This window comes from Pimelobacter sp. 30-1, assembly GCF_018831735.1.
Lineage (GTDB): Bacteria > Actinomycetota > Actinomycetes > Propionibacteriales > Nocardioidaceae > Nocardioides.
In genome coordinates this window covers 1-112,771 of record NZ_NHTS01000005.1, presented here as the reverse complement: position 1 = coordinate 112,771, position 112,771 = coordinate 1, and the positions used below count along the sequence as shown (strand labels likewise).

The 112,771-nt window shown below is 72.5% G+C and carries 109 protein-coding genes, 4 tRNA genes and 1 pseudogene (1 of these 114 cut by a window edge); 54 read left to right on the top strand and 60 right to left on the bottom strand.

Annotation, left to right across the window (positions count from 1 at the left end):
* Positions 1–47, top strand: the final stretch of a protein-coding gene (locus CCO04_RS11890; protein ID WP_215814360.1) for a PIN domain-containing protein. 349 nt of this gene lie to the left of the window's left edge; only the last 47 of its 396 coding nucleotides appear in the window; its start codon lies beyond the left edge, outside the window; it ends in the stop codon at positions 45–47.
* Between the two features lie 23 nt (positions 48–70).
* Here the strand turns inward: CCO04_RS11890 and CCO04_RS11885 are convergent, their stop codons facing one another.
* Together CCO04_RS11885 and CCO04_RS11880 are read right to left on the bottom strand one after the other, a co-directional pair.
* Positions 71–535: a DUF4395 domain-containing protein gene (locus CCO04_RS11885; RefSeq protein WP_215814359.1), complete on the bottom strand. Its 465-nt coding sequence runs from the start codon at positions 533–535 to the stop codon at positions 71–73.
* Entirely contained in the window at positions 535–969 is a 435-nt protein-coding gene (locus CCO04_RS11880; RefSeq protein ID WP_215814358.1) for a thioredoxin family protein, read from the bottom strand. Before CCO04_RS11880 ends, CCO04_RS11885 begins: the two co-directional genes overlap by 1 nt.
* A 258-nt stretch (positions 970–1,227) precedes the next feature.
* Here CCO04_RS11880 and CCO04_RS11875 point away from each other — a divergent pair, with 258 nt between their 5' ends.
* Genes CCO04_RS11875 through CCO04_RS11860 form a run of 4 tightly spaced genes read left to right on the top strand, consistent with a single transcriptional unit; the run spans position 1,228 to position 5,158 of the window.
* A complete protein-coding gene (locus CCO04_RS11875; RefSeq protein WP_215814357.1) occupies positions 1,228–1,452 on the top strand; it encodes a hypothetical protein in 225 nt (74 codons plus the stop codon).
* Positions 1,452–2,975 carry a sodium:solute symporter gene (locus CCO04_RS11870; protein WP_215814356.1) on the top strand — a complete coding sequence of 508 codons (1,524 nt, stop codon included), beginning with the start codon at positions 1,452–1,454 and terminating at the stop codon, positions 2,973–2,975. The genes CCO04_RS11875 and CCO04_RS11870 overlap by 1 nt, the downstream gene beginning before the upstream one ends.
* Before the next feature lie 29 nt (positions 2,976–3,004).
* Positions 3,005–4,345: a M20 family metallopeptidase gene (locus CCO04_RS11865; protein ID WP_215814355.1), complete on the top strand. Its 1,341-nt coding sequence runs from the start codon at positions 3,005–3,007 to the stop codon at positions 4,343–4,345.
* 33 nt (positions 4,346–4,378) lie between these two features.
* Positions 4,379–5,158 (top strand): SDR family NAD(P)-dependent oxidoreductase, encoded by a 780-nt coding sequence (locus CCO04_RS11860; protein WP_215814354.1) that lies wholly within the window; start codon positions 4,379–4,381, stop codon positions 5,156–5,158.
* A 25-nt stretch (positions 5,159–5,183) separates the two neighbouring features.
* On the opposite strand, the gene CCO04_RS11855 is transcribed toward CCO04_RS11860, so the two are convergent.
* On the bottom strand, positions 5,184–6,197 hold the full coding sequence (locus tag CCO04_RS11855) for a response regulator transcription factor (protein ID WP_215814353.1): 1,014 nt from the start codon (positions 6,195–6,197) through the stop codon (positions 5,184–5,186).
* 72 nt (positions 6,198–6,269) lie between these two features.
* Positions 6,270–7,841 carry an APC family permease gene (locus CCO04_RS11850; protein WP_215814352.1) on the bottom strand — a complete coding sequence of 524 codons (1,572 nt, stop codon included), beginning with the start codon at positions 7,839–7,841 and terminating at the stop codon, positions 6,270–6,272.
* A 219-nt stretch (positions 7,842–8,060) separates the two neighbouring features.
* Between CCO04_RS11850 and CCO04_RS11845 the strand changes: the two genes are divergently transcribed.
* From CCO04_RS11845 to CCO04_RS11800, 10 genes are all read left to right on the top strand, one after another.
* A complete protein-coding gene (locus tag CCO04_RS11845; RefSeq protein ID WP_215814351.1) occupies positions 8,061–9,347 on the top strand; it encodes an aspartate aminotransferase family protein in 1,287 nt (428 codons plus the stop codon).
* Positions 9,347–10,909: an aldehyde dehydrogenase family protein gene (locus tag CCO04_RS11840; protein WP_215814350.1), complete on the top strand. Its 1,563-nt coding sequence runs from the start codon at positions 9,347–9,349 to the stop codon at positions 10,907–10,909. Before CCO04_RS11845 ends, CCO04_RS11840 begins: the two co-directional genes overlap by 1 nt.
* 3 nt (positions 10,910–10,912) lie before the next feature.
* Positions 10,913–11,515: a BMC domain-containing protein gene (locus CCO04_RS11835; RefSeq protein WP_215814349.1), complete on the top strand. Its 603-nt coding sequence runs from the start codon at positions 10,913–10,915 to the stop codon at positions 11,513–11,515.
* The gene (locus CCO04_RS11830; RefSeq protein ID WP_215814348.1) at positions 11,512–12,006 is read left to right on the top strand and encodes a hypothetical protein; all 495 of its coding nucleotides are present in this window, start codon (positions 11,512–11,514) and stop codon (positions 12,004–12,006) included. Before CCO04_RS11835 ends, CCO04_RS11830 begins: the two co-directional genes overlap by 4 nt.
* Positions 12,006–12,254, top strand: coding sequence for a EutN/CcmL family microcompartment protein (locus CCO04_RS11825; protein ID WP_215814347.1), 249 nt, complete (start codon positions 12,006–12,008; stop codon positions 12,252–12,254). Before CCO04_RS11830 ends, CCO04_RS11825 begins: the two co-directional genes overlap by 1 nt.
* Positions 12,255–12,301: 47 nt before the next feature.
* The gene (locus CCO04_RS11820; RefSeq protein WP_038681564.1) at positions 12,302–12,583 is read left to right on the top strand and encodes a BMC domain-containing protein; all 282 of its coding nucleotides are present in this window, start codon (positions 12,302–12,304) and stop codon (positions 12,581–12,583) included.
* A 45-nt stretch (positions 12,584–12,628) separates the two neighbouring features.
* Positions 12,629–13,276, top strand: a complete 648-nt coding sequence (locus CCO04_RS11815) for a microcompartment protein (protein WP_215814346.1) — start codon at positions 12,629–12,631, stop codon at positions 13,274–13,276.
* Entirely contained in the window at positions 13,276–14,265 is a 990-nt protein-coding gene (locus tag CCO04_RS11810; protein ID WP_215814345.1) for a phosphotransferase enzyme family protein, read from the top strand. The genes CCO04_RS11815 and CCO04_RS11810 overlap by 1 nt, the downstream gene beginning before the upstream one ends.
* A gap of 18 nt (positions 14,266–14,283) precedes the next feature.
* A complete protein-coding gene (fabG, locus tag CCO04_RS11805; protein ID WP_215814344.1) occupies positions 14,284–15,054 on the top strand; it encodes a 3-oxoacyl-ACP reductase FabG in 771 nt (256 codons plus the stop codon).
* Between the two features lie 82 nt (positions 15,055–15,136).
* A complete protein-coding gene (locus CCO04_RS11800) occupies positions 15,137–15,925 on the top strand; it encodes a GntR family transcriptional regulator (protein ID WP_215814343.1) in 789 nt (262 codons plus the stop codon).
* A gap of 131 nt (positions 15,926–16,056) precedes the next feature.
* On the opposite strand, the gene CCO04_RS11795 is transcribed toward CCO04_RS11800, so the two are convergent.
* The 7 genes from CCO04_RS11795 to CCO04_RS11770 form a co-directional block, all read right to left on the bottom strand.
* On the bottom strand, positions 16,057–16,365 hold the full coding sequence (locus CCO04_RS11795) for a DUF1416 domain-containing protein (protein WP_215814342.1): 309 nt from the start codon (positions 16,363–16,365) through the stop codon (positions 16,057–16,059).
* A 4-nt stretch (positions 16,366–16,369) separates the two neighbouring features.
* Positions 16,370–17,218 (bottom strand): sulfurtransferase, encoded by an 849-nt coding sequence (locus CCO04_RS11790; protein ID WP_215814341.1) that lies wholly within the window; start codon positions 17,216–17,218, stop codon positions 16,370–16,372.
* A gap of 140 nt (positions 17,219–17,358) precedes the next feature.
* Entirely contained in the window at positions 17,359–17,439 is an 81-nt protein-coding gene (locus tag CCO04_RS30085; RefSeq protein WP_372449664.1) for a putative leader peptide, read from the bottom strand.
* A 243-nt stretch (positions 17,440–17,682) separates the two neighbouring features.
* Complete coding sequence (locus CCO04_RS11785) at positions 17,683–22,179, bottom strand: LamG-like jellyroll fold domain-containing protein (protein WP_215814340.1); 4,497 nt, start codon at positions 22,177–22,179, stop codon at positions 17,683–17,685.
* Between the two features lie 12 nt (positions 22,180–22,191).
* Complete coding sequence (locus CCO04_RS11780; RefSeq protein WP_215814339.1) at positions 22,192–22,824, bottom strand: hypothetical protein; 633 nt, start codon at positions 22,822–22,824, stop codon at positions 22,192–22,194.
* Positions 22,821–23,630, bottom strand: coding sequence for a cobalt transporter (locus CCO04_RS11775; protein WP_215814338.1), 810 nt, complete (start codon positions 23,628–23,630; stop codon positions 22,821–22,823). The genes CCO04_RS11780 and CCO04_RS11775 overlap by 4 nt, the downstream gene beginning before the upstream one ends.
* A gap of 93 nt (positions 23,631–23,723) precedes the next feature.
* Positions 23,724–25,436, bottom strand: a complete 1,713-nt coding sequence (locus CCO04_RS11770; RefSeq protein ID WP_215814337.1) for a DUF4012 domain-containing protein — start codon at positions 25,434–25,436, stop codon at positions 23,724–23,726.
* 165 nt (positions 25,437–25,601) lie between these two features.
* Here CCO04_RS11770 and CCO04_RS11765 point away from each other — a divergent pair, with 165 nt between their 5' ends.
* Positions 25,602–27,110: a polysaccharide biosynthesis tyrosine autokinase gene (locus tag CCO04_RS11765; RefSeq protein ID WP_257759258.1), complete on the top strand. Its 1,509-nt coding sequence runs from the start codon at positions 25,602–25,604 to the stop codon at positions 27,108–27,110.
* 243 nt (positions 27,111–27,353) lie between these two features.
* On the opposite strand, the gene CCO04_RS11760 is transcribed toward CCO04_RS11765, so the two are convergent.
* The 4 genes from CCO04_RS11760 to CCO04_RS11745 are packed head-to-tail and all read right to left on the bottom strand — an operon-like array spanning position 27,354 to position 31,429.
* Positions 27,354–28,121 (bottom strand): bifunctional 2-polyprenyl-6-hydroxyphenol methylase/3-demethylubiquinol 3-O-methyltransferase UbiG, encoded by a 768-nt coding sequence (locus tag CCO04_RS11760; protein WP_215814335.1) that lies wholly within the window; start codon positions 28,119–28,121, stop codon positions 27,354–27,356.
* Positions 28,122–28,138: 17 nt separating this feature from the next.
* Entirely contained in the window at positions 28,139–29,380 is a 1,242-nt protein-coding gene (locus CCO04_RS11755; RefSeq protein ID WP_215814334.1) for a DUF563 domain-containing protein, read from the bottom strand.
* A complete protein-coding gene (locus tag CCO04_RS11750; protein ID WP_215814333.1) occupies positions 29,377–30,420 on the bottom strand; it encodes a glycosyltransferase in 1,044 nt (347 codons plus the stop codon). The genes CCO04_RS11755 and CCO04_RS11750 overlap by 4 nt, the downstream gene beginning before the upstream one ends.
* Positions 30,413–31,429, bottom strand: coding sequence for a hypothetical protein (locus CCO04_RS11745; RefSeq protein WP_215814332.1), 1,017 nt, complete (start codon positions 31,427–31,429; stop codon positions 30,413–30,415). The genes CCO04_RS11750 and CCO04_RS11745 overlap by 8 nt, the downstream gene beginning before the upstream one ends.
* Positions 31,430–31,548: 119 nt before the next feature.
* Here CCO04_RS11745 and CCO04_RS29765 point away from each other — a divergent pair, with 119 nt between their 5' ends.
* Positions 31,549–32,619, top strand: a complete 1,071-nt coding sequence (locus tag CCO04_RS29765) for a putative sugar O-methyltransferase (RefSeq protein ID WP_215814331.1) — start codon at positions 31,549–31,551, stop codon at positions 32,617–32,619.
* A 4-nt stretch (positions 32,620–32,623) separates the two neighbouring features.
* On the opposite strand, the gene CCO04_RS11735 is transcribed toward CCO04_RS29765, so the two are convergent.
* Positions 32,624–33,676 carry a sulfotransferase gene (locus tag CCO04_RS11735; protein ID WP_215814330.1) on the bottom strand — a complete coding sequence of 351 codons (1,053 nt, stop codon included), beginning with the start codon at positions 33,674–33,676 and terminating at the stop codon, positions 32,624–32,626.
* Positions 33,677–33,757: 81 nt separating this feature from the next.
* On the opposite strand from CCO04_RS11735, the gene CCO04_RS11730 reads away from it, so the two are divergent.
* The 3 genes from CCO04_RS11730 to CCO04_RS11720 are packed head-to-tail and all read left to right on the top strand — an operon-like array spanning position 33,758 to position 35,459.
* A complete protein-coding gene (locus CCO04_RS11730) occupies positions 33,758–34,459 on the top strand; it encodes a hypothetical protein (RefSeq protein ID WP_215814329.1) in 702 nt (233 codons plus the stop codon).
* Positions 34,460–34,467: 8 nt separating this feature from the next.
* The gene (locus CCO04_RS11725) at positions 34,468–34,725 is read left to right on the top strand and encodes a phosphopantetheine-binding protein (RefSeq protein ID WP_215814328.1); all 258 of its coding nucleotides are present in this window, start codon (positions 34,468–34,470) and stop codon (positions 34,723–34,725) included.
* The gene (locus tag CCO04_RS11720) at positions 34,722–35,459 is read left to right on the top strand and encodes an SDR family NAD(P)-dependent oxidoreductase (RefSeq protein WP_215814327.1); all 738 of its coding nucleotides are present in this window, start codon (positions 34,722–34,724) and stop codon (positions 35,457–35,459) included. The genes CCO04_RS11725 and CCO04_RS11720 overlap by 4 nt, the downstream gene beginning before the upstream one ends.
* On the opposite strand, the gene CCO04_RS11715 is transcribed toward CCO04_RS11720, so the two are convergent.
* Complete coding sequence (locus CCO04_RS11715) at positions 35,449–36,714, bottom strand: hypothetical protein (RefSeq protein ID WP_215814326.1); 1,266 nt, start codon at positions 36,712–36,714, stop codon at positions 35,449–35,451. The genes CCO04_RS11720 and CCO04_RS11715 overlap by 11 nt on opposite strands.
* Positions 36,715–36,832: 118 nt before the next feature.
* On the opposite strand from CCO04_RS11715, the gene CCO04_RS11710 reads away from it, so the two are divergent.
* A complete protein-coding gene (locus tag CCO04_RS11710; protein WP_215814325.1) occupies positions 36,833–38,218 on the top strand; it encodes a class I adenylate-forming enzyme family protein in 1,386 nt (461 codons plus the stop codon).
* Here CCO04_RS11710 and CCO04_RS11705 read toward each other — a convergent pair.
* Complete coding sequence (locus CCO04_RS11705) at positions 38,202–39,512, bottom strand: hypothetical protein (RefSeq protein WP_215814324.1); 1,311 nt, start codon at positions 39,510–39,512, stop codon at positions 38,202–38,204. The genes CCO04_RS11710 and CCO04_RS11705 overlap by 17 nt on opposite strands.
* Positions 39,513–39,652: 140 nt before the next feature.
* Here CCO04_RS11705 and CCO04_RS11700 point away from each other — a divergent pair, with 140 nt between their 5' ends.
* Complete coding sequence (locus CCO04_RS11700; protein WP_215814323.1) at positions 39,653–40,633, top strand: hypothetical protein; 981 nt, start codon at positions 39,653–39,655, stop codon at positions 40,631–40,633.
* A 7-nt stretch (positions 40,634–40,640) separates the two neighbouring features.
* Positions 40,641–41,384 carry a hypothetical protein gene (locus CCO04_RS11695; RefSeq protein ID WP_215814322.1) on the top strand — a complete coding sequence of 248 codons (744 nt, stop codon included), beginning with the start codon at positions 40,641–40,643 and terminating at the stop codon, positions 41,382–41,384.
* On the opposite strand, the gene CCO04_RS11690 is transcribed toward CCO04_RS11695, so the two are convergent.
* A complete protein-coding gene (locus CCO04_RS11690) occupies positions 41,381–42,274 on the bottom strand; it encodes an FkbM family methyltransferase (RefSeq protein ID WP_215814321.1) in 894 nt (297 codons plus the stop codon). The genes CCO04_RS11695 and CCO04_RS11690 overlap by 4 nt on opposite strands.
* Positions 42,275–42,457: 183 nt before the next feature.
* Between CCO04_RS11690 and CCO04_RS11685 the strand changes: the two genes are divergently transcribed.
* Positions 42,458–43,534, top strand: a complete 1,077-nt coding sequence (locus CCO04_RS11685) for a methyltransferase domain-containing protein (RefSeq protein ID WP_215814320.1) — start codon at positions 42,458–42,460, stop codon at positions 43,532–43,534.
* Positions 43,535–43,554: 20 nt separating this feature from the next.
* On the opposite strand, the gene gmd is transcribed toward CCO04_RS11685, so the two are convergent.
* Positions 43,555–44,547: a GDP-mannose 4,6-dehydratase gene (gmd, locus tag CCO04_RS11680; protein WP_257752376.1), complete on the bottom strand. Its 993-nt coding sequence runs from the start codon at positions 44,545–44,547 to the stop codon at positions 43,555–43,557.
* Positions 44,548–44,622: 75 nt separating this feature from the next.
* On the opposite strand from gmd, the gene CCO04_RS11675 reads away from it, so the two are divergent.
* Together CCO04_RS11675 and CCO04_RS11670 are read left to right on the top strand one after the other, a co-directional pair.
* Positions 44,623–45,648 (top strand): glycosyltransferase, encoded by a 1,026-nt coding sequence (locus CCO04_RS11675; protein WP_215814318.1) that lies wholly within the window; start codon positions 44,623–44,625, stop codon positions 45,646–45,648.
* A 53-nt stretch (positions 45,649–45,701) separates the two neighbouring features.
* The gene (locus CCO04_RS11670) at positions 45,702–46,592 is read left to right on the top strand and encodes a bifunctional 2-polyprenyl-6-hydroxyphenol methylase/3-demethylubiquinol 3-O-methyltransferase UbiG (RefSeq protein WP_215814317.1); all 891 of its coding nucleotides are present in this window, start codon (positions 45,702–45,704) and stop codon (positions 46,590–46,592) included.
* 7 nt (positions 46,593–46,599) lie between these two features.
* Here CCO04_RS11670 and CCO04_RS11665 read toward each other — a convergent pair whose 3' ends face one another.
* Entirely contained in the window at positions 46,600–47,583 is a 984-nt protein-coding gene (locus CCO04_RS11665) for a GDP-mannose 4,6-dehydratase (protein WP_215814316.1), read from the bottom strand.
* 121 nt (positions 47,584–47,704) lie between these two features.
* On the opposite strand from CCO04_RS11665, the gene CCO04_RS11660 reads away from it, so the two are divergent.
* The 3 genes from CCO04_RS11660 to CCO04_RS11650 all read left to right on the top strand — a co-directional run bounded on the left by CCO04_RS11660 (position 47,705) and on the right by CCO04_RS11650 (position 50,729).
* Positions 47,705–48,688, top strand: a complete 984-nt coding sequence (locus CCO04_RS11660; protein ID WP_215814315.1) for an NAD-dependent epimerase/dehydratase family protein — start codon at positions 47,705–47,707, stop codon at positions 48,686–48,688.
* 13 nt (positions 48,689–48,701) lie between these two features.
* Positions 48,702–49,898: a glycosyltransferase family 4 protein gene (locus CCO04_RS11655; protein ID WP_215814314.1), complete on the top strand. Its 1,197-nt coding sequence runs from the start codon at positions 48,702–48,704 to the stop codon at positions 49,896–49,898.
* Between the two features lie 117 nt (positions 49,899–50,015).
* Positions 50,016–50,729, top strand: coding sequence for a sugar transferase (locus CCO04_RS11650; RefSeq protein ID WP_215814313.1), 714 nt, complete (start codon positions 50,016–50,018; stop codon positions 50,727–50,729).
* A gap of 91 nt (positions 50,730–50,820) precedes the next feature.
* On the opposite strand, the gene CCO04_RS11645 is transcribed toward CCO04_RS11650, so the two are convergent.
* From CCO04_RS11645 to CCO04_RS11630, 4 genes are all read right to left on the bottom strand, one after another.
* Positions 50,821–51,540, bottom strand: a complete 720-nt coding sequence (locus CCO04_RS11645) for a TylF/MycF family methyltransferase (protein WP_215814312.1) — start codon at positions 51,538–51,540, stop codon at positions 50,821–50,823.
* Positions 51,541–51,579: 39 nt separating this feature from the next.
* The gene (locus CCO04_RS11640) at positions 51,580–52,329 is read right to left on the bottom strand and encodes an FkbM family methyltransferase (protein ID WP_215814311.1); all 750 of its coding nucleotides are present in this window, start codon (positions 52,327–52,329) and stop codon (positions 51,580–51,582) included.
* Positions 52,326–53,738, bottom strand: coding sequence for an O-antigen ligase (locus CCO04_RS11635; protein ID WP_215814310.1), 1,413 nt, complete (start codon positions 53,736–53,738; stop codon positions 52,326–52,328). The genes CCO04_RS11640 and CCO04_RS11635 overlap by 4 nt, the downstream gene beginning before the upstream one ends.
* A gap of 71 nt (positions 53,739–53,809) precedes the next feature.
* On the bottom strand, positions 53,810–54,085 hold the full coding sequence (locus CCO04_RS11630) for a MoaD/ThiS family protein (protein ID WP_215814309.1): 276 nt from the start codon (positions 54,083–54,085) through the stop codon (positions 53,810–53,812).
* Between the two features lie 133 nt (positions 54,086–54,218).
* Here CCO04_RS11630 and CCO04_RS11625 point away from each other — a divergent pair, with 133 nt between their 5' ends.
* A complete protein-coding gene (locus tag CCO04_RS11625) occupies positions 54,219–54,959 on the top strand; it encodes a response regulator transcription factor (protein ID WP_215814308.1) in 741 nt (246 codons plus the stop codon).
* Positions 54,960–54,967: 8 nt separating this feature from the next.
* Here the strand turns inward: CCO04_RS11625 and CCO04_RS11620 are convergent, their stop codons facing one another.
* Complete coding sequence (locus tag CCO04_RS11620) at positions 54,968–56,515, bottom strand: FMN-binding glutamate synthase family protein (protein ID WP_215814307.1); 1,548 nt, start codon at positions 56,513–56,515, stop codon at positions 54,968–54,970.
* A gap of 69 nt (positions 56,516–56,584) precedes the next feature.
* Here CCO04_RS11620 and mshD point away from each other — a divergent pair, with 69 nt between their 5' ends.
* The 3 genes from mshD to CCO04_RS11605 all read left to right on the top strand — a co-directional run bounded on the left by mshD (position 56,585) and on the right by CCO04_RS11605 (position 62,220).
* Entirely contained in the window at positions 56,585–57,457 is an 873-nt protein-coding gene (gene mshD / locus CCO04_RS11615) for a mycothiol synthase (protein WP_308281184.1), read from the top strand.
* Positions 57,458–57,487: 30 nt separating this feature from the next.
* Positions 57,488–61,618, top strand: a complete 4,131-nt coding sequence (locus CCO04_RS11610; protein ID WP_215814306.1) for a hypothetical protein — start codon at positions 57,488–57,490, stop codon at positions 61,616–61,618.
* Positions 61,619–61,695: 77 nt separating this feature from the next.
* Positions 61,696–62,220 (top strand): hypothetical protein, encoded by a 525-nt coding sequence (locus tag CCO04_RS11605; RefSeq protein WP_215814305.1) that lies wholly within the window; start codon positions 61,696–61,698, stop codon positions 62,218–62,220.
* Here the strand turns inward: CCO04_RS11605 and CCO04_RS11600 are convergent.
* Positions 62,183–63,244 carry an alpha/beta hydrolase gene (locus CCO04_RS11600; RefSeq protein WP_257752390.1) on the bottom strand — a complete coding sequence of 354 codons (1,062 nt, stop codon included), beginning with the start codon at positions 63,242–63,244 and terminating at the stop codon, positions 62,183–62,185. The genes CCO04_RS11605 and CCO04_RS11600 overlap by 38 nt on opposite strands.
* Positions 63,245–63,347: 103 nt before the next feature.
* On the opposite strand from CCO04_RS11600, the gene CCO04_RS11595 reads away from it, so the two are divergent.
* The 3 genes from CCO04_RS11595 to CCO04_RS11585 all read left to right on the top strand — a co-directional run bounded on the left by CCO04_RS11595 (position 63,348) and on the right by CCO04_RS11585 (position 67,292).
* A complete protein-coding gene (locus CCO04_RS11595) occupies positions 63,348–65,522 on the top strand; it encodes an RNA degradosome polyphosphate kinase (RefSeq protein ID WP_215814303.1) in 2,175 nt (724 codons plus the stop codon).
* Positions 65,523–65,641: 119 nt separating this feature from the next.
* On the top strand, positions 65,642–66,259 hold the full coding sequence (locus CCO04_RS11590) for a DUF47 domain-containing protein (RefSeq protein WP_215814302.1): 618 nt from the start codon (positions 65,642–65,644) through the stop codon (positions 66,257–66,259).
* A gap of 4 nt (positions 66,260–66,263) precedes the next feature.
* Entirely contained in the window at positions 66,264–67,292 is a 1,029-nt protein-coding gene (locus tag CCO04_RS11585; protein WP_215814301.1) for an inorganic phosphate transporter, read from the top strand.
* A gap of 28 nt (positions 67,293–67,320) precedes the next feature.
* On the opposite strand, the gene CCO04_RS11580 is transcribed toward CCO04_RS11585, so the two are convergent.
* The 7 genes from CCO04_RS11580 to CCO04_RS29755 form a co-directional block, all read right to left on the bottom strand.
* Positions 67,321–68,061, bottom strand: a complete 741-nt coding sequence (locus tag CCO04_RS11580; RefSeq protein WP_215814300.1) for a winged helix-turn-helix domain-containing protein — start codon at positions 68,059–68,061, stop codon at positions 67,321–67,323.
* A 35-nt stretch (positions 68,062–68,096) separates the two neighbouring features.
* Complete coding sequence (gene pstB, locus CCO04_RS11575; protein ID WP_215814299.1) at positions 68,097–68,876, bottom strand: phosphate ABC transporter ATP-binding protein PstB; 780 nt, start codon at positions 68,874–68,876, stop codon at positions 68,097–68,099.
* Positions 68,877–68,887: 11 nt separating this feature from the next.
* On the bottom strand, positions 68,888–69,943 hold the full coding sequence (pstA, locus tag CCO04_RS11570) for a phosphate ABC transporter permease PstA (protein WP_215814298.1): 1,056 nt from the start codon (positions 69,941–69,943) through the stop codon (positions 68,888–68,890).
* Entirely contained in the window at positions 69,940–70,911 is a 972-nt protein-coding gene (gene pstC, locus CCO04_RS11565) for a phosphate ABC transporter permease subunit PstC (protein WP_215814297.1), read from the bottom strand. The genes pstA and pstC overlap by 4 nt, the downstream gene beginning before the upstream one ends.
* Before the next feature lie 90 nt (positions 70,912–71,001).
* Positions 71,002–72,099, bottom strand: coding sequence for a phosphate ABC transporter substrate-binding protein PstS (gene pstS, locus CCO04_RS11560; protein WP_215814296.1), 1,098 nt, complete (start codon positions 72,097–72,099; stop codon positions 71,002–71,004).
* 240 nt (positions 72,100–72,339) lie between these two features.
* The gene (locus CCO04_RS29760) at positions 72,340–76,422 is read right to left on the bottom strand and encodes an OmpL47-type beta-barrel domain-containing protein (RefSeq protein ID WP_215814295.1); all 4,083 of its coding nucleotides are present in this window, start codon (positions 76,420–76,422) and stop codon (positions 72,340–72,342) included.
* A 174-nt stretch (positions 76,423–76,596) separates the two neighbouring features.
* Entirely contained in the window at positions 76,597–77,475 is an 879-nt protein-coding gene (locus CCO04_RS29755) for an NUDIX hydrolase (RefSeq protein ID WP_215814294.1), read from the bottom strand.
* Positions 77,476–77,494: 19 nt separating this feature from the next.
* Here CCO04_RS29755 and CCO04_RS11545 point away from each other — a divergent pair, with 19 nt between their 5' ends.
* Complete coding sequence (locus CCO04_RS11545; RefSeq protein WP_215814293.1) at positions 77,495–78,547, top strand: hypothetical protein; 1,053 nt, start codon at positions 77,495–77,497, stop codon at positions 78,545–78,547.
* A gap of 59 nt (positions 78,548–78,606) precedes the next feature.
* Here the strand turns inward: CCO04_RS11545 and CCO04_RS11540 are convergent, their stop codons facing one another.
* The 5 genes from CCO04_RS11540 to CCO04_RS11520 form a co-directional block, all read right to left on the bottom strand.
* Positions 78,607–78,756, bottom strand: a complete 150-nt coding sequence (locus tag CCO04_RS11540; protein WP_215814292.1) for a hypothetical protein — start codon at positions 78,754–78,756, stop codon at positions 78,607–78,609.
* 166 nt (positions 78,757–78,922) lie between these two features.
* Positions 78,923–79,126, bottom strand: a complete 204-nt coding sequence (locus CCO04_RS11535; RefSeq protein ID WP_215814291.1) for a cold-shock protein — start codon at positions 79,124–79,126, stop codon at positions 78,923–78,925.
* A gap of 288 nt (positions 79,127–79,414) precedes the next feature.
* Complete coding sequence (locus CCO04_RS11530) at positions 79,415–81,031, bottom strand: NAD(P)/FAD-dependent oxidoreductase (RefSeq protein WP_215814290.1); 1,617 nt, start codon at positions 81,029–81,031, stop codon at positions 79,415–79,417.
* Complete coding sequence (locus CCO04_RS11525; RefSeq protein WP_215814289.1) at positions 81,028–81,993, bottom strand: alpha/beta hydrolase; 966 nt, start codon at positions 81,991–81,993, stop codon at positions 81,028–81,030. Before CCO04_RS11525 ends, CCO04_RS11530 begins: the two co-directional genes overlap by 4 nt.
* Positions 81,994–82,092: 99 nt before the next feature.
* Positions 82,093–82,869: a glucose 1-dehydrogenase gene (locus CCO04_RS11520; protein ID WP_215814288.1), complete on the bottom strand. Its 777-nt coding sequence runs from the start codon at positions 82,867–82,869 to the stop codon at positions 82,093–82,095.
* Positions 82,870–82,950: 81 nt separating this feature from the next.
* On the opposite strand from CCO04_RS11520, the gene CCO04_RS11515 reads away from it, so the two are divergent.
* The gene (locus CCO04_RS11515; protein ID WP_215814287.1) at positions 82,951–83,922 is read left to right on the top strand and encodes an alpha/beta hydrolase; all 972 of its coding nucleotides are present in this window, start codon (positions 82,951–82,953) and stop codon (positions 83,920–83,922) included.
* A gap of 4 nt (positions 83,923–83,926) precedes the next feature.
* On the opposite strand, the gene CCO04_RS11510 is transcribed toward CCO04_RS11515, so the two are convergent.
* The gene (locus CCO04_RS11510) at positions 83,927–84,802 is read right to left on the bottom strand and encodes a DICT sensory domain-containing protein (RefSeq protein ID WP_215814286.1); all 876 of its coding nucleotides are present in this window, start codon (positions 84,800–84,802) and stop codon (positions 83,927–83,929) included.
* Positions 84,803–84,861: 59 nt separating this feature from the next.
* Here CCO04_RS11510 and CCO04_RS11505 point away from each other — a divergent pair, with 59 nt between their 5' ends.
* From CCO04_RS11505 to CCO04_RS11490, 4 genes are all read left to right on the top strand, one after another.
* On the top strand, positions 84,862–85,137 hold the full coding sequence (locus tag CCO04_RS11505) for a hypothetical protein (RefSeq protein ID WP_215814285.1): 276 nt from the start codon (positions 84,862–84,864) through the stop codon (positions 85,135–85,137).
* Positions 85,134–86,075, top strand: a complete 942-nt coding sequence (locus tag CCO04_RS11500; protein WP_308281183.1) for an NAD(P)H-binding protein — start codon at positions 85,134–85,136, stop codon at positions 86,073–86,075. The genes CCO04_RS11505 and CCO04_RS11500 overlap by 4 nt, the downstream gene beginning before the upstream one ends.
* Complete coding sequence (locus CCO04_RS11495) at positions 86,072–86,830, top strand: CPBP family intramembrane glutamic endopeptidase (protein WP_215814284.1); 759 nt, start codon at positions 86,072–86,074, stop codon at positions 86,828–86,830. Before CCO04_RS11500 ends, CCO04_RS11495 begins: the two co-directional genes overlap by 4 nt.
* Positions 86,821–86,896: transfer RNA gene (locus CCO04_RS11490), tRNA-Lys, on the top strand. Before CCO04_RS11495 ends, CCO04_RS11490 begins: the two co-directional genes overlap by 10 nt.
* Before the next feature lie 20 nt (positions 86,897–86,916).
* On the opposite strand, the gene CCO04_RS11485 is transcribed toward CCO04_RS11490, so the two are convergent.
* Positions 86,917–87,330 carry a Fur family transcriptional regulator gene (locus tag CCO04_RS11485; protein WP_308281182.1) on the bottom strand — a complete coding sequence of 138 codons (414 nt, stop codon included), beginning with the start codon at positions 87,328–87,330 and terminating at the stop codon, positions 86,917–86,919.
* Positions 87,331–87,498: 168 nt separating this feature from the next.
* Here CCO04_RS11485 and CCO04_RS11480 point away from each other — a divergent pair, with 168 nt between their 5' ends.
* Entirely contained in the window at positions 87,499–88,620 is a 1,122-nt protein-coding gene (locus CCO04_RS11480) for a hypothetical protein (RefSeq protein ID WP_215814283.1), read from the top strand.
* Here the strand turns inward: CCO04_RS11480 and CCO04_RS11475 are convergent.
* Positions 88,610–89,137 carry a GNAT family N-acetyltransferase gene (locus tag CCO04_RS11475; RefSeq protein ID WP_215814282.1) on the bottom strand — a complete coding sequence of 176 codons (528 nt, stop codon included), beginning with the start codon at positions 89,135–89,137 and terminating at the stop codon, positions 88,610–88,612. The genes CCO04_RS11480 and CCO04_RS11475 overlap by 11 nt on opposite strands.
* Before the next feature lie 63 nt (positions 89,138–89,200).
* Here CCO04_RS11475 and CCO04_RS11470 point away from each other — a divergent pair, with 63 nt between their 5' ends.
* Entirely contained in the window at positions 89,201–89,845 is a 645-nt protein-coding gene (locus CCO04_RS11470) for a PaaI family thioesterase (RefSeq protein ID WP_215814281.1), read from the top strand.
* On the opposite strand, the gene CCO04_RS11465 is transcribed toward CCO04_RS11470, so the two are convergent.
* On the bottom strand, positions 89,829–91,319 hold the full coding sequence (locus CCO04_RS11465; RefSeq protein ID WP_215814280.1) for an NAD(P)/FAD-dependent oxidoreductase: 1,491 nt from the start codon (positions 91,317–91,319) through the stop codon (positions 89,829–89,831). The genes CCO04_RS11470 and CCO04_RS11465 overlap by 17 nt on opposite strands.
* A gap of 287 nt (positions 91,320–91,606) precedes the next feature.
* Between CCO04_RS11465 and CCO04_RS11460 the strand changes: the two genes are divergently transcribed.
* The 3 genes from CCO04_RS11460 to CCO04_RS11450 are packed head-to-tail and all read left to right on the top strand — an operon-like array spanning position 91,607 to position 93,317.
* Entirely contained in the window at positions 91,607–92,587 is a 981-nt protein-coding gene (locus tag CCO04_RS11460) for an ATP-binding protein (RefSeq protein ID WP_215814279.1), read from the top strand.
* A gap of 11 nt (positions 92,588–92,598) precedes the next feature.
* On the top strand, positions 92,599–92,991 hold the full coding sequence (locus CCO04_RS11455; RefSeq protein ID WP_215814278.1) for a CrcB family protein: 393 nt from the start codon (positions 92,599–92,601) through the stop codon (positions 92,989–92,991).
* Positions 92,988–93,317, top strand: coding sequence for a CrcB family protein (locus CCO04_RS11450; protein ID WP_215814277.1), 330 nt, complete (start codon positions 92,988–92,990; stop codon positions 93,315–93,317). The genes CCO04_RS11455 and CCO04_RS11450 overlap by 4 nt, the downstream gene beginning before the upstream one ends.
* Here CCO04_RS11450 and CCO04_RS11445 read toward each other — a convergent pair.
* The 4 genes from CCO04_RS11445 to CCO04_RS11430 all read right to left on the bottom strand — a co-directional run bounded on the left by CCO04_RS11445 (position 93,308) and on the right by CCO04_RS11430 (position 94,541).
* Complete coding sequence (locus CCO04_RS11445; RefSeq protein ID WP_257752419.1) at positions 93,308–93,664, bottom strand: metallopeptidase family protein; 357 nt, start codon at positions 93,662–93,664, stop codon at positions 93,308–93,310. The genes CCO04_RS11450 and CCO04_RS11445 overlap by 10 nt on opposite strands.
* A gap of 65 nt (positions 93,665–93,729) precedes the next feature.
* A tRNA-Asp gene (locus CCO04_RS11440) sits at positions 93,730–93,803 on the bottom strand.
* 81 nt (positions 93,804–93,884) lie between these two features.
* Positions 93,885–93,957: transfer RNA gene (locus CCO04_RS11435), tRNA-Glu, on the bottom strand.
* Positions 93,958–94,037: 80 nt separating this feature from the next.
* Complete coding sequence (locus tag CCO04_RS11430; RefSeq protein WP_308281181.1) at positions 94,038–94,541, bottom strand: MarR family transcriptional regulator; 504 nt, start codon at positions 94,539–94,541, stop codon at positions 94,038–94,040.
* Positions 94,542–94,605: 64 nt separating this feature from the next.
* Here CCO04_RS11430 and CCO04_RS11425 point away from each other — a divergent pair, with 64 nt between their 5' ends.
* Both CCO04_RS11425 and CCO04_RS11420 read left to right on the top strand, forming a co-directional pair.
* Entirely contained in the window at positions 94,606–95,436 is an 831-nt protein-coding gene (locus CCO04_RS11425; RefSeq protein ID WP_215814275.1) for a sulfurtransferase, read from the top strand.
* 3 nt (positions 95,437–95,439) lie between these two features.
* On the top strand, positions 95,440–95,778 hold the full coding sequence (locus CCO04_RS11420) for a hypothetical protein (protein ID WP_254069807.1): 339 nt from the start codon (positions 95,440–95,442) through the stop codon (positions 95,776–95,778).
* A 14-nt stretch (positions 95,779–95,792) separates the two neighbouring features.
* Here the strand turns inward: CCO04_RS11420 and CCO04_RS11415 are convergent, their stop codons facing one another.
* The gene (locus CCO04_RS11415; RefSeq protein WP_215814274.1) at positions 95,793–96,203 is read right to left on the bottom strand and encodes a GNAT family N-acetyltransferase; all 411 of its coding nucleotides are present in this window, start codon (positions 96,201–96,203) and stop codon (positions 95,793–95,795) included.
* Between the two features lie 85 nt (positions 96,204–96,288).
* On the opposite strand from CCO04_RS11415, the gene CCO04_RS11410 reads away from it, so the two are divergent.
* Positions 96,289–96,362: transfer RNA gene (locus CCO04_RS11410), tRNA-Phe, on the top strand.
* A gap of 55 nt (positions 96,363–96,417) precedes the next feature.
* On the opposite strand, the gene CCO04_RS11405 is transcribed toward CCO04_RS11410, so the two are convergent.
* The 9 genes from CCO04_RS11405 to CCO04_RS11365 are packed head-to-tail and all read right to left on the bottom strand — an operon-like array spanning position 96,418 to position 105,328.
* The gene (locus tag CCO04_RS11405) at positions 96,418–97,800 is read right to left on the bottom strand and encodes an amidase (RefSeq protein ID WP_215814273.1); all 1,383 of its coding nucleotides are present in this window, start codon (positions 97,798–97,800) and stop codon (positions 96,418–96,420) included.
* On the bottom strand, positions 97,797–98,477 hold the full coding sequence (locus CCO04_RS11400) for a DUF1028 domain-containing protein (protein WP_215814272.1): 681 nt from the start codon (positions 98,475–98,477) through the stop codon (positions 97,797–97,799). Before CCO04_RS11400 ends, CCO04_RS11405 begins: the two co-directional genes overlap by 4 nt.
* Complete coding sequence (locus CCO04_RS11395) at positions 98,474–98,977, bottom strand: nuclear transport factor 2 family protein (RefSeq protein WP_215814271.1); 504 nt, start codon at positions 98,975–98,977, stop codon at positions 98,474–98,476. Before CCO04_RS11395 ends, CCO04_RS11400 begins: the two co-directional genes overlap by 4 nt.
* A gap of 23 nt (positions 98,978–99,000) precedes the next feature.
* On the bottom strand, positions 99,001–99,981 hold the full coding sequence (locus CCO04_RS11390; RefSeq protein WP_215814270.1) for an LLM class flavin-dependent oxidoreductase: 981 nt from the start codon (positions 99,979–99,981) through the stop codon (positions 99,001–99,003).
* Positions 99,978–101,276: a M20/M25/M40 family metallo-hydrolase gene (locus CCO04_RS11385; protein WP_215814269.1), complete on the bottom strand. Its 1,299-nt coding sequence runs from the start codon at positions 101,274–101,276 to the stop codon at positions 99,978–99,980. Before CCO04_RS11385 ends, CCO04_RS11390 begins: the two co-directional genes overlap by 4 nt.
* A 2-nt stretch (positions 101,277–101,278) precedes the next feature.
* Positions 101,279–102,382 carry an ABC transporter ATP-binding protein gene (locus tag CCO04_RS11380; RefSeq protein WP_215814268.1) on the bottom strand — a complete coding sequence of 368 codons (1,104 nt, stop codon included), beginning with the start codon at positions 102,380–102,382 and terminating at the stop codon, positions 101,279–101,281.
* On the bottom strand, positions 102,379–103,200 hold the full coding sequence (locus CCO04_RS11375; RefSeq protein ID WP_215814267.1) for an ABC transporter permease: 822 nt from the start codon (positions 103,198–103,200) through the stop codon (positions 102,379–102,381). The genes CCO04_RS11380 and CCO04_RS11375 overlap by 4 nt, the downstream gene beginning before the upstream one ends.
* A complete protein-coding gene (locus CCO04_RS28500; protein ID WP_215814266.1) occupies positions 103,197–104,108 on the bottom strand; it encodes an ABC transporter permease in 912 nt (303 codons plus the stop codon). Before CCO04_RS28500 ends, CCO04_RS11375 begins: the two co-directional genes overlap by 4 nt.
* Positions 104,099–105,328: an extracellular solute-binding protein gene (locus tag CCO04_RS11365; RefSeq protein ID WP_215814265.1), complete on the bottom strand. Its 1,230-nt coding sequence runs from the start codon at positions 105,326–105,328 to the stop codon at positions 104,099–104,101. The genes CCO04_RS28500 and CCO04_RS11365 overlap by 10 nt, the downstream gene beginning before the upstream one ends.
* Positions 105,329–105,501: 173 nt before the next feature.
* Here CCO04_RS11365 and CCO04_RS11360 point away from each other — a divergent pair, with 173 nt between their 5' ends.
* Entirely contained in the window at positions 105,502–106,938 is a 1,437-nt protein-coding gene (locus tag CCO04_RS11360; RefSeq protein WP_215814264.1) for a PLP-dependent aminotransferase family protein, read from the top strand.
* Positions 106,935–108,158 (top strand): threonine ammonia-lyase, encoded by a 1,224-nt coding sequence (gene ilvA / locus CCO04_RS11355; protein ID WP_215814263.1) that lies wholly within the window; start codon positions 106,935–106,937, stop codon positions 108,156–108,158. The genes CCO04_RS11360 and ilvA overlap by 4 nt, the downstream gene beginning before the upstream one ends.
* Before the next feature lies 1 nt (position 108,159).
* On the opposite strand, the gene CCO04_RS11350 is transcribed toward ilvA, so the two are convergent.
* On the bottom strand, positions 108,160–110,187 hold the full coding sequence (locus tag CCO04_RS11350) for an MMPL family transporter (protein WP_215814262.1): 2,028 nt from the start codon (positions 110,185–110,187) through the stop codon (positions 108,160–108,162).
* A 17-nt stretch (positions 110,188–110,204) separates the two neighbouring features.
* Here CCO04_RS11350 and CCO04_RS11345 point away from each other — a divergent pair, with 17 nt between their 5' ends.
* Both CCO04_RS11345 and CCO04_RS11340 read left to right on the top strand, forming a co-directional pair.
* Positions 110,205–110,714, top strand: a complete 510-nt coding sequence (locus CCO04_RS11345) for a MarR family winged helix-turn-helix transcriptional regulator (protein ID WP_215814261.1) — start codon at positions 110,205–110,207, stop codon at positions 110,712–110,714.
* A 131-nt stretch (positions 110,715–110,845) separates the two neighbouring features.
* Positions 110,846–111,940: a hypothetical protein gene (locus CCO04_RS11340; RefSeq protein WP_215814260.1), complete on the top strand. Its 1,095-nt coding sequence runs from the start codon at positions 110,846–110,848 to the stop codon at positions 111,938–111,940.
* On the opposite strand, the gene CCO04_RS11335 is transcribed toward CCO04_RS11340, so the two are convergent.
* Positions 111,833–112,342, bottom strand: a complete 510-nt coding sequence (locus tag CCO04_RS11335; protein ID WP_215814259.1) for a heme-binding protein — start codon at positions 112,340–112,342, stop codon at positions 111,833–111,835. The genes CCO04_RS11340 and CCO04_RS11335 overlap by 108 nt on opposite strands.
* Positions 112,343–112,348: 6 nt before the next feature.
* Positions 112,349–112,771 (bottom strand): annotated as a pseudogene (locus CCO04_RS11330) (pyridoxal 5'-phosphate synthase lyase subunit PdxS); the annotation flags it as partial.

Here is a 112,771-nt window from a genome sequence, read left to right as displayed (position 1 = left end):
ACCGCTCGGCCGCCCGCCGGCTCGGCTGGCGGCTGCTCGCCCCCTAGCCGGCGGGCGGCGCTAGGCGGCGCTAGGCCGCGCTGCGGCGGGTGATCCGCAGCCCGAGCAGGTACATCTCGCAGCCCAGGCAGAACGCGAACACCGCGTTGAGGAACGCCGCGACGAACGCGAGCGCCGCCGCGACCTGACCGAGCAGCACCGCGCCGGTCGCGAACCCGATCGTCGCGACGACGGCGAAGACCAGGCCGACGGCCTGGGCGAACCGCGGCGGGGCCGGGTCCTCGAGCTCGGCCGGCGGGGCGAGGCGCGGGCGGACCAGGCGGCGGAAGAGCAGCCCGGTCGGGGTCTTCTGCACGCCGAGGCCGGCGCCGATCGCGAAGAGCACCGCCTGGACGCCGGTGATCACGGCCGCGACACCGGGGGCCGCGTCGGAGAGCAGCAGCGCCACGGCGAAGACGACGACGGTGATCGCCGCGGTGAAGCGGGGGCCGCGCGGGTCGATCCCGGTCGCGGTGCGGTCGGCGGTGCTGGTCATCAGGACTCCTGGAGCGTGGGGAGGGCGGCGAGGACCTGCTCGCGACGCGGGGCCCCGGCTGCGCGGGTGATCTCGTGGCCGGCACCGTCGAGGACGAGCGTCGTCGGCGTCCGGCGTACGTCGAGCGCGCGGACCAGCTCGAGGTGCTGCTCGGCGTCGATCTCGACGTGCGCGACGCCGTCGACCCGGCCGGCGACGTCGGCGAGCACCACGCGGGTCGTGCGGCAGGGCGCGCAGAACGCACTGGAGAACTGCACGAGCGTGGCCCGCTCCCCCAGCGCGACGTCGGGCACGGCACCGGCGACGGCCGTCCAGGTCGTGGGGGCCGCTGCGGCCGCGGTGGCGAACCTGCCGTCGATCCGGCGCCGGTAGAGGCCGAAGCCGACCGCCACGACGACGGCCAGCACGAGCAGCACGATTCCGGTCACGGTCATCTCCAACGACGGCGGGGTCCTGCCCATTCCACTCCGCGCCGGTTCGGTCCGACCACGGCGTCCGCGGAGTGGTCGGGTTTCCCCCGCCTGAGCATCCGTCAGGTGACGGATGCCGCAGGCCCTCTGCGCGCCGAGTTTCGGGCACGCGACCCGATACCGGGCGTGATCCGGCGCACATAGTTTCGGGCCATCTCGGTCAGACCGAACCCTGGAGGACCCATGAGAAGCGCCATCCGAGCGATGTCGTCACGAACCAAGATGACGATCTTCTGGCTGCTGTTCGGCGCCAGCATCCTGCTCGCCGTCGCCCCGCCGCTCTACCTGGCGGGCAGCGGCATCGACACCCCGATCCTCGGGGTCCCGTTCAGCGTCGCGTATTGGGTCGTCGACGCCCTGCTGGCCACCGGCGCCGTCTGGCTGCTGTGGGTCTTCGAGAACATCCGCGGCGAGGTGGGCGAGGAGCCCGAGGAGGTGGCGGCCTGATGACCTCCATGACCGGTTCCATGGCCGTCACCCTCGGCATGCTGACGGCGTTCTTCGCCCTCATCGTCTTCGTGCTCTACGCGACCAACCGCAGCGCCAAGTCGTTCTCCGACTACGCCGTCGGCGGCCGCTCGTTCAGCAGCTGGTACATCGCGATGTCCTACACCAACTCGTGGTGGCCCGGTGCGACGTACACCGCCTTCTTCGGGCTCAGCGTCGGCGCGGGTGTGCTCGGCTTCTACGCCCTGGCCTACTCGCTGCTCGGCGTCACCGCGATGTACCTGATGGCCGAGCGGGCCTGGCTGTGGGGCAAGCGCTACGACCTCAAGACCCAGCCCGACATGCTGGGCCTGCGCTTCGACTCCCAGGCGGTGCGCGTGATCGCCAGCGCGATCGGCGTCGTGTGCCTGTTCCCGTGGATCGTCCTCGGCATGCAGGCGATGGGCCTGATCTTCCGGTTCGCCAGCTTCGGGCAGTGGTCGGTGACGACCTGCCTGATCGTCGGTGTCGCGGTGATCGCGGTCCGGCAGATCTGGACCGTCCAGATGGGCATGCGCGGCCTGGTCATCACCGACCTGGTGCAGGGCATCGTGGCGTACGGCCTGGCCGCACTGGTCTGCCTCGGCATCCTGTTCGGGCCCGCCGACGCCGGCGGCTTCGTCGCCCTGAAGGACCTGCCGGACAGCCTGCTCGTCGTCCCGGGCGACGGCGGCGCGTACGGCCCCTGGTACCTCTTCTCGCTCATCGTCACCGGCGTCATCGGCTCGCTGTGCTGGCCGACCAGCTACCAGCGCATCTACACCGCCAAGGGCGTGCGGAGCGTCAAGAAGGGGACGCTGCAGACGATGCTCGTCGCCGGCGGGTTCTACCTGCTGCTGACGCTGGTGGCGCTGGCTGCCGCGTCGATGACCGACATCGTCGCCGCGCCGCAGGACGGCTGGTTCGTCCTCCTCTACGACCGCGGCGGCCAGTGGCTGCTCGGCATGGCGCTGGTGATCGTGCTGGCCGCGAGCATGGGCTGGATCGACGGCTGCGTGCAGGTCTGCGGTGCCCAGATCGCCAACGACATCGTGCACGTCATCTCGCCGCGCACCGACTTCCAGCTCAAGGTCGTCGCCAAGGGCTCGATGGTCGTCTACATGCTGGCCTCGGCCGTGGTGGCCTACATCGCCTTCGACTACCCACGGCTCCAGCTGCTGGCGCAGATGTCCTACCAGGGCATCGTCCAGCTCGCCGTCCCGATGTTCCTCGGCATGTTCTGGAAGCGCGGCACCAAGACCGCCGCCCTCGCCTCGATGTGCACCGGCTTCCTCGTCGCCGCGGTCCTGACCTGGAAGTACCCCGACGACATGCCCGCCCTGGGCAGCGTCACCGGCGGCGTCCTGGCCCTGCTCCTCAACCTCGTCGTGTACGTCGTCCTGGCCTACCTGCTGCCGCAGAGCGCCGCCGAGCGCCGCCGGGTCGACGAGCTCTTCGAGGCCGGCAAGTCCCGGACCGAGCCGGTCCTGTCCCCCACCGCCTGACCACCCGCACCCACCCAAGGAGCTGTGCCATGACCACGACGCCCACGACACCGCAGGAGACCCACGACCGGGTGCTCGCGGCGGTCGACGCCCTCGCCGACGACCTCGTCGCCACCTTGTCGGAGGTGATCGCGATCCCGAGCGTCAACCCGAAGTACCCCGGCCAGGTGTACGACGAGGTGGTCGGCCTGGAGGGCCGGGTCTCCCGGCTGATGGGCGAGATCTACGAGGACGCCGGCGCCGACGTGGAGTACTGGGCGGTCGAGAAGGGCCGCGACAACGCGGTCGGCACGCTCAAGGGCACCGGCGGCGGCCGCTCGCTGATCTTCAACGGTCACGTGGACGTCGTCCCGCCGGGCAACCCGGACCGCTGGACATCCGGCGACCCGTTCTCCGGCAAGGTCGACGGCGACCGGGTCTGGGGCCGCGGCGCCAGCGACATGAAGGCCGGCCTGGTGGCGCAGGCGTTCGCGGTCAAGGCGCTGCAGCGGGCCGGGGTCTCCCTCCAGGGCGACCTGATCGTCGAGGCCGTCGTCGGCGAGGAGGTGATGGACCACGAGTGCGGCGTCACCTCGACGATCGATCACGGCTACCGCGCCGACGCCGCCGTCGCGGCCGAGCCGAGCGGGCCGACCAACCTCGGCGTGATCCCGGTGACGCCCGGGCTGCTGTGGTTCTCGGTCACCGTGCAGGGCAAGGCGACGCACTCCTCGATGCGCGGCCAGACCATCCGGGCAGGCGGTGGCGGCAGCGCGGTCGGCGTCAACGCGATCGACAAGGGGATGCTCGTCTTCCAGGCCATGCAGCGCCTGGAGGAGGAGTGGGCGTTCACCAAGACCCACCCGCTCTTCGCGCCCGGCCACTTCACCATCCACCCCGGGGTCGTGCAGGGCGGACCGCACGGCGTGCTCGTGCCGTTCATCCTCTCGGAGTACATGACCATCGAGTACTGCATCTGGTACCCGCCGCAGGACGACCCCGCGACCGTCAAGGCCGAGGTCGAGGCCCAGATCCGCGCGATCGCGCAGACCGACGGCTGGCTGCGCGAGCACCCGCCGGTGGTGGAGTGGAAGCTCAACTGGCCGGCCAACGACCCCGGCGAGGCGGCGCATGCGATCACCGCCGCCGTCTCGTCGGCGCACGAGCGGGTCTCGGGGATGACGCCGTACCAGGGGCCGCCGCCGGTCGCCGGGTTCTGCGCGGTCGAGGACTGCTCCTTCCTCACCGCGGCGGGCATCCCGGCGATCAGCTACGGCCCGGGCGACCTGCGGGTCGCGCACGCCGACGACGAGTACTGCTTGATCGAGGAGGTCCGGCTCGCCGCGCGGACCTATGCGTCGCTCGCCCTCGACTGGTGCGGCACGGACTGACCCTCTCCCCCTGACCTACCGAAAGGACCGAACATGATCGACCTCACCGGCAAGAACGCCGTCGTCACCGGCGCCTCCTCCGGCATCGGCCGGGCCATCGCCACCACCCTGGCCGCGGCGGGCGCGCACGTCGTCGTCGCCGACCTCACCGAGGAGGCCCGCGAGGGCGGCGAGACGACGACCGCGCTGGTCGCCGCCGCGGGTGGTTCGGCCGAGTTCGCCAAGCTCGACGTCACGGCGAGCGCCCACGTGGCGTCGTTCTTCGCCGAGCTCGACGAGCGCCTCGGCGGGCTCGACATCCTCGTCAACAACGCGGGCGTGCTCCGCGAGGGCAGCGTGCACGAGACCGACGACGAGACCTGGCGGACCCAGTTCCTCGTCAACGTCGACGGCACCTTCCACTGCACCCGCGAGATGGTGCGCGGCCTGCTGGCGCGCGAGAAGCCCGGAAAGATCGTCAACATCAGCTCGATCAGCGGCTTCCGCGGCAACCCGGGCTTCGCGGCGTACTGCGCGACCAAGGGCGCGATCGTGAACTTCACGCGCCAGGTCGCGCTGGACTACGCGAGCAAGGGGATCAACGTCAACGCGGTCGCCCCCGGCTTCGTGACGACCCACATGACGGCGCTCTACGACCAGGCCACGCACGACGCGCTCGCGGGACAGACACCCCGCGGCCGCTGGGCGAGCCCGCAGGACGTCGCCAACGCAGTGCTGTTCCTGACCAGCCCGCTCGCCGACCACGTCGTCGGCGACAACCTCCTGGTCGACGGCGGCTGGACGATCGGTACGCCGGTCGAACTGGACGCCTGAGGCCCCGGGCCCGGGGAACGGCGGCTCAGGTGCGCGCGAGCAAGGGGGTGGATGGGGTGGACACCGTGAGCGGCACGATGCCCTCGGCCACCGCCTTGCTCGCCGCGGCCACCCGGGTCGCGCAGCCGAGCTTGGCGAGGATGTGCTCGACGTGGGTCGCGACCGTGCGCGGGCTGAGCGAGAGCGAGAGCCCGATGCCGGGATTGCCCAGGCCCGCGGCGACCAGCGTCAGCACCTGGACCTCGCGCGGCGAGAGCCGGTACGGTGCCGCCGCCTCGCGCAGCGTGACCAGGACCCCCGTCGCCAGCCGGGTGGTGCGCACCTCGTGGCACCGGCCGGCCGGGGAGACCCAGGTGAACCGCGCGGGCGGACCCTCGGGGCGCGCCAGCAGCTCGGCGGTCAGCGGCGAGTCGTCGGCGAGCCAGCGGTCGCGGCGCAGCCCGGGCAGCGCCACCAGCCGGCGGTCGGCCGTGATCAGCCCGGCCTCGGCGGCCTCCTCGAGGAGCTCGGTCCAGCTGTGCCCCTCGGGCGGGCGCATCGCGTCCATGAGCGGCGCGATCACGCGCTGCAGCGCGATCAGCGTCTCGACGGCGGAGTCGCTGATCGGCAACGGCGAGTCGGAGCTCAGGTGAAGCGCCCCGGTGTAGCGCCCGTCGCGGGTGAACAGGCAGGTCGTCGACCCCTCGGCGAAGCCGCCGGGGATGAAGACCTCGTGGGCGCTGAACATGTCGCGGTAGTTGGGGATGTCGCACCAGCGCAGCGGCCGCGGGTTGCGGAAGCGCATGGTCAGGAACGCCGGGTCGTCGTTGACGAAGCCGTCGTTGAGGTAGGTCAGCACCGGGTCGGAGTACCCGATCTCGGCGACCGTCAGGTGCCGCTCCTCGACCGGGTCGAAGGTGGACAGGGCCGCCGCCTCGAGCGGGATGGCCTCACCGATCCGCTGCAGGACGGCGGTGGCCCGCACGGTGGCGGGGGTGTGCTCGACGCAGATGGCAGCCACGTCGGCCACCAGGTCGAGCGGCGAAGGACGGCTGCTCATCGGGTCTCCCAGCTCGCGATCCTCGAAGAGTACGCCCTCCGCCGCCCGTCCGGAACGGGTCGCGCGGACGGCTCAGGCGTCGGCACGTTCCTGGGTGTCCTCGAGGACGATCCGGCCGATCGTGTCGTACCGCTCGGGCGCGAACCGCTTGGCCCACAGCGCGAACAGCACGCCGGCCACACCGACCGCGCCGACCACCCACGGCGACAGCTTGAAGACGACGTCGCTGGCCGCGGCGCCCGCCGCGAAGCCGGCGTTCTCGACCAGCAGCCAGATCACGTAGACCATGCCGATGCCGCCGATGAGCGGGGCCAGGAACGTGCGGAACCAGTGGGCGGTCTCCGGGTGCTTGCCCTGGGCGTGGAAGTAGGCGATGCAGGCGAACGCGGCCAGCGCCTGGACGATCATGATCGCCGTGGTGCCCATGATCGCCATGAGCGCGTAGAGCTGGCCGTAGGGGTCGCGGTCGGTGACGAAGAACAGCAGCACGATCACGGTCGCGACGGTGGTCTGCACGAACCCCGCGATGTACGGCGAGCCGTGCCGCGGGTGCGAGGCGCCGAGGGTCTTGCCGAAGCCGGGCACGAGGTTCTCGCGGCCGATCGCGTAGATGTAGCGCGACGCGCAGTTGTGGAAGGCCATGCCGCAGGCGTACGAGCCGCTCATCAGCAGGAACTCGAAGAGCACGACGGCGCCGTGCCCGAGGTGCTGCTCGACCGGGCCGAAGAAGATCTGGCCGGCGGTGCTGCTGTCCTGGGCGAGCGCGACCGCGTTGTCCGGGCCGGTGCCGACGATGGCCGACCACGACACGATGACGTAGAAGAGCCCGATGCCCAGCACCGACAGCATCGTCGCGAGCGGGATGATCTTCTTGGGGTTGCGCGACTCCTCGCCGTACATGGCGGTGGACTCGAAGCCGACCCACGACCAGAACGCGAAGAACAGGCCGATGCCGGCCGAGCCGGCCACGACCAGCGTGGCGCCGGTGTCCGGGCTGGTGACGCTGCCGTCCAGGCCCTGGAAGGCGTTGAGCGGGTTGAGCGAGCCGAGCGACCAGCCGTCGGGGCCGCCGCCCGAGGCGAGGATCGAGACGGTCATCGCGCCGAGCATCACGATCTCGGTGACGAGGAAGATGCCGAGCACCACCGCGGTCAGGTTGATGTCGAAGTACGTCAGCGCGGTGTTCACGCCGAGCATCAGCAGGGCGTACCAGATCCAGGAGATGTCCAGGCCCGTGTGCGTGGCGAAGAAGCTCGCGGCGAAGAACGAGAAGATCCCGACCAGGGCGGCCTCGAAGACGACGTACGCGAGGGTGGTCAGGGCCCCGGCGCCCATCCCGACCACGCGGCCCAGGCCGTGCGAGATGAAGCCGTAGAAGGCTCCGGTCGACGTGATGTGCTTGGCCATCGCCGAGTAGCCCAGCGCGAACAGGCCGAGCACGATCGTGGCGACGAGATAGCCGGCCGGGGCGTTGGCCCCGCTGCCGAAGCCGATCGCGATGGGCACGTTGCCCACCATCGCGGTGATCGGCGCGGCGGTCGCGACCGCCATGAACATGACGCCCACCAGGCCGACGGCGTTCGGCTTGAGGCGCTGGACCCCTGTGTCGGTCTCCGGTACTGCGCGCGTCTCCTCTGCAGACATGCGGACTCTCTCTCCCGTGCCCAGGGGGCACGTCCGGGTTGTGTCCTGGCTCACACCAGGCCCCGCATGCTGGCACTACCGAACAGACCAAATCAAGGTTTTGGGTCAGACAATTTTCTCAATCTTGAACCGTTGACTTTTTCGGTCTGACCAAACAGGATCCTCACCACAAGGCTTCCGGTGCCTGCACGGGGCGGCCACCGACACGTAGGGATGGCGATGCACGACTACGACGCGTTCAGCTTCGACTCGAAGGCAGAGATGCTCGAGAAGTCGGCGCACTACTGGAACCCGGACAAGACGCGGTTCTGGTCCGACAGCGGGGTCGACCTGGTGATCGACCGCCGCGAGGGCTACCTGCTCTGGGACATGGACGGGCGCCGGCTCATCGACGTCCACCTCAACGGCGGCACCTACAACCTGGGCCACCGTAACCCCGAGGTGGTCACCGCGGTCAAGCAGGCGATGGACCGCTTCGACGTGGGCAACCACCACTTCCCCTCGCTCGGGCGGACCGCCCTCGCCGAGGCCCTCGTCGAGTCCGCACCCGCCAGCCTGACCAAGGTCGCCTACGCCTCCGGTGGCGGCGAGGCGATCGACATCGCCCTCAAGAGCGCCCGGCACGCCATGCAGAAGCGCAAGATCGTCTCGATCGTGAAGGCCTACCACGGGCACACCGGGCTGGCCGTCGCCACCGGCGACGACCGGTTCGCCAAGCTCTTCCTCGCCGACCGGCCCGAGGAGTTCCCCCAGGTCCCGTTCAACGACCTCGACGCGATGGAGCAGGCGCTCAAGGGCCGCGACGTCGCCGCCGTGATCATGGAGACGATCCCCGCGACGTACGGCTTCCCGCTGCCGAACCCGGGCTACCTCGAGGCGGTCAAGGCGCTCTGCGAGAAGTACGACGCGCTCTACATCGCCGACGAGGTGCAGACCGGCCTGATGCGCACCGGCGAGCTCTGGGCCATCACCAAGCACGGCATCGAGCCGGACATCCTGGTCAGCGGCAAGGGCCTGTCCGGCGGCATCTACCCGATCGCCGCGGTGCTCCTCAGCGAGCGCGCCGGCGCCTGGCTGCACGAGGACGGCTTCGGGCACATCTCGACCTTCGGCGGTGCCGAGCTCGGCTGCGTGGCGGCGCTCAAGACGCTGGAGATCACCCAGCGTCCCGAGGTCCGCTCGATGGTCCACTACATCGCCGACCAGGTCGGCGCGGGCCTGCGCCAGGTCCAGGCGCAGTACCCCGACTGGTTCGTCGGCATCCGGCAGAACGGCGTGGTGCTCGGCCTGGAGTTCGCCCACCCCGAGGGCGCGAAGTTCGTCATGCGCCAGCTCTACGAGCTCGGTGTCTGGGCGATCTTCTCGACCCTCGACCCCCGGGTGCTGCAGTACAAGCCCGGGATCCTGATGACGCCCGACCTCGTCGAGGAGCTCCTCGACCGCACCGCGCTGGCCATCGGCCGCGCGGCCGCCGATCCCGCACTCTCGCGCCGGAGGGCCAGCTGATGTCCGACCAGACCGTCACCGCACCCGGCGCGGCCGGCCACCTGCTCGAGCGGGCGCGCTGGGCGGCGCGCGCCTACGCGTCGTACTCGGCGAGCGATGTCGACCGGATCGTGCGCGCCGTCGCGGACGTCGCCCACGCCCACGCCCAGAAGTACGCCGAGTGGGCCGTGCGCGAGACCGGCTTCGGCGTCGTCGAGCACAAGGTCCGCAAGAACCAGGCCTGCTCGCGCGGCATCGTCGACACCTACGTCGGCCAGGACTTCGTGACCCCCCGGGTCCGCATCGACGACAAGATCGTCGAGGTGCCGCGCCCCGCGGGCGTCGTGCTCGCCCTGACGCCCTCGACCAACCCGGTCGCCACCGTGTTCTTCAAGGTGATCCTGGCGCTGATGACCCGCAATGCCGTGGTGGTCAGCCCGCACCCGATGGCCAAGGAGTGCTGCCACGACGCCGCGCAGCTGCTGGCCCGCGCCGCGGTCGAGGCGGGTGCGCCCGACGGCATCGTGCAGAGCATCGCCGAGCCGACGATCCCCCTCGTCGAGGCGCTCATGGGCGACGTGCGCACCAACGTCATCCTCGCCACCGGCGGCACCGGCGTGGTCCGGGCGGCCTACAGCTCGGGCAACCCGGCGATCGGCGTCGGGCCCGGCAACGTGCCGGTCCTGGTCGACGCGACCGCCGACGTCCGCGCCGCGGCGCAGCGCCTGGTCGAGAGCAAGGCCTTCGACAACTCGGTGCTCTGCACCAACGAGTCGGTGCTCATCGCCGAGGAGGCGATCGCCGACAAGCTCGTGCGCGAGATGGAGCGGGCCGGTGCCGCCGTGCTCAGCCCGGACGACGCCCAGCGGCTGCGCGACTACATGTTCCCGCTCGGCCGGCTCAACGTGGACGTCGTCGGCAAGGACGCCTCGTGGATCGCCCAGCAGGCCGGGATCCGCGTGGGTCCGCGCACCCAGGTGCTCGTCGCGCCCTTCGCCACCGCCGTGCCCGAGGAGCCCCTCACCCACGAGAAGCTCTCGCCGGTGCTCGGCCTGATCCGGGTCCCCGACGCGAGCACCGGCATCGCGACCGCGCGGGCGATCATCCGGATCGCCGGCGCCGGGCACAGCGCGGCCATCCACTCCGCCGACCCCGGCACGGTGATGCGCTACGCCGCCGAGGTGCCCGTGCTGCGGGTCTCGGTCAACGTCGGCAACAGCACCGGCAGCTCCGGGCTCGACACGAACCTCGCGCCCACCATGACCATCGGGACCGGCTTCGTCGGGCGCAGCGCGCTCGGCGAGAACCTCCAGCCGAAGCACCTCGTCGACTGGACCCGGATCGCCTACAACGCCGATCCCGCCGAGGCGATGCCGGCGTACGCCGGGCTGAGCCCGTGGTCCGAGCACCGCACGCCCGTGCCGGCGTACCCGGTGCCGTCGAACGACCAGCGCGCGGCCACGGCCGTGCCGTCCGCCGTCGACGCGGTCGTCGACCGGCTCGGCGGCTCCGGAGACGCGGCCTTCCGCGAGCAGGTCCGTCGTCTCGTCGTCGAAGAACTCTCCCACCTCATCAAGGGCTGACCCATGGCTGAACTGCGTTCCTTCATCTTCATCGACCGGCTCCAGCCGCAGACCATGTGCTACCTCGGCACCTGGATCAAGGGCACCCTGCCGCGCGCCCACATGGCCGCGCAGATCATCGAGGTCGCGCCCGGCATCGACATCGAGCCGATCACCGACGTCGCCCTCAAGCACGCCGAGGTGGCCGCCGGCGTCCTCGTCGTCGAGCGGCAGTTCGGCTACCTGGAGTTCCACGGCGAGACCGGCTCGGTCAAGGCCGCGGCCGAGGGCGTCCTCGACGCACTCGGCGCCGACGCGTCGAGCGCGGTGCGGCCGCAGATCCTGGCCAGCAAGATCATCAGCTCGATCGACCACCAGCACGCCTTCCTGATCAACCGCAACAAGATCGGGTCGATGGTGCTGCCGGGCGAGTCGATGTACGTGCTCGAGGTGCAGCCCGCGTCGTACGCGATCGTGGCGACCAACGAGGCCGAGAAGGCCGCCGACATCAAGGTCGTCGACTACCGCATGATCGGTGCCACCGGCCGGGTCTACCTGGCCGGCAAGGAGGCCGACGTACGGCAGGCGGCCGAGGCGGCCGAGGACGCCCTGCGAGGGCTCACGTGACCTCGTCCCCCGACCTGCGGGCGCTCATCGCGGACGTCGTCCGCGAGGTCGTCGCGGACCTCGCCGGTCCGGCGGCCCGGGCCGCCGCGCCCCCGGCGCCGCCCGCGGCGCCGGCACCTCCCGCCGGCGTCGCGGGCACCGAGCACGTGACGCCGCCGGCGCTGCGCGAGCGCGTCGAGGCGGTCCGGATCGCCGACGACGCCGACCTCGACCGGTTCGCCCGGCAGCTGCTCGCCCTGTTCGAGAACCCCAAGAACCGCCAGGACCTGAAGTCCGGCCGGTTGCGGTTCCGGCTCGAGGGCGGGACCACGAGCGCCGTACCGGAGGCCCGGCCGGTGCAGCGGATCGACACCGGCGCCGTCACCGAGCGCCAGGTCAAGGCGGCCGCCGAAGCGGGCCGCCGGCTGGTCCTCGGCCGCCGGGCCGTGCTGACTCCCCTGGCGCGCGAGAAGGCTCGCGCGCTGGGGGTACCCATCGAGAAGGAGCGCTGATGCTGAGAGCAGTCGTGACCGGCAATGTCTGGTCCACCAAGAGGATCGACGGCCTGCCCAACGGCGCCTTCCTCGAGGTCGAGGTGGACGGCGGCAGTCGCCTGGTCGCCTTCGACGTCCTGGGCAGCGGGGTCGGCGAGACCGTCCTGGTCGCCCAGGGATCGGTCGCCGCGGCCTGGTTCCCCGGCACCCCACCGCCCGTCGACGCGCTCGTCATCGGCTCGATCGACTCCCAGCCCACGGGCTGACACCCACCACCACCGCAAACAACCACCGCACAACCAAGGAGCACCACATGTCCAGCACCGCCATCGGCATGATCGAGACCAAGGGCTTCGTCGCCGCGCTCGCCGCCGCGGACGCCATGGTCAAGGCCGCGAACGTCACCATCACCGACCGCCAGGAGGTCGGCGACGGGCTCGTCGCCGTCGTCATCAGCGGCGAGGTCGGCGCGGTCAAGGCCGCCACCGAGGCCGGCGCCGAGACCGCCTCGCAGGTCGGCGAGCTCGTCAGCGTCCACGTCATCCCGCGCCCCCACGCCGAGATCGGCAACCACTTCGACGTCAGCGCGAAGTAGCCCGATCACCGCCGTCACGCCAGCATCCCGAGAAGAGGAGGTCCGATGACCGCCACCCACGCCCGTACGGAGCTGCGGGTCAACCTGATGGTCGAGGACCTGCAGCCGCAGTTCGCCGCCTACCTGGGCACGCCCACGCGGGCCCGCGGGTACCCGCCGTACGCCGGGGACCACGCGCTCATCATCGAGGTCGCCCCCGCGCTCGCCATCGAGCGCGTGATCGACCTGGCGCTGCGCGCGGTGCCCACGGTCGAGCCCGGCATCCTCTTCGTGGAGCGACAGTTCGGCGTCCTCGAGCTGCACGCCTCGTCGCTGGCCGACGTCACCGCCGCCGGCCAGGCGGTGCTCGACGGCACCGGCAGCTCGGCCAGTGACCAGCTCCGCCCGCGGGTGCTCTACCACGACATCATCGAGCACATCACCGACCAGCACGCGGTGATCCTCAACCGCAACCGATCGGGGTCGATGGTGATGCCGGGACAGTCGCTCCTCGTCTACGAGATGACTCCTGCCCTGTTCGCGGCCGTGGCCGCCAACGAGGCCGAGCGCGCGGCCCCCGGCATCACGATGGTCGACGTGCAGTTCATCGGAGCGGCGGGGCGGCTGTACCTGAGCGGCACCACCGAGGACGTCGAGGTGGCCCGCGACCGGATCACCAAGGTCCTGGAGTCGATCGAGGGACGGGAGCACTGATGGACACCGTGGCCGCGGCGACCGACACCCGGGTCGCCGAGCTGGCGCTGCCGTCGTACGGCTTCGGGGCGGGGCGCACCCTGCGGATGATCAACCTGTCCGAGAACGCGACCTTCCTGGTCGAGGAGCCCGGCCGTACCGCGATCCTGCGGGTGCACCGGGTCGGCTACCACTCGCGCGGCGACATCGAGAGCGAGCTCGCCTGGCTCGCCGCGCTGCGGGCCGAGTCGGGGGTCGCCACCTCCGCGGAGATCGCCAACGACCACGGCGAGCGGGTCACCACCGTCGTCGTCGACGGGCAGGAGCGGCACTGCGTCCTCTTCGAGCTCGTGCCCGGCATCGAGCCGGACGACGTCGCGCTCGGCACCTCCGACTTCGAGACGCTCGGCGCGATCACCGCGCGCATGCACGAGCACGCGCGCTCCTGGACGCCGCCGGCCGGCTTCCACCGGTTCCGGTGGGACTGGGAGCACTCCCTCGGCGAGCAGCCCCGCTGGGGGCGCTGGCAGGACGGCATCGGCGTCGGAGCGGCCGAGGAGGAGGTGCTCGGTGCGGCGGCCGCGATCGTCGAGGAGCGGCTCGCGTCGTACGGGACGGGGGCGGACCGGTTCGGCCTGGTCCATGCCGACCTGCGGCTGGCCAACCTGCTCGTCGAAGGTGACCTGGTCACCGTGATCGACTTCGACGACTGCGGGCTGTCGTGGTTCATGTACGACTTCGGCACCGCGGTGTCCTTCATCGAGCACGACGCCCGGCTGCCGCAGTGGCAGGACGCCTGGCTGCGCGGCTACCGCTCGGTGGCGGCGCTCGCGCCCGAGCACGAGGCGATGCTGCCGACCTTCGTCATGCTGCGCCGGCTGCTGCTCGTCGCGTGGCTCGGCTCGCACGCGCACTCACGCGAGTGCCAGGACCTCGGGCCCGGCTACACCGCGGGCTCGGTCGAGCTCGCCCACCGCTACGTGGCGTCCGGTGGCGCCACCCTCACCTGAACCCACCACGGAGGACCCATGTTCACCTCACTCGCAGGACGCTCCGTCGTCGTCACCGGCGGCAGCAAGGGCATCGGCCGCGGCATCGCCACGGTCTTCGCCCAGGCCGGGGCCCGGGTGCTCGTCACCGGCCGGGACGAGGACGCGCTCGCGACCGCCTGCGCGCAGATCGGCGGCGCGACGTCGTACGTGGTGACGGACGTGAGCTCGCGCGAGGACTGCGACCGGATGGCCGCCACCGCCGTCGAGCGGCACGGCGGCATCGACGTCCTGTGCGCCAACGCCGGGATCTTCCCCGCCGCGCGTCTCGACGCGATGACGCCCGGCGACCTGCGCACCGTGATGGCGACCAACCTCGACGGCACCGTGTTCGCGGTCCAGGCCTGCCTGGAGGCGCTGACCGCCAGCGGCCGCGGCCGGATCGTGGTCACCTCGTCGATCACCGGGCCCTTCACGGGCTACCCGGGCTGGTCGCACTACGGCGCCAGCAAGGCCGCCCAGCTCGGCTTCGTCCGTACGGCGGCGCTCGAGCTGGCCCCGCGCGGGATCACCATCAACGCGGTGCTCCCGGGCAATGTCGCCACCGAGGGACTCGACGGGCTCGGCGAGGACTACCTCGCCGCGATGGCCGCGAGCGTCCCCCAGAAGCGCCTCGGCAGCGTCGCCGACATCGGCAACGCCGCGCTGTTCTTCGCCACCGAGGAGGCCGGCTACGTGACCGGCCAGAGCCTGGTCGTCGACGGCGGCCAGGTGCTGCCGGAGTCGCTCCAGGCGCTCGAGGAGATCTGAGCGGACCGGTCGGGTACCGTTTCGCCTACTGGTCAGACCGAATCGGGCGGTTCACCAGGAACAGCCGGAGAGGAGCGGGGCCATGGCCAACGAGCACGCCGTCGCGGAGAACCTGCGGCGCCGGATGCTGACCGACATCGGCTCCGGCACCCTGCCCCCGGGCGCCCGGCTGGGCAGCGAGCGCGAGCTCTCCGAGCACTACGGCGTCAGCCGCGCGACCCTGCGCCAGGTGCTCGCCGCGCTCGAGGAGGCCGGACTCGTCCGCCGCGTCGCCGGCCGCGGGGGCGGCACCTTCATCAACCACGCCAAGGTCGAGCACGACCTGACCAAGGTGGTCGGCGTCCCGGCCTACCTCGCCCGGCAGGGCTACTCGGCGGGCACCCGGGTCGTCGCGACCAAGATGGGCGTCGCCGACGCACCGACCCGCCGCGCGCTCCAGCTGGGCGAGGGCGATCTCGTGGTCGACGTACGACGGCTGCGGCTGGCCGACGGCACGCCGTTCTCGCTCGACCACGCCCGCCTGCCCGCCGACCGCTTCCCCGGACTGCTCGAGCAGCCGCTGGGCGGCTCGATCTACGAGCTCATCGAGAACGACTACGGCGTCACCATCGGCGACGCCGAGGAGGTCGTCGAGGTCGTCCACGCCACCGACGAGGAGGCGGCGCTGCTCTCCGTCACCGTCGGCGACCCCTTGGTCTCGATCACCCGGACGACGTACGACACCGGCGGCACGCCCTTCGAGTTCTCCCACGACCTCTTCCGCTCCGACCGGGTCCGGATCACCCTGCGCACCCCCGGCCGCGGCCTGCGCGGCATCCCCGGCACCGACACCCCCCACTTCGCCACCATCTCCTCCGTCCCGGCCTCCTGACCGCCGAAGGCGCAGGGTTCCGGCCACGAAGTCGCAGGGTTTCTGCACCGAAGTCGCGGGGTTCCGGCCCCGAGGACGCAGAACGGCCCGGACGACATACGTCGTCCGGGCCGTTGCGGCGTTGCTGGGTCTCAGATCGCGATCAGGACCTCGGCCACCGAGCCGGTCTGCGCCTGGACGGCGCGGTCGACCGGGTCGGCCTTGGGGGCCAGGGTCCGCAGCGTCCACTGGCCGTCGCCGGCGAAGAACCGGAAGTGGCCGGTCGCGGAGGTCGGGACCTCCGCGGTGAACTCGCCGCTCTTGTCGAGCAGCCGGACGTAGGCGCCCGACACCGGCGTGGCGTCGTCACCGGTGCCGCGCACGACCTGGCCCTGGATCACGGCCTCCTTGGCAACGTTGACGCCCTCGAGGGAAAGCCCTCCGACAGTCGCTCCGCACATGTGCTCAGGCCTCCCCGGGCTCGTCGCCGAGGGCGATCGGAACGCCGACGAGGGAGCCGTACTCGGTCCACGAGCCGTCGTAGTTCTTGACGTTCTTCTTGCCGAGGATCTCCTGCAGCACGAACCAGGTGAGCGAGGAGCGCTCACCGATGCGGCACAGGGCGATGGTGTCCTTGGCCTCGTCGAAGCCGACCTCGGCGTAGAGCGCCTGCAGGTCCGCGTCGGACTTGAAGGTGCCGTCGTCGTTGGCGTTCTTGCTCCACGGGACGTTCACGGACGTCGGGATGTGGCCGGCGCGCTGCGACTGCTCCTGCGGGAGGTGGGCCGGGGCGAGGAGGCGGCCGGCGTACTCGTCGGGGCTGCGGACGTCGACCAGGTTCTGGGTACCGATCGCGGCCACGACGTCGTCGCGGAAGGCACGGATCGAGCTGTCCTGCTCCTGCGCGGTGTAGCTGGTCGCGGCGCGGGTGGGCAGCTCGTCGGTCAGCTCGCGGCTGTCGAGCTCCCACTTCTTGCGGCCGCCGTCCATGAGCTTGACGTCCTGGTGGCCGTAGAGCTTGAAGTACCAGTAGGCGTAGGCCGCGAACCAGTTGTTGTTGCCGCCGTACAGCACGACGGTCTGGTCGTTGCCGACGCCGCGCTCGGAGAGCAGGGCCTCGAACTGGGCCTTGTTGACGAAGTCACGACGGACCTGGTCCTGCAGGTCGGTGGTCCAGTCGAGCTTGATGGCGTTGCGGATGTGGCCCTTGTCGTAGGCCGTGGTGTCCTCGTCGACCTCGATGACGACGACCTGGGGGTTGTCGAGGTTGTCCTCGACCCACTGGGCGGAGACGAGGGAGTTCTCGCGGCTCATGGTGATTCCTTCGATGGTTGCGATGGTGCGGTACGACGGTGCTGTTGCGGCAGCACGGCACGGCACAGGACTACGCCTGGGCACGGCAGTGCCACGGAGGCGACGGGAGAACGGCGGAACCGCCGGAGTTCAGAGACCCGTCAGCAGGGTCGACACAGCGCCGAGCTGACGCGGCAGTTGTCCACCGCGCGCCGCTTGGTCAGCAGCAGGGTCGTCGACATGAGGAAGAGCCTAGGCGGCTTTGCGCGAACCACGAACTCGGCATTCCAAATCCTGAGACGGTTGTCCATTAATTGAGATTGGCAACGTCGAAGGCGCAGGTTTCACTCCTCGAAAATGCGCAGTTTCCCGGCCGAGATCGCAGTTGTCCGACACTGCGACCTCGACCGGGAAACCTTGCTACTTCGACCCGGGAACCCTGCGACTTCGGGGGTGGAACCCTGCGACTTCGCGGGGCGGGTGGGTCAGCGACGCTTGCGGAAGGTGAACGTCGCGGTGCCGGCGTAGTGGGTGGCGTTGCCGGCGTACGACGCCTTGACCCGGTACGTCCCCGGCCGCAGGCTGCGGGCGGTGGAGCACGAGGCCTTGCCCTTGCGGATCACCGCGGTGCAGAGCGTGCGGCCCTTGCTGGTGAACACGATCCGGCCGGTCGCCGTCGGGGCGACGGTGGCGGTCAGGACGGCGGGCTTGCGGCGCGCGACGCTGCTCTTGGCCGCCTTGGCCTTGAGCTTCGGGTGCGCCTTGGCGGGGGCCGGCTTGCCGGGCTGACGCACCGACAGGACGAACGTCCGCTGGGCGGGCTGGTGACCCTGGTCGCCCGAGTAGCCGGCGACGATGACGTACTCCCCCGGCGGGGGCAGGGTCTTGACCGTGCAGCTCGCGGTGCCGCCAGAGACCGGGGCCTCGCAGAGCACCTCCTCGCCGTTGAGGAAGCGCACGGTGCCGGTGGCTGCCGACGGGCCGACCTTGGCGCTCAGGCGGAGCGTCTGGCCGAAGACGGCAGTGACGTTGCCGCCCGTGACCGTCGCCGGAGCCCGGTTGTCGACCGCGGCGACGACCCGGACGACGCGCGGGGCGACGACCTGGTTGCCGTTGCTGTCGGCGACGACGTACGTCAGCGCGTAGCTGCCCACCTTGTCGACGTCGACCGTGCCGACCACGCGGACCCGGTCGGTCACGTTGCCGTCGGTGTTGTCGGTCGCGGTGACGCCGGTGAGCGGGTCGAAGGCGTCCCCGACCGTCAGCGTGGTCTCCCCGGGCAGGGTGAGCTCCGGCGCGGTGGTGTCGGTGCCGGCGGCGGTCGCCCGGAACACCGTGCCGAACTGGCGCAGGGCGCCGATCCGGTCGCCGCCCGCGGTGCGGCTCTCCGCCGTCCACGCGTAGACCTCGCCGTCGGCGAGACCCTTCCACTCCACCGTCGCCGGCCAGCCCGAGCGGACCGTGTCGGTGCCGATCACGGTGTCGGTCGGGGTGACCACGGTGAGGCCGTCGGTCGAGAACGTCGTGGTGCGGCTCGATAGGTCGACCGGCAGCACCAGGTTGTCCTCGGCGCCGTTGTAGCGCTTGCGGTCGTCGTACTCGGTCGCGCCGAAGTTGTCGAAGTGCGGCGAGTAGGTGTCGATGCTGACCTCGGCCCGCGCGACGTCGAACTGGAGCAGCCGCAGCCAGCTGGCGCCGAACTGGAGGAGGTCGGTCGCCTTGTGGTCGGTGACGCCGTCGCCGTTGAGGTCGATATTGCCCGAGGAGTCGACCTTGTCGGGCCACAGCTCGCGCGCGGAGACCTTGTAGAACTGGTAGTCCGCGAGCAGCTCGACGACGTTGTGCTGGACGGTCGCGCCGACCTTGGTCTTCAGGTTCGTGCCGACACCGTGCTCGTGACCGGCCAGGATCAAGAAGACGTTGGGGTTGGCGGTGACCACCTCGTCGTACAGCTTGGAGCCGTCACCCGAGAACGCCGAGCCGCGGCCGTCCTTGGCCGTGGAGGGCGCGATGTAGGCGTGCGTGAGCAGGATTCCGTTGCGGTCGGGGAAGCGCTCGAACACCGAGCTCGCCCAGTCCGCCTCGGCCTGCGTCACGCCGTAGGACAGGCCGACCGCGACGAAGTCGAGGCCGCCGGCCGAGAACAGCACGTAGTTGTTCTGGTTGTCCTGGCCGGGCGTGAGCACCTTGCCCTGGCTGTCGGTCGTCTCGTCCCACGCGTGGTACGACGCACCGGTCGGCCACTTCTTCTCGGCGTCGTAGTAGCGCTCCGGCCCGTAGTGCTGGTTGAACCGCGAGGTCGGGCCGGTCTCGTTGCCGAGCTGGTTGTCGTGGTTGCCCGCGATCACCTGGTTGACGACACCCGCGTCGTCGAGGGTGGCCTGCGCGCCCGAGGTGAACTCGAACTCCCGCGTCACCTGGGCGTCGAGGCCCGGGTAGAGCAGGTTGCCGAGACCGTCCTTGGCCAGCGGGTTGTAGTAGTCGTTCTCGATGATGTCGCCGGTGTGGCCGGCCCACGCGATCTTGCGCGGCCCCGCCTGCTGGGCGATCCAGCTCGTGCTCGCCTCGTAGGCCTTGGCCCAGATGGCGCGCTCCTCCTCCTGCATCACGTCGCTGGGCTCGGCGACGCCGTCCCAGTCGTCGTACGTGCCGCCGGCGGCACCCTCGGCGAGGTACTGCGTGTCGGTGAAGTGAGCGAGCGAGAAGTCGTAGTCCGCCGGGTTCTCGAACTTGTCCTTGTCGTTCGCGGCCTTCTCGTCGCGCGGGGCGAGGTCGTCGGCGAACGGGTCGGTGCCGAGCACCAGGAGGTGGACGACGCCGTTGTCCACCAGCGCCGGCCGTACGGTGGCGTTGAGCACCGTGTCGCCCTCGCGCACACCGCGCGCGGTGGCGAGCTCGGCCCAGGTGGACGTCTCCTTGTTCCAGGCGTGGAGCGTGACCGAGCGCGCCGGGTCGACGACGCCCTTCCACACGACCTGCTGACCAGTCACGGACGGACCGACCTGGACGTCGTACTTCTGGAAGGGGAGGTCGCCGGTGGTCGGGCTCGTCGACGCCTTGGCGTCGTCGGGCGTGGCCTTGCCGGTGAGCTGCTTGCCGTCGCTGTAGGTGAAGTCGAGCGAGGTCGGGAGCTCCTTGACGACGCCCTGCACGCCGCCCTCGGCGACGGCTGCGGTCGCCGCACGGAAGGTCGTGGTCACGTCGCTGCCGTCGGGGCTGCTGGCGATCGCGGACAGCTCGACGCGGCCCTTGCCCTCGCCGGCCCCGGTACCGCCGCCGGTCGGGATGCTGTCGGACTCGAAGGCGATCTCGTTCTTGATCTCCTTGCCGAAGACGTCGATCGCGCTGATCGTGATCGTGTGCGCGCCGGCGGACAGGCCGGGACCGACCAGCTGGCCGGGCGTGATCGGCTTGCCGTCGAGCAGGTAGGTCCAGCCGGTCGCGTTGTCCTGGTTACTGACGGTGACGTCGAATTCGACCGGCGCCGAGAGCCGGTCACCGGGCGCCGGGACGGACGAGGTCACCGCGACGCGGGCGTCGGGGTGCTCGCCGAAGGCGGCGATGTCGAGCGCCTTGATCTCGGACTCGTTGAGCGCACGGCCGTAGATGCGGGCGTTCGCGATCTTGGCCTTGGCGTAGAACTGCGCGCCGGCGTTGGGCGAGGAGTCACCGCCGACGGTCCAGGCGCGCGCGGTGGCGGCCGGGAGGGTCAGCGCGCCGGTGGCCGGCGTCGTCGCGGCGAGCACGCCGTCGACGTACAGCTTGATCTCGGTGCCGTTCCAGGTCGCGGCGACGTGGTACCAGCGGTTGGGCGTGATGGTCGCGCGGGCGGTCTTGTAGCCGCCGCCGATGTGGGCCATCAGGCCGACCTTGTCGTCGTTGATGTAGATCGAGTAGCCGCCTGCCTCCTTGCCGGAGCAGACCGACGCCTCGGTGCTGGTCGGCAGCGTGCCGTTGTAGCGGAAGGTGCACTCGAGGGTCACCGCGTTGGTGATCTGGCCCCAGTGCGGGGTGAGCGCGTAGCCGTACGCGTCGGCCCCGCCGAGGGTGACCACCTTGCGGCCCAGGGCCGGGTCGTCGCCGATCTTGGGCGCACCGAAGGTCTTGACCGCGAGGTCGCGCACGCGGTCCTTGGGCGTGCCGTCGGCGAAGTCGACGTCGAGGACGTCGGCCTGCGGCACGGGGATCGCGGTGTCCCACTCGGCGGCGAGAGCGCGGACCTCGTCGGCCGAGACGGCGCGCGAGTACACGCTGGACGCCGCGAACGTGCTGGGCGGAGCAGGCTGGCCGATGCCGGTCGGGCTCGCGTCGGCGCCCACGATGAAGCGCCGCGAGGTCGCGACGGGGAAGGTCAGCGCGCCGCTCGCGGTCGTGGTCTGGGCGAGCTGGCCGTTGACGTACAGCTTGATCTGGTTGCCGTCCCAGGTGGCGACCGCGTGGTACCAGCGGTTGCCCTCGACGGGCGTGAGCGCGCTCTTGTAGCCGCCGCCGACGTGGGCCATGAAGCCCAGGTTGCCGCCGGTGACGTACATCGAGATGCCGCCGGCCTCCTTGTCGGAGCAGAGGTCCTTCTCGTTGGCGACCGGCATCGTGGTGTCGATCCGGAAGACGCACTCCACGCTGAGGCCGGTGGTGAGCTTGCTCCACTGGTCCTCGAACGGGAAGCCCACGGCGTCGTCGACGCCGTCGACGGTCATCACCGGGCCCTGCTTGGCATCGGTGCCGAAGACCGGGGTGCCGTAGGTGATCGGGGCCAGCGACTGCGCCTTGTCGGCGGCCACGCCGCCGGCGAAGCCGACGTCGAGGATGTCGGGCACCGGCGCCGGTACGGCGGCCGGCGCGGCCGCCGCCTCCGGCACGAGGGTGGGTGGGGTGAGCGGTGCGGCCTGGCTGGGGGCGGCCAGCAGGCCACCGGCAGCCACGGATGTCGCGACCAGGGAGGTCGCGATCATCCGGAGCCTGCGCATCGGTCGTGCGGACACGACGAGTCTCCTTCAGGGGGTGGGGGTGGGGGTGGAGGGATGACGCCGACGCCGCCGGGCCAGCACGGCCCCGGCGACGGCGAGCAGCAGCACGGCGCCGAGGACGCCGCCCATCTGGAGCGCGGCACTCTCGCCGCCGGGGGTGGTCGCGGTGGGCCCGGACCCGCTGCCGAGCGACCAGGTGTGGCTGGGGTCGTCCACGGAGTAGACCTGGTGCTGGCCGTCGGGGCCGCTCGCCAGGGTCCGGTACGCCGGGTGCAGGTCGGTGAGCGTGGACGCGCGGACGGTGACCGCGTCGGTGGCCTGCGGACAGGTGAACGTGACGTCAGCACCGTCTGCGACGAGGTCGCCGACCGCGTGCACCTCCCCCACGCACGGGGCGCCGTCGGCGGTGACCGCGACGTGGTCGAGCAGGTAGGTGGCGAGGGCCGGGTCGTCCTGGACCTGCGCGCCGTCGTCCGCCTCGTAGGCGACCGCACCGTCGAGCATCACCCGGTCCTGCGGGAGGACGCCGAGGTGGATGCCGAGCAGGGTGAGGTCGTCGGCGGCGCCGACCTTCCACGTCACGTGGACGACGGCCGGGTCGGTCGCGTCGCGGGAGACCCCCAGGGTCTGCGGGTCGCCGAACGGATGGGCGGCGATCACGTCGTCGCCACCAGCTGACCGACGGCGAGCGTCGTCACGACGCAGCCGATCACGGTCACGCTCGTCGCGGCGAGGACGGGGGCGACCCGGGTGGCGACGGCCAGGAGCGCGCGGGACTCCGCGGCGCGGACCACGATGCCGCGCCCGGCCAGCGCGAGCAGGCCGACGCCGAAGAGCACCGTGGCCAGGCCCAGCCCGAACGTGATGACGAGCAGTAGCGCGAAGCCGGAGCGGCCCGCGAAGATGCCGGTGACCAGGACCAGGAAGGCGGCGGGGGACGGGGTCAGTCCGCCGGAGATGCCCAGCAGGACCAGGCCCGGACGACTGGGACCGGTCGCATGACCGTGTCCGTGGCCGTGTCCGTGACCGTGCCCATGACCGTGGCCGTGCCCATGACCGTGGCCGTGCCCATGACCGTGGCCGTGCCCGTGACCGTGGCCTCCGGCGCGGAGGTGCCGGCGGAAGAGCCAGATCCCGACGCCGACCACCATCAGTCCGGCGACGAGCTGGAGGCCGGAGGTGAGCCGCTCGAGCGGCAGCAGGTCCGAGAGCGAGAGGAACGTCCAGGCCAGCGCGATGACCAGTACCGAGAGGGTGTGCATCACCGCGACCGAGACGCCGAGCCACGCGGCGTCGCGCACCTTGCCGTCCGAGCCGACCAGGTACGCCGCCGCGAGGCTCTTGCCGTGCCCCGGACCGACCGCGTGGGCGGCGCCGGCGGCGAAGGCGAGCACGAAGGCGACCGGGAGGAATCCAGGCGACTGGACCAGGCTCAGCAGACGGTCATCGAGGGACGTGGGGGGCACGGGACCTCATCGAAACCGGCGCAGTTGAAGTCAACGGTGTTGATCGATGGCCGCGCGGGGCCCGCCAGGTGAAGAGAAAGGTAAAGGAATCCCTCAGCGCACGGTGCAGGACGAGCGCACGGTGGCGTTCGAGCTGCCGGCGCTCGCGCCCGGCGACATCTCCAGGCGCGGGTCGCCCTCCTGGCCCTTGCCCGAGCGCAGCACCAGGTCGACGGTCTGGGACTTGCCCGGGTCGAGCAGGACGCCGACGCTGGCGACCTTGCGGCCGGCGTACGACAGGACGGAGGGGTTGTTGACGCGCTGGCCGTCGACCGACATCTCCACGACCTCGCCACCGACCGGCGTGCTGACGTAGACGACGAGGAGCTGCTGGCCCGGGTCGGTCCGGTTGCCGGGGAAGAACTCACCGGTGATGGTGTCGGGCAGCTCGTCCGCGCCCGGCGGGGTGGCGTTGTCGAAGTTGATCGTGACGCCGAGGGTCTGGCGGCCGCCGGTGCAGCCGCGGGAGAAGAGCGAGGCGTTCTGGCGCAGGTAGTACTGCATCTTCGTCGGGCCGGCGTCGTTGACGTAGATGCCCACCTCGGGATGGTCGGGGTCGCGGCCGACGAACTCGCCGGCGATCCGGGTGCCGGCGATCTCGGCCTGGGCGGCGGGGTCGAAGAAGTGCATCCGGACCCGGCCCTCCTGGACGCCGCTGACGAGCCCGCGGACCAGGTCGGGCGCGCTGCCGCGGCCGTCAGCGAAGGCATTGAAGACGCCCTTGGCGACGGCGTCCTGGTAGTCGCTCTGGCCCTGCGTGGTCGGGACCAGCGCGTAGACCTGGTTCTCGACGCGGGCGACCACGTCCTTGGCGGTCACCGGCGGGTAGCCGGCGACGGGGACCGCGCCGAGCGTGGCGAGGAGGTAGGACACGGCGACCGGGTCGACGTACAGGACGCCGTCGACGCGCTGCCCGGTCACCTGCTGCCAGCGGGCCCGGATGAGCTCGGACGAGCGGGGGATGTCGGGGGTCAGCGTCGCGTCGACGCCGGCGGTGCCGAGGATCTCGCCGAACAGCGCGCGCTCCTCGGAGGTCAGCGGCAGGATCGGCTTCTCGCTCGCGCCGAGCGAGGCCATGTCGCGCTGATCGACGATCTCGACCTTGCCGCGGCTGGCGCGGACCAGCGAGAGCGAGCCCGGCAGGCCGCCGCTGCTGCGCGACTCGGCGTTGTTCTGGAGGACGAGCAGGTAGTTGCGCGGCTTGTCCTGGCCGAGCAGCACCGGGAGCAGCCGCGCCGCCCGGTACGTCGACCCGAGCGTGTCGCGCGCGTCGTCCACCAGCCCGCGGAGCGCGGTGAAGCGGGTCTGCACCGGCCCGATGAAGGCCGACGAGTCCACCTCGCCGAGCCGCGTGCTCGCCGCGTCGAACGCGCGCTCGCTGCGCTGGGCCGGCTCCTCGAGCCCGGCGACCTGCTCGAGCGGGAAGACGTGGCCGGCCGGCTTGAACGTCTCGGCCGAGACCTGGTCGGCGGCGTCGATGACCGGCGGCAGGCCCTCCCGACCGAGGTCGCGCAGCACCTCGGCGACGGTGGCGACGCCCTCGGCGTCGTCCCCCAGGACCGGCACGTGCTCGAAGACCCACCAGGTCGGCCCGCTCGTGCGGTCCGCGGCCGCGTCGGTCGCCCGCTGGTACGCGCGCAGCGCCTCCCGGGCCCCCTGAGCGTCCCCGCGCACCAGCGCCTCGCGCATCTCGCGCGCCTGGACCTCGGCGTCCTTGAGGTCGCGGGCGGTCCCGGTGAGGGCAAGAAGCGTCCATCCCAGTCCCACGAAGAGGACGAAACCCAGCGCGATCGCGATCGTCGCGCGAGGATGGTCCCGGCGGAAGCGACGTACCTGACGGAGCGCCCGCCGCACGCCTCGAGATCGGCGCCGACGCCGGATCTCGGGCGACATAGGACGGGACACTAGTGGTCGATACCTCGACATGGAACAGTGACCCCGGCCGGGAGCGGACGTTGGTCACAGGGGCGTGCCCTAGGATCACCGTGCATTGGGGCCACGCAAGACACAGCAAGGGATGGGGACTTGGATTTCAAGCAATTTCTGGCGGTGCTGAGGCGTCGCTGGATGAGCATCGTGGCCATCATTCTCCTCGCTCTCGCGGTCAGCTCGGCGGTCACCTTCACGCGCACCCCGATGTATGAGTCGAAGAGCAAGATCTTCCTCACCGTCGACGTCCGCGACACCACCGACGCCTACGCCGCGCTGCTCTTCGCGTCGAACCGCGCGGCGTCGTACGCCACGGTGGTCAAGAGCACCGAGCTCGCCACGATCGTCAAGGAGCAGCTCAACCGCAAGGAGAGCGCCGACGTGCTCGCCTCGCGCGTCGACGCCGAGGTGATCGACACGACCTCGCTGATCCAGATCACGGTCAAGGCCGAGAACCCGCGCGACGCGGAGACGATCAACGACCGGACCACCAAGGAGTTCATCAAGTACGTCGGGGGTCTCGAGACACCCGGCGGCGAGGGCGGCGGCCAGTCCCAGATCCTCGCCCAGATCACCGACAACGCCAGCTACAACCCGAACCAGGTCTCCCCCGACATCGTGCTCAACCTCGTCGTCGCGGCCCTGATCGGCATCCTGCTCGGCATCGGCCTGGCCATCGCCCGTGAGCTCCTCGACCGCACCATCCGCACCGCGGACCACGTCTCCGAGCTCACCGAGTCGCCCGTCCTGGCCAGCATCGGCTTCGACGGCGACATCCGCTCCGCACCCCTGCTGACCGACCTGGGCGGCTTCGCGGCCCGCACCGAGGCCTTCCGCCTGCTCCGGACGAACCTGCAGTTCATCGACCTCGACCACCAGCCCCGCTGCCTGGTCATCACCAGCGCCGTCCCCGGCGAGGGCAAGACCATGACGTCGACCAACCTCGCCGTCGCCCTCGCCCAGACCGGCCGCAACACGCTCATCATCGACGCCGACCTCCGTCGTCCCCGCGTCGCGAGCACCCTCGGCCTCGACCCCGCCGTCGGCCTCACCACGGCCCTCGTCGGCAAGACCGAGATCCACGACGCCATCCAGGTCCACGAGGCCAGCGGCCTGCACGTCCTCGCGTCCGGCGCCAAGCCGCCGAACCCGACCGAGATCCTGCAGTCGAAGATCACCCACGACCTGATCCTGCGGCTGCGCTCGTCGTACGACATGGTGATCATCGACGCCCCGCCGCTGCTCCCCGTGGCCGACGCCTCGGTGCTGGCCAAGCTCGCCGACGGCGTCATCATCGTCGTACGGCATGCGCGGACGACCAAGGACCAGGTCAACGAGGCCATCAACCGCCTCAACCACGTCGGCGCCCGCCTCTACGGCGTCGTGGTCAACATGGTCGCCAAGCGCGCGATCGGCTCGTATTACTACTACTACTACGAGGAGACGAGCCCCTCGGGCCGCGGCGACAAGTCGAGCTCGAAGTCGAACGGCTCCGGCCGCCGCCGCGCCTGACACCCCGCGCCACGCCGCAAGCACCCGAGCCGCCGGTCCCCGTACGAGGGGCCGGCGGCTCGTGCGTGGGGCGGAGGTGGCGGCCGCGAAGCGGACCGAGCGAAGCGAGGGTCCTTGACGGCGGGGGACGGCCGGCTGAGCGCGGCCGCCACCGCAACCAAGCTCACCAGCCACCCTGCAACCTCGACCCAGGAAACCTGCACCCTCAACCCAGCAACCCTGCGACCTCGGCGGGCTGGAAGATCAGCCCTTGCGGACGAAGACCATGAGGGTCGGCGCGAGGGCCGGCGGGGTCAGGCGGTCCACGAGCTGGGCGACCCGCCAGGCCGGCGCGTTCGACCCGAAGTACGTCGGCTCCGAGGCGTGGCCGTAGACGACGAGCTCGTTCGGCGCCGGGAACAGCGAGGAGAGCGAGCGGCGGGTGTTCATGCTGTAGCGGACCGGGAAGACGTCCTCGGCCTTGCGGTGCGGCTGGAGCCGGGAGAGCACGCGGGTGTGCAGGTCGTTGGGTACGGCGCGGGCGCCGATGCCGATGATCCCCCACTTGTTGGGGGTGCGGGCGGCGATCCAGCCGCCGGGCTTGAGGATGCGGAGCATCTCGGCGGCGACCGTGGGGGCGTCCGCCTCCCCCACGTGCTCCAGGACGTGGTCGGCGAGGACCAGGTCGAAGGAGGCGTCCGCGAAGGGCAGCAGGGCGCCGGGCTCGATCACCTGGGCCGAGGCGAGGGTGGGGTTGTCGAGGACGACGGGGTCGACGTCGACGCCGTGGACCTCGGCGACCCGCTCGTGGAAGGAGCGGAGCATGCGGTGCAGGTCCGGGAAGGGCTCGATGGCCCACAGGCCGCGGCCTGCGCCGAAGTCGAGGACCCGGCTGTCGGGGGCGAGCAGCGCGTTGACGCGCGTGTAGAACTCGATGAAGCCGTCGTGGCGGGTGTAGCCGCCGGCACGGACCTCCGGGTACAGCCGGGTGAGGGTCTCGCCCGGGCGGAACGTCGATTCGGAGTCGTTCACGACCACACCTTAGATCTCTAGAGGTCCGCGAGGAGGGCGTCGACCGAGGCGAGCACCCTTGCGGGAGGGATGGACACGTCGTCGAGCACGCCCTGGTTGGGTCCGTCGGGACCGGCGGCGGGCTCGGCGACGAGGTAGCGGTAGTCGGCGTCGATCGCCTGGCAGATGGCCCACAGGCCCAGGTGCACGTACGTCGACGCGAACATCTCGAGCACCCGCACCCCGGGCCGGGCGAAGGTCAGGTTCGTCAGCGCCGCCCCGTGCGGCGAGACGACGACGTCGGCGCCGTGGAAGAGGTCGATCTGCTCCTGGACGCTGTGCTTGCCGGGGTCGATGCGGACGAAGCCGCGCCGTTCCAGCTCGGGCCACAGCGCGGCCTCCTCGACGTACCGGCGGGTGCGCGGGGTGGTGCCGCGGGTGATGTAGAGGCGGCGCGGGCCGTCGGCGACGCCCGCGCTGGGGGGCAGTCGCTTGCGCAGCCAGTCGACCGTCGCGGGCGGGGCCTGGAGCGCCCAGTTGGGGTTGCTCGGGACGAGGAGGCGGTCGGCGCGGACGGTGCGGCCGCGCTCGGGCTGGATCAGCCGGCCGCGGACGCCGGCGAGCTCGAGCAGCTGGCGCTGGTACCCCGTCCCGTGCGGTACGACGACCGCCGCGACCTCGTCGAGCACCCGGTCGCCGAGCGTCTCGTCGAGCACCGCCAGACGCCCGATCGCGTCGTAGAGGAAGTGGTAGTAGTTCTCGGCCGTGCCGCGGGCGGTGAGGCTGAGCACCGTGCCGCGGACGTGCTCGGTCGGGCCGAGGGTGGGCCGCAGGAAGATCGGGTGCTCGCGCCAGTCGACGACCCCGAAGTAGGTGCTCGTCTCGTGGTCGAGGACCTTGCCGGGCGTGGTCGCGGCGCCGTAGTCGCCGGAGAGCCGGCCGTCGGCGATCTCGAGCGTGAACGTCGCCGGCACCGTCGTCGCGGGCACCCGCGGCGTGGGCACGGTCGCGGCGTGGATCGCGGCGAACAGCCAGTGTCCGGCAGGCTCCCCGAGCGTCGCGGGGCGGACCCACGGCTCCTCGGGGCGTCCGGGGTGCAGCGTCACGCCGGGCTCGCCCGCGGCGGTGTCGCGCGCGGACGAGGTCGCCCGGCGCGGGACGCCGCGGGCACCGAGGAGCGGCGAGAGCACCCGGAAGACGTGGCCGAGCAGCCGGGTGACCAGGAGGTGCACCCGCTTGAGGAACGGCCACCACGGCCGCAGCCAGGCCGGGAGGCTCATCGCGCCACCAGCCGGCGCACGACCGCCCACACCGGGCGGAAGCGGACGACGCGGCCGATGAGGACCCGCATCCACAGCGGCTTGATGATCCGCTTCACCGCGCGCGAGAGGCGTCCGTCGATCTGGAGCAGGACCAGCTCGAGCTCGGCCTCGGCCCTCTCGTTCAGCTCCACCGACGCCGGGTGGACGAGCGGCAGCGGCATCTCCTGGGCGGGCATCGGGTCGCGTGCGGTGTGCGTGTGGGTCGCGTCGGGGCCGAAGCCGTCGTTCTCGACCAGGTTGAGCGAGGGCGTGATCGACAGCCCGCGCCGGGACATGATGGTCACCCACCAGTGGTGGTCCCAGCCGCGCGAGTCGCCGTCGCGGTCGCCGGCCACCTGGGTGAAGTGGCGCAGCGCGGCCTCGGTCACGAGCGCGTCGGGGTGCGGCAGCACCTCCACCGGCCGTACGGCGTCCGCGGTGCGCGGGGTCGCGCCCACCCGCTCCTCGGCCCCGGCGTGGTCACGCGGGAAGACCGCGCGGTGCGCGTGCCAGCGGTCGGCCCAGGTCGCCCAGCCCCACACGCTCGCCCAGGTGGTGAACGCGTAGCTGTCCGAGCCGAACATCCCGCGCGGGATGCCCTTGTTGTCGCCCGCGACCTGCCAGACCCGCGGCTCGGCGGCGTAGCGGTCGAGCAGCTCGACGCAGAAGTCGAAGAACGTGGGGTGCGGGATGCAGTCGTCCTCGAGCACGATCGCCCGGTCCACCTGGGCGAAGACCCAGTCCAGGCCGAGCTCGACGTTGGCCTCCAGCCCGATGTTGCGCTCGGCGAAGCGGGTGTGGACCCGCCCCGGCCAGGGCGCCGACGTGAGCAGCTCGCGGACCTCGGCGCACCGCGCGGCGTCCTCGGGGTGGGTCGCGCGCGGGCCGTCGACGACGAGGAAGACGTCCTCGGGAGCGGCCGCGAGCACCGCCTCGACCGTACGGCGGACGACCGCGGGCCGGTTGAACGCCACGATGACGACGGGCGTGCGGAGCGGGAGGGCGGACGACTCAGGCACGACGGCCCTTCTCTCCGAGCTGGGTCAGGAACCGGTGGGTGGCGGTCGCCGCCTTGCTGTTGACCGCGGTCCGGGCCGCGTGGCGCAGCCGGGGCGAGCGGAGGACCTGCCGGGCCAGGGTCGCCGCACGGCCGCCGACCCGGCTGAGCACCAGCTCGAGCTCGCGCTCGACGTCGGTCGACAGCGCGACCTGCGCGGGGTGGTGCAGCGGGAAGCCGATCGACGCCGCGGCGTGGTCGCGCTTGCCGGGCGCGACACCGTGGGTGGCGTCCTCGCCCCAGCCGACGTTCTCGACCATGTTGACCGCCGGCGAGGTCGCCAGGCCGCCGAGCGTCATCATCGTCAGCCACCAGTGCTTGTCCCAGCCGTGGGTGACGGTGTCGGACGACGCCGCCGCCTCGGCGAAGTGCTGCTGACCCGAGCGGGTCACGAGCAGCCCGTCCCGCGGGGCGGCCGGGACGGTGCGCACGGGCGCGTCCCCGGAGACGTGGTCGCGCGGGAACACCTCGCGGTGCCGCTGCCAGCGGTCGGCCCAGGTCGCCCAGCCCCACACGCTCGCCCAGGCGGTGAACGCATAGCTGTCGTCGCCGAAGAGCCGGCGCGGTACGCCGAGCCCGCTGCCCGAGACCTGCCACACGCGCTCGTCCTCGCGGTAGCGCTCCAGCAGCTCGTCGGCGTAGCGGAAGAAGTCGGGGCCCGCCTGGCAGTCGTCCTCGAGCACGATCGCGCGGTCCACCTGCGCGAACACCCAGTCCAGGCCGAGCTCGACGTTGGCCTCCAGGCCGAGGTTGGTCTCGGCGTAGCGGCGGTGCACCTCGCACGGCCAGTCGACCTGCTCCAGGACCGCACGGGTCGCCGCGCACCGCTCGGCGTCGTCGGGGTGGGTCGGACGCGGCCCGTCGGCGACCAGGAAGAGCTGCGCAGGGCGCGCCGACCTGATCGCGGCCAGCGTCTGCTCGGTGAGCTGCGGCCGGTTGAAGGCGATGAGCGCCACGGGGGTCGTGAGCAAGCCGTTCCTCGGGTGTGTGGACTGGCGATGAGCGAGCGGTGATCTGGCGATGATTCGGTGGAAAGTCTTCCACCAGATGTCAGAACGACCCGCGCCCGATGCGGTTACAGTTGCGCGCTGTGCCCCCGATTTCCGCAGACGCACTCGTCGCCAAGGCCCGTCGTGCCAACCCCGAGCTGGTCGCCGGCTGGCTCCGCCGCCGGGCCAAGTCGGGCGCTGCCCGCGCCGGCTTCATGGTCAGCCGGATCGATGAGGAGGGCCGCCGCTACGTCGAGGTGACCCACAACGACGACGTCGCGCTGCCCGCCGGTGCCGAGACCGAGCTGCGCCAGGACAACCCGCGCCTCGCCGAGCTCCAGGCGACGTACGACGCGCTCGACCTGCCCTCCGCGGTCCACACCCAGTGGCGCCAGGGCTTCCTCAAGAAGAACCTCTCGCTCGCCTGGTTCCGCGGCGACAACGCCTACGTCTGGCAGTTCCGCCAGCTCGGCAACGCCGCCCGGATCCGGATGTACCTCGCCATGCTCGACGTCCAGGAGCGCGACAAGCTCGGGCTGTTCGACAAGCTCACCGAGGACGGCCTGTTCGGCGCGTTCACGTTCGAGTTCGGTCAGCGCCCGTCGGTGAGCCGCGACCTGCTCGACAGCATCAACGAGATCAACTACCTCGACGAGCAGATGGGGCTCTCGTCGATCCAGGGCCTGCGCGTCCTCGACATCGGCGCCGGCTACGGCCGCCTCGCGCACCGGATGTCGACCGCGTTCCCCGACCTCGCGGCGTACGACTGCGTCGACGCGGTCGCCACCTCGACCTTCCTGTGCGAGTACTACACGAAGTTCCGCGGGCTGCCCGAGAGCGTGCGCGTCGTCCCGCTGAACGAGCACGAGAAGCTCGCCGAGCGCTATGACGTCGCGGTCAACATCCACTCGTTCTCGGAGGCCTCGCACGACGCCGTGTGCTGGTGGCTCGACCGGATCGCCGAGCGCGACATCCCGTGGCTGCTCATCGTCCCGAACACGCCCGACGAGCTGCGCAGCACCGAGCTCGACGGCTCGATGAAGGCGTTCCGCCAGGACGTCCTCGACCGCGGCTACGAGCTCGTGGACGACCGCCCGATCCACCAGTCCGACGAGCTCCGCGAGCTCATCGACCTGCACGACCGGTTCTACCTCTTCCGCAAGAAGGCCTGAACCCCTAGAGCGACCAGGTCGGGAACGACTGACCGGTCAGCTCGCGCAACCGATCGACCTCCGGCTGCAGCTCGGCCCGCAACGCCGCCTCGATGGCGGGGCTGAGCTGCGGCCGCTCGATCTTCTCCCCCGTACGACGCCACGCGAGGTGCACCAGTCGCTGGGCGGCGGGCAGCCGCCGGACGGCGCGCACCAGCGGGCCGCGGCGCAGCGCCATCAGCCACGGCGGGAGCCCGCGCTTCTCCTCGGCGGTGTTGTAGCGGCCGTACTCCTCGGCGGTGAGCTCGGGACGGTCGAGGCCGAGGAAGTCGAAGACCCGGCCCATCGTGCCGACCAGGTCGGCACCGAGGTCGGCGAGGTCGACGACGAGGACCCGGTCCCGCCCGAACCGCTCCAGGTACGCCGCCAGCTGGGTCCCGTAGCGGCTCGACGCCACGAGCGGGCTGGTCGGCTCGGCCGGGTCGGCGAGCTCCTCGTCCAGCGGGCGCTCGGCGGAGTTCCAGGCGACCATCTCGACGTGCTCGGCGATGATCCGGTCGACCGGGTCGCGCACGAGGTAGATGATCCGGGCGTCCGGCACCAGGTCGGCCATCCGGTCCACGACGCCCGGGTAGCAGGGGGTCTTGCTGTAGAACGGCGTCGACTCCAGGCGGTAGCGGGTGCCGGTGGCGAACCGCTCCTGGTAGGCGCCGATCCAGTCGCGGCAGTCGGGGTCGGTGAAGAAGCGCATCTCCTTCTCCTCCGATGCCGCGACCTCGGGGTGCACCGCGAGGTAGTTGTGCATGCTCGTCGTGCCGGCCTTGGTCGCCCCGACGACGACGACATTGGGCAGTCGCGCGGGATCGGGCGTGACCGGCGCCGGGTCGCCGCGGCGTACCCGGTTCCGGGCGGCGACGCGCACCGTGCAGTTCGGGCAGGCGTCGACGGGTCCGCCGTCGGCCGCCAGGGTCCAGCCGGTACGACGCAGCCAGGCCGGACTGGCGATGGTCAGGACGGGCGGGACGCAGAGGTCGCACTGCATCGAGACCCGGCCGTGGGCCAACGGGGTGAGGAGCACGCGGCCGAGGATAGGGCCTGCCGGACCATCCGCTCCCCGGAACGCCTCCACCGGACCTACGGCGTGTGTAGGCTGCGCCGCGTGCGCCAGGCCCTGACGACCCTTGTCTTCCTGCTGCCTCCGAGCAAGCTGAAGAACCGGCTCCTGCGCAGGCTGGGACACGCGATCCCGGACACCGCGGTCGTCGGCATCAACCTCGTGCGTCGCGTGGACCGGTTCGAGCTGGGCGAGGGCTCCCTCATCCACCACTTCAACATGTTCCGCGACCTGCGCCTGGTCAAGCTCGGCGTCGGCTGCCGCATCATGCTGTTCAACCAGGTGGTCGGCGACTCGGGCTACGAGCCCGGCGCGCCCCCGACCGACGACCTGCGCACGCTGCGCATGGGCGACGACTCGCACATCATCAGCCAGCACTACCTCGACTGCGGCGGCGGGATCATCCTGGGCGACAACGCCTGGGTGACCGGCATCCGCTCGACGCTGCTGTCCCACGCGTTCGACCCCACCAACGGCGGCGTCATCCTCGACCCGGTCACCATCGGCGACCGGGCGGTCATCGCGACGTCCTGCACGATGCTGCCCGGCACCGTCGTGGGCGAGGGCGCGCTGATCGCGGCCGGCTCGACCACCTGGACCGGCCAGGAGGCCAAGGGCGCCCACCTGCACGGCGGCGTACCGGCCCGCCGGCTCGCGCCGATCGACATTCCTCGCCACGTCTACGACCGAGCCCGTTACCAAGGACCCCGTGACGTCGTTGGGATCTCCGAACCCCCATCTGAGTAGAGGTCGGCATGAACGAGATTGAGCCCAGGATCGTCACGATCGTCACCGAGCTGCTGGAGCGCTCGGACCGCGAGGACCAGACGGTCTCGCTCGGCGCCACGCTCCACGGCGACGACGGCCTCGGCCTGGACTCGCTCGAGACCGCCGAGCTGTCGGCGATCCTCGAGGACGAGTTCGGCACCGACCCCTTCGGCGCGGGCCTGCTGCCCGAGACCGTCGCCGACATCGTCGCGTTCTACGCCGACGCCACCGCCGCGTCCGCATGACCGCTCCCCGCACGGTCATCGTCACCGGCGGCAGTCGCGGGCTCGGCGAGGGGATCGTCCAGCACTTCCTCGACGCCGGTGACCGGGTGGCCACCTGTGCGCGCAGCGAGACCGACGCGGTCCGCTCGTGGCAGGCGGACCCGGCCTACGCCGACCGCTTCCTCTTCCGCAAGGCCGACCTGGCCGACCGGGAGCAGTCCACGCAGTTCGGCAAGGACGTCATCGCCGAGTGGAAGTCGGTCGACGTCCTCGTCAACAACGCCGGGGTGGCCCGGGACGGCATCCTCGCGCTGTTCAGCGACGACGACTCCGACACGGTCATCGACCTCAACCTCAAGGCGACGATCCACCTCACCAAGCAGATCGTGCGCAACATGCTGGCGCACGGCGGCGGCCGGATCGTCAACATCTCCTCGATCACCGGGCTCACCGGCTACCGCGGGCTCAGCGTCTACGGCGCCACCAAGGCCGCGCTCGACGGCTTCACCCGCGGCCTGGCGCGCGAGCTCGGCTCGCGCAAGATCACCGTCAACAGCGTCGCCTCGGGCTACCTCAAGACCGAGATGAGCCACGGCCTCGACGACGACCAGCTCAACCAGATCGTCCGCCGTACGCCGGCCGGGCGGCTCGGCGAGCCCGACGACATCGCCCGGGCGATCGCCTTCCTCGTCGACGAGCGCAACGACTGGATCACCGGTCAGGTGCTCGTCGTCGACGGCGGCCTCACCGCCTGAGGCTGTCCTCCTCCGCGCCGACCAGCGCGAGGTACTCGGCGACGAGTGCCTCGCGCTGCTCCGGCGCGACGCGGTTGTCGTCGGTCGCGAACGTGTGCATCAGCCGGCCCTTGTAGAACGTCAGCGCCAGGAAGACCACCTGGTTGGGCGCGGCGACGAGCTGGCCGTGCAGGCTGCGCAGCCACTCCGGGTCGGTGCCGGCGTCGACGACGCCCATGTTGCTCACCACGACGCACGGCGGCCCGGCGGCGAGTGCGGCCGCGATCCGGTCCCGCCCGACGGCGAGCTCGGAGACCGCGTCGAGCCGGGTGAGGTGGAAGAACAGGTCGCCCTCGCCGCGGCCGAGCGCCTCGACGATGCCGGCCTTGACCTCGGCGGCGAGTGCCCAGCGATCGGCGACCTCGACCCGGAACGGCCGGGAGAGCACGGCGATCGCCATCGCCTGCGCGAGCGCCGGGTCGCTCGGCGGTGCGCCGAGGTCGGCCGGCGCGGCGAGCTGGAGCGTGGTGTCGCCGCCGGCCAGGACGTGCGCGGTGCTGGTCAGGAGCGCCGAGACCACGTTGGCGAACGGGTTGGCGCCGTGCGCCCGGCCGTCGGCGACGATCCGGGCCGAGGTCTCCGGGCCCATCTCGACGTGGCGCAGCCAGGAGCGGCGCGGGACCGCGGCGTCCGGCCAGTCCGCCGGTCCGGGCGGACCGAAGGCGGCATTGCGGGTCTTGATCTCGCGCAGCAGGTCGATCATCGCGGCTCGGCTCTGCTGCCACGGGTGGGTGGTCGCGGGCGCGGGCGGCTCGGAGAGCTGCTGCTGCTCGGGAACGTCCTGGCCGTCGAGCATCCGCACGAACCACTGGAGCTCGGTGATCCCGATCCGGCCGTCGATGACGGAGTGGTGACCGTTGAAGATCACCCGGGAGCGGCCCTCGCCGGGGCTGGTCACGTAGTGGCAGCGCAGCGGTACGCCGAGCGGACAGGCCGTGTCGCCCTCCTCCTCGAACACCCGGTCCCACGCGCTCACCGGCAGCTCGTCGCTGCGGAAGACGTCGTGGTCGAGACCGACGTCGGCGATGGTGAGGTCCTCGGTCGCGGCCGAGCGCGCGAGCACCCGGCGGGCACGGAAGGCGTCCCACGTGCGTCGTACGTCGTCGGGGTCGAAGCAGCGGTCGAGATCGGCCGAGATCATGGAGGTGCTCGGCCAGGCCTGGTCGAGGAAGGTGTAGTACTTCTCCGCGACCGTCATCGGACGATGGGCACCCACGCGCACTCCAGCCTCTCGGGACACAGGACGATCCTGCCCCCTGCCAACGCTTCGACCGCCCTCCGGGTGACGCATGCGCCATACTCGCCCCGGACTTTCTGCGAAAGGATCGACACCGATGATCGGGTTGCTGGAGAAGGCCGCCGCCGAACGGCCGGCGCAGGTCGCGGTCGTCACCCCCGAGGCCACGCTGACCTACGGCGAGCTGCTCGACGGCGCCCGCCAGGTCGCCGGAGCCCTCGCCGAGCGCGGCATCGAGCGGTTCGCGGTGCTCGAGCCCGACGCCGGCTGGGTGCTGCGCCTGCTCGCCGGTGCGGCGGCCGTGGGCAGCGAGCCGTGCCAGTACCAGCCCGACCTCGACGCCGCTCAGTTCGCCGAGCAGGCGGCCGCGCTCGGGCACACCATCGTCGTCACGCGGCGTACCGACCTGCCGGCGGGGTTCACCGTGCTGCGGCCCGACACCCTCGGCGCACCGTACGACGGCGGCCCGGTCGCCGAGGGCGCCCCGCAGCCCGTGATGATCCGCACGACCGGCACCACCGGGCTGCCCAAGGCAGCCCGCCACGACTGGGCGGTGCTCGCCCGGCGCGCCGGCACCGCGCGGCCGCACCCCGAGGAGCGCTGGCTGCTGGCCTACGGACCCCAGCAGTTCGCGGGGATCCAGGTGCTGCTGCACGTGCTGGCGGTGCAGGCCACACTGGTCGCGCCGTTCCCGCGCCAGCCCCGCGACGGCCTGGCCGCGCTCGTCGAGCAGGACGTGACCTGCGTCAGCGCCACCCCGACGTACTGGCGCTTCCTGCTGGCCGAGGCCCGCAGCGCCAAGGCCGCGCTCCCCCGGCTCACCCAGATCACGCTCGGCGGCGAGGCCAGCCCGCCCGACCTGCTCGCCGAGCTCCAGGACGCCTTCCCCGACGCGCGGATCTCGCAGGTCTACGCCTCCACCGAGTTCGGCTCGATCGCCTCGGTGCGCGACGGGCGCCCCGGTCTGTCGGCCACCAGCCTGTGGGGGCCCGACAACCCGGAGGGCCTGCTCAAGGTCGAGGACGGCGAGCTGCTCGTCCGGGCCGGCACCGGGATGCTCGGCTACGCCGGCGACGCGGCCGAGTCGCCGCGCGAGGCCGACGGCTGGGTGGCCACCGGCGACCTGGTCGAGGTGGTCGAGGACCGGGTCCTCTTCCGCGGCCGCTCGTCCGAGGTGATCAACGTCGGCGGCGTCAAGGTCCACCCGCTGCCGATCGAGGAGCGGGTCGCCGCCGTGCCCGGGGTCCAGGTGGCCCGCGTCCACGGCCGCGCCAACCCGATGGTCGGCGCCGTCGTCGCCGTCGAGGTCGCGCTCACCGACGAGGGCCGCGCCGACGAGAGCGCCGTCAAGGCCGCCATCCGCAGCGCGTGCGCGGACCTCCCGCGCGCCTGGCAGCCGCGCAGCATCAAGGTCGTCGCCGAGGCCGAGCTGGCCGCGGCGACCAAGGGCGGCAAGACGGTGCGGGCTACTTCACCGGAGTGAGGCGGTGCCGGCCGGGCTTGGCCGGCACGGGCTTCGGCTCCGGCCGCGGCGCCGCGGCGGCCGGCTCGGGCACCTCGGGCAGCGGCCCGCGGCCCTTCCACACCACCGCGATCCACCAGCACACGGTGGAGACGCCGGTGCCGACGGCCATCGCCCACAGGGCGCCCTCGGCGTCGCCCCAGGCGGCGCCGATGACCATGCAGACGCCGACCAGGACGATCGAGACGATGTCGGTGACCATCGCGGTCTGGATCCGGTGGGTGCCGATGAGCGAGGCGCGCAGGCCGCTCTGGGCCGCCATGAGCAGCACCTTGAGGCTGAGCGCGAGCATGAGCGGCTGGACGATGTCCCAGGCGTCGCCGAGCACCGCGTGGCCGATCACGTCGGGCAGGAAGACCAGCACGACGAGGTTGAGGACGCCGACGACGGTGGCGATCGTGATCGCGCGCCGCACGTGTCCCCAGACCAGGCGCGGGTCCTCGCGGTCGCGGGCGATATCGGCGGCGGCCGACGTACCGACCGCCATCTGGACGGCGGTGCTCGGCGCACCGAGCAGGGTCGCGGCCCGGAAGGCGGCCACCGCGATGGGGCTGCTGAACAGCGCCATGAGCGAGGCGGTGGCGAGCGCCGTACCGCTGGCGGCGAGCCCGCTGACCATCGAGCGCCACGAGAAGTCCCAGCGCTGGCGCAGCCAGTCGCGGCCCCCGCCCGTGGGCGCGCCGTTCTGGACGAAGACCCACAGCGACGCGATCACGCCGGAGCCGACCCACGCCGCGACCAACCAGGTCAGCGAGTCGAGGTCGAGCGCGCCGGCACCGACGAAGCCGACCGCGAGCAGCACGAACCACAGGGAGTCGAGCACGACGGCGCCGCCCGGGCGCTGCCGGGCGATCGCGAGGTAGCGGCCCACGTCGTGGAGCACGAGGAACGGCAGCGACAGGCCGAAGACCAGGATCGGTCCGCCCAGCGCGCTGCCGCTCGCGAGCAGCGCGGCACCGCTCGCCACCGTGACGGCCGCGGCCAGGACGCCGAGCTGGAGGGTCGCGCTGAGGATGGCGCCGGGGCGGGCGTCCGCGTCGTCGGGGTGGACCAGCGCGGTCGTCGAGATCAGGCTGCGGAAGACCACCTGGGCGACCGTGTAGACCATGACGACCAGGCTGTAGCGGCCGAAGTCGGCCGGGCCGAACGCGTGGGCCACCCAGATCAGCGCCGCGATGTTGGACAGGCTGGAGAGGATCTGGTCGACGGTGACCAGGCTGAGCCGACGGCCCGCCGAGGCGACGGGCGCGGTCATCGGCGCCTCCTATCCGCGGAGCAACCCTGGAGCACCCGCGCATCATCGCACGCACCCTGGACGGCCGCGCGGGAACGACCAACCATGGGCCGGGCACGGTAACGACGAGGTGCTCCGGCCGTTGTGCCATCGTGACCACCGTGGCTCTCAGCTCCGTCCTCCACAAAGCACAGGGCTCTGTGCGGGTGCAGCGCCAGCTCAGCAAAGTCCGCCGGCTCCGCAGCCGGCTCGTCAACGTCCCCCTCCAGCAGGTCGAGCACGCCCGCCGCCGGCTCGAGACCGAGGACGTCGACGTCCTGCTGCTGGGCGACAGCTCGACCCTGTGCTGGTCGCTGCGCGACACCGATCGCACGCTGCTGCCGGCCATGCTCGGCCAGCGGCTCGGCAATGTCGTCGCCCTCGCGGGGCCCGGCTTCGGCGCGGGGATCTACAGCGAGGCCACCCGGATCCTGTCCTCGATGGAGCGCCGCCCCAAGGCCGTCGTCTTCACGCTCGCGCTGCGCACCAGCACCGCGACCCACATCGTGGCCGACCCGATCACCGGCTACCACCGCTCGCTCGCCACGATGGCCAAGGTGCCCGGTGCCCGCCGCAAGGTCCGGTACGTCGGCCGCGGCGGCGCATTCGCCACCGACGAGGAGCGCGACACCTTCCTGGCCCAGCCCGTCGACAGCCGCTGGAGCGGCCGGCGCACCATCGGCTGGTACCGCGAGCAGCTCGTCGGCACCGGCCTCCCGCCGTGGCCCATCGAGCTCGAGAAGCTCCGCTTCGACTACTTCTACGGCGAGCAGCTGCGCGCCGACAACCCCGGCCTGGCGCGCCTCACCGAGCTCGCCCGCCACCTCGAGTCCTACGGCGTACCGACCGTCGGTGTGTGGACCCGGCCCCCGATGCAGCGCGGCGAGATGCACTTCCCCGGCGAGTTCGAGGCGCACGTGCGCTCCCACAAGGACCTGCAGGACCAGGCGATCCTCCGGGGCTCCGCCGCGATCGGCCCGATGCTCGACATCCACCTGGAGGACGAGGACTTCGAGGACAGCTTCAACGCCACCGAGCACTTCGCCTTCTCGGGCCGCACCAAGGTCGCCGACGCGATCGCCGACGCGGTGCGCGCGCGGTGAACGCCTCGTGAGCCCCGCGTCGTTCCGCGCCTTCGTGCGGATGCGCCGGGCCCGGCTGCGCGGCTGGCTCGCGCTGGTCCGGCTGCTGGTGGCGGCCGCCCGCGGCCAGGTCGACGAGATCTGGGTGGGCGACTCCCACTCGGTCACGTTCAACACCGAGCACTCCCCCTTGCCGGGCATCCTCCGCACCGGCGAGCGCCGCTGGACCTGGCACCTCGGTCCGCGGGTCATGTTCTCCATCGCCCGCGACGGCTTTCCGCCCACCCTGCTGCGGGTCGCGCGCCTGATCGCGCGGGTGCGCGGCGCCCGCGAGGCCGAGTGGTACTTCTCCTTCGGCGAGATCGACATCCGCTGCCACCTCGCCCCGCGCCTCGCCCAGGGCGGCGACGTCGGCTTCGTCGCGACGTACGCCGACCGCGTGCACGACCTGCTCGGCCGGCTCGGCGCGGACCACGGCACGCTCGTCGTACCGGTGCCGCCGTGCCTGGACAGCTACGACCACGCGGCCTTCCCGGTCGCGGGCACCCCCGAGGAGCGGCTCGCCGCCCACCGGTCCGTGCGGTCGGCGCTCGTCGTCGCCGTCGGCGCCGCGCCGGCCCACCCGCAGCTGCGCCTGCTCGACCTCACCGACGCCCTGGCCGGGCCTTCGGGCCTGATGCGCGACGAGCTCACCGACGACGGGTGCCACACCAACGCCGCCGGCCGCGACGTCGTACGGCGGGCGGTGGCGGCGCTCGTCCAGACGCCCTAGGCGAGCGTGCCCGGCACCAGCCGGTCGATGGCCGCCTGCGCGGCCACGTCGTCGCCGTGCACGACCGCGACGTCCCAGTAGGCGCGCGAGCGCGCCCGCCCGTTGGGCACGTCGTCGAGCACCCGCGAGCGCGCCGCCACCTGGTCGGTCGTGGTCTGCCCGAGCGGCGCACCGCCGTTGGCCCACACGGCCACGTTGCGGTAGCCCAGCGCCTCCAGCCGCGGCCACACCGCGTCGGGGTCGAGGCCCGCAAGGCGCGTCAGGTAGGGGTCGTACTCGAAGAACAGCACCGGGTGCGCGTCATCCCACGTCTCCGCGATCGCGGGGACCAGGTCGACGTCGTACCCGTCGGTGTCGGACTTGACCAGCCGCAGCTGCGCGAAGTCGGTGAACTCCGCCTTGAGCGAGGCCGGCGACACCGTCGGCATCGCGTCCCCCGCAGCGCCCTCGACGAACCGTGTCGTGCCGCCGGTGCGCACGGCCGTCGTACCGCTGTCCTCGCCGTCGACGGTCAGCAGCGCCTCGACGACCGCGATCCGCGGATCCTTGTCGACATTGCGGTGCAGGAACTCCAGGTACGCCCGGTCTGCCTCGATGCACAGCACCTTGCCGTCGGCCGCGTGCAGGATCTGCACCGCGGAGTCCCCCACGTTGGCCCCCACGTCCAGCACCGTCAGCGGCGCCGACTCGGCGAGGAGCCGGGCGAGCTCGACGAGGTTCTGCCCGTACTCCGGTCCCCACGCGGCATAGTCGGGCAGCCGGTGCGACCAGGGCAGCACCAGCTCGACGCCCTGCACCTCCCGCACGACGGGCCGGAAGGGGAAGCGGTCGCGAATCAGCCAACCGACGCGGCGCTTGGCGGTGGAAGCAAGGGTTCCGAGTCCGGTCACTCGCCGGATGCTAGGGCATATCGGCGCCCCGGGCGCGGTGATCCGCCAACGCCCTCCCCCTCCCCCCGCGAAGTGCGTGGGTTGCTGGTCCGAAGTGCGCCAACCTCCCCACTTCGGCCCCGCAACCGGCGCACTTCGTAGAGCAGGCACAGCACCCGCAGATTCGGCCCTAGGATGTGCGTCATGTCGGGCTCCATCGCAAATGCGACGACGACCGCCGCCCTCGACGCGGCGCGTGACTACTACTCCCACGAGCTCGCGCAGGGCGTGGATCGCTTCCTCCTCGAGGTCCGTACGACGTGCCCGTGGTGCGGCGGCGAGCGGCTCAAGCACCGGACGACGACCCGGGACCTGCGCCAGTTCAAGCCGGGCCGGTTCCGGCTGGACGAGTGCCGCTCGTGCGGGCACGTCTTCCAGAACCCGGCGCTGAGCGACGAGGGGCTGGGGTTCTACTACCGCGACACGTACGACGGCCTCAACGCCGAGCGCGCCGAGGCCAACCTGGGCTCGATGGGCGAGATCTACCGCAACCGGGCGAGCACGGTCTTCGACCACCGCCCCGACAAGCCGCGCCGCTGGCTCGACGTCGGTACGGCGTCCGCGCACTTCCCGGCCGCCGCTGCGCAGCTCTTCCCGGGCACGGTCTTCGACGGCCTGGACATGTCCGAGGGGGTGCTGTCGGGGCACCGGGCGGGCCGGATCGCGACGGCCTACCAGGGGCAGCTGCCCGAGCTCGCGCCCCAGCTGAAGGGCCAGTACGACCAGGTCAGCATGTTCCACTACCTGGAGCACACGCGGGACCCGCTGGCCGATCTCGACGCGGTCGCCACGGTGCTGGCCGACGACGGCTGGGTGCTCATCGAGCAGCCCGATCCGCAGGCCCGCTCGGCCAGGCTGTTCGGGTCGTGGTGGGCGGGCTGGAACCAGCCCGAGCACCTGCACATGGTGACGCTGCCCAACCTGACCAAGGCCTTGGAGGAGCGCGGCTTCGAGGTGGTCGAGGTGGTGCACCGCGAGGCGCACATCCCGCTCGAGGCGTTCATCGTGCTGGCGACGGTGCTCAACCGGATCGCGCCGGGCGAGGAGGTGCCGTGGCGCGACGGGCGTCCGCCGCGGTTCGCGCGGGCGCGCCGGCTGGTCGGCAAGGCGATCGCGGCGCCGTTCGTGCCGCTGGCGCGGTTCGTCGACAAGGTCGTGCTGCCGCGGATGCTGCGCAGCTATCACGCCTACCGGGTGCTGGCCCGCAAGAAGCCTGCCTGAGCCAGCACCCCGGCGGGGGCTCAGTCGAGCTCGCGCTTGTGCTGGACCAGCCGGCCCAGGTGCTCGATGTCGGCGTCGACCATGAGCTCGGCGAGCGCCTTGGCGTCGGTGTCGGCCTTCCAGCCGAGGACGTCGCGCGCCTTGGTCGCGTCGCCGATGAGGGCGTCGACCTCGGTCGGGCGCTCGTAGGACTTGTCGTAGCGGACGTGGTCCTCCCAGTCGAGGCCCGCGTGCGCGAAGGCGTACTGGCAGAACTCGCGCACGGTCGTGCCGATGCCGGTGGCGAGGACGTAGTCCTGCGGGTCGTCCTGCTGGAGCATCCGCCACATGCCCTCGACGTACTCGGGCGCGTAGCCCCAGTCGCGCACGGCCTCGAGGTTGCCGAGGTCGAGGTGGTCGCTGATGCCGAGCTTGATCGAGGCGACGCCGAGCGTGATCTTGCGGGTCACGAAGCTCTCGCCGCGCCGGGGCGACTCGTGGTTGAAGAGGATGCCGGAGACGGCGAAGAGGTCGTAGGCCTCGCGGTAGTTGACCGTCACCCAGTGCGAGTAGAGCTTGGCCGCGCCGTAGGGCGAACGCGGGTAGAACACCGTGTTCTCGCTCTGCGGCGGCGGGGTCGCGCCGAACATCTCCGAGGTCGACGCCTGGTAGAACCGGCAGTCGATCTTGGCCGCCCGGATCGCCTCGAGCAGGCGCAGGGTGCCCACGGCGTCGGTCGACGCGGTGTACTCCGGCAGCTCGAAGGACACCTTGACGTGGCTCTGGGCGCCGAGGTTGTAGACCTCGTGCGGAGCGATGTCGCGGATCTGGTTGCCCAGGCTGACGCCGTCGGTCAGGTCGCCGTAGTGCAGGTGGAGGCCCGACGTGCCGTGCAGGTGGTCGATCCGGCTGCGGTTCAGGGTCGATGAACGACGGACCAGCCCGTGGACCTCGTAGCCCTTCCCGAGCAGGAGCTCGGCGAGGTAAGAGCCGTCCTGACCGGTGATCCCGGTGATGAGTGCGCGCTTGGTCACGGGGGCACAGTATCGTCGCGCCTCGTGCATCTGGTCGTAGATTCCGTAGTCGTTCGCACCGGAAGCGTGACGATCGTGCTCGAACACCTCGTCCGCGCCTGGGCCGAGGCCTTCCCCGGCGACCGGATCTCGGTGCTCTTCGGACCCGAGGGGCAGACCTTCCCGCTGCCCGAGGGCGCGCACGCCGAGGTGCTCACCCAGCCCGGCGGTCCGCTCGGCGGGCTGTGGCTGCGCTCGGTGGCCGTACGGCGGGCCGCGAGCCGCCTCGGCGCCGACGCGGTGCTGGCGGCCGTACCGGCCAGCGGGCTGCTGGGCGCGCGCAGCCCGCGCGGGGTGATCCTCTACGACCTGCGCTTCGAGCTGCGCCCCGAGCAGTTCAGCCGCAAGACCCGCATCGCACGCAAGGTCTCGTGGCTGTGGAGCATGCGCCTGGCCGACCGGATCTTCACGATCTCCGACCGCACGCTGCACGACCTGCGCACGCTGCACCCCTCGCTGAGCGGCCGCGCCGAGACGGCCGCGCTCGGCTCCGACCACGCGCTCGCCTGGCCGCACCCCGCCACGGTCGAGGCCGACCACCCCTACGCGATCGCGTTCGGCCACTACGGCAACAAGAACGCCAACGCGGTCATCGACGGCTGGGCGCGGTTCTGCTCCGAGCACGCCGACCAGGCCGACGGCTGGCGGCTGCGCCTGGTCGGCATGGGCGCGCAGGACCGCGCGGCCGCCGAGGAGCAGGTACGCCGCCTGGGCGTCGGCGAGCGCATCGAGCTCATGCCCTGGCTGGACGACGACGCCTTCGCGCGCGCCTTCGCCGGTGCGGGGCTGGTGGTGTTCCCCTCCGACTTCGAGGGCTTCGGCCTGCCCGCGGCCGAGGCGATCCGGCTGGGCATCCCGGCCGTGGTCTCGACCGACCCGGCGCTGGCCGAGGTGACCGGCGGGCACGCCGTCGTCGCGGCCTCGACCACGCCGGCCGACCTGGCCGAGGGATTCGCCGCGGCGCTGGCCCGCACGCCCGAGCAGCTGGCCGCGGGCCAGGCGTTCGCGGAGGCGTTCACCTGGCGTCGTACGGCCGAGGTGATCCGAACCGGTCTCTCCTGAGGCCGCGCACCCCTACCCTTGCCCCGACCCGCTCGACCACTCGGAGGAACCCGATGCTCGTCTGCCCCGCCTGCGCCGGCTCCCGCATCCGCACCGGGCCCGCGTCCGGTGCGACCGGCCGCCGGATCACGGCCTGCCGTGACTGCGGCGTGCACTTCTGGGCCGACCACGAGGCGGCCGAGCGCCTGGAGGCGATCGAGATCCAGTCCGAGCTGACGGCCGAGGGCTACAGCGACTGGGTCGACATCAAGCGCGAGCAGGCCGGTCCCGAGGCGTGGCGCGACGCGATCGGCTGGATCCGCGGTGCGCTTCCCCCGACCGACGGCGCGCCGGTCATCTACGACGTCGGCGCCGGAGACGGGCACTTCCTGAGCCTGGCCCGCGACGAGGGCGGCTTCGCCGTGACCGGCAACGAGATCGCCAAGGGCGCCGTCGAGCTGGCCAAGGCGCGCTATGACGTCGACCTCGACCTCGGCGTCCTCGAGGACCTCGGCCACGTCGAGGACGTCGACGCGGCCACGCTGTGGTGCGTGCTCGCGCACGTCCCCGACGGCGACCAGCTGCTGCGCGAGGTGCACACGATGCTGCGTCCCGGCGGGGTGCTCTTCCTGCAGACCCCGCACTGGACCGCGGCCGACGGTGCCGCCAACGGCGTCAAGACGCTCACCGGCGGCCGGTTCAGCAAGGTCCCGGACCGGCGGATCGCCCAGCACCACTGGATCCTGCACACCCGGCGCAGCATCACCGCCCAGCTCGAGCGGCTCGGCTTCACCGACGTGGTCGCCGAGCCCAAGCTGCGCTACACGCTGACCTCGCGGGCCTACTTCGCCTCGATGAACCCGCCGCAGTGGACGATCGGGCCGGCCTCCTGGCTGCTCGACAAGGCCGTCGCCAGCCGGCTCGCGCCGCGCATCGTCCTCGACGTGCGCGCCCGCAAGGCCTGAGCCGGGCTCAGGCGACGATGCGCGCCGGCAGCAGGTAGTCCACCGCCGCCGGTACGCCGGTCCGCAGCCGCCGCAGGTCGACGCTGACCATGTGGTCGACGAGCTCGGCGAAGGTCACCCGCGCGCGCCACCCCAGGGCAGCCGCCGCCGGCTCCGGGTCGGCGACGAAGACGGTGGTGTCGGAGGGCCGCAGCAGCGCGGGGTCCTGGACGACGCGGTCGCCCGGGGCGCCGAGGCCGGCCGCCGTGAACGCCCGCTCCAGCAGGTCCTGGAGCGCGTGCACCCGGCCGGTGCCGATGGGCAGGTCGAGCGGCTCGTCGTGGGCGAGCTGGAGGCGCATCGCCTCGACGTACTCGCCGGCGAAGCCCCAGTCCCGCTGGACGTCGAGGTTGCCCAGGCTCACGCTCTCGCGCAGCCCGAGCGCGATCTCGGCCGCGGCGGCGGTGATCTTGCGGGTCACGAACTGCGCGCCCCGCAGCGGGCTCTCGTGGTTGTGCAGCACGCCGCAGACCGCGAACAGGCCGTGCTCCTCGCGAGCCCGGCGGACCACGTCGTCGGCGGCCGCCTTGGCCCGGGCGTAGGGGCTGTCGGAGGCGCTGCCGTGGACCTCGGCCGACGAGGCCTGGAACAGCCGCGGCTCGACCCCTCCGCGCTCGCGCAGCCGCAGCAGCGCGGTGACCAGGTGCGCGACCGGCGCGGCGTTGGTGGCCGCGGTGCGCTCGGGCTGCTCCCAGCTGCGCCCGACCGAGCTCAGCGCGGCCAGGTTGTAGACCTCGTCGGGCGCCACCTCGGCGACGAGCGCCTCGAGCGCCGCCCCCTCGCGCACGTCGAGCGGGCGCAGGTCGATGCCGTCGAGGTAGGTCCGCCGCGGGTCGTCGGGGGCGAAGCCGGGCGCGACGGTCCCGACCACGCGGCGCCCGGAGGCGCGCAGCGAGCGCGCGAGGTAGACGCCGTCCTGCCCCGCGACACCGGTCACCAGGGCGGTACGCACGAGGCGCAGCCTACTGAAGCCCGGAATGCCCGGCACGAGGCCGTGACGCGCGCCGCGACGCCTCGTTGGTCAGTGAACGCAAGGACGCTGGGGGGCGGATCACGATCGATGAGGAGTGCACATGAACTCGGGCCACGTTGATGTTCTCGTCGCCGGTGGCGGCGGTTTCATCGGAGGTCACCTGGTCGCCGACCTTCTCGCCCAGGGCAAGACGGTGCGCGCCATCGACGTGAAGCCGGTGGACGAGTGGTACCAGGTGCACGCCGACGCCCAGAACGGCGTCGCGGACCTGTCGCTCCTCGACAACGCCGAGCAGGCCACCAAGGGAGCGCGCGAGGTCTACATGCTCGCCGCCGACATGGGCGGCATGGGCTTCATCGAGAACAACAAGGCCCTGTGCATGCTGACCGTGCTCACCAGCACGCACATGCTCCAGGCCGCCCAGAAGTACGACGTCGAGCGCTACTTCTACTCCTCGTCCGCGTGCGTCTACGCCGCCGACAAGCAGACCGACCCGTCGGTGACGGCGCTCAAGGAGTCCGACGCCTACCCGGCCATGCCCGAGGACGGCTACGGCTGGGAGAAGCTCTTCACCGAGCGGATGGCCCGCCACTTCCGCGAGGACTTCGGCCTGGTCACCCGGATGGCCCGCTACCACAACGTCTACGGGCCCGAGGGCACCTGGACCGGCGGTCGCGAGAAGGCCCCGGCCGCGGTGTGCCGCAAGATCGCCGAGGCGGTCATCTCCGGCAGGCACGAGCTCGAGATCTGGGGCGACGGCGAGCAGACCCGCTCGTTCATGTACATCGACGACTGCGTCCGCGGCTCCCAGATGATCCTGGCCAGCGACCTCGAGGACCCGATCAACCTGGGCTCGGCCGAGCTGGTCTCGATCAACCAGCTCTACTCGATCGTCGAGGAGATCGCGGGCATCAAGTGCGAGCGGAAGTACGACCTCAGCGCGCCCCAGGGCGTGCGCGGCCGCAACTCCGACAACACGATGATCAACGAGGTCTTCGGATGGGAGCCGTCGATCAGCCTCGCCGACGGGCTGGCCAAGACCTACGCCTGGGTCTACGACCAGGTCAAGCGCGCACAGGGCTGACCGGGTACGTCCGGTGAGGATCCTCGTCCACGACCACAGCGGGCACCCCTTCCAGGCGGAGCTGAGCCGTGAGCTCTCCCGCCGGGGCCACGTCGTGACCCACTCCTTCGTCGAGGGCTACGTCTCGGGCAAGGGCCGGCTCGCCGCCGGCCCGGGCGAGGCGATCACCTTCGAGGGGATCGGCGGCGCCAAGCCGGTCGACAACCAGCGGCTGCTCCAGCGGCTCGGCCGTGAGCTGCGCCGGGGCGGCGAGCTGGTCCGCCACGTGCGCCAGGTGAACCCCGACATCGTGATGGTGTCCAACGTGCAGATCCCGACGCTGGTGATCTTCGCGTTCGCGATGGCCGTGCTGCGCCGCCCGTGGGTGCTGTGGCACCAGGACGTCTACGCCGTCGCGGTCAAGTCGTTCACCGGCAAGAAGCTGCCCAAGCGGTTCGCCGTAGTGGCGTGGGCCTTCGAGGTCGCCGAGCGCTGGTGCTCGCGCCGGGCCTCGGCGATCGTGGCCATCGCGCCGTCGTTCGTGCCGGTCCACGAGAAGTGGGGCACGGCCGACAAGGTCACCGTGATCCCCAACTGGGCCCCGCTCGACGAGATCGTCCCGACCGAGCGCAAGAACGACTGGTCGATCGAGCACGAGCTCGACGACGTGCCGACGATGGTCTACTCCGGCACGCTCGGCCTCAAGCACAACCCGGCCCTGCTGGTCCGCCTGGCCCGCGCCGTGCACGACGCCGGTACGCCGGTCCGGCTCGTCGTGGTCAACGAGGGGCCCGCGGTCGAGGTGCTGCGCGCCGAGGCCGACCGGCTCGGCGTACCGGTCACGCTGCTGCCCTTCCAGCCCTACGAGCGGCTGCCCGAGGTGCTCGGCAGCGGCGACGTGCTCGTCGTGCTGCTGGAGCAGGAGGCGGGTGCCTTCTCGGTGCCCTCCAAGACCCTGTCCTACCTCTGCGCCGGCCGCCCGGTGCTCGGCCTGATGCCGGGCGAGAACCTCGCCTCGGCCCTGGTCAACCGGGCCGGCGGCCTGGTCCTCCCTCCGGCCGACGCCTCGCTCGACGAGGCGGCGCGCTGGGTGAGCGGCGTCCTGGCCGACCGCGACCTGCGCGACGAGCTCGGGGAGGCCTCCCGCGACCTCGCCGAGCAGGAGTTCGCGCTCGCCGAGTGCGCCTCCCGTTTCGAGCGGCTGCTGGCCGCTCAGGTGGAGCGCCGGTGACGTGATCGGAAAAGCCTCACAAAGTTGTGGTGAGACTCGTATCTCATTCGTGACTCGCTCGTTGAGGTGTTCGCGGGACGGCCTCATCCCGCCACCGGGGACAAGTGGAGGTTGCGCGTGAAGAAGCGGGCGTTCGACGTCGTGGTCATCTGCCTGGCCGCTGTGGTGTGGGTACCTGTGGTGCTCATGGCCGCACTGGCCGTGCTGGTGCTCTCCGGCCGTCCGATCTACTACCGTTCGCGGCGCTGGGTCGGTCCCGGCACCGCGATCGAGATGGTCAAGCTGCGGGTCATGGTGCCCAATGCCAACAAGGTGGTCGCTCCGGTCGAGGCCGGTCGCTTCCTCAACACTCCGCCGGACTCGCCGCTCTACACCCCCATCGGGCGGGTGCTGGACCGGCTGGGTCTCAACGAGATCCCTCAGTTCGTCCACGTGCTGCGCGGCGAGATGAGCATCGTCGGCGCCCGTCCGCTCACGGACGTGGTGCGCGACGCGCTCACCGAGCAGCACGGCGACATCGACACCCGCTGGGAGACCCCGGCCGGCCTGACCGGTCTCCCCCAGCTCATCGGCCGCCACGACATCGACGACCACCAGCGCCTGGTGCTCGAGTCGGCCTACTCCATGCGCACCGCGCGCGACGCGAGCATCCGGCTGGACTTCAAGATCCTGCTCTTCACGGTGCTCATCACCTTCGGCCTCAAGCAGCCGATGACGTTCGAGGGCGCGCTCCAGCTCGCCCAGCCGCGCCCCCGCCGCCAGCGGGTGCACACCCCTGACCTCGCGCAGCCGCTCTACGGAGCCGCCGCGCCGGAGGCCGACGTCGCCTGATCGGCGGCTCGCTCCTCCCCCGCACCACGACAGAACCCCCGGGCCGATCGGCCCGGGGGTTCTTCGCGTCTGGTCGCGCTCGCGGTCGCGGTCAGCGCATCTTGATCGCGAGGTGGCCGAAGTAGTGCCAGGCCGAGGCGAGCACGTCGTACTCGCGCATGTAGGCCGAGCAGTAGTTGTCGAGCGCCTGGAACTCGTTGAGCACCGAGGAGAACTCGTCGAAGAGGACGATCGTGCCGGGCACCAGCAGCGCGTCGAGCCGGGTCAGCACGTAGAGCGCCGAGGAGTAGAGGTCGGAGTCGACGTGGACGACGAGCTGGCGCTGCGGGTCGTGGTCGAACTTCTCCAGGAAGAGGTCGAGCGTCTCCTGGAACCAACCGGGCACGAACGAGAGCCGCTCGTCCTGGATGTCGGGCAGCGCGCCGTCGACGTCGAAGTGCGCCTTGACCATCCGGCCGTCGAAGCGCTTCCAGTTCTCGGGCAGGCCCTCGAAGGAGTCGAAGCCGAAGAAGCGCGACTCGGGGTGGTGGTTCATCTCCACCCAGTGCCGCAGCGAGCTGCCCTGGAAGACCCCGAACTCCAGGTAGTCGATGGGCGCCTCACCGATGAGCGAGGCGTGCACGTGGTCGTACATCGCGGTGCGCTCGGCGAAGGCCGGCGTGCCGTCCGGGACGTGCTCGCGCCGCCAGGTCTCGATCTTCGGCAGGTTGACCAGCGTGTCGAGCCGCCGGCTGTCGACGCCGATCTTGGCGATCGCGACCTTCGACTTGATCCGGAAGCTGGCCATGGCGGTCTGGAGCGGACGTGCCACAGGGGGTCTCCTGTCGGTGGGGGGTGCTGCGGTGGGTGGTCAGTGGTCCCGCACGACGAGGACGTCGGCCTGCAGGAGGCGTCCGGTCGGGTCGGAGAATCCGGTCTCGAGGCTCTGCAGGCGGTAGCCGTGCTCACGCAGCACGGCGACGGACTGCTCGGCGAGCTGCTGGCCCTCGTAGAGCTCGACGAAGGACACCTCGAGCTGGACGGCGTCGAAGCGTCCCAGCAGGTCGCCGGCGCCCGCGATCACCTCGGCCTCGTAGCCCTGGGTGTCGATCTTGAGCAGCGTGCGCGCCGGGTCGACCGCGAACCGCTCGACGAGCTCGGTCACCGTGGTGACGTCGACGCGCTCCACGGCGACGTACGCCGAGTCGGGCGCGCCGTCGAGGTGCGCCTGGGTCATGTCGAGGATCGAGGAGGAGTACGAGTTGGCCGCGACGTGGATGTCGATCGTGCCCGGCTCGCGGCCGACGGCGGCGTTGACCGGGTGCCAGTGCGGGTCGCGCTGGGCGCGGCGCTCGAGCTCGGCGTAGGCACCCGAGAGGGGCTCGCAGCTGATGATCCGGCCGCCGTACCCGGAGCGGCGCAGGCCGAGGGCGTACTGCCCGACGTTGGCGCCGATGTCGAGGACGGTGTCGGCGCTGCGTGCGGCGAGCGTGCGCGCGACCTGGCGGGTGTAGACGCCCTTGCTCACGTCGAGGTCGAGCCGGTGCAGGCCGCCGCGGATGGCCAGCTTGGCCCGCTCGCGGACCCGGTTCTTGAGGCTCTGGTCGGGGCCGTTGCTCATCGCGAGGTCTCCGTGGCGGTGGTGGTGGCGGTCAGGGCGGGCACGCCGGGGGCCTCGGCGGCCTCGGCAGCCTCGGCCTCCGGGTCGGGCGGGTCGACGTCGAACGGGTCGTCGGGACGCAGCCGGCGCATGTTCATCGCGACGAGGATGGCCGGGGCCATCGCGACCCACAGGGTGCGGTCCTCGAGCGCGGGCACCGTGGGCGTGATCGCGATGAACGCCCACGCGACATAGGTCAGCCGGCGCCGCGGGTGGTTGCCGATGATCGGCCGGGCCATCACGAACAGCACCATCAGGTAGCCGACCAGACCGACCAGGCCGATGCTCGCGGCGACGCCGAGCACCACGTTGTGGACGTAGATCGTCTCGGCGAACCCGTTGCCGAGCACCGGGTGCGACAGGAACATCTCGATGCCGAAGTCCTGGGCGTTGAGGCGCGCGTTGTCGGCCACGATCGCGTCGCCCGAGCCGGCCAGCCGGCTCAGCGCCGAGGAGTCGCCCGAGCTGTCGATGAGCAGCGGCAGCGAGACGATGCCGATCGCCATCAGCAGCGCGAGCAGGAAGCCCTTGACCGCCGAGCGCTCGACGAACGGGATCATCACGACCAGACCGGCGACCACCGCCGCCGCGGCGCGGCTGCCGCTGGTGACCACGGAGAGGACCGAGAGGGCCGCGCAGCCGGCCACGAGCACGCGGTACCAGACCGCGTCGTGGCGCTTCCAGAGGTACATGGTCAGCGCGAAGGCCATCACGCCGGCCTCGCCGAAGGCGTTGGGGTGGTGGGTCAGGCCCACGTCGCGGTTGGCGATCTTGTCGCCCACCGGTGAGTACACGACGCTCAGCATGTGCCCGGCGACGTAGCTCCACACGAGCGTGTCGATGATCCGCCAGCCCGGCGCCCAGATCGCCAGCAGACCGACCAGGCCGACCAGGACGACGAGCCACTGGAAGAACTGCAGCGCGCTGATGATCGGCGACGGCGAGAAGACGGTCGAGAGGATGCCCGTGGTCAAGATGATGAGGACGCCGAGCGCATAGCCCATCGGCAGCCGCACCGGGCGGCCGATCAGCGTCGGCACCAGCAGCAGCACCGCGACGCCGAAGAGCAGGTCGGTCGGCGTGATCGGGGTGTCCGGGCTCGGCGCGATGCCCTTGTACATCGGCGCGGTCGCGAACGCGCCGATCATCGCCAGGAGCGCCATCCGCTCCCGGCCCAGGACGGCGAGCGCCATCACGGCCCCGGCCAGGCCCACCGCGATGGCCGCGAGCACCGGGCCGCGCGCCGCGGCGGCGGCCAGGACGGCGGCCAGCAGCACCACGAAGACGGTGACCGCACGGCGCTCGACGACGCCGGTGCTGCCGTCTCCCGTCACCGCCGTGGGCGGTCGCGGGGTGGTCTGGTGGGGCACGGGTCTCCTCTGCATTCCGCTGTCGTCGTATGCGTCAACGGCGGAAGGGAGTCTAGGGGACGGCCTTTCTCCTATCCGCCCGCGAACGGCGGCAGGAATTCGACCGTGTCGCCCGGCTGGAGGACGACGGCGGCCGGATCCTCGGACGACACCGGCCGCTCGCCGACGAGCACCGAGCAGACCTGGACCACCTCGGGGAAGCGGCCGCCGGCGTGGCGTCGTACCAGCTCGGTGCGCAGGTCGGCCAGCGTCACCGGTCCCGGCGCCGCGACCTCCTCCTCCGCCTGACCCGCTGCCGCCCGGGCGGCGGCCCAGTAGCGGACCCGGATGACCTGCGTCTCATTCACCTCGGCGACCCTTCCCCGTTGCACTGTTGTTTCGGTATCGTCCCTCACCAGAAAACTGGCCGGGACCCAGCGTTGCGTTTCGGTCTCTCGACTCGGCGCCCGCGATCGCGGTGATGCCGGTGAGGAGGCCAGCGTGAGCACTCTCCTTCTGCTGACCAGCGCACTGCAACCCTCGGCCGAGGTGCTGCCCGGTCTGGCCCTCCTGGGTCACCAGGTCAAGATCCTGCCCGCCGAGGGCAGCGCGCTGCTCGAGGCCCCCGACGCGGACCTGCTCCTCGTCGACGGCCGCCAGGACCTGGCCGGCGCCCGCGACCTGTGCCGGCTCATCCGCACCACCGGGACCGACGTCCCGGTCCTGCTCGTCGTGACCGAGGGCGGCCTGGCCGTCGTCAACCACGACTGGGGCATGGACGACGTCGTCCTGCACACCTGCGGCCCGGCCGAGCTCGAGGCCCGGATCAAGCTCGCCGTCGGCCGCCTCGCCGCGGCCCGCGACGCCGCCGACCCCGAGGCCCACGTGATCCGCTCGGGCGAGGTCGTCGTCGACGACGCGACCTACACGGCCAAGGTCGGCGGGCGCACCCTCGACCTGACGTTCAAGGAGTTCGAGCTCCTCAAGTTCCTCGCCCAGCACCCGGGCCGGGTGTTCAGCCGCCAGCAGCTGCTCCAGGAGGTCTGGGGCTACGACTACTTCGGCGGCACCCGCACGGTCGACGTCCACGTACGCCGGCTGCGCGCCAAGCTCGGGCCCGAGAACGAGACCCTCATCGGCACCGTGCGCAACGTCGGCTACCGGTTCGTGCTGCCCTCCAAGGAGGCGGCCGCCGAGGCCGACGCCGCGACCGTGGCGGAGCGGGACCAGCAGGACGCCTAGGGCGTGTCCTAGGACGTCCGGCCCTGCTCGTCGAAGTGGTCGGCGGTGTGCATCAGCCGGCGCACCTGCTCCCGCAGCTCCGGGCCGAGCTCGCCCCACCCCTCCTTGTAGCCGTAGACCGACGCCAGCGAGCGGGCGTCGTAGTCGCCGTTGAAGATGTCGACGTCCGCCGTCCTGATCAGCCCCGGGTGGGCGACGCCCACGGCCGCGGAGACCCGGGTGAGCTCCTTCCGGAGGGTGCGGAGGTAGACCGCGCAGCGCTCCGCCTTCGAGACCGGGTCGAGGCCACGCACCAGCCACGGGTTCTGGGTGGCGACGCCGGTCGGGCAGTGGTCGGTGTGGCACTTCTGGGCCTGGATGCAGCCGATCGAGAGCATCACCTCGCGCGCCACGTTGACCATGTCGGCGCCCAGCGCGAACGCGACGACCGCGTTGTCGGGGAAGCCCAGCTTGGCTGAGCCGATGAACGTGATGTCGTCGGTCAGCCCCAGCTCGGCGAACGTGCCGTAGACCCGGGAGAAGCCCATCCGGTAGGGCACCGAGACCGAGTCGGCGAAGATCAGCGGCGCCGCGCCCGTACCGCCCTCGCCGCCGTCGACGGTGATGAAGTCGACCCCGCGCTCGCGCGGCAGCATCAGCCGGGCCAGCTCCTCCCAGAAGTCCATCGCACCGACGGCCGACTTGATGCCGACCGGCAGCCCGGTCTCGGCGGCGATCATCTCGACGAAGTCGAGCATCGAGTCGACGTCGTGGAAGGCGGTGTGGCGCGAGGGCGACGCGCAGTCCCGGCCCTCGGGGATGCCGCGGATCTCGGCGATCTCGGCCGTCACCTTCGCCGCCGGCAGCAGCCCGCCCAGCCCCGGCTTGGCGCCCTGGCTGAGCTTGATCTCGATCGCCCGGACCGGCGCGGACGCGACCATCTCCTTGAGCCCCGGCAGCGAGAAGGCGCCGTGCTCGTCGCGGCACCCGAAGTACGCCGTACCGATCTGGAGGGTGAGGTCGGCACCGTTGCGGTGGTACGGCGAGATCGCCCCCTCGCCCGTGTTGTGCAGGCAGCCCGCGGCGGCCGCCCCCTTGTTGATCGCCGTGATCGCGTTGGGCGAGAGCGAGCCGAAGCTCATCGCCGACACGTTGACCACCGAGCCGGGCCGGAACGCCCGGGCCCGCCCGCGCGGCCCGCCGAGCACCTTGGCGCTCGGCAGCGTCCAGTCGTGGTCCTGGTCGCTGGGCAGCTGGTCGGCGAACGTGCGCTGCTTGATGTAGGCGTGCCCCTGGGTGTGCTCGACGTCGACGTCGGTGCCGAACCCGAAGTAGGAGTTCTGCTCCTTGCTGGAGGCATAGATCCAGGTCCGCTGGTCGCGGCTGAACGGCCGCTCCTCCTCGTTGCTGGTCACGATGTACTGACGCAGCTCGGGACCGACCTTCTCCAGCAGGTAGCGGGCATGGCCGATCACCGGGAAGTTGCGCTGGAGGGCGTGCTTCTTCTGGACGAGGTCGCGCGCGGCGACCGCTCCGAGGGCGAGGGCGGCCCCACCCACCGCGCGGCTCAGCTTCATGGGCCATTCCTACCGCGTCGCGACGTCGCGGGTAAGAGGGGGCAGGGGCCCGCGCGATAGCGTCGCGAGGTGACCCCGGACCTCCCCCTGCTGACCGGTACCCCCGCCCTCGACGCGATCGACCGCGTGCGGGAGGCCTGCCGCGACGCCGACGGGACCGACCCGCTCGACGAGGCCGCCACCCTGCGCCTCAAGCACCACGGGCTCGACGGCATCGGCGCCTGGGTCGCCGCCGACGGCTTCGCCCTGCGCCGCGACGACGAGATCGACCTCGCCGTCGCGCCCGCCGCGCGCGGACGCGGCGTGGCCGGCACGCTGGGCGGGCTCGCGGTCGCCGAGCCGGGCCCGCTGACCGCCTGGTCGCACGGCGACCACCCCGCCGCCGCGGCGCTCGCCGCCCGCTGGGGGTTCGCCCGCACCCGGGAGCTGTGGGTGATGCGCCGGCCGACCGCCGTACCGCTGGCGGGAAACGTGGTGCCCGACGGCATCCGGATCCGCGACTACGGCTCCGGCGACGCCACCGCCCTCCTCGCGGTCAACGCCGCCGCCTTCGCCCACCACCCCGAGCAGGGCTCCCTCGACGAGGCCGGCCTGGCCGAGCGGATGGCCGAGCCCTGGTTCGACCCCGCCGGCCTGCTCCTCGCCGTCGCCGACGACGGCGAGCTGCTCGGCTTCCACTGGACCAAGCAGCACGACGCGGACACCGGTGAGGTCTACGTCGTCGGCGTCTCCCCCACCGCCCAGGGCCGCGGCCTGGGCCGCGTGCTCACCCTCGCCGGCCTCCAGCACCTCGCCTCTCGAGGCGTCGCGGAGGTGCTCCTGTACGTCGAGTCCGACAACGAACCGGCGCGGCGACTGTACGAAGGCCTCGGCTTCGGCCACGCTGCAGCGGACACCCACGTCCAGTACCGCCGACCGGACGTTTCCCAAGTTTCGCCGTAACCCCCCTGCGGCTGAGTAGATTTACCTGACATGAGCTCTGTCACCGACAACGAGCCGGAGCCCGAGGACTCCCGGCTCGACGACGCGCGCCCCGCGCGCGGTCGGGGACGCCGTGGCCGGCTGTGGCGCCGCCACGAGGACGAGACTCCCGATGCCGGCGAGCTCGACGCGGACGAGGTGGCCGAGCTGCTGCGTCGCAGCAACACCTCGGTCGCGCCGGAGGACGACGCTCCGGGCGAGCCTGCTGCTCCTGCTGCTGCTTCTCCTGAGGCTCCTGCGCCCGAGGCGCGCGCCGGGGACTGGTCGGACGTCATCGACCGCTCGCTGGGTCGCCCGCTGACCGAGATCGCGCCCGAGGAGTTCGAGGTCACGCCTCCGGCGAGCGACGACCCGTCGCTGCGGGGGACGCTGACGGACCGGTTGGAGCGGATGCGGTCCGAGTCCGACGTGGCCAGCGGCGACGCGGCGCCGGCGGTTGCCGGTGAGCCGGTGGCCGCGAGTGAGGCCGAGGCCGAGGAGGGTGACTGGGCTGCGGTCATCTCCCGCTCGACCAGTCGTTCGCTCGGTGAGCGGCACGGGCTGAGTGCGCCGGAGCCCGCGCCTGAGCCGGAGCCTGAGCCCGTCGCTGAGGTCGAGGCCGACCTCGACCCCCTCACGTCCGAGACCTGGATCATCGAGCCCGAGCCCGAGGCCGTGGTCGAGTCGGAGCCCACTCCCGAGCCGGAGCCCGAGGCCGAGGCAGTCGAGGCCGAGGCGGTCGAGCCCGAGCCCGCCCCGGAGCCGCACGCCGACTTCGACCCGGCCACCGCGGACCTGCCGGACCACCGTCGTACCGCAGAGGAGGCCGGCCAGCGCGTCATCGCCGACGCCTTCGACGGCGGCTTCGCCGAGCCGACCCCGGTCCCCCAGCCCAAGGGCCTGGCCCGGCTGCGCCGGCGTCCCGGCGCGGGTTCCGCGCCGCGGCCCGAGGCGCGGCCGCTGCAGGAGTTCGTCGAGCCGCCGCTGCTCGAGGAACCGATCCCCAACATCGACCAGCCGGCCGACGTACCGCGTCGCCCGTCGGAGGTCCTCGCCCACGCGCGCGCCGAGATCGAGGCCGAGCTGGTCGAGTCCGCGCCGCCGGTCGCAACCGAGGACGGTACGAGCGCGGAGCCCGAGGTCGTCGTACCGGACAACGCGGAGGTGGTCGCCGCCCTCGCCGCGCGCCTGCGCCGCGACGCCGAGCTGGCCGCCGCCGAGCAGGCCGCCGAGCGCGCTGCCGCCGAGGAGGCCGCCCAGCGCGCCAGCGAGGCCCGCGCCGAGGCCGACCGCCTCGCGCAGGAGCAGGCCGAGACCGCGGCCACCGCGCACCGCGCCCGGGCCGAGGCCGAGGAGCTCGCCCGGACCGAGGCCGCCGCCCGCGAGGCCGCCGAGCGCGCCGCTCGCGAGCGCGCCGAGCTGGCCGACGCCGAGTCCGCCCGTCGCGAGGAGGCCGAGCGCCACGCCGTCGAGCAGGCCGAGCGCGCCAGCGAGGCCCACGCCGCCCGCGAGGCCGCCGAGGCCAACGCCCGCGAGCAGGCCGACCTCGCCGCCGTCGCCGCCGGAGCCCGCCAGCAGGCGGAGTCCGCCGCCGAGACGTACGCCGAGGCCGCCCGCGTCGCCCACGAGGAGCGCGCCGCCGCCGAGGACCGCGCCCGGGTCATGGCCGAGGCCGCCGCCGTCAGCGCCGCCGAGCACGCCGAGTTCGCCCGCCGGATGCTGGCCGAGCGCGAGGCCGCCGAACGTACCTCCGCCGAGATCGCCCAGGCCCGCGCCCTCGCCGAGGAGTCCGCCCGCCAGCAGGCCGCCCTCGCCCAGGACGCCCACCGCGCCGCCGAGGCCGCCGAGGAGCGCGCCCGGATGCTCGCCGAGCAGGCCGCCGCCAGCGCCGAGGAGCACGGCGCCCTCGCCCGCCAGGCCGTCGAGGAGCGCGCGGTCGCCGAGCTCGCCGCCACCGAGCACGCCCACCTGGCCCAAGAAGCCCAGCAGGCCCGCCAGCTCGCCGAGCAGGCCGCCCTCGAACAAGCCGAGCTCGCCCGCCTCGCCCTCGAGACCGCCGAGGCCGCCGAGCGCCGCGCCGAGGACGCCGCCGGCCGCGCCGAGGCCCAAGCCGCCGCCCGCGTCGCCGCCGACGAGTCCGCCACCCAGCAGGCCCGCCGCGCCGAAGAGGCCCACGAAGCCCGCCGCCTCGCCGAGGAAGCCGCCCGCGAACAGCTCGAGCTGGCTACCGAGGCCCAGGCCGCCGCCGCCTCCGCCCACAGCTCCGCCGCCGCCCTCGCCGAGGAGAAGAAGGCCGCCACCGAGGCCCTCGCCCTCGCCACCGAGTTCGCCACCGAAGCCGCCAACGCCCGCACCGAGGCCGAGCAGCGCGCCGCCGCCGCCCTCACCGAGCTCGAGCACTCCGCCGCCACCCACGCCGCCGCCGTCGAGACCCTCCAGTCCGACCTCGTCCGCGCCGAAGAGCGCGCCCTCCAGCACGCCCAAGCCCGCGCCGACGCCGAAGCCGCCGCCGCCGAACAAGCCCGCGCCCGCGCCGACGCCGAGGCCCGCGCCGCCGAGCTTGCGCAGGAGCGCGAGCGGGCGCTTGCCCAGACTGCTGCGCTGGCGAGCCAGATGGCGGAGATCCAGGCACGGTTGCGGCGCGAGGACGGGGACGGGGACGGGGCTGCGCCGGTCGTCGAGCCGGTTGCTGAGCCGGTTGAGTCGGTAGAGCCGGATCCGGAGCCGGTCGAGCTGGTGACCGTGGCTGAAGTGGAGCCGGTGGTCGAGCCTGAGCCTGACCCCGAGCCGGAGCCAGTGGCCGTCATCGAGCCTGTCCCCGAGCCGGAGCCAGTGGCCGTCATCGAGCCTGTCCCCGAGCCGGAGCCTGAGGCAGTCATCGCGTCCGAGCCCGATGCCGAGCCGGAGTTCGAAACAGCCGTTGCGCCCATGCCTGAGCCCGACCCCGAGCCGGTCGCCGAGGCCGCCGTCGAACCGGCCGCTGAGCCGGAGCCGGAACTGGCCGATCCGGTCATCGAGCCCGAGCCCGAGCCCGAGGCCGCGGTCGTGCCCCAGCCCGAGATCATCTTCGAGCCGGAGCCCGAGCCGGAACCCGAGGCCGAGCCCGAGGCCGAGCTGGTCGTCGAGGCGGAGCCGGTGTTTGCGGAGGCGGCCGAGGAATCCGCGTCGTTCACGTCCGTTGCGGCGCAGATGGAGCAGATCCGGGCGCGGCTCCGCGCGGAGCAGGGCGGTCCCGTCGAGCCCGCTCCCGAGGCCGTGGCCGAGCCGGAGGTCGAGGACGCGCTGGAGCCGGAGGCGGAGGTCAGGGACGAGGAGCGTCCGCCGTCGCTGCTCGAGCAGTGGCATGCGACGGCGGAGTCGGTGCCGGCGGCCGAGGTCGGGGCGCCGGATGAGACCGACGAGCTCATCCCCCCCGAGTACGACGACACGTCGGTCGAGGAGCCCGAAGAGGCGCCCACGCCGTGGCGGATGAGGACCGCGGCCGAGCTCGTCGACGAGGCCGACGAAGCGGCCGAGACCGAAGAGGCGGCCGAGACCGAAGACGCCCAGCCGGAGCCGATCGACCCCGACCCGGTCACCGAGGAGCCCGAGCCGGAGCCCGCCCCCGAGCCCGAGCCCGAGCCCGAGCCGATCGTCGACCTGCAGCCCGAGCCCACCCCCGAGCCGACCCCCGGGCCCGCGGTCGAGCCCGAGCCCACCCACCCCCACACCAAGCACATCCCCTTCCACGCCAAGCGCGGCAGCGGCAGCCTCGCCCCCGTCGCGATCCTGGTCGCGCTGGCCTGTGCCGCGGTCGTCGGCCGGATGGCGATCAAGGGCAGCCTGTGGGACGACATCGGGTTCAGTGCGACGCTGACGGTGGTGGCGGCGGTGCTGCTGGGCTACGCGCTCAAGGTGAGCAGCTCCTCGCGCAGCGTCCACATCGACGAGGTGGGCGTGCTCAAGGTGACGGTGGGCGACACCAACAGCCAGTTCGACCTGACGAGCCCGAACACCAAGATCGAGCAGACCGGTACGCCGGGGCAGCGCAACTGGCGGGTGCTGATCCTGCGGCGGAGCATGTCCCCGGTGGTCATCGACGCGCGGATGGTCGAGCCGCACACGTTCATGGAGGCGCTGCGGCAGTGGCGAACGGACCTGTAGAACCCGACGAGGCGACGGCGCTCCGGAGTGAGCGCGACGACCTGCTGCGGCGCTGTGAGGCGGCGGAGGGTCAGGTCGTGGCGTTGACGGGTGAGCTGGCGGCGGCGCAGGAGCGGGTGGCTGCGCTGGAGGCCGATGACGGCTCGTTGTCCCTGTTCGGTGGGGATCCGGCGCCGGGCAGCGACCGGTTGACGGGCGACGGCAGTGATCCGCGGATCCTGTCGATGGTGCTGGGAGCCACGGCGGTGGTGGCCGGGATGGTGGCGCTGCTGGCGCTGCTCAACGGCAAGATCGCGACGCCGTTCGGGGTGGTCATGATCGCGCTGACGATCGGGTTGGCGTGGGGGGCGGCGCGCACGCGGGTGGTGCCGGTCGAGGTGAGTGTCGTCCGCGGCATCGTGTACGTCGAGCAGGGCGAGACGACCTACCGCTTCGACCTCCGCAAGCCCGGGACCCAGGTCGAGATCGACGGCCGGCCCGGCGAGAGCGGGTGGGCGGTGCGGTTCCCACGGCGCAACCTCGACCCGTTCGTGGTCGACGGGTCGATGGTGGACGCGGCGGACTTCACCCGTCAGCTGCGCGAGTACCGCCCCGAGCTGTAGCCAGCTCCCGCAGTCGTCCGGCGATCTCGAGCACGGCCGCGCGGCTGGTGCGGCCGACGCCGACGATGTTGAGGAAGCCGTGGATCTGGTCCACGAAGCGGCGCAGCTCGACCTCGGCGCCGGCGTCGACCATGTGCCGGGCGTAGGCCTCGCCCTCGTCGCGCAGCGGGTCGAACCCCGCCGTCACCACGTACGACGGCGCGAGCCCCGCGGGCAACGTGACGTCGAGCAGGTTGACCCGCTCGTCGGCGCGCGCCTCGGGGGTCGTGAGGTAGGTCGCGGTGAACATCTCCATCGACTCGGCGGTCAGGTAGAGGCCCTCGCCGAACAGGCGCAGGCTCTCGGTCTCCCGGTCGATGTCGGTGCAGGGGTAGACGAGGAGCTGGAAGGCCAGCGGGACGCCGTCGCGGGCGGCGGCGATGGCGGTCCAGGCGGCGATGTTGCCGCCGGCGGAGTCGCCGCCGACGCCGATCCGGGCGGGGTCGACGCCGAGCTCGTCGGCGTGCTCGTGCACCCAGCGCAGGGCGGCCTCGGCGTCGTCGAAGGCGGCCGGGAAGGCGGCCTCGGGGCCGACGCCGTAGTCCACCGCCAGCACCGGGACGCCGGACTCCTCGGCGAGCACCCGGCAGGGCGCGTCGTGCGAGTCGAGGTCGCCGTAGAGGAAGCCGCCGCCGTGGAAGAACAGCAGCAGCGGGGTGCCCTGGTCGGCGGGACGGGCGCCGTGGGGCAGGTAGAGACGGGCAGCGCGGTCGGCGACGACGAGGTCGCGGACGGCGCCGATGGGCTGGCGGCCCCCGGCGAGGGCCGCGTTGGCGTTCATCGAGGCCCGCCCGTCGGCCACGGAGGTGTGGCCGAGCTCGCCGCGGCGGGCGAGCTTCTGCATCCCGAGCAGGAGCTGCAGGTCGGGGGCCAGGGTCTGCCCGTCGAGGACGAGCGGGCGGCCGGAGAGCGCGCGCTGCGCCTTCGCCGGCAGGCTCAGCAGGGTCTTGAGGGCGCCGCCCTCGAGGGTCGCTCGCAGGTTCACGAGCACAACTTACCCGTGAGTCACCTCCAGGAGGAGGGGTCCGCGCCCCGGCGTCCCCCGCGACGTCACCTCGCGTTCACCCGCAACTGCCACACTCGATCACATGTCCCTGGAGCAGCAGCCGGAGATCGACGTCCCGCCGTCCGTCGGCGGCCCCCTCGACCTCGCCACCGACCCTGCGGCCGTGGACCTCGACGGCATCCCGAACGCCGACCTGGTCGCCGCGATCGAGGCTGTCGACAACCGCTTCATCGACCGCGAGCTGTCCTGGCTGCGCTTCAACGAGCGGGTGCTCGAGCTGGCCGAGGACGAGACGCTGCCGCTGCTGGAGCGGGCCCGCTTCCTGGCGATCTTCACCAGCAACCTCGACGAGTTCTTCATGGTCCGGGTGGCCGGCCTCAAGCGCCGGATCGCGACCGGCCTCGCCGTCCGGGCCGCCAGCGGCATGATGCCGCTCGAGGTGCTCGAGGCGATCTGGCAGCGCACCGCCGAGCTGAGCCACCGCCACGCGCGCGCCTTCCACGACCAGGTGATCCCCGAGCTCAACGAGCAGGGCATCGAGCTGGTCCGCTGGTCCGACCTCGACCGCGACGAGCAGAAGTTCTGCAAGCGCCTGTTCAAGGACCGCATCTTCCCGGTACTGACCCCGCTCGCGGTCGACCCGGCGCACCCGTTCCCCTACATCTCGGGGCTCTCGCTCAACCTCGCGGTCGTCATCCGCAACCCGAAGACCGAGAAGGAGCTGTTCGCCCGGGTCAAGGTGCCCTCGAACTTCGACCGTTTCGTCGGGCTCGGCAACGCCCGCTTCGTCCCGCTCGAGGACGTCATCGGCGCTCACCTGGGCCGGCTCTTCCCCGGCATGGAGGTGCTCGAGGCGCACACCTTCCGGGTCACCCGCAACGAGGACCTCGAGGTCGAGGAGGACGACGCCGAGAACCTCCTCGCCGCGCTCGAGAAGGAGCTCCTGCGCCGCAAGTTCGGCCCGCCGGTGCGCCTGGAGGTCGAGGAGTCGATCGCCCCCTCGGTGCTCGAGCTGCTCGTCTCCGAGCTCGACATCAGCCCCCAGGAGGTCTTCCGGGTCCGCGGTCCGCTCGACCTGCGCGGGCTGCACTCGATCGCCGACCTGCCGCGCGACGACCTCAAGTACCCCTCGTTCGTGCCGGCCACCCACGCCCGCCTGGCCGAGGTCGAGTCGGCGGCGCCGGTCGACGTCTTCAAGGCGCTGCGCCGGCGCGACGTCCTGGTGCACCACCCCTACGACTCGTTCGCCACCTCGGTGCAGCGCTTCATCGAGCAGGCCGCGGCCGACCCGCACGTGCTCGCGATCAAGCAGACGCTCTACCGCACCTCCGGCGACTCCCCCATCATCGATGCCCTCATCGACGCCGCCGAGGCCGGCAAGCAGGTGCTGGTGCTGGTCGAGATCAAGGCCCGCTTCGACGAGCAGGCCAACATCCGCTGGGCACGCAAGCTGGAGCAGGCCGGCTGCCACGTCGTCTACGGCCTGGTCGGCCTCAAGACCCACTGCAAGCTGGCGATGGTGGTGCGCGACGAGCCCGAGGGCATCCGCCGCTACACCCACATCGGCACCGGCAACTACAACCCCAAGACCTCGCGGATGTACGAGGACCTGGGCCTGCTCACCACCGACGAGACCATCGGCGAGGACGTCGCCCACCTCTTCAACAACCTGTCCGGCTGGTCGCGCAAGGCGACGTACGAGCAGCTGCTCGTCGCCCCCGACTCGGTGCGCGCGGGCCTGGTCGAGCAGATCCACGCCGAGATCGCCCACCACCGGGCGGGCCGCCCGGCCGGGATCCGGTTCAAGGCCAACTCCGTGGTCGACGAGGAGACCATCGACGCGCTCTACCTCGCCTCGTGCGAGGGCGTCCCGGTCGAGCTCCTGGTCCGCGGCATCTGCGCGCTGCGCCCCGGCGTCCCGGGTCTCAGCGACCACGTCAAGGTCCGCTCGGTGCTCGGCCGGTTCCTCGAGCACAGCCGCATCTTCGCCTTCGAGGGCGGCGGCGAGCCGGTCGCCTGGATCGGCTCGGCCGACCTCATGCACCGCAACCTCGACCGGCGCGTCGAGGTGCTCGTCCGGCTCCCCGACGCCTCCCGCGACGAGGTACGACGGCTGCTCGATCTCGCCTTCGCCCCGACCACCCAGGCGTGGGAGCTGGGCTCCGACGGTGAGTGGAAGCGCAACGACGGGGTCGACCACCTGCAGGAGAAGCTCATCGAGCAGCAACGCCGCCGCAGGGCCGACACGCCGCGCTGACCTGCGACAACGCGTCACGTGCGCGGAGCCACACTCCGAACGGTGCCCCGCGGGTTGCGTTCACCAGAAGGTGACCCCCTAGCATGAGCGCGTTCGTCTCCGCCTCAACGGGAGTCCATGTGGGTCTGCGTCTGCGTCCGGTCGATACTTCCTTCTACGACCTCTTCACCCAGTCCGCCCAGCACCTCGTGGGCGGCGCCGAGCTCCTTGCGGAGATGCTGTCCGACTCCTCGGACAAGGACTCCGTCGCCGAGCGGATGCGTGCCGCCGAGCACGCCGCCGACGAGACGACGCACGAGATCGTGAAGAAGGTCAACAGCACCTTCGTCACGCCCTTCGACCGCGAGGACATCTATGCCCTCGGGTCCGGCCTCGACGACATCATGGACATGATGGACGAGGCGGTCGACCTGATCCTGCTCTACGAGGTCAAGGAGCTGCCGGCCGAGCTCTCCGAGCAGGTCGACGTCATCCAGCGCTGCGCCGAGCTGACCGCGGCCGCGATGCCGCGCCTGCAGTCGATGCAGTCCCTCGACGACTACTGGATCGAGATCAACCGGCTCGAGAACGCCGGCGACCGCAACCACCGTCGTACGCTCGCCAAGCTGTTCTCCGGCGAGTACCCGACGATCGAGATCCTCAAGCTCAAGGACATCGTCGAGTCCCTCGAGGGCGCCATCGACGCGTTCGAGAAGGTCGCGAACACCATCGAGCAGATCGCCGTCAAGGAAAGCTGAGTCTGTGACTCTCACGCTGGCGATCGTGATCGCCGTGGTCGTCATCGCCCTGGCGTTCGACTACACCAACGGATTTCACGACGCCGCCAACGCGATCGCGACCTCCGTCTCCACCCGGGCGCTCACCCCGCGCATCGCGCTGACGCTCGCCGCGCTGATGAACTTCATCGGCGCGCTCCTCGGCCAAGAGGTCGCCAAGACCGTCGCCGACGTGATCACCATCGAGGATGCCAACGGCACCTTGCAAGTGGGCGTGCACCACGGCCTGGTCATCGTGATGGCGGGCCTGCTCGGCGCGATCATCTGGAACATGATCACCTGGTACTTCGGCCTGCCGTCGTCGTCGAGCCACGCGCTCATCGGCGGCCTGGTCGGCGCCGCGATCGCCGGCGGGGTCAGCGTCAAGTGGGACACCATCGTGCAGAAGGTGCTCATCCCGATGGTGATCTCGCCGCTCTTCGGCTTCCTCGCCGCGTTCGCGGTGATGACCGCGATCCTGTGGATCTTCCGCAAGAGCAATCCGCACAAGGTCAACCGCGGCTTCCGCGGCATGCAGACCGTCTCGGCCGCCGCGCTCGCGCTCGGCCACGGCCTGCAGGACGCGCAGAAGACGATGGGCGTCATCCTGCTGACGCTGGTGATCGCCTACCCGGGCTCCTACGACATCGAGACGCTGCCGATCTGGGTCGTGCTCGCCGCGGCCGGCGCCATCTCGGCCGGCACCTACGCCGGCGGCTGGCGGATCATGCGCACCCTCGGTCGCAAGATCATCCACCTCGACCCGCCGCGCGGCTTCGCCGCCGAGTCGGTCGGCGCCGGTGTGCTCTACACGACCGCCTTCGTCTTCCACGCCCCGATCTCGACCACGCACACCATCACCTCCGCGGTGATGGGCGCCGGCGCGACCAAGCGTCTCTCGGCGGTGCGCTGGGGCATGGCCCGCACGATCCTCGCCGCCTGGGTCTCGACGTTCCCGGCCGCCGCGCTCGCGGCCTGGGGCTCCTACGAGATCCTCCGCTTGATCCTGCTCTGACCTGACCGACCCGGCCGAGCCCGCTCGGTCAGCCCACGGTCAGGCTGTAGCCGCGCCCGCGGATCCGGCGTACGTCGGCGACGTCGCCCAGCCGGGTCCGCAGCCGGGTGACGTGCATCGCGATGGTGTTGCCGCCCGGACGCTTCCCGTCGGCGCCCCACAGCGCCTCGCGCAGCTCGTCGTCGGTCACCACCCCCGGCGAGGAGAGCATGAGCGCGCGCAGCAGCTCGAACTCCTTGAGCGGCAGGTCGGCGATCCGGGCGCCGTTGACCCGCACCGCGTACGCCGTCGCGTCGAGCTCGATCGGTCCCACCTCGAGCGTCGCGTGCTCGGCGACCGAGCGCGGCGCGTGGGTGAGCAGGTCCCAGAGGTGCTGGGCGGCGTAGGGCCGCACCGTCACCGCCGAGGCACCCGCCAGCATCAGCGGCCCGACCGCCTCCGCGGTGGGGTCGTCGACCCCGCCCGTCCCCGCGATCACGTACGGCGAGCCGTGCTGGCGGATCAGCCCGACGAACTCGTCCGGCGGGATCCCCGGCGCACCGGCGGCCACCACCACGGCGTGGGGGTCGGTGCGCCCGAAGGCCACCAGGCCGTCGAGGGTCGTCCCCACCCAGGTCACGTGCACGCCGCGGCCCGCCATCGCCTCCGCGAGCGCTCCCCCGTCATCGGTGGGGTCGACCACGAGGAGCTGGGCTCCCGCGGTCTCCACCCAGCGGTGCAGGTAGGCGCGCACGGACTGACGACGGGCGTCCCGACGCCCGTCCAGCATGCCCATGTCGTCGTCTGGTCCGAGAGCCTGCCGGCTCAGCCGAACCGGCCGGAGATGTAGGCCTCGGTGGCCGGGTCGTCGGGGTTGGCGAACATCTTCTTGGTCGGGTTGAACTCGACCAGGTGGCCGGGCTCGCCGGTCGCCTTGAGGTTGAAGAAGCCGGTGTCGTCGGAGACGCGCGCCGCCTGCTGCATGTTGTGGGTGACGATGACGATCGTGTAGTCGTTCTTGAGCTCGTGGATCAGGTCCTCGATCGCCGAGGTCGAGATCGGGTCGAGCGCCGAGCACGGCTCGTCCATGAGCAGGATCTGCGGCTCGACCGCGATCGCGCGGGCGATGCAGAGCCGCTGCTGCTGGCCACCGGACAGACCCATGCCGGGCTTGTTGAGGCGGTCCTTGACCTCGTTCCAGAGGTTGGCGCCGCGCAGCGACTTCTCGACGACCACGTCGGCCTGGGCCTTCTTGATCTTGCCGGCGTTGAGCTTGAGGCCCGCGAGCACGTTGTCGTAGATCGACATCGTGGGGAACGGGTTGGGCCGCTGGAAGACCATGCCGACCTGGCGGCGTACGGCGACCGGGTCGACGCCGGCCTCGTAGAGGTCCTGCCCGTCGACCACGATCTTGCCCTCGACGCGGGCCCCCGGGATCACCTCGTGCATCCGGTTGAGCGAGCGCAGGAAGGTCGACTTGCCGCAGCCCGACGGACCGATGAAGGCGGTCACCGCGCCGGCCCGGACCGTCATGTTGACGCCCTGCACGGCGAGGAAGTCGCCGTAGTAGATGTTGACGTCGGAGACGTCGATGCTCTTGGCCATGGTGTTGCCTCTCAGCCCTTCTTGGGCGCGAAGATCTTGCCGACGATGCGTGCTGCGAGGTTGAGCACCATCACGATGACGATGAGGATGAAGGCGGCGCCCCAGGCGATCGCCTCCGCGGGAGCGTCGCCCCGCAGGTTCTGGCCGTAGATGAGGACCGGCAGGGTCGTCATCGCGCCGTCGAAGAGGTTCATGTTGGTGCGGTCGGTCGCCCCGGCGATGAGCAGCAGCGGCGCGGTCTCACCGATGACCCGCGAGATCGCGAGCGTGATGCCGGTCAGGATGCCGCCGAGCGCGGTGGGGAGCACGATCCGCACGATCGTCTTCCACTTCGGCGTCCCCAGCGCGTACGCCGCCTCGCGGAGCTCGTCGGGCACCAGCATCAGCATCTCCTCGGTGGCACGCACCACGATGGGGATCATCAGCAGTGAGAGGGCGACCGAGCCGCCGAACCCGGAGACGTACGCCGGCCCGAAGATCAGCGTGAAGAGGGCGAACGCGAACAGGCCCGCGACGATCGACGGGATGCCGGTCATGACGTCGACCAGGAAGGTGATCGCCTTCGCCAGCTTGTTGCCCTTGCCGTACTCGACCAGGTAGACCGCGGCCATGACCCCGACCGGGACCGAGATGATCGTCGCGCCCAGCGTGATCAGCAGGGTGCCGATGATCGCGTGGTAGATGCCGACCGGCTGGTCGATCTGGGTCTTGAAGAACGAGTAGCTCAGGAACGTGCCGTCGATCCGGCCGGCGCCCTTGCTGACGACCCGCCAGATGAGCGAGACGAGCGGGACCACGGCGACGCCGAAGGCCGACCAGATCAGCGCGGTCATCAGCCGGTCGGTCGCGCTGCGCCGGCCCTCGATCGCCAGCGACCACAGCGGCAGCGCGAGGATGTAGACGACCGCGGCGAGGACGACGGCTCCGACGACACCCATGCCGAGCACGAGCATCAGCGCGCCGAAGGCGACCGCGACGACGCCCATGATGGCCGGCGCCTGCCGCGGCAGGCGCGGCTGGACGAGCGGGACGTGGACCCGCGTCGAGACCTCTTCGAGCGTGCTCATCGAGCCATCCGCCTCTCGCTGCGGCCCACGATCCAGCGGGCGAGGAAGTTGACCAGGAAGGTCAGCAGGAAGAGCACCAGACCGGTCGCGACCAGGACGTTGAGCAGGTCGGCGCTGCGCTCCTTGTACTTGAGCGCGATGTTGGCCGCGATCGAGGTCGGGCTCGAGGTGGCGAGCACGTTCCAGGACAGGTCGAAGCCGACCGAGAGCACCATGGTGACCGCCATCGTCTCGCCGAGGGCGCGGCCCAGGCCGAGCATCACGGCCGAGACCATGCCGGAGCGGGCGTAGGGAAAGACCGTCATCCGGACCATCTCCCAGCGCGTGGCACCGAGGGCCAGGGCGGCCTCCTCGTGCAGCCGCGGCGTGCGGGAGAAGACCTCGCGGGTGATCGCGGTGATGATCGGCAGGATCATGATCGCGAGCACGATGCCGGCGGTCAGGAGCGTGCGACCGGCCGGGCTCGGCTCGCCGAAGAGGTGACCGATGACCGGGATCGGGCCGAGGTGATCGTGCAGCCACTCGTGCATCGGGACGAGCTTCTTGGCCAGGTAGAACGCGCCCCACAGGCCGTAGACGACCGACGGGACGGCGGCCAGCAGGTCGATCACGTAGGCCACCGGCGCCGCGATCCACTTCGGCGCGTAGTGGCTGATCACCAGCGCGATGCCGAAGGCGAGCGGCACCGCGATGATCAGCGCGATGACCGAGGCGGTGAAGGTGCCGACGAGCAGCGGGACGACGTAGCCGATGAAGCTCTCGGCGTGCGGGCCGTAGACGGCGGCCGGCTTGGTGAAGCCGGTGATGCCCTTGATCGCCAGGAAGATGAAGACCCCCGCGAGGGCGGCCAGGATGCTCAGACCGGCCAGGAGGGCCGCGCCGCTGAAGATGCGGTCGCCGACCCCGCCGCGGACGCTGGCCCAGGAGGCCGCGGGGGCGTCCTCGGCCTCGGCGGTGGGTGCTGTCACGTCGTTCGCCTTCGTGCTCGGGGGTGGTCGTGCGGGGGGCTGGCGGAAGGGGTGAGGACCGCGTCGCGCGTCCTCACCCCCTCCGGTGGATCACTTGGCGGAGATGCCCGCCACGATGTCCTGGGCCTTCTTGGCGGTCTCGGGCGAGAGCTTCGCGGAGCCGGCGAAGTCGGCCGCCTCGGCCTGGCCCTCGTCGGAGACGATGTACTCGAGGTAGCCCTTGACGTTGTCCGCCTCGGCCTTGTCGTCGTACTTCTCGCAGGCGATGAGGTAGGACAGCAGGATGACCGGGTAGGCACCGGCCTCGGTGGTGGTGCGGTCGACGTCCACGGCGATGTCGGTGGCGTCACGGCCCTCGACGACCGGCGAGACCGCGACGGTCTGGGCGGCGCCCTCGGGCGACGGCGCGACGTACGCGTCGCCGACCTTGACCGAGACGTGGCTCAGGTCGCCGGTCTGGCTGGCGTCGGCGTAGCCGATGACGCCCTCGGTGTCGGTGATCGACTTGACCACGCCCGAGGTGCCCTCGGCGGAGAGGCCGCCGGAGACCGGGAACGCGTCCTCGGCCTCGTACTTCCACGCCTCCGGAGCGACCTTGTTGAGGTAGTCGGTGAAGTTCTTGGTGGTGCCCGAGTCGTCGGAGCGGTGCACGGGCGTGATCTTGAGGTCGGGGAGGTCCACGCCGTCGTTCTGAGCGGCGATGGCCGGGTCGTTCCACTTGGTGATCTTGTTGTCGAAGATCTTGGCGAGCGTGTCCGCGTCGAGCTTGAGGTCGTCGACGCCCGGGAGGTTGTAGGCGATCGCGATCGAGGAGATGTAGGCGGGGATCTCGATGATGTTGCCGCCGCAGCGCTCCTTGGCCTTGGTGAGCTCCTCGTCCTTGATGTAGGAGTCCGAGCCGGCGAACGAGAGCGCCTTGCTGATGAACTGGCTGCGACCGTCGGTCGAGCCGAGCAGGCTGTAGTCGATGGTCAGGCCGGTGTTCTTGCCCTGGAACGCGGTCTTCCAGGCCTCCTGGGCCTTCTCCTGCGACGTGGCGCCGCCACCCTTGAGCGTGCCGCTGAGGCCCGCGGAGTCGGTGTTGTCGTCGCCCGAGCCGGACTCGTTCGAGGCACCGCAGGCGCTCATGAGCAGGGCCAGAGCAGCGACACCGGGCACCGCGGCGCGGCGGATGGTCTTGAGGTTCAAGGAACTTGCCTCTCAGAGGTGAGGGGCCTTCTCGATCCGCCCCTCGATGCGTACTGGACGCTGGAGAAGTTAGGCAGCGTCGGTAACGCAACTCCCCGGCGGATCTGAACGCATGGTGAACAGCAGCGGTCGGGGTGGGGATCGGGCGTGGCGCCGGTCTCAACCGGACGCGCCGGTGGCCCCGGACCACAGGGGTCCGGGGCCACCGGTGCTGCCGGAGGAGGCGGTCCTCCGGTGCCGCTACCTCTTGATCTTGACCTTCACCACCGTCGTCGCGGCCTCGCTGGTGGCGCTGCCCGCCGCGGTGACCCGGATCTTGTAGGTGCCGGGCTTCGTCAGCCGCGGCGTGGTCCAGGTCGCGGTGCCGGAGGACGTCAGCCGCACGGTGACGACCTTGACGACCTTCGTGCCCCGGCGCACCTCGATCCGGACGGTCGCGCCGCGCTGGCCCGCACTCGCCACGCCGACCGTGACCTTGGCCTTCTTCGCCTTCTTGGCGGCCTTGACCACCCTGGCCTTCGCCTGGACCACCGTGACGGCCTTGGCCACCGTCAGCACGGCGGTGCCGGTCGAGGTGAGGACCGCGGCGTCACCGGCGTAGGTGGCGGTGAGGGTGCGCGGCCCGACCGGACCCGTGGCGTGGAAGGCGATCGTCGCCCGGCCACCCACCAGGGTCGCCCGGCCGACCTCGACACCGTCGGCCGCGAGGACCACGTCGCCCGAGGGGACCGCCGTACCGGAGGCGGGGGTCACGGTGACCACCGCGCTCGCCCGGGAGCCGACCTTGACCGCGGCGGGCGACAGCGTGACCTTCGTGGTGCTGGCCACGGCCGGGTCGGCCTTGGCCGGGACCACGGCGGTGCTGGACTCCTCGACATTGCCCGCGACGTCGACGCCGCGGTACTCGACCACGGTCTCGGCGTTGCCGACCACGACCGGCGCGGTGTACGCCGCGAAGGCTCCCGTACCGATCCGGTACTCGATCCGGTCGAGCCCGGACAGGGCGTCGGCCGAGCGGAGGGTGACCTTGCGGGTCGCCTGGTCGACCTTGGCGTTGGAGACCGGGGCCGAGGCGTCGAGGGCGACCTCGCCGACGACCGGCTCCGAGACGTTGCCGGCCGCGTCGCGGGCCCGGACCTGGTAGGCCCAGCGACCGTCCTCGGAGAACACCACCGGCGCCGTGTACGCCGTCCAGTCCCCGCTGCCGAGCTTGACCTCGAGCACCGGCGCCGGGTCCTGCGCGTCGGTCGCGGTCGCGGTCACCGTCGTGGCGGCGGTCTGCCACCCGGTCGCGCCGGCCTCCGGCGCCTCGACGGCGGACACCTCGGGCGCCGTCTCGTCGAGCGGCTGGGGGTGGGTCTTGAAGGCGTCCACGATCATGTAGCTGCCGGTCTTCTTGGTCCCGGTGATCGTGTGCTTGCCCGGCTCGAGTCCGGTCACCGAGAGCACGGTCTTCTGGTGGACCCGGGAGCCGTTCTGGAACGACTGGGTCTTGTAGAAGGCCCCGTCGATCTTGATCTCGACATCGCCCAGGTCCGAGTTCACCTGCGAGATGACGTCGATCCCGGTGCCGTAGAAGTCCAGCGACCAGCTGTCACCGGTGTTCTGGGTGGCGTCGATGTCGTCGAGGTAGGCGCTCGCACCGCCGGCGGCCGCACCCCGCCACAGCCAGTGCTCGCTGCTGCCCGCGCCATCGGTGTAGACGACACCGGCCGTGTTGTTGAGGAGCTCGGGCGCGAGCGTCTTGGTGAGCTCGACCGTGACGTCGGTCGAGGCCCGGCGGACGCCGAGCGTGAGCGAGGCGCCCGGAGCGAGCGCGTTGTAGGTGCGCCAGAAGGTGTTGCGCTGCGTGGTCACCTCGACGCCGTTGATCGTGCGGATCAGGTCGTTGGTCTGGAGCCCGCCCTTGCCGGCGTCGCTCGTGGCCGGCACGGTGCTGAGCTTGACGCCCTTGAAGTCCGCGATGGCGTACGCCGACTGCTCGGCCTTGGTGCCGATCTGGGTGAGGTCGGCGCCCATCCACTTCTCGACCACCAGGTCCCGGGCCGGGACCTCGGGGTCCTCGTTGGCGCCGAGCACCGCCTTGGGCGGCAGCGCCGCACCGGGCGCCCCGAAGGTCATCGGGAAGTTCTGGTAGCCCAGCGCCAGGGCCGGCGAGTCGGCCGCGAGCGTGAAGTCGTACCGGTCGATCGCGTCGGCGTGGGCGAGCTTGGGGTCGGCGACCGCGGAGTCCCGGTCGTAGCCCGCGGCGTACCAGCCGGTGGCGGTGTTGATCGTGCTGCCGTCGGCGGAGAGCTGCTGGTTACTGCCCTGGCTCACGATGACGGGCTTGCCGGCGTTCCAGTAGAGGTTCTTGGCGACCTGGTACTGCGCGGCGGCGTAGTCGGGCTGGCAGCAGTTCTTCCACGGCGTGCTGCCGTAGGTGACGTTGTTCTCGATGACGTCACCACCGGGCATGTAGCTGACCTGCTCGAAGGTGGAGCCGTTGAGCAGCAGGTTGTTGCGCACCGTGCGGTCGAAGCCGTCGCGCAGCTTGATGCCGCCCTTGAGCAGCAGGTTGTTGGTCAGCTCGAACTGGGAGGAGCCGTCGTCGAGGTCGATGGCCCAGTCCCCGTCGTGCCAGAACCGGTTGTGGTCGATCTTGATCGGCCGGATCGTGTCGAGCTTGGCCATCTCCCGCGCCTGGACGGCGGTCAGCGGGCCGCCGGTGTTGCCCATGAAGGTCACGCCGCTGGCCAGGCTCGCGAACGCCGTGGCGCTCGCGCCGGTCTTCCAGAACCGGCTGCGGCCCCACGCGTTGATCGAGCCGTTGTCGCCGCTGCCCTTGACGCAGTCGAAGATGTCGTTGTCCTCGATGACGTGGCCGCCCCAGGTCGTGTCGGAGAAGTTCAGGCAGGCCCGCGGGCTGTCGGAGAGGCTGTTGCCCTTGACGGTCACGTCGAGCGCGGTGCCGATGTTGATCGACGACGTCTGCTTCTCGTAGTGACCGTTGTTGGCCATGTCGTTGCCCTGGATCAGGATGTTCCGGGGGTAGTTCTCCGACTTCGGGCCGGTGCCCAGGTCGTCGATGGGCGGCGTGGTGAAGTAATTGCCGGCGTAGTTGCGCACGGCGTCCGGCAGGCCCACGACGTGGACGTCGGTGCCGCCGGAGTTGCGGAACCGGCTGTCGAGGATCTTGTTGCCGTCGTTGTAGCCGCTCATGAAGACGGCATTGCTGCCCAGGTCGGTGAACGACGACCTCGTCACCGTGATGTCCTCGGCGTTCTGCAGGAAGATCGCGCCCTTGCGCACGACCGACCAGTCACCGCGCGAGATGCCCTCGAACGTGTTGCCGGGGCCGAACATCGTGCGGTGGGTGCGCTGGAAGTCCAGGTTGTCGAAGGTGACGTGGGCGACCGGGTCGGCCGCGCTGGCGCCCTCGACCGTCACGAGCTGCTCGAGCTCGCCGGTCTCGACCGTGGCCGTGGAGAGGTCCACGCCCGCGGCGGGCTTGTAGTAGAGCCGGTGCTCGTCCTTGTCGAGGAACCACTCCCCCGCGGTGTCGAGCTCCTCCTTGATGTTCTCGACCATCACCACGCCGCTGTTGGCCGGCTGGGTCGGGTTGCAGTCCTGAGGGCGGTTGTTGTCGCCGATGTACTTCAGGTCCAGCGCGTCGTCGGTGCGGCCGGTGATCGTGAACGAGACGCTGCCCCAGTCGTGGCAGTGCATCCCGCGGACGTAGCCCGTGGTCGGCTTGCTCCAGCCGGCCGACCGGGCGTTGAGCGTGCTGAGCGAGGTGGAGCCGTCGAGCCGGGGGGCGGACTCGTTGAAGTTCGGGTAGCGCGCCATCACCTGGCGCTGACCGCCGACGAACAGCTCGTCGAAGTCGATGGCGTCGGGCACCGAGGTCACCATCACCGACGGGTCGCCGGCGCTCGGCGTCCAGGCCGACGACAGCGCCCGGCCACCGGAGATGCGGACGCCGTCGCCGGTGCCCTTCCAGGTGACCGGCGCCTGCGCCGTACCGGAGTCCTGGGTGGTCAGCGCGAGGGGCTCACTGAGGTAGTAGTCGCCGGGCGCGATCTCGACGGTGATCGGTGCGTCGGCACCCGGCAGCGCCGCGCGGACCAGCTGCTGGGCCCGCTGGAGCGTGGCCACCGGGCTCCCGCTCGCGCCCGTGTTGGCGTCGTCGCCGGTGCTCGCCACCTGGATCACGACCGGCCCCGCCGCCTGCGCCGGCACGACCGCCGCGAGCGAGACCGCCGTCGCGGACACGGCTGCCGCGGCCAGGAACCGGACCTGCCGGCGGCGTACGCCGACTCTTGTCCTGCTTGTGATGCTCACCACACCTACCCCTTTGAAGATCGGATGTCTATTGCCCTGTGACCCGACTCACAGGCGCACGCTAACACCGGGAATGGCGATCTGCCACCACAAACATCCGATATCTGGGCTACGGGCAGCACGCAGCGCCGCCCCCGGCCACGCGTCTGCCGGGATGCGTCGGGGTGCGTGCCGTCAGCGCGGCCGGTGTCGCTCCACCGCGACGACCCGGCCCTTGCGCACGTGCAGGACGAGCATCTCGGCCGGCGCCAGCGGGGCGTCCGGGGCGAGCTCGACGCCGGCGGCATCGAGGACCAGCGGGAGGACGGGGCGGTGGGTGCACAGGACGGCGTTCTCGGCCGCGGACGGCGGGCCGTCGGGGTCGAGGAGGTCGTGGACGAGCTTGGTGACCGGGCGCGGGGCGGCGTTCTCCTCGGTCAGCCGGGGGCGCAGGTCGAAGGCGTAGCCGGCGGTCTCGGCGTAGGGCCGGACGGTCTGGACGCAGCGGGTGCTGGTCGAGGTGACCACCCGGGTCACGCCGTACGCCGCGAGGAGGGGGACCAGGCGGTCGGCCTCGGCCTCGCCGACCTTGAGCAGCGTGCGGCCGGCGTCCGGACCGCGCCAGGCCGCGCGGGAGCGGGCCTGGGCGTGGCGCAGGACGACGACCGCGTGGGTCTTGCGGCGGACCCGGAGGGCGTCGGCGAGCGTCTCCCGGTCGCGGTCGTAGGACAGCCGCTCGGGGGCCTCGTCGACGGGCACCCAGGCGACCTGGTCGATCTCCTCGTTCGGCCGGTACGACGACACGTCGTCGTCCCCGACCACCCGGCCGGTCCAGTAGTGCACCGTCTTGCTCCGCCGGGCGACCGGGTAGCGCTGGGTCGGCAGCGGCGGGCCGAGCCGGACGTGGACGCCGGTCTCCTCGGCGACCTCGCGCACCGCGGTGGCGGTGGGGTGCTCGCCGCGGTCGAGCTTGCCCTTGGGGAACGACCAGTCGTCGTACTTGGGGCGGTGCACGAGCAGCACCTCACGACCTGGACGGAATGCGACCACGCCGGCAGCGAGGATGTCGGGCACGGGCCTAGGGTATGCAACCGTGACGCCTCGCCGCTGGATGGTCCTGGTCGTGGCGGTGGCCGTGCTCGCCGCCGCTGCCGTGGTGGTGGTCTGGCGGCTGCGCGGCGAGGACCCGAGCCGGTTCTCCGCGGCGCTCGCGCTGGCGCCGGCGTCGACCGAGCGCTACAGCTGGACCGACTGGGCCGGCGTCCGTGACGAGCTCGGTCTGGACCTGTCGGTCGACTCCACGCCCGACGAGGTCACCGACCTCCTCGACCAGGCCTACGACCACGACCTCGTGCAGATGACCGCGCTCGACCAGTCCGCCCCGAACATCCAGCGCGCGCTGGGCTTCTCCCCCGCGAGCATCGACTGGGAGCTGTTCACCCAGGGCCGCGACGGTGCGCTGGTGATCATGGGCCTGCCCGCGTCGTACGACATCGGCCGGCTGCGCGAGCAGCTGCGCTCCGCGGGCTTCGCCGAGCCCAAGGAGGCCGACGGCGTCTGGGAGGGCGGGGTGGACCTGCTCGAGCGGCTGGGCGGCTCGATCACGCCCGAGCTGGCCGCGCTCCAGATCGACGAGGAGGACCACCTGCTCGTCGGCAGCGACGACGCCGCCTTCCTCGCCCAGCGCACCGACCTGGCCCGCGGCGACGAGGACGACGCGGTGGCCGAGGCCGTCGCGGCGACCGGGCCGGCGCTGAGCGCGGCCGCCTACACCGGCGACCAGGCGTGCTCCGCGCTCGCCATGTCCGCGGCCGATCCGGCCGACCAGGGCCGGGCGAGCGAGCTGATCAAGGCGGCCGGTGAGGTGCACCCCATCGCCGGCTACGCCTCGGCGGCGCTGCCGGGCGGCGACGTCCGGGTGGCGATGGCGTTCGAGACCGAGGACCAGGCCCGGACCGACGCCGACACCCGCTCCCGGCTCGCGGCCGGGCCGGCGCCGGGCCAGGGCGGGAGCTTCCCCGACCGGTTCCGGCTGGGCAAGGTGGTCGCCTCGGGCTCGGTGCTGACCATGGAGCTGCACCCGCTCGCGGGCACCTTCGTGCTCTCGGACCTGACCAGCGGTCCGGTGCTCTTCGCGACCTGCTGAGCCGGTCCGGCCGGGCAGGCGGAACGGGCCGGTCGCCGCGGGGCGAGGCTAGGCGAGGACTAGACCAGGCCGACGCCGAGGATGCGGTCGATCTCCTCGGTCGTGAGGCGCTCGTCGGAGGAGCTGGCGGCGATGATGAGGTTCGTCGTCAGCTCGACCTCGACGAGCAGGTCGCCGTCCTCGAGGGTCACGTCGAACTGATCTGCCATGCGCCCCTCCCTTCAGGCCCCTACCCCGGCCAGCACATCGATCCGCCTCCATCCTCCCCCCAACCGGAGCGGGCAAACCCTAAAGTTCCGGAAAAATTCGTGAGGCCCCGCCGGGCGTACCGGCGGGGCCTCACGGAAGACGCGTGGTCTCCTCGATCAGCGCGGATCAGAGGGGACGGACGTTCTCCGCCTGGGGGCCCTTGGGGCCCTGGGTGACGTCGAACTCGACCTTCTGGTTGTCCTCGAGCGACTTGTAGCCGTTGGACTGGATGGCGGAGTAGTGGACGAACACGTCGTCACCGCCACCGTCCTGCTCGATGAAGCCGAAGCCCTTCTCGGCGCTGAACCACTTCACGGTGCCCTGAGCCATGCGCTCATTACTCCTTGTGTCGGGGCGAGAGCCGCCACCTCGACGGCCCGCAGCGGCTGCGATGACACGTCGCACCGACCGTGATGAGCCCACCACAAACCAGGTACGCCGTCGGCCACAGACTCCGCAGGCGTTCACCTTCGAGAACTGCAGCCGCTGCGAAGTCGACCCTACCAATCCGAAGCGACAGCGGAACCTCCTCGCCGACAGGAAGTTCGGTTCGATCATGAAGGTTCTGCGTCCCACCGATGACGCCGCGGAAAACCCCGCCCTGGGCCGCTCCCTGAGTCAGGAACGGGTGGTCAGCACGTAGCCGGCGTACCCCGTGTCGCGGGCCTCGTCGCACAGCCGGCGGTAGTTGCCGAAGCCGCCGATGTAGGGCATGAAGGTGCGCTTCTTGCCCTCGATGTTGGCGCCCATGTACCAGGACGCGGCCTTGACGAAGAGCGTCCCCTCGGCGACCTCGCCGAGGTGGTCGGTCCACTTCTCGGCGGCGTCGCGGCGCGGCTCGGCCTGGTCGATCCCGTGCTCGCGGCAGTAGGCGATGAGGTCCATGCCCCAGTCGACCTGCTGCTCGGTGTGGGTGGACATGTTGGCCAGCACCGACGGGCTGCCCGGGCCGTTGAGCGTGATCAGGTTGGGGAACCCGGCCACGCCCAGCCCGAGGTACGTCGTGGGCCCGGCCGCCCACTCGTCGGCGAGGACCGCGCCCCGCGCGCCCCGCAGGTCGATCGAGGTGAGCGCGCCGGTGAGCGCGTCGAAGCCGGTGGCGAACACCAGCACGTCCAGCTCGTACGACGCGTCGGCGGTCTTGATCCCCCACGTGGTGACCTGCTCGATCGGGTCCCGGCGCAGGTTGACCAGCTCGACGTCGTCGCGGTTGTACATCTCGTAGTAGCCGGTGTCCGTGACGATCCGCTTGGTGCCGATCGGGTGGTCGGTCGGGATCAGGTCGGTCGCAACCTGCGGGTCGGCCACGATCCCCCGGATCTTGGCCTCGGCGAACTCCCGCGCGTAGTCGTTGGCGACCAGGTCGCTGCTCTGGTCGGGGAAGGTCTTGGCGAACAGGACGCCGCCCTCCTGCCAGCGCGCCTCGAACGCGCGCTCGCGCTCCTCGGGGCTGACCTCGGTCGCCTTCTGCGCGTGGGTGGTGCTCAGCGAGCCGGCCGGGGCGTAGCGCGAGGCCTCGCGGCGCTCGGGATAGGTCTCCTGGATCTCGCGCTGCTCGTCCTCGGTCAGCGGCCGGTTCCGGGCCGGCACCGTGTAGTTGGCGCTGCGCTGGAAGACGGTGAGCGACTGGGCCTGCTCGGCCAGGAGCGGCGCGGCCTGGATGCCCGACGAGCCGGTGCCGATGAGGCCGACCCGCTTGCCGGTCAGGTCGACCGGCTCCTCGGGCCACTGCGCGGTGAAGAGCTGGGTGCCGGCGAAGTCGTCGATGCCCGGCAGGTCGGGCCGGTGCGGCGCGGAGAGGCAGCCGGTCGCCATCATCACGAAGCGGGCCCGGTGCTCGGTGCCGTCGTCCAGGGTCGCGGTCCAGGTCGAGGCCTGCTCGTCGAAGCGGGCCGCGCTCACCCGGCGGCCGAAGGTGAAGTGCCGGCGCAGGTCGTAGCGGTCGGCGACGTGGTCGAGGTACGCGCGGATCTCGGGCTGGGTCGCGAACCGCTCGGTCCAGCGCCAGTCCTTCTCGAGCTCGCGGTCGAAGGAGTAGGAGTAGTCGACGCTCTCGACGTCGCACCGCGCACCCGGGTAGCGGTTCCAGTACCAGGTGCCGCCCACGCTGTCGCCGGCCTCGACGCCGACCACGTCGAGCCCCTGCTCGAGGGCCCGGTACATCGCGTAGATGCCGGCCAGGCCGGCGCCGACGACGAGGAGGTCGCGGACGGGGGTGTCGTTCGGTGCGTTCATCGAGGGGTCTCCCGGGTGGTTCGGTCGAGCAGCGTGCGCAGGTCGGCGTAGAGCAGCTCGCGCGCGGAGTCTCCGGCGCGCAGCGTGAGGAAGGTCAGGGTGCCGTGGAAGAGGCCGGGATAGGTCCGGGCGACGACCGGCACCCCGGCGGCGGCCAGCCGGGCTGCGTAGGCCTGGCCCTCGTCGCGCAGCGGGTCCGCGGCGGTGATGGCGATGATCGCCGGGGCCAGGCCGGCATGGTCGGCGGCGCGCGCCGGCGCGACCAGCTCGGGCGGCTCCGGCAGCCGGCGCTCGGGCCCGAGGTACTGGTCCCAGTACCACTCCATGGTGGCCCGCGTGTTGAACCAGCCCTCGGCGTACAGGTCGTAGCTCGGGGTGTCGCAGGCCGGGTCGATGACCGGGCCCAGCAGCGCCTGGCCGGCCAGGACCGGCCCGCCGCGGTCGCGGGTCATCAGGGCGACGACGGCGGCGAGGTTGCCGCCCGCGCTGTCGCCGGCGACGACCACCCGGGCCGGGTCGGTGCCGAGCTCGTCGTGGCGCTCGTTCGCCCAGAGCAGGGCGGCGTAGCCGTCCTCGGCGGCGGTCGGCGCGGGGTGCTCGGGGGCGAGGCGGTAGTCGACCGAGACGACGACCGCGTCGACGCCGCGGGCGAGCTGGCGGCAGAAGCCGTCGTGGCTCTCGAGGTCGCAGAAGACGAAGCCGCCGCCGTGCAGGAAGACCACGAGCGGACGGCGTACGTCATCGGCGCCGTGCGGCCGGTAGACCCGGGCGCCGATCGTGCCGCCGGCGACCGGGATGGTCACGTCCTCGGCGGAGCGGACGTCGTCGAGGTTGGCCGGCGGGACCTGCCGGGCCCGGGTCGCGGCACGCGCCTCGGCGCCGGTCATGGTGGCCACCGGGGGGAAGCCCTCGTTGAGCGCCGCCAGGAAGCCGGCGACCTCGGGGTCGAGCTGGTCGATCATGTCGCGAAGGTAGGCAGCGGCCCCGCCTCGCGGGGCCGCTGATGCCACTGTGCGGAACCGACATATTCCTATTCGAAATAGGTGCCGCCCGCCGGTCGGTCAGAGCGAGGTGAACCCGCCGTCGGCCACGAACTCCGAGCCGGTGCTGTAGCTGGACTCCTCGGAGACCAGGAAGAGGACGAGCGCGCCGATCTCGGACGGGTCCGCGGCGCGCGCCAGCGGCTGGGTCTTGACCTGCTCGTGGGAGCGGCTGGAGCTCGCGGTCATCTCCGAGGCGACGATCCCGGGGTGCACCGAGTTGACCCGGATCCCGTCCGGGCCGAGCTCCTGGGCCGCCGTCTTGGTCATCCCGCGCACGGCCCACTTCGAGGCGACGTACCCGAGGATCCGGGAGTAGGCGACGAGCCCGCCGGTCGAGGAGATGTTGACGATCGAGCCGCCGCCCCCGCGCCGCATCGACCCGATCACCGCCTTCATGCCGAGGAAGACGCCGACCTGGTTGACGTCGATGACGCGGCGGTAGTCGGCCTCGCTGAGCGTCTCGATCGGGTCGACGTGCACGATGCCGGCGTTGTTGACCAGCCCCCAGACCGGCCCGAACCGCTCCTCGGCCGCGGCGACCGCCTGCTGCCAGCCCTCCTCGCTGGTCACGTCGAGCGGCACGTACGCCGTGCGCTCCCCCAGCTCGGCGACCAGCGCGGTCGCATCGTCCGCGAGGACGTCGGCGACCACCACGAGGGCGCCCTCGGCGACGAGCGAGCGGACGCACGCGGCGCCGATGCCGCGGGCGCCGCCGGTGACGATGACGACCCGGCCGGCGACGCGGCCGGTCGGGATCGAGGTCGGGGACGGGGACGGGTGCTGGGTCGTGGTCATGGGCCCAATGAAGCGGCCCCGACGCCGGGCCGGGCCCGAGGTGCCGGTCAGCGGCACCCGCACCCCCGCACACTGGAGCCCATGACCTATGCGGCGCAGCCGGCGTGGCGCGCGATCCAGGAGCACCTCCCCGAGCCCTACCGGCTCACGCCTGAGACCGAGCCGGCCGAGGAGTGGTGGGAGCCGGAGGGGCCCGGCGGGCACCGGATCCACCTCGACACCTACCGCGCTCCGGACGCGCCGCTCAAGGTGATCCTCTTCCACGGCGTCGGCACCAACGGCCGCCAGATGACCACGATCCTGGGCCGCCCGCTGGCCGAGCGCGGGTACGAGACGATCGCGGTCGACATGCCGACGTACGGCGTCACGGAGGTCGCGCCCGGCACCACCGTGACCTACGCCGACTGGGTCCGGCTGGGTGTCGACCTGGTCGCCGCCGAGCGGGCCCGGGACGACCGGCCGATCGTGCTCTACGGCCTGTCCGCGGGCGGCATGGAGACCTTCCACGTCGCGGCGCAGGCGCCGCCGGGCAGCGGGATCGCCGGGATCGTCGGGATGACCTTCCTCGACCAGGACTCGCTGCGGGTGCGGGTCGCGACCGCCTTCGACCCGGTCACCGGGCTGCTCGGCCGTCCGCTCATGGCGCTGCTGGCGCGCACGCCGCTGCGCCGGGTCCGGGTGCCGATGCGCTGGGTGAGCAAGATGCGCACCCTGGTCAACGACCGCGCGGCCAAGCGGGCGGCGTACGCCGACCGGAGCTCGGCGGGCAACCTGGTCTCGGTCGCCTTCCTCGACTCCTACCTGAGCCACCGCCCGGCCGTGGCACCCGAGGACTTCGACGTCTGCCCGGTGCTGCTCACCCAGCCCGCCGCCGATCGGTGGACGCCGCTCGCGCTGTCGACGCCGTTCCTGTCGCGGATCACGAAGGTGCCGGTCACCACGGTGCTGCTCGACGGCGCCGGGCACTACCCGATCGAGCAGCCCGGCCTGGACCAGATGGTCGAGGCGATCGCCGGGTTCTGCGCCGAGCGGGCCCGCGCGGAGCGGCGCTGAGGACTCAGACCAGCCGGTCGACGTAGGCGACGACCCGGTTGAACAGCGCAGTGACGCCGCTCGGGGCGGTGGTCCGCGGAGCCGGGCTCTCGGCGAGCTCGTAGAGCAGCGGCTGGGCCGCCAGGACGCCGGCGTCGGCCGCGACCGACGCGGCGACGCGGGCCGCGTCGCGGACCGCGACGGGGTCGACGGTCCACACCGCCTCGAAGACCCGCTCCCGGTCGGGGACCGTGCTCTGGCCCGGCAGCTCCCAGGCCGAGAGGCACGCGGTCGCGTCGAAGGCGTCGCACACCACGGCCCACTCGCGCCGCATCGGCGCCCGCGGGCCGAGCGCGGCGCGCACCGGCCCGTCGGCGTCCTCGGCGCCGCCGTCCCAGTGGTCGGCGAAGACCACCGCCGAGCGGGCGACCCGGGCCAGCTCGTGCCAGCGCGGAGCCGACGGGGCGTAGAACTCCGGGCGCTGGAACGCCCCGAACAGCACCGGGCGCTCGGCGACGGCGCAGCACTCGTCCTCGATCGCCCACGACAGCGCGATCAGCGTCGACTTGCGCAGCCGGTGGGGCGCGAGCGCGGGGTGCCGGCGCCGCAGCTCGGCGAACACCGACGGGCTCTCGGGCGGCGTGGTCGCGGCGGCCTCGGCGATCGCGACCTCGAGCCGGATGCCGGCGTCCTTGCGCCGCAGCACCTGGCGCACGAGGTCGACGTCGGTCTCGGCGTAGCGCCGGTGCCCGCTGGCCAGCCGGCGCGGGACCGGGAAGCCGTGCCGGCTCTCCCACATCCGCAGCACCGCCGGGCTGACGCCCGAGCGCCGGGCGAGGTCGCCGATCGTCAGGTCGCCCCCGACGGCCGGGGGTTGCGCCGACTCGGTGCCCTGGTCCATGCTCACACCATAAACCTAAACAACTTGCTGAAGTATCTGTTTAAGTTGAGGAGGCGACGATGAGCGGCACCCGGACCGGTCCGTGCCCGACCGAGCTGCGCCTGCTCCTCGGCCGGGCGGCGGCCGGCGACGGCGCGTCGTTCGCCCGCCTGTACGACCTCACCTGCGACCTCGTGTGGCGCCTCGAGCTGTGCCGGCACCGCGACCCCGTCGCCGCCGAGGAGGCCGTGCGCCGCCGGTACGCCGCCGCCTGGCGCCACGCGGCGGCCCAGCCTCGCTCGGGCCGCTCGCCCCAGGCCTGGCTGCTGAGCCTCGACCCGGCGGCAGCGTCGTGACCGGCGGCCTGACCGGCCCCGCGCACGGCCCGGTCCTCGTCACCGGCGGCACCGGCTTCGTCGGGCGCCGCCTGGTGCGCGCGCTCGCCGCGCAGGAGGCGGGCGTCCGGGTGATGACGCGCCACCCCGACCGGTACGACGGCCCCGGCACCCCCGTCTTCGGCGACGTGTCCGACCCGGACTCGCTCGACGCCGCGCTGGAGGGCTGCCGCGCGGCGTACTACCTGGTGCACGCGCTCGGGCACGCGGACTTCGCCGCCCGGGACGCCGCGGCGGCCACGGCCTTCGGCGAGCGGGCGGGCGCGGCCGGGCTGGCCCAGCTCGTCTACCTCGGCGGCCTGGGCGACGACCACGACGACCTGTCCGCGCACCTGCGCAGCCGGCGCGAGGTCGAGGAGCTGCTCACCCGCGGCGGCGTACCGGTGACGGTGCTGCGGGCCGGCATCATCGTCGGCCACGGCGGCATCTCCTGGGAGATCACCCGCCAGCTGGTCGAGCACCTGCCCGCGATGGTCACCCCGCGCTGGGTCCGGACCCGGACCCAGCCGATCGCGATCGCCGACGTCGTGCGCTACCTGCTCGGCGTCCTGGACCACCCCGACGCCCGGCGCCGGACCTTCGAGATCGGCGGGCCCGACGTCCTGGCCTATGCCGACATGCTCTCCCGGGTCGCCGCGCTGGAGGGCCGGCGGCTGCCGATCGTCCCGGTGCCGCTGCTGAGCCCGGCGCTGTCCTCGCGCTGGCTGGCGCTGGTCACCGACGTCGACGTACGGGCCGGGCGCAACCTCGTCGACTCGATGGTCAACGAGGTCGTCGTCACGGACCCGGGCATCCGCGACGTCGTACCGTTCCCGACGACGGGCTACGACGACGCGGTGCGCGCCGCCCTCGCCGAGCGCCGGGCCGAGCGCCGGGCCGGACGGCGGGGCGAGCGATGACCCGGCGCCGCGACCGGCTGCTGCCGATGCCGCTCACCCACGTCACCCGGAACGCGCCGGTGGAGCCCGCCGCCACCCGGACCCGCCGGCGCCGGGTCGCCGCGGCCACCGCCGTCGCGGGCGCGGGACTCCTCGGCGCCTCGCTCTCCACCCCACCCGGCTCCCGCGCGTTCTACCTCTCGACCGCCGCCGTCGCGGGCGTGTGGACCGCCGGCGGCCTCGCCTCGGGACCGCTGCACCTGGGCTGGATCGAGAACCGCGACGCCACCCTGCGCCGTCCCGTCCTGACCCCGCTGGCCACCGGCGTCGGCGCGTTCGGGCTCTTCTACGGCGCCGCCCTCGTCGCCCGCCGGGTCCCCGTCCTCGACGAGGCCGTCCGCCGGGTCCTGCGCTTCGCCGACGACGGCGCCGGCCCCGCGGTGCTCGCCACCACGCTGGCCAACGGCGCCGCCGAGGAGATCTTCTTCCGCGGCGCCCTCTACGCCGCCCTCGGCGAGCACCACCCGGTCGCCGCGTCGACCGCCGTGTACGCCCTGGCCACCACCACGACCCGCAACCCCGCGCTGGTCCTGGCCGCGGGGGCGATGGGCACCCTCTTCGCGCTCCAGCGCCGGGCCTCCGGCGGCCTGCAGGCGCCGGTCATCACGCACCTGACCTGGTCCACGCTCATGGTGCGCTTCCTGCCCCCGCTGTTCCGGGGCGACCGGGGCCACACCGCGGCCGAGCCGCTCGCTAGGCTCGTCCCGGGCCGTTAGCTCAGTTGGTAGAGCACCGGACTTTTAATCCGAGTGTCGCGGGTTCGAGCCCCGCACGGCCTACCAGGACCGGTCGCTGCCCGCGCTCAGGCGCGGGCGGCGCACTCGGCGCAGAGACCGACCAGCTCGACGGTGTGGCTCACCTCGGAGAAGCCGTGCTCGTCGGCGATCGCCTGGGCCCACCGCTCGACCGCGGAGCCGGTGATCTCGACCGTCCGGCCGCACGAGCGGCACACCAGGTGGTGGTGGTGCGAGCTGCTGCACCGGCGGTAGGTCGCCTCGCCGGCCGGGTTGTGCCGGACGTCGACGTCCCCGGCGTCCGCCATCGCCTGCAGGGTCCGGTAGACGGTGGCCAGGCCGACCTTGTCCCCGCCCTGGCGCACGCTGTCGTGGATCTCCTGGGCGCTCTGGAAGTCCGCCGCCGCGGCGAGGGCGTCGGTGATCGCCCGGCGCTGGCGGGTCGGCCGCAGGGAGGGCGGGCGTGCATCGGTGTCGGACACCGGACCTCCTGAGGGGTCGAACCGGACTGGGAATCGCTCTCAATCTACCGGGCTCCCGGAGGGACTAGCCCATCCGGACCATCCGCGGCGGACGTTCGGACCAACGACGGCCGGGACCGCGGCGAGATACCCTGAGCGCCGGGACTGAGGGAAAGGGAGGACTCTGTCGTGGGGAGCAATGACGAGTTCGGACCCGACACGGAGACCATCCGTGCGTGGCTGAACAAGCGTGCGACCTATGCCAAGGACGCCCGGGTGACCTCCGCGCCCCGCGGCGCCGGCGCCGGCGCCGGGGCTGCTCCCGCGCCCGAGCCCCCTGTCGCCGCGCAGCCACCCGAGCCGACGGAGCCGCCGAAGCCCCAGCGGCGCCGGGCCCAGGGGTCCGGTCCCGGCCCCGACAGCAACCAGGCGGGACGCTCGGTGCTCGACGCCCTCGGGGTCGGTACGCCGCCCGAGCCGCCCTCGCGCATCGCCCAGGCCGGCAGCCTCGACAGCACCGACCTCGGCCGGTCCGTGGTCGACGCCCTCCGCACGACCGACGCCCCGGCGCCGAAGCGCTCCCGGCCGGCCGCACCGGCCGCACCGCCGCAGCCCACCGCCGAGCCCGCACCAACACCAGCACCGGCGCCGGCGCCCGTACCGCCGTCCCGCGGGTTCACCGCGACCTCCCCGCCGCCGCGTACCCCCGGCCCCGACGCCCAGCCGCGCCGCGCGGCGCCGACGCCGCGCGGGCCGGTCGAGCCGGCCACGGTCCGGGCGGGGCGCTGGACCGAGCCCGAGGAGCACCGCAACGCACTCAACGCGACGACCGACGCGGACTTCCCCGAGCGCAGCGGCATCCGGCGCACGATGACGATCCTGCTGCTGGTCGTGCTGGCCGGCACCGCGGCCGCGTCGTACGCCGCCGCGACGGCGCCGACCACGGCGACGGTCGGGGTCGCGGCGACCCTCGGCTTCCTGCTGCTGGTCGTGTGGGCGGTGCGGGCGAGCTGCACCACGACCAAGCTCACCATCCGGCGCGGCCAGCTCACCCTCCGGCGCGGCGGCCACACCGAGGTGGTCGAGGTGGGCAGTCCCTACACGCCGATCGCGATCGTGGGCGAGCCCGGGCACCGGCGCTGGACGGTGCTCATCGAGCGCGAGGGCCTGCCGCTGATCGTGGTCACCCGCTCGATGGTCGACCCGTTCTGGTTCACCACGGTGCTCTACCGGCTGCGTCCCGAGCTGCGCCCGGCCCACGCCGTCGCGGCCGACGAGGCCGCGGTCCGGGCCGGCGCGCTCAGGCCGTGATCCAGTAGCGCAGCTTGCCGGCGCGCTCGTCCTCGAACACCCCGCCGCCGGCCTCGATCGTGCGCCGCGACGCCTCGTTGCCGGTGTCGCAGGTGACCAGGACCCGGTCCAGGCCGAGCCCCGCGGCCGCCTGGACGCCGAGCCGCAGCGCGGCCACGGCGTGCCCGCGGCGGCGGGCGGAGGGCTTGACCGAGTAGCCGATGTGCCCACCCTGCTCCAGCAGCCAGTCGTTGAGCGCGTGGCGCAGGTGCAGGAAGCCGACGAGCTCGTCGTCGGGTCCGCCGGTCCCACCCGCGATCCAGAAGTACGTCGACGGCACCCGCGTCCCGTCGATGTCGGCCGGCGCGGTCACCTCGGTCATCGTGACGAACGCCGTGCAGCCGGCCTCGGTCGGCACCGGGTCACCGGAGAGCTGCCAGGTGCCCGAGCCGTGCATCTCGGCGACGAGGTCGAAGTCCTCGACCATCGCGGCCCAGGGCTGCCAGCGGCGTACGTCGGGCTCCACCAGTGCGGTCATCCCCCGATCCCACCACGTCGGAGCAGCCACCCCCGAAACGAGAACTTGTTCTAGTCTGCCCTCATGAACTGGCCCTTCGCCGCCGACGACACGCCCGCCTCCGTGGTCGAGGAGGAGGCCGCCGTGTGGCGTCCGCTCGCCGAGGCCGCGCGCGAGCTCGTCGACCTGTGCGTGATGTCGGACGTCGACGAGGCCGAGGTCCGCGCGGCCCAGGCCGACGTCGAGGCGGCGGTCGCCCGGCTGCGCAAGGTACGCCGGACCCAGACGCTCGGCCAGGAGCACCTCACCGCCGGGCGCCGGCGTCCGTGGGGCAACCCGGTGATCGGGCTGCGCAACCCGATCGCGCCGCCGCTGGAGGTGCACAGCCGCCCCGACGGGCGCGCCGAGACCGACTTCCACTGCGGCGCGGCGTACGAGGGCCCGCCGGGACTGGTCCACGGCGGCGTGGTCGCGCTCATCCTCGACCAGGTGCTGGGCCACTCGGTCGGCGCGGCCGGGCGCCCCGGGATGACCGGGACGCTGACGCTGGTCTACCGGCAGGGCACGCCGCTGGGCGACCTGCGGGTCGAGGCGTGGATCGATCGCGAGGACGGGATCAAGACCTGGGCCAAGGCCCGGATGATCGGCCCCGACGGCGTGACCGCCGAGGCCGAGGGCGTCTTCATCCTCCCCCGCGCCGTGCGCGAGAGCCTCAGCCGCCGACCTTGACGCCGCGCTTGTTCTCGTCACTCAGGCGCGCCTCCTCGGCGGCCTGGGCCTCGAGCTCGGCACGGCGCTGCGACTCGTCGAACTCACCGGGCTGGGAGACCAGGTCCGTGGCGCCGCGCGCGAGCCGCTGGAGCGCCACCCGGGCGAAGATCTGCTGCTCGGTCGAGGTCCGCTCCGAGCGGCCCTTGCCGAGGAACGAGACGGCCCAGCGCAGCACCGCGGTGACCCGGTTCTTGAAGCCGGTCAGGTAGAAGAGGTGGACGACGAGCCACATCAGCCAGGCGAGGATGCCGGTGATCCGCAGCTTGCCGACCATTGCGACCGCGCGGAACCGGCTGATGATCGCCATCGAGCCCTTGTCGAAGTACTTGAACGGCGGCTGCGCGGGCTTGCCCTGGAGCCGGCCGTCGATCTCCTTGGCGGCGTACTTCGCCCCCTGGATCGCGACCTGCGCGACACCCGGGAGGTTGTCGAGCGAGATCATGTCGCCGACCACGAACACCTCGGGGTAGCCCGGGAGCGTGAGGTCGGGGTTGACCGAGATCCGGCCGGCCCGGTCGAGCGGGGCACCGGTCTGGGCGGAGAGCTGCTTGCCGAGCGGGTTGGCCTGGACGCCGGCGGCCCACACCTTGGCCACGGCGTCGATGCGCTTCTCGCTGCCGTCCTTGTACTTGACGGTCAGGCCGCGCTCGTCGACCTGGGAGACCAGCGCGCCGAGCATGACCTCGACCCCGAGCTTCTCCAGGCGCTCCTGGGTCCACTTGCCGAGCTTGGCGCCGAACGGCGGCAGCACCTGGGGCGCCGCGTCGACGAGGATGACGCGCGCGTGGCGCGAGCTGATCGCGCGGAAGTCGCGGGTCAGCGTGCGGTGCGCGAGCTCGGCGATCTGGCCGGCCATCTCGACGCCGGTCGGGCCGGCACCGACGACGACGAACGTGAGCAGGTGGTCGACGTTCTCACCGCGGGCGGCGGCGAGCTCGGCCATCTCGAAGGCGCCGAAGATCCGGCCGCGCAGCTCGAGGGCGTCGTCGATGCTCTTCATGCCGGGCGCGAACTCGGCGAAGTGGTCGTTGCCGAAGTAGGACTGGCCCGCGCCGGCCGCCACGATCAGCGAGTCGTACGGCGTCACGAGCTCGCGGCCCAGGACGTGGGAGGTGATCAGGCGGCTCTCGAGGTCGATGCCGGTGACCTCGCCGAGCAGCACCTGGGCGTTCTTCTGGTTCGCCAGCACCTCGCGCGTCGGGGGCGCGATCTCACCCTCGGAGAGGATGCCGGTGGCCACTTGGTAGAGCAGTGGCTGGAAGAGGTGGTGGGTGGTCTTGGCGATCATCGTGATGTCGACGTTCGCCTTGCGCAGCTGCTTGGTGCCGAAGAGCCCGCCGAACCCGGAGCCGATGACGACCACCTGATGGCGGTCGGACCGGGGGACGATCACGCGATCGGGCAGTTCCGGCTGGGTGTCGCCTGCTGCCATGACTTTCTTCCTCCTGGGCACTTCGGGTGACGACGCTGGCAGGTCCTCTGGAGGCCATTCTTCCGCGTCCGGTCCGCGGGCCCCAATCCGAGGTCGCGGTCTGGTCGGTCACACTGCCCGGGAGCACCCCCGAGGGCTCGTTCCGGCCGTCACCGAACTCGGTCGAGGACGTTGGTTTAGGGGAGTGCACGGCGGGGTATCCCACCCGGGATCGGCACCTCGTCGATCATGGGACCATCCGCGAGACCACGACCCCCACCGGCTGACACACCCAGCGAGGCGCATCCGTGCAGCACCGGCAGACCCTGGACCTGGCCCCCGGGCCACGCATCGTGCACGACGCACGACGCTGGGTGGTCCAGACCTGCGTGCAGATCGGTCGCGACGACGTCGCCGACTGCGCCGAGCTCGCCGTCTCCGAGCTGGTCACCAACGCGGTCCTGCACGGCACCCCGCCGGTGCGCCTGCACCTGAGCGGCACCGCCGACCACCCGCGCTTCGAGGTCCACGACGGCTCCACGATCGCCCCGCAGCCCTCGACCCAGGCCGGCGGCTTCGACATCGACGCCTTCGACCTCGACGCCTTCGACGCCCTCGACGAGGAGCAGCTCGCCGCGCTGACCACGGTCGGGCGCGGCCTCGACATCGTCGCCCGGGCCTCCCTGGCCTGGGGCGCGGAGATCGAGGAGGACGGCAAGGCGGTCTGGTTCGAGCCCTCCGACGAGCTCTCCGAGACCGGCGGCGCGCCGTACCAGCTCACCCACAGCATCCCGCCCCTCGCCGAGGACCACACCCGGGTCGGCGAGGTCGCGGTGCAGATCAACGGCGTCCCGGTCGTCGAGTTCGGCCGCTTCCAGCGCCACTACCGCGACCTGCGCCGCGAGATCCGGCTGCTGGCCCTCGCCCACGAGGACGACTACCCCCTGGCCAAGGTGCTCTCCGAGCACTTCGACGCACTCGAGCGCCCGCTGCGCTCCAACATGGGCCGCGAGCAGGTCGACGGGGCCCACGAGGCCGGCCGCAACGCCGTCGACCTGCGGCTGCGGATGCCACGCGAGGTCGCCCGCCAGATCGGCGGGCTGATCGACCTGCTCGACGCCGCCGACGAGTTCAGCCGGGCGCAGCGACTCCTGACCGCGCCCCGCACCCAGGACCAGCGCGCCTTCCAGATCTGGTTCCTCGGCGAGTTCCGGCGCCAGTCCGTCGGCGCTCCCCCGGTCGCCTGGCAGGGCAGCGCCGGCTCCGGAGCCCCCTCGCGCGCTCTCTAGGATCACCCAGCGTGACCCCTTCTCCGCGCCTGCTCCTGGCGGTCGCCGCGGGCGGAGCGGTCGGCGCGGTCGCCCGGTACGCCGCCACCGAGCTCGTCCACGACGGCTCCGGCTTCCCGTGGACCACCTTCGCGATCAACGTCTCCGGCTCGGCCCTCCTCGCCGCCCTCCTGCTGCTCCCGCTCGCCCGCCGCTCGCCGGTGTGGGCCGCGGCGCTCGGCCCCGGCGTGCTCGGCGGCTACACGACCTTCTCCGCGACCTCCGAGCAGGGCCGGGCCCTGCTCGCGTCCGGGCGCACCGGGCTGGCCCTGGCCTACCTGCTCGGGACGCTCGCCTCGTGCCTGGTCGTCGTCACCCTGGTCGGCCGGCTCGCGCCGCCCCTGCCCGCGGAGGACGAGCGGTGAGCGCGCTCCTCGTGGCGCTCGGCGCCGCCGTCGGCGCTCCGCTGCGCTACTACCTCGGCCAGCGCCTCGACGGCCGCTGGCACCACGGCACGCTCACCGCCAACCTCGTCGCGAGCCTGGTCCTCGGCGCGTGCGTCGGCTGGTCCGTCGACGGCTCGGTGCTCGCGCTGGTCGGCACCGGGTTCTGCGGCGGGCTCTCGACCTACTCCTCGCTCGCGGTGCAGACCCGCGACCTCGGCCCCGCCCGCGGTATGGCATACGCGACGACGACGATCGTGCTCGGCCTGGCCGCCTGCGCGCTGGGGTTCGCGCTCGCTCAGGCGTAGCCGAGGTCGTGCAGCCGGGCGTCGTCGATGCCGAAGTGGTGCGCGACCTCGTGGACGACGGTGATCCGGACCTCGTTGGCGAGGTCCTCCTCGTCGTCGCACATGTCGAGCAGCGGGCCGCGGAACAGGAAGATCCGGTCGGGCAGGTGCGGCAGCAGCGACCCGTCGCGCTCGGTGAGCGCCACGCCGTCGTACAGGCCGAGGAGGTCGTCGGGCTCGCCCTCGGGCGGCTCCTCCTCGACGAGGACCACGACATTGCGGACCAGCCCGGCGAGCTCGTCGGGGATCTCGTCGAGCGCGGTGTCCACCAGCGCGTCGAACTCCTCGGGACTCATCTCGACCGGCACGGGTTCATTGTGCCGGGCGGCCAAATGCAGCAAGCCCGGACCTGGTGGTCCGGGCTTGCTCTCTGCGACCCCGACGGGACTCGAACCCGCGGCCTCCGCCGTGACAGGGCGGCGCGCTAACCAACTGCGCTACGGGGCCTGGCTTGCTTCTCCCTGGCGGGCGAAGCGGATGGAACTCTAACCCATGGCGGTGTGCGGCTCCCAATCGGGACGCACCCCGTACCCCCAACCGGATTCGAACCGGCGTACCCGCCGTGAAAGGGCGGTGTCCTAGGCCGCTAGACGATGGGGGCCCACCGAGGAGGACGGATCCTCCGCAGCCGGGCCAGCATAGTGCCCCTCGGCCGGGGCCCGCGCATCCCCTCGGCTCCCCTCAGCGCGAGGTCGGGGCGCCGTTGGCGGCGTTGGCCGCGGCGATCACCTCGGTGAGCCGGCGATGCAGGGTGAGCAGCTCGGCGACGTCGATGCCGAGGCGCTCGACGATGGCGGGCGGCACCTTCTCGGCCTCGGTGCGCAGGTCCCGCCCGCGCTCGGTCAGGACGACGGCCAGCGCGCGCTCGTCGCGGGGGTCGCGCGCGCGGCGGAGGTAGCCGATCGCCTCGAGCCGCTTGAGCAGCGGCGACAGGGTGCCCGGGTCGAGCTGGAGGAGGCGGCTGAGGTCGGCGACCTTGAGCGGCTCCGATCCCCACAGGGCGAGCATCACGAGGTACTGCGGATGGGTCAGGCCGAGCGGCTCGAGGAGCGGCTTGTAGACCGCGATGACGCTGCGTGAGGCGACCGCGAGCGCGAAGCAGACCTGCTGCTCGAGGGCCAGCGGGTCGTCGATCCCGGCCAGGGGGTGCTCGGTGCCCGGACCGGATTTCTCGTTGCTTGCCACGATCGTTAGTCTAGCAATACTTAGTACCCCAACTATTGGTGCGGCAAGCACTAAGGAGGACACCATGGCTCGCTCCGACGTACTCGTGGACGGCGCCTGGCTCGAGCAGCAGCTCGGCCGGCCCGGCCTGGTCGTGATCGAGGTCGACGAGGACGCGACCCGCCACGGCATCGACCACGTCCCCGGCGCGATCGGGCTCGACTGGCGCCACGACCTCGGCCACCCGGTTCGCCGCGACGTGGTCGACGCCGACGCCTTCGCCGCGCTGCTCTCGGCCAAGGGCGTCGCGAACGACGACACCGTCGTGCTCTACGGCGGCGACAACAACTGGTTCGCGGCCTACGCCTACTGGACCTTCAAGCTCTACGGGCACCGCGACGTGCGGCTGCTCGACGGCGGCCGCAAGAAGTGGGAGCTCGAGCAGCGCCCGCTCACCACCCAGCCGGTCGCCCTGCCCCCGACGTCGTACGCCGCCGGGCCGGCCGACCCCGCGCTGCGCGCCGTCCGCGACGACGTCATCGCCGCGATCGGCGTCCGCGCCCTGGTCGACGTCCGCTCCCCCGCGGAGTTCAGCGGCGAGATCCTCGCCCCGGCGCACTTCCCGCAGGAGCTGCCGCAGGTGCCGGGCCACATCCCGACCGCGGTCAACGTCCCGTGGTCGCGCGCGGCGGCCGAGGACGGCACCTTCCTGCCCGACGACCAGCTCCGCGCCCTGTACGGCGACGCCGGGCTCCCGCTCGACGGCTCCCCCGTGACCGTCTACTGCCGGGTGGGCGAGCGCAGCGCGCACACGTGGTTCGTGCTCCACGAGCTGCTCGGGCTGCCCGACGTCCGCAACTACGACGGCTCGTGGGTCGAGTACGGCTCGCTGGTCGGCGTCCCCGTGGAGGTCTGAGCCGTGTCCGCCTCGACCGCACCCCGCCGCCGCCACCTGATGGACCCGGCCCATCCGGTCCGGCCCGTCAACGACCGCTCGCTGACCCACACCCAGCGCTGGGTGTCCTCGACGCTGGCCGTGTTCACGATCTCGCACCTGGCGCTCGGCATCGTGTTCGCCGCCCTGGAGACCCCGGACTCGGCGACCGCCGCCCGGATCGGCCTCAACGTCATCGCCGGCGGCTTCGGCGTCATCGCCGTCGCGGCGGGCCTGGTGATCCACCGGCGCAGCCCGCTCAGCCCGTGGCTCGCGCTCGGCGTCCTGCCGACGCTGCTGGGGCTGTGGCTCTGCTTCGGCTGAGCACCGGGACCGGCCTAGCGGCGCACCATGCGGAGCTCACGGCCCTCGGGCTCGTGGCGCTCGGTGCCGTCGGCGACGAACCCCTGCCGCCGGTAGAAGCCCGTCGCCCGCTCGTTGCCGTCGAGCACCCACAGGTACGACGCCCGCGCGGCGAGGGCGTGCGTGAGCATCCGGTGCCCGAGCCCGCGTCCCCACCAGGCCGCGCAGGCGTAGAGCGCCCACAGCTCGACCTCGAGGTCCAGGTCCTCGTCGCGCCCCGGTCCCACCGACACGAAGCCGACGAGGTCACCGTCGTGCTCGGCGACCGTGGTGGCCGCGAGCGAGGAGGCCGCCGCGTTCCGCCAGCCCGCGACGTGCAGGCGCGCCATCCGCTCGGCGTCGGACTCGCGAAGAGGTCGGAGGACGGCCTCGGCAGGCGCTGTCATCGGCCCAGCCTAGGTCGCGCGAGGTCCACATGTCGCCGCCGCTTTCGTACGACGCGGCACCCTCCGGTAGGGTAGGCGACTGCTCGGGCAGGTAGCTCAGTTGGTACGAGCGATCGCCTGAAAAGTGATAGGTCGGCGGTTCGACCCCGCCCCTGCCCACCGAGCACGAGACCCCCGCCGGATCCCGGCGGGGGTCTCGTCATTCTGGTGCCGCTCAGCCGGCGACGCGCGCCGGCAGCCGCGGGCCCAGGGCGCGCTCGGCGAACGCGGCCAGGGCGAGCAGCACGCCGTCCCCCTGGGGCGGTCCGGCGACCTGGACGCCGACCGGCAGGCCGTCGGACGCCGTCCCGGCCGGCAGCGAGATCGCCGGGAAGCCGGTCAGGTTCCAGACCTGGGTGAGCCGGGTCCAGTCGGTGAGCCCGACCGGCTGACCGGCCACGGTGCCCGGGTGGGCCAGCCCCGCGTCGAAGGCGACGGTGCTGGTGGTGGGGGTGATCACCAGGTCGTACTCGCGCAGCAGGGCGTCGCCCTGCGCAACCACCGCGCGCCGGGCGAGCTCGGCGTCGGGACCGGCGCTGCGGGGCAGCCCGCGGGTGGAGTCGACGAACGAGCGGAGCTCGGGGCTGAGCAGCGCGCGGTCGGCCGGCGCCAGGGCGTCGACCTGGCGGGCGATGGACTGGGCGTAGAGCCGGTCCCAGGTGTCCTCGACCCCGTCGACGACCAGGTCGAAGGCGGTCACCGCGACCCCGGCGCCGACCAGGTCGGCGACCCAGGTCTCGACGACCTCGCGGACCTCCGGGTCGACGGGTGCCCCGTTGATGGTCGGTGCGTAGCCGATCCGCAGGTGCTCGACCGGCCGTCCGCACGCGCGCAGCGCCGGCCCGGGCTCGCTCCCGGTGTGCCCGGTCAGGACGTCGAGCAGCCGGGCCACGTCGCGCACGCTGCGCGCCATCGGCCCGAGGTGGCCGAGCGTGCCCAGGTCGCTGGGCGGATAGGTCGGCACCCGCCCGCTGGTCGGCTTGAGGCCCACCACCCCGGTGAAGGCGGCCGGCAGCCGGATCGAGCCGCCGCCGTCGGTGGCGACGGCGAGCGGACCGAGCCCGGCGGCGAGTGCCGCGCCCGCGCCTCCGGAGGACCCGCCCGCGGTCCGGGTCGGGCACCACGGGTTGACGGTGCTGCCCGAGACCGGGCTGGAGGTGACGAAGGACCAGCCGAACTCCGGCGTCGTCGTCTTGCCGACGCAGATCGCGCCCGCCCGTCGTACCAACGTCGCGGCGGGGGCGTCGGCCTGGGCGACCCGGCCGGCGAAGGGCAGGGCGCCGCGCGAGGTCGGCAGCCCCTGGACGTCGATGAGGTCCTTGACCGAGCAGGGGACGCCGTGCAGCGCGCCGAGCTCGTCGCCGGCCACCACCGCCGCCTCCGCCGCACGGGCCGCCGCGCGGGCGGCCTCCGCGTCGACGCTCACGAAGCAGGACAGCGCGGGGTCGAGCCACTCGATCCGGTCGAGGACCGCGTCGACGAGCTCGACCGGCGAGAGCCGCCGGGCCCGGATCTCGGCAGCGGCGGCCTCCGCGGTCAGCTCGTGCAGCGCCGTCACGGGGTCACCGCCGGACGCCGGCCGGGCTGCCCGGGCGGGTCGGCCGGGACGAACGCGCCCGTCACGTCGTACGCCGTCCAGTGGGCGCGCCAGCGCGGGAGCAGCGCGCCGAGCCGGGTCACCGGGTCGGGGTCGTGGTCGACCCGGAGGTCGACGGCAGGCCAGGCCCGGGTGTCGACGACAAGGAGCGCCGCGGACTCGCGTCCCCGGCGGTCGCCGCCCGCGGCGTCGCCCGCCACCAGGGCCGCGAGCAGCCGGTCGGCGAGCTCGCCGGGCGTCTCCTCGAAGGCCGCGAGCATCGCGTGCAGCGGCTCCGCGCCAGCCAGCAGGTTGCCGCCGACGACGACATCGAGCCCGGTGAGGTGACCGGCCCAGCCGGCCACCTCGGCGCCGGTGTGCGCGGCGGTGCCGTCCGGTCCGGACAGCAGGACCTGTCGCCGGGCGGCGTCGGGATCGGTCGCCAGCGCCGAGGCGAGCGCGGACGTCGCGCCGTCCCCGCCGGCGAGCGCGGCGAGCGCACCGCCGGCGAGCGCCGGGTTGACGATCGCCTGGGTCGCGCAGGCGCCGATGCCGGGTCGGGCGAAGGCCGAGCGGGCGCCGACACTCGGCCGGGCCGTGGCGATCGCGACACCGAAGCAGCCAGAACCCGGGTCCCTGGCGACGACGGAGAAGGTCATGCCGGCGCCCCGGCGGGGTCGCGATCGGGGCGCAGGCCCTCGTCCTCGGTGGAGAAGTGCGCGTGCACCACGCGCCACCCGTCGTCCCCGCGGCGCAGCACGAGCGTGCTGCGGTAGGCGGCCGGGTTGTGCTTCAGGTCGCCGCCGACCCAGCGCTTGAACCGGGTCACTCGGTCGGAGGCGATGAAGGCGAGGTCGCCCTCGATCCCGACCCGCAGCCGCCCGGGCAGGTACGGCGAGACCAGCTCGAACTGCGGCCGGTAGAAGTTCCAGATGTTCTCCCAGTCCGCGAGCCCCTCGTAGGTGTGCCCGTTGGTGTTGAAGAAGAGGTGCTCGGCACCGGCGTGCCAGACCGTCGAGAGCAGCCCGAAGTCGAGGTGATCGTTGGCGACCATGTAGGTGTGGTACGCCACGAGCAGCGCGTGCCGCTCGTCGTCCGTGCCTCCCTCCACCACGAGGTCGAGGCCGGCGTAGCGGTCGGGCAGGTCGAGGGACTCCATGTCTTCTTCTCCTTCTCGGGGGTTCATCGCATCTCGCGCGCGCACGCGGCCAGGGCGGCCAGGTGCGCGGTGAATCCGGGGTTCTCGGCCGCCTGCAGCAGGACGACCTCGTCGACACCGGCGTCGGCCAGCCGGCGCAGCCGGGCCGCGACCGCGGTGGCGTCGCCGGCCAGGCAGAGCTCGTCGACGACCCGGTCGGCGACCTCGCCGGGCCGGTCCTCGCGGGCACAGGCGGCGGTCGCCGCCAGGTCGTCGGGCGTGAGGTCGCCGGCGGTGAGCACCGGCTGCAGCGACGGGATGCGCAGCAGGCGCACCATGGTCGCGGCGAGGTCGGGCTTGAGCCGGGCGCGGGCCCGGTCGGGGTCGTCGTCCAGCGCGGCGGCGACGAAGGCGGTGATCCGTCCGCGCGTCCCGGGCCGCTCGGCCGCCCGGTGCTCGCGCGCGATCCGCTCGATCTCGGCGGTCGGGACGTGCGCCGAGATCACGACGCCGTCGGCCGTCGCGGCGGTCATCGCGAGCATCCGGGGGCCGATCGTGCCCACCACCAGCGGCGGCGCCTCGACGGGGAACGACAGCCGGACGTCGCGCAGCCGGTGCACGGGCCCCTCGTGCGCCGCGATGCCGTCGCTGAAGAGCGCACGCAGGACGACGAGCGTCTCCTCGAGCGCCGCGACCGGCTGGGCGACACTGACGCCGAGGTCGTCCAGCACCCGTGGACCACCGACACCGAGCCCAAGCACCAGCCGGCCGCCGGACAGCCGCTGCACCTGTCCGGCCTCCATCGCGATCACGGCGGGCGAGCGGGTGAACGCACTGACCACGCCGATCCCGATCTCGATGCGCCGCGAGCGAGCGGCGACCGCGCCGGCCGTGGCGAACGCTCCCGGCCAGTAGGGGTTCTCCGCGATCCACACGCTGTCGAGGCCCGCCCGGTCGGCGTCCTCGACCAGCGCGAGCGCCGCGCTCGGGTCGAGCGCCTGGGGGTAGCCGATCCCGATCTTCACCGCTGCTCCTCCTCGCTCCGCCGGGCCACAGCTGCCGCGATCGCCGCGGCCGCCCGCATCCCGTAGCGGAAGTCGTCGACGCGGAGGTTCTCGTCCACGCCGTGGTTGTTCTGGTCGGCACCGGCGAGCGGCACCAGCAGGACCGGGGCGTCCAGGCCCTCGGCCAGGACGGCCAGCGGCAGCGTCCCGCCGAGCGACGTCACCACCACGGGCTCCGCTCCCCCGGCACTGCCGATCGCGGCGGCCACCTCGTCGAGCACGGGATCGCCGGGCGCGCACCGGTAGGGCTCGGTGACGCCGATGACGCGCGCGCTCACCCCGCGGGACCGCTCCAGGTGCGCGGCGACCAGAGCGCCGACCCGCACGGCCGACTGCCCGGGGACCAGGCGGCACTCGACCTTGGCGTGCGCCCGGTGCGGCACGACCGTCTTCATGCCGGGTCCCTGGTGACCGCCACCGATCCCCGCCAGGCCGACGTGCGGCACGAGCACCGGGCGGCGGCCGTCCGGGTCGCGCGGGTCGGGGTCGGGGGCGAGCGCACCGTCGGCGAAGCCGGCGACGGCGACCGTGCCGTCGGCCGCGTGCAGCGAGGCCAGCGCACCGACCAGCAGCGTGACCGCGTTGTCGACCGCGCCGCCGTACGTGCCGCCGTGGAGGTCGCGGTCGGCACCGACGGCGCTCACGTCGAGGTAGACGAGACCGCGGCAGCCCCGGACCACCGTCGGCGCGCCGCTGGGGTGCAGCGCGCCGTCCGTGGCGACGACCAGGTCGGCGCCGACGGCCGAGCGGTGCGCGGCGAGCACCGGGCCCAGGGACGGCGAGGTGATCTCCTCCTCGCCGTCGACGATCACCGTGAGGTCGATCGGGAGACCGGGGTGTGCCGCCAGCAGCGCGTGCAGGCCGTGCAGGACGGCGAGGTGCTGACCCTTGTTGTCCGCGCTGCCGCGGCCGTAGACCCGTCCGTCCCGCTGCTCGGGCGCGAACGGTGCCGACGACCAGCCGTCGGCCGCGGCGGCCGGCTGCACGTCGTAGTGGCCGTAGAACACCAGGCGCGGCGCGCCCGGAGGCCCGGGCCGGCGCCCGACCACGGCCGGGTGGCCGGCGGTCTCGACGACCCGGCCGGCGAACCCGCAGGCCTCCATCCGGGCCCGGAGCTGCTCGGCCGCGGCACGCACGCCCTCGCCCGTCGAGCTCACGCTCGGCTGGGCGACGTGCTCGGCGAGGACCGCGAGCGCGGCGTCGAGGTCGTCGTCGAGGCGCGCGAACACGTCGTCCAGCAGGGCCGGCCCGGTCACCGTCACGAGGCACCGCCGTCGGGGTCGTGGACGAGGGTCGCCGAGGCCGCGTGCCAGCCGATCCGGCCGGCGCCGCCGACGTCCGGGACCGTCGTACCGGCGGGGACGCGCGAGCGCAGGACGACATCGCCCAGCGCGGGGACCCGCCAGGTCAGGTCGCGGATCGGACCGTGGAACTTGCTGCTCACCAGGCACGCGTCGAGCACGACGTCCGCGCTCGCGCCGGGGTCGAGCAGCACGTCCTCGGGCTTGAGCGCCAGCGCGGCCGCGCCCGGCACCTCGGCCGGCTCGGCCCGCCCGGCCGGCTCGGCGAGGGCGACCGCGGTCGTGCCGACCAGGAAGCGGGGCGCGCCGCCCGAGCGGTCCACCTGCCCGGCGAGCAGGTTGGAGGCACCGACGAAGCGCGCGGTGTAGGCGAACTCCGGGCGCCGGAAGATGTCCTCGGGCGGGGCCACCTCGAGGATCCGCCCGTCGGCCATGACCGCCACCCGGTCGGCCATCGACATCGCCTCGTCCTGGTCGTGGGTGACCATCACGGTGGTGACGCCGACCTTGCGGATGATCGACTCGACCTCGGCCCGCATCCGGTCGCGCAGGTTCGCGTCGAGCGCCGAGAACGGCTCGTCCAGCAGCAGGATCCGCGGATCGGGGGCGAGTGCCCGGGCGAGCGCCGCCCGCTGCGACTGGCCGCCGGAGAGCTGGCCGGGCTCGACCTCGGCGAGCTCCTCGAGCCCGACGAGCGCCAGCATCTCGGCCACCCGCTGCCGGCGGGCGGTCCGGGACATCCGGCGGCGCAGGCCGTACTCGATGTTCTTGGCCACGCTGAGGTGCGGGAACAGGGCGTGGTTCTGGAAGACCAGCCCGAGGTCGCGCCGCCACGGCGGGGTGAGCGTCACGTCGTCGTCGCCGAAGTGGATGGTCCCCGCGGTGGGGGTGACCAGACCGGCGATCGCGCGCAGGGTGGTCGACTTGCCGCACCCGCTCTGCCCGAGCAGCGCGGTGATCTCCCCCGGCGCCATGGTCAGGTCGAGGTCGGTGACCACCGGCCCCTTGCCGTAGTCGACCGTGACGCCGGCGAGCGCGACCCGCTGCGAAGATCCCGTCATTGAAGCAACCTCACTCGTAGGAATCGCTCCACGGCGGCGGCGGCCACCAGGAGGAGAACAGCCAGCAGCAACGACAGGGCAGCGAGCACCGGCGTCCGGTTGCTGGCCATCTGCTGGTAGATGCTGATCGGCAGGGGACGCTGGTCCGAGGGCGCCAGGAACAGCGAGAGCGGCACGTTGACGAACGACAGCGTGAACGCGAACACCGAGCTCGCGATCAGTGCCGGCCGGAGCATCGGGAACGTGACCGTGGTCAGCACCCGCGCCGGCGACGAGCCGAGCGCCATCGCGGTCGACTCGTACGACGTGCCCTGGGCCTGCAGGGCTCCGGCGACCAGCCGGATCACGAACGGCGCGACGAAGACGCCGTGCGCCACCACCAGACCAGCCAGGCCGACCTGGATCTGGAGCTGGTTGATGACCTGGAGGATCGCCAGGCCGACGACGATCTGCGGGACGACGATCGGCCCCATCAGCACCGACGTCGCGCCGGCACCGGTCATCCAGCGTGGTCCCCGGGTCACCGCGAAGGCCGCGGAGACGCCGAGCACCAGGGCGAGCGCGGTGGCCCCGATCCCGATCTTGGCGCTGGTCAGCGTGCCGTCGATGAACTCGTCGTAGGTCAGCAGGTCGGCGAACCAGTGCAGCGTGAAGCCACGCATCCGGTCGGGGAAGGTCGGGGAGTCGTTGAAGGCCTGGAGGACGACCGGGAGCACCGGGCCGAGCACGAAGGCGAAGCCGAGCACGATCGTCGACGTCCGCAGCACCCGCCAGGCGGCCCAGCCCTGCTGGCGCCGACGACGCGGCCGGGCGCTCATCGGGACACCTCGCGCGCGGCGCTGCGGCTGAGGACCCGGCCGTAGATGCCGACGAGGAGCAGGCCGAGCCCGACGAGCAGCACCGAGCTGGCCGCGGCGAGCGTCGGGTTGAACGTGTTGACGAGCTGGCTCACCAGCGTGGTGAGCACGAGGTTGCGCTCGCCGCCGAGGAACCGGGCGTTGACGAACGCGCTCAGCGCCATCGCCAGGCCCACGATCGAGGCGGCGAGGATCCCGGGTCGGCACAGCGGGAGGACGACGCGGAAGACCGTCCGCACCGGCGAGACCCCGAGGGTGAGCGAGGCCTCGAGCAGGTCCTTGGAGACGGTGCGCGCGATCGGGTAGAGCGTGAGCACCACGAACGGGACGACGAAGTGGACCGTGCCGATCGTCATCGCGATCTCGGTCTCCGCGACCCGGCCGGGACTCCCGCCCCACAAGGGCCGCAGCGCGTTGACCACGCGGTAGCCGAGGCCGCCCTCCACGAAGAGACCCATCCAGCCGAGCACCGTGATCACCGGCCCGGACAGGATCGGCGCGACCAGGAGGAAGAGCCACACCGAGCTGACCTCCCGGCGCCGGAAGGCGGTCAGCGCGACCACCAGCGCGAGCCCGATGAGCACGCTGGCCACGCCGCCGATCACGCTGACCCGCAGCGTGCGCAGCATGACGTCGCGGTAGATCGGGTCGGTCAGCAGCCGGTCGTAGTTGCCCCACGTCTCGTGCGCCGCGCTCGGGTCGCCCAGCGGGTTGGGCTGCAGGCTCTGGTGGAAGATGACCGCCGCCGGCGCCAGCACGGCGAGGGCGAAGGCGACGACGGCGGGCAGCACGGACAGGCCCGACGAGCCGATGACGTGGCTCGTCGACCTCCGCGCGCCCGCACGCCGCCGCAGTGGTGTCACTCCCACGAGGGCAGCACCTCGGAGTTCAGCCGCTCGGTCCACTCGGCTCGCTTGTTGGCGATCTCGCCCAGGTCGAAGAACCGGACCTGGTCGAGGATCTCGGACGCGAGCGGCACCTTGCCGGCGACCTTCGGCGCGATCGTGGCCTTGGTGTTGGCCGGCGAGCCCAGCCACTCTCCGCAGAAGGCGGTCTGCACGTCGGCGTCGAAGGCGACGTCGAGGAAGACGTGCGCGAGGTCCTCGTTGGGCCGGCCCTTGACGATCGCCATCGTGTTGTCGGCGGCGATCGCCTTCTCCTGCGGGAAGTCGAAGGAGAAGCCGACGCCCGCGTCGTTCGCGCCCAGCAGCGAGTAGTTGAACTCGGGGACGACGTCCACCTCGCCGCCCTTGGCCCGGTCGGCCCACTCGGTCCAGAAGTACTGGAGCACGGCGGGATCGAGCTTGGCCAGCGCCTTGAGCCCGGGGTCGATGTCGGTGGCCGAGCCGCCGTTGAGCTCGGCGGCCATGATCAGGAACATCGGCATCTGGGTGTGCCCGATGCCCGGCAGACCGAGCCGGCCGGCGAGCTCGGGACGCCACAGGTCGCCCCAGCTCGTCAGCGCCGGCACCCCCTTGGCCCGGGTCAGGCCGAAGGCGACGAGCCCGTAGGAGATGCCGTAGGGGAAGAGCTTGGCCCAGTCGGCGATGTCGGCGGCGTTCGGGACGCGCCGGGTGTCGATGTCGGTCAGCAGACCCTGGCGGTTGGCCTGGTAGACGTTCTCGCCCGAGTTGATGAACACGTCGACGGTCGGCGAGCCGATCTGGGCCAGGAGCTTGTTGAACCGCTCGCCGCCCGAGCCGGTGTCGTACTGCACCTTGGCGCCGGTGAGCTTGCGGAAGACCGGCTCGACGGTCTCCTTGAAGGCGCGCTCGGTCTCACCGCCCCACACCGAGACCGACAGCGTGCGGCCGCTCCCGTCGGGGATGCCGGTGCCCGCCGAGCCCGGCGAGGTGCTCGCGTCGCTGCCGCACGCCGCCAGCAGCGTCGGCGCGGCCGCGACACCGGCGCCGATGCCCAGCCACTTGAGGACGTCGCGGCGCGAGCCGCTCGCCGTGGCGAGGGCGCCGAGCGAGGCGCGCACCTGCGCCAGGTGCGCCGACGACCCGAGCCGGGTCGCGACGTCGTGTGCCCATTCGTCGCGCTCCCCGAGCCTGTGCGACGCCTTCTGCGAACCGATGAGAGACATGAACCCGCTCCTTGGAAATCAACCCGGTTGGTCTGATTTGGATTGCAAGACTCTGACATATTGGATTGGCTTTACGTGACCAATTTCAGATATCAGGTAGTCTGCGGAGGAACGCTCTGCTCGTACATATCCAATCTGCCGCATATTGGCATTGAAATGCAGAGGAAAGGCACATGATGGGCCTCAATCTCGGCGACGTGCTCGGACCCTGGGCGTCCGGCGCCGGGCCCCGCTACGTCCAGCTCGCCGCGGCCGTGCGCGCCGCGATCGAGCGCTACGACCTGGCCCCAGGTACCCGGCTCCCTCCCGAGCGCCAGATCGCGGACGCGCTGGGGGTCAGCCGGACCACGGTCGTGGCCGCGCTCGACGCGCTCAAGCAGGACGGCTGGCTGGAGGCCCGGCAGGGCGCCGGCACCTGGGTCGCCACCCGCAGCGACACGCTCGGCGTCTCCCCCGACGGCGCGGTCTACTCCTCCTACCCCGTCCAGCGGCTGCTCCGCTCGACGCGCGAGCCGGCTCCGGCCCTGATCGACATGGCCAGCGCCGCCTTCACCGAGCCGCTCGGCGTCGCCGACACCCTCGGCTCGCTCTCGCTCGGCGCCGGGTCCGTCGGCATGGGCTACCTGCCGTACGGGCACCCCGAGCTGCGGGCCGCGATCGCCGGCCACCTGAGCGCGTCCGGGCTGCCGACGGTCCCGAGCCAGATCCTCATCACCACCGGCGTGGCCCAGGCGATCACCCTGCTGGCCCAGCTCTTCCTGCCGAACCGCGAACCGGTGGTGGTCGAGAACCCCACGTGGACCGGCACCCTCGACGCCCTCACCGCCCACGGCTCCAAGATCCGCTCGCTACCCGTCGACGCCCACGGGGCCCGGGTCGACCTGGTCCCCGACGCGATCGCGAAGTCGCAGGCGGACCTGGTGCTGGTCACGCCCGACTTCCACAACCCCACCGGCGCCCAGCTCACCCTGGCCCGCCGCAAGCGGCTGGCCGAGCTCGCCCACGACCTCCAGGTGCCGGTGGTCGAGAACATCGCGCTGGCCGGCCTCCAGCTCGGCGACACCCCCGTGCTCCCGCCGATCGCGTCGTTCTCGCCGGACCGCTGGATCCTCACCGTCGGCTCGTTCTCCAAGGTCGTCTGGCCCGGGCTCCGCATCGGCTGGGTCCGCTCCTCCGAGCCCACCATCGACCGGCTGGCCCGGCTCAAGGCGGTCGCCGACAACGGCACGCCGGTGCTCAGCCAGCTGGTGGTGCTCGGCCTGCTCGACCGCTTCGACGAGCTGGCCGCCGCCCGCCGTGCGCACGCGGAGACCGGCCTCGCCGCGCTCACCAGCGCGCTGGCCGAGCGGCTGCCGAGCTGGCGCCCCACGCTGCCGGTCGGCGGGCTGTCGATGTGGACCCAGCTCCCCCGCGGGAGCGCCCACGAGTTCGCCCGGATCGCGGTCCACCACGGTGTCGACGTCTCCCCCGGCCCGATCTTCTGCGCCGACGAGAGCCACCACGACCACCTGCGGCTGCCCTTCGTCGCCCCACCCGCGGTCCTCACCGAGGCGGTCGACCGCCTCGCCGCGGCCTGGGGTGCCTACGAGCGCGAGCGGGAGGCGCTGTGATCGACCTCGACGCCATCCGTGCCGCCCAGCGGCTGATCGCCCCCGTCGCCGTACGGACGCCGGTCGAGGAGTCGCGCTGGCTCTCCGGCATCCTCGGCGGCCCGGTGCTGCTCAAGGCCGAGAACCTCCAGCGCGCCGGCTCGTTCAAGATCCGCGGTGCCTACGTCCGGATGGCCCGGCTGAGCGCGGACGAGCGCCGGGCCGGCGTCGTCGCCGCCAGCGCCGGCAACCACGCCCAGGGCGTCGCGCTCGCCGCCCAGCTGCTCGGCATGCCGGCCGTGGTCTACATGCCGCGGGGCGCCTCGATCCCCAAGGAGCAGGCCACCCGCGGCTACGGCGCCGAGGTGCGGATCGCGGGCGCCACCATCGACGAGGCCCTCACCCACGCCGAGGCCTACGCCGCCGAGACCGGCGCCACGCTGGTCCACCCCTTCGACCACCCCGACATCGTCGCCGGCCAGGGCACGCTCGGCCTCGAGCTGCTCGAGCAGTGCCCGGAGGTCGCGACCGTCGTCGTCCCGATCGGTGGCGGCGGGCTGGCGGCCGGGGTCGCGCACGCGATCCGGGCGGTGCGGCCCGACGTACGGGTGGTCGGGGTGCAGGCCGCCGCGGCGGCGGCGTACCCGGCGTCGCTGCGGTCCGGCGCGCCGGTGCCGCTCGACCGGATGGCCACGATCGCCGACGGCATCGCCGTGGCCCGTCCCGGAGCGCTGCCCTTCGCCCACGTCCAGGCCGAGGTCGAGCGGGTCGTCACCGTGAGCGAGGACCAGATCGCCCACGCCGTGCTGCAGCTCATGGAGCGGGCCAAGCTCGTCGTCGAGCCGGCGGGCGCGGTGACCGTCGCCGCCCTGCTCGCCGAGCCCGAGGCGTTCACCACGCCCGCGGTCGCCGTCCTGTCGGGCGGCAACATCGACCCGCTGCTGATGATGAACGTGATCCGGCACGGCCTCGCGGCCTCGGGGCGCTACCTGTCGGCGCGGGTCCGGATCCCCGACCGCACCGGCGGTCTGGCCGGACTGCTCGCCGAGCTCGCCCGCTGCGAGGTCAACGTGCACGAGGTCGCGCACGACCGTACGACGCGGCACGGGCTCGGCGAGGTCGACGTCGCGCTCCAGCTCGAGACCCGCGGCCCCGAGCACGCCCGGTCGGTCATCGCGGCCCTGCGCGAGCACTACCTGGTGCTCGACCACGACGGCGCCGAGGAGCCGGAGGGCACCTGACTCAGCCGAGCCGCCGCGGCCACCAGAACCGCTCCCCCATCCGGATCGCGATCGCGGGCACCAGCACCGTCCGCACCAGGAGCGTGTCGAGCAGGACGCCGACGCAGATCACGATGCCGAGCTGGGCCAGCACGACCAGCGGGAGCACGCCGAGCACCGCGAAGACCGCGGCGAGCAGGATGCCCGCGCTGGTGATCACGCCGCCGGTCGACGCGAGCGCCCGCAGCATGCCCTCGCGCGGGCCGTGGCGGCGGCCCTCCTCGGCGGCGCGGGTGACGAGGAAGATGTTGTAGTCGACGCCGAGCGCGACGAGGAAGAGGAAGGCCTGCAGGGGGACGCCGACGTCGAGCCGGTCGAAGCCGAAGACCTGCGAGCCGATGAGCCAGCCGGCGCCGAGCGCCGCCAGGTACGTCGCGACCACCGTCGCCACGAGCACGATCGGCGCGACCACCGAGCGCAGGAGCAGCCCGAGCGCGAGCAGCACCACGACCAGGATGAGCGGCAGGATCAGGCCGCGGTCGGCCGACGTGGCCGCCGCGATGTCGGCCTCCTCGGCGTCGGTCCCGCCGACGAGTGTGCCGGGGAAGTCGTCGAGCGCGGCGCGCAGGGAGGCGACGTCGGCCCGCGCGGCCGCCGTACCGGGGGCGTGGGCGAGGACGACGTCGAGGCGGGTCCGTCCGTCGTGCTCGCCGGCCTCGCGCACCGACTCGACCCCCTCGGCGGCCTCGGCCGCGGCGACGACCTCGTCGGCCGGGTCCGAGGTCAGGACGACGGCCGGGTCGGTGCTGCCGGCCGGGAACGACTCCGCCAGGCGGGCGGCGGCGGTGATCGACTCGGGGGTGTCGATGAACTGGTCCGCCTCGGAGAGCCCGCTGCGGATGCCGAGCAAGCCGCTCGCCAGCACCGCGAGGACGACCAGCCCGGACAGTGCCGCAGCGAGCGGACGGGCGGCGACGGCGTCGCCGATCCGGCGCCACACCGTGCGGTCGTCCGACAGGGCGGCCTGCCCGACCGCGGGCCGGCGCGGCCAGAAGATCCCGCGCGGGAAGACGACCAGCGCCAGCGGGAGCACGACGAGCACGGCGACGGCCGCCACGACCACGCCGATCGCGCAGGCCAGCCCGAGCCCGCGGGTGGTGGGGAACGCCGAGAGCAGCAGGGCCAGGAGCGCGACGACGACGGTCGCGGCACTGGCCAGCACGGCCTCGCCGGTCCGCACCCAGGCGTGCGCCATCGCCTCCCCCCGGCTGGCCGTACGACGCAGCTCGTCGCGGTAGCGGGAGATCAGCAGGAGCGCGTAGTTGGTCCCCGCGCCGAACACCAGCACCGACAGGATCCCGGTCGTCGACTCGTCGAAGGCGACCCCGAGCCCCGACAGCGCGTGCGTCGCGGCGACCGCGGCGAGCCGGTCCGCGAGGCCGACGACCGTCAACGGGACCAGCCAGAGCAGGGGCGAGCGGTAGGTGATGATCAGCAGGACCGCCACCACCGACGCCGTCACCAGCAGCAGCCGGAGGTCGGCGCCGTCGAACACCCGCGCCAGGTCCCCCTGGATCGCGGCCGGACCGGTGACCGCGGCGCGCACGCCGTCCGGCAGGCCCGCGCGGACGTCGGCTCGCAGCCGGTCGATGTCGTCGGCGAGCCGGGCCGCGTCGGTCTCGGCGACCGGCACCACGCCGACGAGCGCCGTACCGTCGGCGGAGGGCTGGGGCGGCGCCACCGCACCGCCCGCGACCCGGGTGAGCACGTCGCCGACCGCGGTGGTCTCGGCCGCGGTCAGCTGGTGGTCGGCGGAGAAGAGCACGACGGCGACCTGGTCGCGGCCCGACGGGAAGGCGTCGACCAGGCGGGCGACCTCCGTGGCGTCGTACCCGGCGGGGAGCTGGTCGGTCGTCCCGCGCTCGACCGGCGCGGTCCCGGCGAGTCCGATGAGCGCGCCACCCACGACGAGGTAGATCATCGGGAGGACCCAGGCCACCCGCGGACGCAGGAACGGGAGCAGGCGCCGGGACAGCGGAGATAGTTCCATGATGGAAGGATAAGCCCATGAGCGACCCCAGGGGTACGCCGGGCGCGGCGGTGCCCGTGCTGGTGCAGGAGCTGTCGTACGAGCTCAACCGCTTCTCCCACGGCTTCGCCCACCGCCACGGCCTGCACCCCACCGACGTCGACGCGCTGGCCTACCTGCACCAGGCCCGGCTGCGCGGCCTCCCGGTGACGCCGTCCTCGCTGGCCGCCTCGATCGAGCTCAGCCCGCCGGCGACCACCGCGCTCCTGCACCGGCTGGAGGCGAGCGGGCACGTCGTACGCACGCCCGACCCGGCCGACGGCCGCCGCCGGCTGCTCGAGCTGCACCCCTCGGCCCAGCAGCTCGCCGGGGAGTTCTTCCGCCCGCTCGCGGGCGCACTGCGCGACTCGCTCGACGGGCTCGACCCCGACGAGGTCGCGGTCGTCGAGCGCTGGCTGCGGGCGGCCTCCGCGGCGACCCGGTCGCTCGCCGGGACGCGCGACGGGGCGACGGGGAGCACGAGAGCGCGCGACATTCCGGCCCCCTGACCGGCCGCGCCGAGCCGTGCTCGACGATTCGCGAACAAGCCGGGGCTCCGGCCTTCCCGCCGGGACTGCCCCCACCTACCGTCGCTGACCACCTCGCGAAGCGGTCGCGGGCAGGCGGTAGGGGCAGGACCATGATCGATCTGCACCACACCCGAGAGCTGGTCGAGATGACCGTGCTCGGCCTGCTCGTCGCGCTTCTCGTCCACTTCGTCGAGTTCGGCGTGACGACCGTGCGAGCAACCGCGCGGACCTTCAGCCCGGCGTGGCCGGCGCGAGCGCGCGTCCTCCTCTGGCTCTTCTCCCTCGCCGCGCGCTTGTTCGCGGGATCGATGCTCCTGCTCGGCCTGATCCAGGTAGTCGACGCGCTGGCGCCCTTCGCGGTGCCGGACTGGGCGGGCTGGGGGCTCCTCCTGGCGCTGGTGGCCATCGCGGCCGCGGCCGAGGCCCTCTGGCACCGCCTCGTCACCCACAGCCTGCGAGCCTGGGAGGACAGGTGCCGACGTCCCGACATGCTCGGTCACCACGGCGACGACGCGCGCATCGTCGGCTGGCGCGTCGCCCGGAGCATGCACCGCTACGGTTCGACCTGCCTCGGAGCGACGGTCGGGGCGATCGTCGCACTCGGCATGTTCCTCGCGAACGCCCCCACGTCCGGACCGGCCGACCTCGTCGTCCTGATGGGGACGCTCACGGTGTGGGGAGTCATCCTGATCGCGGCAGACAGCGCGGTGACCTTCCTGGATCCGTTGGCCCGGCTCGTCCAGCAGCTGTGGCTCGACCGAGCCCAGGACGACGAGGAACCCCCGACCAGGCAGGGCGCCGATGCCGTGGTCAACCCGCTGCGCCTGGCCGAGACATCAACGCAGAAGGTGCGTCACCGGAAGCGTCGATCGACCTGGATCGCGGCGCTCGCCCTGAAGCGCGTCGCCCTGCGCTATCCCGCGGGGGTCACCACCGAGGAGGGGCGGATCGCCCTCCTCACCCAGCTCGCGGCACCGGGAACGGACCTCACCGACGAGATGCGCCGGATGGTCGACGCGATCATCCGCGAGGAGATCCCTGCAACGGGCATCACCACCGACATCGCCAAGCGCTCGTGGCCGCCCGTGTTCGACCGCCTACGCCCCTGGTTGCTGGGCCGGACCGCCGCCGTCGTCGTCATCGGCTCCCTCGTGACCGCCGTCGTCAAGCCGGCGCTGGAGATCTACCACCGGCTGAACCAGTGAGGCGCCCGCGGTCCGCGCGATCGCGGCGTCCTGGTCCGACGTACCACCGCTGACGCCGACCGCGCCGACCACCTCGCCGCCGATCCGGACCAGGTCGCCGCCCGCGATGGGCGTGAAGCCGGGGACCGTGCCGACGGTGGCCGGGAACGACGGGTCGGCGGCGGTGCGCTCCTCCCACACCCCCGTCGGTACGCCGAGGGCGGCTGCCGTGACCGCCTTGCCGTGGGCGGCGGCGGCGACGAGGGCCGGGACGCCGTCCATCCGGGCGGTGGCCACGGGCACGCCCCACGGGTCGGCCACGACGACGGCGACCGCGAGGTCCGCGGCGGCCGCGGCGGCGAGCGCCGCGCGCACGACCGCCTCCGCCTCGGCGAGCGTGATGACCGCGCAGGTGCGGGGCACGAGCGCCTACCAGCCACGCTCGGCGAACTGGATCGAGCGGGCGGGCTCGTCGACGTTGATGCCGACCATCGCCTCACCCAGACCACGCGAGACCTTCGCAACCACATCAGGGTCGTCGTGGAAGGTCGTGGCCTTCACGATCGCCTCGGCCCGCTGGGCCGGGTTGCCCGACTTGAAGATCCCCGAGCCGACGAAGACGCCCTCGGCGCCGAGCTGCATCATCATCGCCGCGTCCGCCGGGGTCGCGATCCCGCCGGCGGTGAACAGCACCACCGGGAGCTTGCCGGTGCGGGCGACCTCGACGACCAGGTCGTAAGGCGCCTGGAGCTCCTTGGCCGCGACGTACAGCTCGTCGTCGGCCAGTGCGCCGAGGCGGCGGATCTCGGCGCGGATGGTGCGCATGTGGGTCACCGCGTTGGAAACGTCACC

Bases quoted from the DNA above. Each gene is read 5' to 3' on its own strand.
- CCO04_RS11850 (WP_215814352.1), bottom strand. From the start codon at position 7,841: ATGTCTGCAGAGGAGACGCGCGCAGTACCGGAGACCGACACAGGGGTC.
- CCO04_RS11340 (WP_215814260.1), top strand. From the start codon at position 110,846: ATGATCGATCTGCACCACACCCGAGAGCTGGTCGAGATGACCGTGCTC.
- CCO04_RS11855 (WP_215814353.1), bottom strand. From the start codon at position 6,197: ATGAGCAGCCGTCCTTCGCCGCTCGACCTGGTGGCCGACGTGGCTGCC.
- CCO04_RS11530 (WP_215814290.1), bottom strand. From the start codon at position 81,031: ATGAACGCACCGAACGACACCCCCGTCCGCGACCTCCTCGTCGTCGGC.
- CCO04_RS11795 (WP_215814342.1), bottom strand. From the start codon at position 16,365: ATGTGCGGAGCGACTGTCGGAGGGCTTTCCCTCGAGGGCGTCAACGTT.
- CCO04_RS11380 (WP_215814268.1), bottom strand. From the start codon at position 102,382: ATGACGGGATCTTCGCAGCGGGTCGCGCTCGCCGGCGTCACGGTCGAC.
- CCO04_RS11475 (WP_215814282.1), bottom strand. From the start codon at position 89,137: ATGACCGCACTGGTGGAGCCCGACGTACGCCGCTGGCAGCCCTGGGCC.
- CCO04_RS11520 (WP_215814288.1), bottom strand. From the start codon at position 82,869: ATGACCACGACCCAGCACCCGTCCCCGTCCCCGACCTCGATCCCGACC.
- CCO04_RS11820 (WP_038681564.1), top strand. From the start codon at position 12,302: ATGTCCAGCACCGCCATCGGCATGATCGAGACCAAGGGCTTCGTCGCC.
- CCO04_RS11400 (WP_215814272.1), bottom strand. From the start codon at position 98,477: ATGACCTTCTCCGTCGTCGCCAGGGACCCGGGTTCTGGCTGCTTCGGT.
- CCO04_RS11845 (WP_215814351.1), top strand. From the start codon at position 8,061: ATGCACGACTACGACGCGTTCAGCTTCGACTCGAAGGCAGAGATGCTC.
- CCO04_RS11865 (WP_215814355.1), top strand. From the start codon at position 3,005: ATGACCACGACGCCCACGACACCGCAGGAGACCCACGACCGGGTGCTC.
- CCO04_RS11670 (WP_215814317.1), top strand. From the start codon at position 45,702: ATGCTCGTCTGCCCCGCCTGCGCCGGCTCCCGCATCCGCACCGGGCCC.
- CCO04_RS11540 (WP_215814292.1), bottom strand. From the start codon at position 78,756: ATGGCAGATCAGTTCGACGTGACCCTCGAGGACGGCGACCTGCTCGTC.
- CCO04_RS11425 (WP_215814275.1), top strand. From the start codon at position 94,606: ATGGCTCGCTCCGACGTACTCGTGGACGGCGCCTGGCTCGAGCAGCAG.
- CCO04_RS11535 (WP_215814291.1), bottom strand. From the start codon at position 79,126: ATGGCTCAGGGCACCGTGAAGTGGTTCAGCGCCGAGAAGGGCTTCGGC.
- CCO04_RS11880 (WP_215814358.1), bottom strand. From the start codon at position 969: ATGACCGTGACCGGAATCGTGCTGCTCGTGCTGGCCGTCGTCGTGGCG.
- CCO04_RS11725 (WP_215814328.1), top strand. From the start codon at position 34,468: ATGAACGAGATTGAGCCCAGGATCGTCACGATCGTCACCGAGCTGCTG.
- CCO04_RS30085 (WP_372449664.1), bottom strand. From the start codon at position 17,439: ATGTCGACGACCCTGCTGCTGACCAAGCGGCGCGCGGTGGACAACTGC.
- CCO04_RS11825 (WP_215814347.1), top strand. From the start codon at position 12,006: ATGCTGAGAGCAGTCGTGACCGGCAATGTCTGGTCCACCAAGAGGATC.
- CCO04_RS11365 (WP_215814265.1), bottom strand. From the start codon at position 105,328: ATGTCTCTCATCGGTTCGCAGAAGGCGTCGCACAGGCTCGGGGAGCGC.
- pstB (WP_215814299.1), bottom strand. From the start codon at position 68,876: ATGGCCAAGAGCATCGACGTCTCCGACGTCAACATCTACTACGGCGAC.
- CCO04_RS11350 (WP_215814262.1), bottom strand. From the start codon at position 110,187: ATGGAACTATCTCCGCTGTCCCGGCGCCTGCTCCCGTTCCTGCGTCCG.
- CCO04_RS11790 (WP_215814341.1), bottom strand. From the start codon at position 17,218: ATGAGCCGCGAGAACTCCCTCGTCTCCGCCCAGTGGGTCGAGGACAAC.
- CCO04_RS11620 (WP_215814307.1), bottom strand. From the start codon at position 56,515: ATGAAGCTGAGCCGCGCGGTGGGTGGGGCCGCCCTCGCCCTCGGAGCG.
- CCO04_RS11885 (WP_215814359.1), bottom strand. From the start codon at position 535: ATGACCAGCACCGCCGACCGCACCGCGACCGGGATCGACCCGCGCGGC.
- CCO04_RS11470 (WP_215814281.1), top strand. From the start codon at position 89,201: ATGAACTGGCCCTTCGCCGCCGACGACACGCCCGCCTCCGTGGTCGAG.
- CCO04_RS11710 (WP_215814325.1), top strand. From the start codon at position 36,833: ATGATCGGGTTGCTGGAGAAGGCCGCCGCCGAACGGCCGGCGCAGGTC.
- CCO04_RS11705 (WP_215814324.1), bottom strand. From the start codon at position 39,512: ATGACCGCGCCCGTCGCCTCGGCGGGCCGTCGGCTCAGCCTGGTCACC.
- fabG (WP_215814344.1), top strand. From the start codon at position 14,284: ATGTTCACCTCACTCGCAGGACGCTCCGTCGTCGTCACCGGCGGCAGC.
- CCO04_RS11815 (WP_215814346.1), top strand. From the start codon at position 12,629: ATGACCGCCACCCACGCCCGTACGGAGCTGCGGGTCAACCTGATGGTC.
- CCO04_RS11595 (WP_215814303.1), top strand. From the start codon at position 63,348: ATGTCCCTGGAGCAGCAGCCGGAGATCGACGTCCCGCCGTCCGTCGGC.
- CCO04_RS11510 (WP_215814286.1), bottom strand. From the start codon at position 84,802: ATGGACCAGGGCACCGAGTCGGCGCAACCCCCGGCCGTCGGGGGCGAC.
- CCO04_RS11640 (WP_215814311.1), bottom strand. From the start codon at position 52,329: ATGAGCAACGGCCCCGACCAGAGCCTCAAGAACCGGGTCCGCGAGCGG.
- CCO04_RS11685 (WP_215814320.1), top strand. From the start codon at position 42,458: ATGTCGGGCTCCATCGCAAATGCGACGACGACCGCCGCCCTCGACGCG.
- CCO04_RS11580 (WP_215814300.1), bottom strand. From the start codon at position 68,061: ATGCTGGACGGGCGTCGGGACGCCCGTCGTCAGTCCGTGCGCGCCTAC.
- CCO04_RS11515 (WP_215814287.1), top strand. From the start codon at position 82,951: ATGACCTATGCGGCGCAGCCGGCGTGGCGCGCGATCCAGGAGCACCTC.
- CCO04_RS11870 (WP_215814356.1), top strand. From the start codon at position 1,452: ATGACCTCCATGACCGGTTCCATGGCCGTCACCCTCGGCATGCTGACG.
- CCO04_RS11465 (WP_215814280.1), bottom strand. From the start codon at position 91,319: ATGGCAGCAGGCGACACCCAGCCGGAACTGCCCGATCGCGTGATCGTC.
- CCO04_RS11860 (WP_215814354.1), top strand. From the start codon at position 4,379: ATGATCGACCTCACCGGCAAGAACGCCGTCGTCACCGGCGCCTCCTCC.
- pstA (WP_215814298.1), bottom strand. From the start codon at position 69,943: ATGAGCACGCTCGAAGAGGTCTCGACGCGGGTCCACGTCCCGCTCGTC.
- CCO04_RS11375 (WP_215814267.1), bottom strand. From the start codon at position 103,200: ATGAGCGCCCGGCCGCGTCGTCGGCGCCAGCAGGGCTGGGCCGCCTGG.
- CCO04_RS11720 (WP_215814327.1), top strand. From the start codon at position 34,722: ATGACCGCTCCCCGCACGGTCATCGTCACCGGCGGCAGTCGCGGGCTC.
- CCO04_RS11840 (WP_215814350.1), top strand. From the start codon at position 9,347: ATGTCCGACCAGACCGTCACCGCACCCGGCGCGGCCGGCCACCTGCTC.
- CCO04_RS11755 (WP_215814334.1), bottom strand. From the start codon at position 29,380: ATGAGCCTCCCGGCCTGGCTGCGGCCGTGGTGGCCGTTCCTCAAGCGG.
- CCO04_RS11505 (WP_215814285.1), top strand. From the start codon at position 84,862: ATGAGCGGCACCCGGACCGGTCCGTGCCCGACCGAGCTGCGCCTGCTC.
- CCO04_RS11495 (WP_215814284.1), top strand. From the start codon at position 86,072: ATGACCCGGCGCCGCGACCGGCTGCTGCCGATGCCGCTCACCCACGTC.
- CCO04_RS11875 (WP_215814357.1), top strand. From the start codon at position 1,228: ATGACGATCTTCTGGCTGCTGTTCGGCGCCAGCATCCTGCTCGCCGTC.
- CCO04_RS11415 (WP_215814274.1), bottom strand. From the start codon at position 96,203: ATGACAGCGCCTGCCGAGGCCGTCCTCCGACCTCTTCGCGAGTCCGAC.
- CCO04_RS11395 (WP_215814271.1), bottom strand. From the start codon at position 98,977: ATGGAGTCCCTCGACCTGCCCGACCGCTACGCCGGCCTCGACCTCGTG.
- CCO04_RS11800 (WP_215814343.1), top strand. From the start codon at position 15,137: ATGGCCAACGAGCACGCCGTCGCGGAGAACCTGCGGCGCCGGATGCTG.
- CCO04_RS11360 (WP_215814264.1), top strand. From the start codon at position 105,502: ATGATGGGCCTCAATCTCGGCGACGTGCTCGGACCCTGGGCGTCCGGC.
- CCO04_RS11525 (WP_215814289.1), bottom strand. From the start codon at position 81,993: ATGATCGACCAGCTCGACCCCGAGGTCGCCGGCTTCCTGGCGGCGCTC.
- CCO04_RS11810 (WP_215814345.1), top strand. From the start codon at position 13,276: ATGGACACCGTGGCCGCGGCGACCGACACCCGGGTCGCCGAGCTGGCG.
- CCO04_RS11660 (WP_215814315.1), top strand. From the start codon at position 47,705: ATGAACTCGGGCCACGTTGATGTTCTCGTCGCCGGTGGCGGCGGTTTC.
- CCO04_RS11345 (WP_215814261.1), top strand. From the start codon at position 110,205: ATGAGCGACCCCAGGGGTACGCCGGGCGCGGCGGTGCCCGTGCTGGTG.
- CCO04_RS11835 (WP_215814349.1), top strand. From the start codon at position 10,913: ATGGCTGAACTGCGTTCCTTCATCTTCATCGACCGGCTCCAGCCGCAG.
- CCO04_RS11610 (WP_215814306.1), top strand. From the start codon at position 57,488: ATGAGCTCTGTCACCGACAACGAGCCGGAGCCCGAGGACTCCCGGCTC.